The sequence below is a fragment of the Streptomyces sp. S07_1.15 genome (assembly GCF_020739505.1).
In the GTDB taxonomy this organism is placed as follows: domain Bacteria; phylum Actinomycetota; class Actinomycetes; order Streptomycetales; family Streptomycetaceae; genus Streptomyces; species Streptomyces xinghaiensis.
In genome coordinates this window covers 1-113791 of sequence record NZ_JAJBZK010000002.1, presented here as the reverse complement: position 1 = coordinate 113791, position 113791 = coordinate 1, and the positions used below count along the sequence as shown (strand labels likewise).

Here is a 113791-nt window from a genome sequence, read left to right as displayed (position 1 = left end):
CAGGAGCGGCGGGCGACGGGGGTGAGGCGGATCCGGTGGCGGTCGGCGTAGAGCTCGAGGTGGCTGGCCTTGAGTGCGGCGGCGGCCGTCGCCGCGGCGAGCGGGACAACGGCAGCGAGCAGCAGGGTGTTTCGGGCGCGCACTCCGGTCCGCTCCGGCGCGGCGGGGCGCCGGGCGAACAGACTGATGGGCATCGGTGACTTCTCCTTCGGGAGGGTCGTTGATCAGGCGGCCAGCCGGTGGGTCACCGGGGCCGTGGAAGCGCAGTAGGTGCCGGGGCTGGGCTCGTAGCCCCGGGCGCAGGGGTCGCAGCAGCCCTGGGTGCGCAGCGGGAGGCAGAAGTAGTACCTCCGGCGGCACTGGGGGCACGTGGATCTCGCGGCCATCGCCCGGTCCAGCGCCCATTCCTGCGCAAGCGTCGGCACCCGTTTGGGCCGGGCGAGTTCCACGCTGTAGAGCCAGGCCCGGGTGGGATGGGTACACGCCTGGCCGGGCCGGTAGGCGCACGCCTTGCAGCGCAGGACTGCGACCGGGCCGTGCCCGCCGGGGCTCAGCCCTCGCTCGCGTAACTGCCGCCGGGTGACCAGGCCCTCGGGACCAGCGCGCCGGTCGAACTCCGGCAGCATCGCCTCGCTGCGCGGCACCTTCGTGATCTCGCGGCGGCTCCTCTTCCTCGGGCGCGGCATCACCTGTTCCAGGCGCCGGGAAGCCGGTCGGGGCGGTGCGGGTAGCGGGGGCCGGGACGCTGCGGGCGGGGCTGGCCGATCCGGCGGCGCGGGCGGGGGATGAGCACGGTGTGTCCTCCAAGGGTTGAGGGCGGGCAGTGCTGCGCCCCGCCGGCGGAAGGTCCGTCGGCGGGGCGTTGGGGTGAGGGCAGGCGGCCGGTCGGCCTGTCCGGTCCTCGTCCATCGGCTGGGGATGGGCGAGGGCCAGGCGGAGCGACCGGGGTCAGCGCTGGAGCTGGCCGGAGTCGGTCAGCGGATCTCGTTGCGGGTGCGGGCGAAGAACGCTCCCCGTGTGGTGCTGTGGTTGTGGATCTCGGTGTGGTGGGTGACCGGGCCCTCGTAGAGGTGCTTGGTGACGGTGGAGCGCGCCTTGCTGATCGCGCCGCCGATGGCGGTGGCGGCCATGGCCAGGCCGGCGAACGGCAGGGTGACCATCAGGACGCTGTTCAACGTGACGGAGGCCAGGCCGTGGAGCACCAGCCAGGCACCGCAGCCGATGCCGGTGATCCCGGCGCCCACGCCGATGGATGCCACCGCGATGCCGGCCGCCCAGGCCGGGACGATCCGCTGGTCGTCCTGTTCCACGGGCGGGGTGGCTCCGAAGGCCGGCGGCTCGGTGTCGTCGCGGAACGAGGTGGGGTGGTGGCGTACGGGCTGGCCCGCCCATTCGTCGAGCAGGCGGCGGGCTTCGGCCGCGGCCTCGGATTCGGGCATGCCGGACTGGGTGGTGTTCAGGGGGTCCATCGTCTTCTCCGATCACGCGGGAAAGGGGGGCCCGCCTTCCTGGCCGTGGTGGCCGGGAGGGGGCGTTGGGGGAGTGGCTGCGGGCAACGGTGAAGGGCGTCGCCGCAGTCGTGTCCGGCGGTGCTGTTCGGCGTTGCGCGGCAGGTGAGTTGGGGCTGAGGGGTGGGTAGTCACCGCACCGGCGTCCCGGGCATCCTCGATCCGACAGGCGTGGGGAAGGGGATCGGGTGGAGTTCGTTTTCGAGTGCGGGTGGTGCGGCGGGGACAACTTCTTCGTCGGCAAGCAGGTCGGCTTTTGGGTCGACAAGTGGGAGGTCCCCGCGGAGTGGGACTGCCGCTTCTGCGACGAGCTCAACTACACGCCCGACCCGCCGTGGACCGAGGCGTAGTCGGAAGCTGGAGATCAGTCCGGCGAGTGAGGCGAGGCCGCTGTTGATGGTCGGGGCCAGGCCGGTCGCGGCGAGCGGGGGAGCCGAACAGCGTGCAGGTCAGCGCGGAGCCGGCGCGGACGTATCCGCCGTTGATCAGGACGAAGACGCTGATGCCCAGCAGCACGGCGGCGGAGATGGACAGGGCCACGGTGGTGGTGCTTCTTCGCAGGGGTCGGGTGAGGGCCGGCCGCGGTCGGGCGGTCCGGCCCTGTGATGGATGGGTGGGTGTGATCAGGCGTCGGTGAGGCTCTTGATGGCCTCCAGCGCCTGGCGGGGAGAGGCGACCTGCTCGGGTCGGCGACCGTCGCCCTGGGAGCCGCGCCTTCCTCCGCCGCTGCGCCGGCGGGAACGGCCCTCGTCCTCGTCGTCCTCGTCGGGCTCGGGCCAGAACTCGCCGGGTCGCACGGGCTCGTTCCAGTCGAACCACAGGCCGCGCTTGGTCAGCTCGCTGATCTCGTGGTCGGTGAGCCGGTTGACCTTGTCGGGGAACAGCTCGGAGAGGTCGGTGTCGAAGTCCGCGTACAGCGACCGCATGAGCACGGCGCGGCCGTTGTCGAGGACGATGACCGCGACGCCGCCCGTGGAGACGCCGTTCTCCGGGTCGGCCTCGCCGCGCATGGCCCGCTCGATCGCGGAACCCTCGCTGCGGGAGTAGCGGGCCGGGATGGTCGGCACGTCGTAGGCGTTCTCCATGGTGCCTTCCACGGCCTTGCGGGTGGCGCCGGGCGAACCCATGTTGAAGATGACGGGCCGGCTGTTCTGCCGCAGGTTGTCCTTCATCTCGGTGGAGAACCCGTTGTGCGCGAAGGGGGACTGGCCGGCCGGGTTGAAAGCGATGCCGTACTTGAGCCCGGTGACCGTGAGGTCCTCGCCGTCCTTCTGGATGAACTCGCCGAAGTCCGCGTCTTGCGCCGCGGTCATGAACTCATCCCCGTACACGTTCAGCTGCCGGTACGGGCAGCGGGAGTCGCCCGGCTTGTAGTCGTGCGGCTGGCCGTCGTGCGGCCAGGGCATATCGGCGCGGATCTCGCACAGTGCCTTCGCCGCCCGCAGTGAACGGGCCATCCACAGCGCGTTCGAGCCCTGCCGGTCGATGTATCGCCCGAGCACGGTGGTCTTCTCGTCCTTGCGGACGGTGGACAGCCACACCACGTGTCCGTCCAGGGACTGGGCGGCCATGTGGATCGCGAAGAACTGCGTCTTGCCCGACCGGCTGACCCCGAGGGTGAGGCCGTGGGCCGGGGCGTTCTTGTCGTGCTGGTACACCATGGTCTTCACCGGCTGGCCGGTGATGGTGTACCCGCACACGTACATGCCCTTGGTGTCCGGGGTGAGCAGGTCTCGGGTGGCGGGGAAGATCTGTGACAGCGGCGGCTTGTCGAACGCGCTGATCAGGAACTCCGAGCCGTCGATGAGGACGAACACGCAGGAGTCGTCCTCGGGCAGGCCCAGGCCGCGGCAGACCTTGGCCAGGTCGATGCGCGGGGTCTCGGTGGAGTCGGCCATCTTCGCCCGGTAGAACGTCACGCCGCGTTCGTGGTCGCGGGTCTTGTGGACCAGCGTGGAGCCGGGCGCGCCGCCCTTGGGGCCGCCGACGCGGTCGGCCCAGCGCTCGGCGTCGGTGGGAGCCTCGCGGCGGCGGGCGTTGGCGTCGGGGGTGATGTGGGCTTCCAGCCAGCCGGGGCCGCCCTGCCGTCCGGGCTGGACGGCGACCGGGGAGAGCGACACGTCCGTTTCGTGGACGCCGAAGGCGGCGGCGACGTCGGCCTCCGACAGGCCGCTGATGGGCCGTCCGGTCTCCAGCGCGCGCAGCAGGATGGTGAGGTCGTTGCGCATCGCGGGGTGCCGGGTGGCGCTGACGATGTGGGTGCGGGCGGGCATCCCGGCGCGTTCCCACAGTGTCCGGGCCTGGCGGGTGAGCGGGGCGGCGTCGTCCGGCCGGGTCCGGGCCGGTGCGGGGGTGGGCTGCAGTTGCGGGGTGGGGACGGCGAGAGCGGGGCGGTGGTGGCGGCGGGCGTGCCGGGAGAACGGCAGGATCAGGGAGCCGGCTGCCGCCCATCCTGCGGCGAGGAGGGCGTCCACCGCCCACGGGCCCCAGCCGGTGGTGTAGGTGGCGGCGACGTCGACCGCGGCCGCGAAGACGAGGGGGGACCAGCGCAGGATTTTGCGTCCGGCGCCGGTCTCCTCACTTCTGGCGGCCAGGATCCAGCCGCCGATTCCAGCGATGCCGGCCAGCTGCACGACCTGGTTGACGGGGCTGTCGGGGGAGAGGTTCGGGGCCACGGCCAGAGCAGGTGCGGTCAGGGTGTAGGCCAGGCGTTCGAGGACGACACTGCGCGGCGTGGACACGGAAGTTTGCTCCTTCGGGAACGGCAGCGGGCGGCCCCGCAGGTGCGGGGCCGCCCGAAGGGGGGACTGGGGGTCAGCTGGCGAGGAAGCCCGGCTTCGGGGTCCTCTCGGGGCGGTTGGAGCGGATGTCGTCCAGCGCGCCGTACCGCTGTGCGTGGGTGCGCCTGGCCTGGTGGGTGAGGTCGGCGGTTTCCTGCGCGGTGTCGTGGAGCGTGCGGAGCTGGGTGGCGGCGCCGTTCAGGGCGGCGGCCACGTGGTGGGTCAGGTCCACGAACTTCCTGTCGAGCTCGGCGCGGTCGATGTCCTCAGCGACGCGCTCCGTGCGGTCGGCGTTGGCCCGCATGTCGCGGCGCAGATACTCGAGGTCGACTGCGGCATTGGTCATGGCCGTGCTGAGCATCTTCAGCTTGGCCTGGACGGCCTTGTAGCGGTTGTCGGCGCCGGCCGGCGCGGGCGCCGCGCTGCCGTCGCGAGGTGCGAGGTCGCTCATGAGCGGCTTCTTTCGGGGCTAGTCGTGGTGGGCGGCGGCCGACGCGTGGGTCAGGCCGGCTTCTTCCTTGGCGGCCATGTCCTGGCCGTAGACGCGGGCGACTTCGGCGGCCGCGAGCCTGGCGGCCTCCTTGGCGGTGTCGCAGTCCTGGGCGCACCGCGTTGCCTGGAGCTTCATCCGGCCTGCGGCGTCGGCGAGGTCCGTGATCAGTTCGGTGACCTGGGTGTCGATGTTGTGGTCTCCGACCAGGTCGGCGGCCATGTCGCGTAGGACGTCGGCGACCTTGCCGAGCGTGTGCGCCAGGGCCTCGGCCTGCTCCTGGTGCGCGGCGGCGAGAAGGGCGCTGTTGGCCATCGCCATCAGGTACTCGTCGAACGTGATGTCCGCGCGGTGCTGGGTGGGCAGGCTGCCCTGCCGGGACGCCGCAGCGACCTGTGCGCCCTGTGCGTCGCTCACACTGTTCTCCTTGCCGATGGGTCGGGTCGTGCCGGGCCGCTGGGTGTGCGGCTCCGGGGCGGGCGGCAGGCCGCCGGCCCCGGTGGTGACGGGCGGCGGGCTCGCCGTGGCCCGCCGCCCGGGCCGCTCCTCCGGGTCGTCGGGGTCGTCGGGGTCGTCGACGATGACCGCGTCCGGGTAGTCCTCCTCTTGACCGTCCGCGTTGGGGCGCTTGGGGCGGGTTGGGCGGTCGGGCCACTCGACGGTGGGCGTCTGGTCTTCCGGCCTGAACCGGCTGTCCGTGGACCGGCCCCGGCGTCCGGTGCGTCCTGTACGCCAGTGACCACGGGTACGGCCGCCCTTTCGGGCGCCGCCCCGCTTGCCAGCCCTCGAGTTGCGGTCACCGGGGCCGCTCGTGGGCGCGTCTTTGGCCTTGCTGCCCCGGTCCTTGGACGGGTTCACCTTCTCCGAGCCGCCCGCCGTGCCGCCCGATTCGGACGGCTTGGCCTTGCCGGAACCGTCGGACGTCCCGGGGCCGGGCCCGGTGTCGGCCTTCGCTGCGCCGTCCGTGCCGGATCGCCGTTTGTTCCAGCGCCGTTTGTTCCAGCGCCGCTGGGCTTCCTGCGTGACGGCCGTGCCCAAGGTGGTACGGCCCGGGCCGCGGTCCGCCGCTGCCTCCCGCTTCGCCCTTTTCGCGGCCGTCCGCTCGGCCTTCGCCGCGCGGCGTTCCTCCCGGGCGGTCTGCCGGTTGGCGCGCGCCTGGTCGCGGTCCTTGGTGCGGTCGGCGACGCCGGCGGCGTGACCGTCACTGCGCCGCTGCTGCCGGGCAGCCTGGCGGGCAGCAGCCCGCTCCTGACGGCCGCGGGTCCGCTCCGCGAAGGCGCTGGACGCCGGCCCGCGGCCCGCCCCGCCACCGCCACCCTTACCGGATCCTCCAGAACCCTTCTGCGGGCTTTTCGGACCCCCGCCCGCCCCGTTGCGCCCGGAACCTGCTGAACGGTCGCTGGAGGAGCGGCGAGGGCTTTTCTTGGAGCCTTTGCCGCCCTCGCCGGGGCTGGGTGATCCGGTCCCGGAACGCCCCTGCGGGCCGCCGGAAAGAGATCCACTGCGCGACGCTCCAGGCCGGTTCGGCCCAGGCGCCGAGTTGTTCCGGGACGGACCGCCGCCGCCCCGCCAGGTCCCGCCTCCACCGCCGGCTTTGGAGCGGCCTTTGTCCGCTCCCAGACCGGAACCAGAGGACCGCGTGCGGTCGGTGTCGGCCTTTCCTCCCGCCGCCTTGTCGCCCTTCGCTTTCAGCATCGCCCGACGGAGTTTTCCGTTCTGCTCCATCATCGCGACTTCCTGCGCGGTCCGGGCCTCCAGCAAGGCAGCTTTCCGCGCTATTTCAGCTTCACGGAAAGGAGCCTCGTCTTCGCGTCGGCCCCGCGCCAATTCGAGCCGGAATTCCAGCCAGTCGCCGAGACGGTCCGCGAGAGACCGAGGCTGAACGTATTCGCCATCCTCGTATTCGCCGTCCTCCTCACCTCTTTCGGGCGCCGGGACCCCGTCCGAGCGCAGTGCCATCTGAGGGTCCGGGGCGGATGGAATCGGCGGCAATTCCATGGTCGTCTCTTCCGGTGATTCCGGTGATTCCGGTGATTCCGGTGATTCCGGTGATTCCGGCGTGGCGCTGGTGTCGCGCGGCGGAATCGTGTCGGCGAACGACGGGATCGGTGGCGGCACATACGAGGAATCACCGCTCCAGGGCCCGCGGACCAGGGTCCCGCTGCTGTCCTCTTCGGACACGATGTACCTCCCTCCAGGACTTGACAGACTGTGAGTCTCGCGTGCACGCGTGCACGGGCACGTGTGCGCGCTTTACGCGCGCGAGACCCCGCCGGAGCCCGACGGGGCCTTCGATGGTGACGTTCAGTGACGCGGAGGGTTCTGCTCCAGGACCTGCTGCGCGTACTGCATGAGCTGGTTCCACAGTCGCGCGTCGCCCGCCGCCCGCTTGTCCATGGCCAGCATGAACAGGCGGCAGACCTGCGTGAATCCGGAATAGACATCGCTGCGACCGGCTTTGATGTCCTTGCTGACCCGGGAGCGAGTAAGGCGGAGCCAGAATTCCATCCGGCCCTTCTCGCCGCGAGATTCGACGGCCTTGCGTTCCTCGCCTTGCAGCCATTCCAGCCGCTTCTGAGCCGACATTTCTGCACTGCTGAGAGGGCGCGTCACGCCGACTCCCGGTTACCCAGGTCGAAAATCGACGTAGGGCCAGCATAGTCGGGATTCTGCCGCTGCGCATTCTGCTGCGACGGATCCTGCCGGGCGGCCTGGAGCGGCGGAGTGTTCTTCCGCCGCCTTTCCAGCTCCTTTTCCCGACGCTTGCGGGCCGTATTCGCCACCGCCTCATCGTGAGCCCGGCGCTTGAACGCGGTCTTTTCCAGCCCCTTGGTCACGGACTCGACATGCTTGAGTACGTCGTGGAGGGCCTTTTCCACCGGCCGTGCGCGGAGCCAGGCATCGTAGAAACGGTCCCCCTCCACGTGCGTGCCCCGGCAGTGGATGCGGGTCTCGATGGCGAGGGTCTCCAGGTTCCTGCCGATGTCCTCCAGGACGCGCAGCACGCCGGCCATGTACTGGGCGGTCGCCTCCGGGTTCTGCGCCACGTCGCGCAGAGGTGCGTGATGGGGGTTGTTGCTGTTCACAGCGGGTTCCCTCCTGCTGTACTTGGGGTGCTGTCGACTGTCTTCCGGCAGTCGCAGCGAAGGCCAGCCCACGTCGACTGGGCTGGCCTTCACTGGTGATGCCGGCCGAGGCGGTCAGGGCTGGTAGCCCTCGCGGAGCAGCTCGGCTGCCTCCTGGCGGTACTTCGAAGCGGTGTCGGTGGAGGACACCGCCAGCTCACGCTGGATGTCGGCGAGCAGCACCTGGTCGGGCTCGCCGCCGGCTGTGAGGATCATCCGGGCGACCCGGCGGACTGCCCGCTCGCGCGGAGTGAGCTTCGCGGCATCCTCTATTTCGACCGCGCGCCGCTCGATTTCGGCGGCGGCCAGCCGCTTTTCGGCAGCGGCCTTCTCAGCTTCGGCCTCACGCTGCCGGGCTTCCTGTGTGCGGGCGTCGGCGGCTGCCTGCCGCTCGGCTTCCTCCGCCGCGCGCCGCTCGGCTTCGGCCGCGCGGCGGCGGGCTTCGGCAGCGGCCTCCTCGGTTTCGGCGGCGGCCTGGTCTACTTCGGCGGCACGCCTGCGGGCCTCCGCGGTCCTGGCCGTCTCGATCGCCTGGTCCTCCGCCGCGGCGACCCGGTCGGCCTCCGCCGCTTCCTTCCGCTTCTCGGCTGCCTGGCGCTCCAGCTCCGCCGCGCGGACATCCGCAGCCGCCTGCGCCTCGCGCTCCTGGGCCTCCTTGCGCAGCGCCTCGGCCTCCCGGGCGCGGGCCTCCGCGACCAGGGCCGTCTCCATCGCCTGTTCCTCCAGCTCGGCGGCCCGCTCAGCGGCGCTTGCCTGGGCACGGGCGCGGGCTCGGGCTTCGGCTTTCTGGCCGTCCACCCGGGCGCGGACGGCCTCCAGCTCGCCGTCGGCCTCGAGCTCCTCGGCCTCCGCCTTCTTCTGCGCGACCTTCCGGCGTGTCTCCGCGTCCAGGCGCCGGCGCTCCGCCTCCTCCTTTCGCTTCTCCGCTTCGCGTTCCTGCTGTTCAGGCAGCGCGAGGGCCTCGGAGACGGTGTAGCCGTAGGCCGCCATCTTCATCGGCAGCTTCTCGTCGTCGCTCGCCTTGCTCAGGTCGCCGTGGTACTTGCGCTTGAGCCACTGCTCGTAGCCGGTGAGCTCCTGCTGGCGGCGGATCATCTCCGGGTAGGAGGCGATCCCGTGCAGCCGCATCCGGCGGTAGAACCGCGGCGTGGCGACGGGGGAGAGGATCCAGCGGTGCAGCGGGATGCGGTCGGTGGCCGTCCCCGCTTCGAGCTGGGTCTTCTTGATGAACAGGCGCCGGGCGGCCTCCACGCCGATCACGAACAGGAACGGCATGACGCCGTGGCTGGCCGCCTGGACCGGGTCATCGGTGATCTGACCCTGCGAGGAGGCGTTGAACCAGATCGTCGCAGCCGTCATGGCGTGCGCGGCCAGCCGCAGCACCGGCCACGGGGTGTCCTTGCGGATCAGGTACAGGTCCAGGGCGAGGAACGCGATGATCGACGCGTCCACGCCGACCGGAAACCAGGGCGCGAGTTCCCGGCTGAATCCCCAGCTCAGCGCCACCTTGGCGAGGGTGCTGTAGGACATCGCGAAGCCGATGATCCCGACCAGGGTCCCGCCGATCGCAGCGGCGAACGACAGGGCGGTCGTCAGCCCGTCACGGCCCGGCTTGATCGTCTTCCGCTTCGGCGTTTGCGAAACACTCCAGGGCCTTTCCGAAGCCTTCTCCGGTGCACTCGAAGCGGGGCCCGGCGGGTGCGAAGCGGGAATGTCGGCGGCCGCCTTCTGCGGCACTTCAGTGATCGTCATCAGGCTCTCCGGGAGGGTCATTCAGGACGGGGGCGAAACGGTCGGGAGCTGCTCCCGAAACGCGGCGGGGCGTTCCCGAAGCAGCAGTCAGCACGGAGGAGTTGCTGGCGAAACGGACACCGGCTCTCTCCGGCCCGGGCGTACGAAAGGACCGGCCACCCGGGGGATGGGCGGCCGGTCTGGTGGGCGGGCTCGAAACTGCGTGCCACTCCTGCCGGATGGGAGCGAAGCCGGGTGGGGACCGCGGTGACCGGTGACTGGTCACTCACTGCTCTGGGCCGGGGGCGGCGGACAGCGATCGTGGGTCAGTCGCACGGGACGGGCAGCACGGGGACGCCTTGGGCGAAGTGCTGGCGGATCCAGGCGACAGCGGCCGGGGTCATCGCCCCGGTGTCCGGCCCGGTCAACGGCGCGGTGTCGATGTCGGCCATCGCGTCGGCCGGCGGCAGCAGCCGCATGTAGTCGGGGTCGATTCCGGTAACACAGCTGTTGCTGCTCAGCTCGATCAGGTCGTACACGGCTTTGCCGGTGCCGCCGTGCTGCCAAGCCTGGTGTACCCGGCCCACGAAGGTGTGGTCGGACTCGCCGAGCCAGAACCGCTTAGCGTCCCGGTACAGGACGAAGTCACCCTCGGCATAGACGGTCTGCGACGGGACGGCCTGGGTGTGAAGCGGCTGGGTCACGTCTTCTCCTCACTCGCGCGTACCGGCACGAGGCCGGTGGGGCCGGGCTGTCCGGCTCCCCGTCACCGCCCGACCCGGCCGCCACGGTGGTGGGCGGTTGGGTCGGGCGGATCAGGCAACCGTCAGACCGCGGCGAGGGGGCGGTGCGGGTCGACGACCCCACCGTCGGGAAGTAGCTCGCCGGTGTCCTCGAAGAGGAGGACCTCGTTACACAGCAGGCTCCAGCCCTGCTCCGGGCGGCGGGCCACGACCTGGGCGGCCTCCCGGTCAGGACTGTCGGCGGTCGGGCACTTGGGGGTGTGGGTGCATAGCGCGGCCGGCAGTCGGCTCCGCGTGCTCGAGGAGTTGGACTGGGTGCTGCCTTCCATGAGTCCTCCTGTAGGGGAAGAGTGAGCCCGCGACCCTCCCGGGCCGGAGACGTGCCAAAGGCCGGCCGGGGTGCGGCCGACCGGTGTGGGTGGTGCTGGAGCATGGGCGGGAAGCCGGCCGACGCTTCGGCCGGAGGGAGCGGTCAGGCCGCGTTGCGGGCCCGCTTGCGGGCGGCGCGGCGCTTCATGGCCCGGCGCTCGTCCTCGCTGAGCCCGCCCCAGACGCCGAAGTCGTCGCCGTTCTCCAGCGCCCACTGCAGGCAGGTCTCCATCACGGGGCACCGGCGGCACACCGCCTTGGCCTCCTCGATCTGCAGCAGTGCCGGGCCGGTGTTGCCGATGGGGAAGAACAGCTCCGGGTCTTCCTCCCGGCAGGCGCCGCGCTCCCTCCAGTCGCTCGGCTGGCCGACGGAGGGGGCGTAGCGGGTGCGTACGATAGAGCGGCTCATATGGTCCTCCGGTCAAATCCGTTGGGTACGAGACAGGCCCCAGGGCGGCATCCCTGGGGCCTGTTGCTGTGACGTCTCGTGTTCAGTGCGGTGCTTGCGGGTGCGGGCGGGCCGGCTCCGGGTTCTGGGCGCGGCCGTCACGCTCGTGCGGAGTCGGCCTCACCGGGAGCGGCGGCCGCTCTTTCATGACCGGCGTCCGCCTCGCACCGCCTGCCCGGCCGTTACCGGACAGGCGGTAGCCGAGGTTCTGGCAAGCGGAGCAGGTCCAGAAGGTGACGCCGAAGTAGCCACCGCAGATGTCGCACTGCTGGCCGGAGCCGCCGTACGGCGCCAGGCTCCTGCGGTGCGGCAGGACCACCCGGAACGAAAGACTGTCGGTCTCGTCCCGCTCGGGACCGCGCCGGTCGTCCTCGCTCTCCAGATCCTCGATGAGCCCGGCGGTCACTACGGTGCCGGGTCGTGCCATGCTGTCGATCACAGGGACTCCTCGAAAGTGCCTGTACCAGACAGCCCCGGAGCTCTCACCTTCCGGGGCTGTCGCCATCTCGGCTGCTCGGACAAGCAACCGCGGCCGCCGCCGCCCCGGTTCGGGGTGGCGGCCACCGCGGTGGCTGGTCAGGCTGCCGTCCGATAGCTGCCCGTATCGGGGGGCGGACCGGATCAGGTAGTCGGACGTCGTCCAGACCGACCCAACCGGGTACGGCTGGCCGTCGGGCCGGAGCGTGTCGCGCACGATCACCGCCCAGCGGGCGCTGCTCCAGCACAGGAGAGCAGCCGCCTCCGCGGGATCGGTGATTAAGGCCAGGACCTCGAAGCGGCCGTCCGTGTTCTGGTAGATCGCGCCTGGGCGGCGAGGGCCGATCTCTTCCTCATTGTCCGATGTTCGGAAGGGGAGGGGACGCATGGTGGTTAGTCCTTTCGGTGCCCTGCGACAAGGAGCCCAGGGGCAGCCCCTGGGCCTCGCCAATTCCGGGTCCCACACGGCAGCGGGGCAGTGCGTCCTGTGCGCTCCCGTGCGGCCGCCCCGGGAGAAGCGGGCGGCCGCACGGGGCAGCGCAGGACGCGGTCAGGCACCGATCCGGTGGGCCTCCGCTTCCAGGTCTCGGATTCGGTCGGCGAGCTCCCGGCGCTCGCCCGGGAAAGATGAGGGCTGGACAGTCGTCGGCGCGCTGCCTTCAGTTGGTCGTTGACGCGCTGCTGCGGCGTACGGGGGTCGGTCGGCACGGGCATGGAATTCCTCCTCGATCGTCGGCCGGGGCGGCTCTGGTACGAACAGCCACGGCCCCGGCCTCCCCGATTGCTCGGGATGGTCGGGGCCGTGGTAGCTCGTGCGTGTGCTCAGCGCACCGGGGGCTCGGGGCGCAGTGTGGTGAGAGGGACAGCGGGGCCTTCCGTCGGGGAGTCTCCGGCGGGCAGCTGCCTGCGCTGGGCATCTGCGGCCTCCACCGTCGAGAGAACGGCGGCCCACTGCGACACGCGCATCTTGGGGTCCGTGTACCGGCGATCGAACCGCCGCCGCTCCCGGGCGAAGGCTTCGCGTACGGCCCGGCGCTTGGGCTCTTGGCGGAGTAGACGGAGGAAGGTGACGGCTAAGCGCTCGCCGTGGTGGCATGGAAGCGGTTGACCGTCGCGGCCGGTGGTTCCGCTCTCCCTGGCCGGACGATGCTGAAACGCCTGCCCACAGGCACGGCACTGCTGCTGGTGCCGTCGGAACGCTTGGCGGACTGTCTCTGCGCTGAGAGGGACGGGCTTGATCTGACTGACGGCCGGCAGCCGGGTCGTCTTCGGCTTGGGCAGCACCTTGGTCGCGCGGCGGGATGCGGTGGTCGGGACCGCTTCGGTCAGTCGCCTGCGCCACTCGGCGACCGTGACGTCGATGACGACTCGACGGTTGGTGCCGGGGGTGCATCGGCGTGGATTCGCGGTGCCGGCGGGCTCGGTGTGATGAGGGACCAATTTCTGGTTGCTGCCCTGCATACCCGTGATCGGACACCAGGTCCGGCAGTCAGGGCAGACCAAGCTCTCCTTGCCGGAGGACAGGTCGATCTGGTTGGGCTTGAGGGCCGAAACGGCGATCGGCGGGCGGTTGTTGACGTGCGGCGTACGGGTCTTCCGACGGCGCTTGCTGGCTTTCGGCATCGCGGGCGTCGCGGTCACGAGGGCTCCTTGCATGGGAATGAAGACGGGGCTCGGTGCTCTCTCCGCCCGCCAGGCCGCACAGGACAGTCCGGCGGCCTGAAGGACGGACAGCGCATCTGCACTGCTCAAAGCTGCAGTCGCCAGGTCGGGGGATTTGGTGGAGCCATCGACCCCGGCCACCCCGGCGAAGTGGGGTACCTCGTTAACGAGGTGTCCAAAGTAGACCAAACCTCGTTAGTGATGTCAAGTGTTTCGTTAACGAACCAAGAGACTCTCATTTGAATCAAGGCGCCCCCTCCGACGCCTCGATAGCAGCGGGCCTAGGATCGCTAACGAGGTAGGGAGAGGCATGGCGAGTGAGACGAGCCCACAGCGGCCGAAGTACCAACGGATTGCCGATGACCTGAAGGCGGCGATCGAGTCAGGCCAGTACGGCCCGGGAGAGCGCCTACCTGGTGAATCGGCCCTGGCGGAGCAGTACGGCGTCGCTGTGCTCACCGCGCGCCAGGCGCTGAAGATCCTTCGGACTGAGGGTCTGGTGGAGACGAAGAAGGGAGCTGGCGCGCGCGTTCTCTCGTTCCGTCCGATCCGCCGCCACGGCATTCAGCGACTTGCCCGCGCACAGTGGGGCGCAGGCAAGTCGATCTGGTCCGCTGACGAGGAAAGGCCTGTGACAATCGACGTTCGCGTCGACACGGTTGTGGCGCCAGATCACATCGCACGGATGCTTGATCTCGAAGACGGTGAAACCGTGTGTGCCCGCTCGCGGCGCTTCGTCCTGGAGGAGCGGCCTGTCATGCTTGCCACCTCGTACCTGCCATCGAAGCTGGTCGACGGCACTGCTATCACTCGCATCGACACCGGTGAGGGAGGCACATACGCCCGCCTCGCCGAGATCGGCCACGTGCCAGCCCACTTCCGGGAGGAGATCCGGTGCCGCCTTCCCACCGCCGAAGAAGCCCGAGGCTTGGAGCTGCCCCTGGGGCGGCCAGTAATCAAGCTTTGCCGAACCGCTTTTAACCAGGACGGCCTCGCAGTCGAGGTCAACGAGATGACCCTCGACTCCGCGGCATATGTCCTTGAGTACGACTTCGACGCGGGATCCGGCTCGGCCCACGCCAAGTGATGACCTCCAGCGAGCTCGCAGCTGACACGGGGAGTCATGCACGGCGCTCACCGGTCCTGCTTCCTGGAAGGCACCAACAGGGCCTTCAAGATCAAGCCGGTAACGCTGGTGCTGGCCACGGTAATCGCGATGTCGCGGATCACTATGAGGAGCACCGATACGACCAGGCCGCTGGTCAAGACGAGCGTGACACGCACGGCTAAGGTGCCGAGGGGCCGGCCCCGCGGCCCTGGCCCTGTGAGGCACCGCCTTGCGCAGGCACACGGGTGGGCGTGGCTCGCTTGAGTCTGAGAGGTGGTGAAGTCGATTGGCCTCCCATGTGCATCCAACACTGCGTCTCCCTCCGTGAGACTGAAAGCGATGCGAACTCGTCGATCACCAGCGTCTGATGGGGGAGCATGACCACACGAGGTCCCTCAGCGGCCCGGTCCGGGACCTGGACCGGACATGAACCGGACCAGAGGGGGACCAGGCCGTATGCCCTGCTGATTTGCAGTCGTCGCCGCATGACACTGAAGTCCGCAGAGCACGATTTCGTGACTCGGGAGGAGCGGTGGCCGGAAGCGCCCATCAGCGAGATCCGCGCACCACGTTGGAGTTCCTGCTGCGGGAGCAGCCGAAGACGTACGACGAAGTAGCTCGCGACTTCGCTCGTCTTGCTGAGGAGCTAGGGGAGGACGTCACCCTCAGCGTCCGGCATCTTCGGCGGCTCGCGAGCGGCGAGCGCACCAACACCACCCCGGTTATGCGTCGCGTCCTGCAGGTCATGTTCGGCAGGCCGCTGGAGGAACTTCTGGCTCCGTGGGACGGGGTCCTTCTTTCGGTCACTGCCGGATCCAGTGGGTTAGTCGTTGCCACCGACCGACCCAACGCGGACAAGGAGCTCATTGAGATGGCAGCGCGACGCGCGAAGAGTTTTGCCCTCACAGCAGGTCAGACCGATCTCACCACCGATCTGCTGGAGCAGGTGCACGAGGACGTGCAGCGGCTGGCCACCGACTATCCGCAGAAGCCGCTAACCGAGCTGCTACCCGATTTGTTCACCACCCAGGACACCCTTTTCACCCTGCTTGAACAGCAGCGTCGACCAAGCCAAGCTCGTCAGCTCTACTTCCTCGCCGGTGTCACAGGCGGGCTGCTGGCGAAGGCGTCGCATGACCTCGCAGACCCGTACGCGGCGCTCACCCAGGCCCGGACGGCGTTTGTCTGCGCGGACAACGCGGACCACAACGGCCTCCGCGCGTGGATCCGCGGCATCCAGTCGCTGGTTTCGTACTGGGCCGGTCGTACCCGTGAGTCCGTCAAGTACGCCCAATCCGGTGCAGAGTTCACCACGAACAGCACAGCCAGCGTGTGGCTGCCGGTCAGTGAAGCCCGGGCCTGGGCTGCGCTCGGCAACGCTAATGCGGCCCGGGCCGCCATCGAGCGTGCCGAGGCCGCATGGAATTCTGTGCAGGAGGACGAGGTCGACGAACTGGGCGGACTCTGCACGTTCGGCCGAACCCGGCAGATCTACTACGCGGCCGAAGCCCTCTCTTGGCTACCGTCCCAGAACACGGCCGCGGCGGACTACGCAGCCCGGGCAGTAGATGCCTACGAGGACACCAGTTCGCCGGAATGGGCGTTCGGGGACCAGTCCGGCTCACGCAGCGCCCTAGCCATCACCCGGATCCGGGCGGGCGAGCTGGAAGGCGCCGCAGAGGCGCTCGCGCCCATGCTCGAGCTCGCTCCGGAGCAGCGGATCAACGGCATCGTCCACTGCGCTCAGCGAGTCCACCGGGTGCTGGGCGAGTCACCGCTCGCTGAAGCCGGCGGGGAACTCCAGGAGCAGATCGAGGCCTTCACCCGTACGCCGCTCAAGTCCCTCCCCAGCTAGGAGTTCACCGTTGACGTACCCGATCCGCATCGTCGGCGACCAGGTCGTTCTGCGGGAGTTCACCCTTGATGACGTTGACGACGTCCTGGCGATCATCGGCGACGATGCCGTCACGACGTGGCTCAGCTTCGACAGCCGCGACCGTGCTCAGGCCGTCGCCATGCTCGAGGGCACGATCGAGCGCACTCAGCAGGAGCCTCGGACCGAGTTCTACCTCGGGGTGACCAAGCGTGGCGACGACCGCGTGATCGGATTTGCCCGGCTCGGGCTCGGTGGCGTCCAGGCCGGGAAGCTGGGCTACGCCACGGCAGAGAAGGAGTGGGGCCGCGGCTACGCCACGGACGCGGCCCGCACTCTGATCACGTACGCCTTCACGGAACTCGGTCTCCACCGGATCACCGCCGCGATCGGTCCGGACAACGCCGCCTCAATCGCCGTCGTGCAGCAACTCGGATTCACCCGCGAGGGTGTACTAAGGGATCACGTTTTTACGAACGGCGCGTGGCGCGACAGCGTGCTCTACTCCGTGCTCGCCCACGAATGGGATGCGCATGAGAACACCTCTCGGGTGCGGACAGCCCAGGACGCTCTTCGAGACGGAAATCCCTGACGGCCATGAGGGCTTGATTAGTTCCCGTTGGCAGCGAACGGGGCTACAAGGTGATCCGGCGCGGGGCTGCCATGAACAGTCGGCTGGAGGGCGTGGAGGGCAGCTTGAAGCGTGTTCGAGTCCCGGTTCCAGCGTTTCGGAGCGATCAGTTTCAGCCGTGGCGCGTCGGCCGGGGGCATGACCTGGCTCTTGCAGTCGATGACGGGAACGAGACCGAGGTTGTGGGTGAAGAGCAGCACAGGCTTCTGGGCCACCAGCGAGCGGAGTTCGAGGCGCGCAACGGGGCCGAGGACGTGAACTCGGCTGCCGAGGCGTTTAGGCTTCCCGATGACGACGAGGCCATCGAGTCGGCTGGCGAGCGTGTCCCAGTCGTACAGGGATTCCGCGAAGGCGGAGCGGTAGTGCAGCAGCTCGACGCCATCGGGCAGGCCTTCCGTGATGCGCTTGAGCCAGCGCTGCCAGTTGGTGCCGCTGACAGTCTTGGGCGCGGCGCTGACGTAGACGCGGACCGGATGGTCGGGGCGGCGCTCTACGGCGATGCGGTGCATAGCCGCGATGTAGCGGCGCTGCTGCTCTGGGCGGGCGAAGGTCTCCACGTCCAGGGGATCGTCATGCCGGGGCATCTGCGTCGCGTACATGCCGCCCATGATGCCTGTACAGTGCCTCGACTGTGGAGCGGTACCGGTGACCACCACGTTCTGGCGCTCCGTCAAGGAGGAGACGCCTACCGGCGACACGAGCCATACCAGGGTGCCGGTGTGGGATCTCAAGGGAGTAGCGTGTCCCTGAATAAGATCCATACAGGCATGGCTAAGCCCCGCGAGGTGGTGCTCCGGGGCACGGCCGCAGACCTATCTAGGGAAGGTCTCGACATGGTTCAGGGTACCCGTACCCTCCGACAGGCACACGCCAAGGCACCCACTGCGGCAGCGACGGCTCATACGTCGCTCCGGCTGGGTGCCTCCTTTGTCTCCCCGCACAAGTCCGCGTGCGGGCGCACCTCTGCCCCGGAAGGGGGCGAGATGGTGTAGTCGCGATGGCGGCACCCGCTGAGCGGGTCGTCAAGCCGCCGGGACGCCCGGCCACCCAGGTGATTACCAGTCACCTCGGCTGATGGCGTCCCATCTGCCACCGGAAGGGCGTAGCAGGCCCTCCCGAAGGATCTGTCCGGTCCGGCTAGCAGCCGGCCGAACAGTTCGATCTTGGTTCTCCCCGAACCAACGAAGCGCCAAAGCGGCCTTCGTCATGCCCTCTCCCACGCAGTGAGAAGGACAGGACTCATGTTGCAGCATTGCGCTGCCTTTTGTCAGCCCACCCATGCCCGGTTGGCGTATTTTGTGGCGTCTCCCTGGTCACAGTTCTCTCCGCAACAGGTGTCTGAGCTGTGGCAGTGGAACGGCGCGGCCCCTCTGGGGCGGTCTTCCGAGGTTTCCTCGTGAACGCCGTGGCGGCTACGGGCGCCGGAGCGGTTCCTGCGCAGCGCGGTCCGGCGCCGGTCTGCGGGCCGGGTAATCCGCTGGCTTTGGGCCGGGATGCCCGTGCCCGTTTGGGTGGTGCGGTGCGCACGCTGCTGGACGTTGCCGGCTCGGACGGTGTGACGGACTCGGTGCGGTTGGCGGTCGTGGTGTTGGCGGCGCGGACGCCGTCGGCGTCGGGTGTGGTGGAGATTCGCACCGGCGAGCTGGGCCGGTGGCTGGGGCTGTCGGCCTCCTACGTCGCCTCGCGCGTTGTCCCCGCGCTACGCCGATCCGGCGTTGTCGCCGTCGATACGGCAGTGGGGGAGTTCGGCCAGGACGTCGGGCTGGCGTGCCGGGTGCTGCCGCTGTGGCAGGCCCGGAGGACTGTCGGGCACCCCTTGTGTCTGCGCCGCACGGAGCTGGCGACGCTGCTGCGGCTTGTGGAGGCGGTGATGGCACCGGGCTGGAGGCACCGGGATGGCCGAGTGACGCCGGCCGGGCTGCTCGGGTCACGTACAGGCCGCGGGGCGGCGACGGACCGTCTGGCACTGTTGCTACTGGTGCTGGAGGCGCGGGAGACAGGCTGGGTGCGGCAGTGCGGCGGTCCGGTGGACACCAAGCGCGGCCGCGCGGCCGGGACCGTGGCCCGGCTGCTGGGCTGCACCGCGTCGGCGGGAGAGCGGGTGCTGGACCGTCTGGAGACCCGGGGCCTGGTGCGGCGGGCGCGGGTGCGGACGGCGTCTGGGCTCGCGCACCGGACGCGGCTGGTGGTGCCCGCGGTCGCCGCCGCACACGGCCACCGCGGTCTCGGCGCTGTCACGGGAGGCGGTGCGGTGGCGTCAAATCCCGCGTTTTCAGAGCCCGATGGTACGGCAGGGCCTGTTGAGACGCCGGAGCCGGCTCCGGATTCGCAGGTCAGCGGCGTGCCGGTGGCGGCCGGTCCAGACGGGGCAGACCCCGACGCTACGGCAGCCCTTCACACTCACCACCCTGCTGGGGGTTCCCCTGTCTCCTCTGTTGCTCTCTCTGGTGGGTTTTCCGGCGAAGGCCGTGGAGGGTCCGGTGTTCTGCCGGACCGCGCGTGCGCGCGCGAGGACCAAGCCGCCGGTCGTCGGGGCACGGCCGGGCCAGCAGCACCACCGGTGGCCAGTGTCGGCCCGCTGCGCGGGGAAAAGCCGCAGAAATCCCCGGTCGACGAACCAGGCCAGCGGCCCCCCGCTCGGCCTCAGCCCGGCCGGTGCGGCGAGATTCGGAGGGTCGGCCTGCCGGCGGATCTTCGTCTGCGCGTCGCCCTGATCCCGGTAGCGGGACTGTGGGCACAGCTGAACCGCTGGCAGCAGCACCAGGTCGAACGGGCAGCAGCCGGGGAGCTGACCCGGCTGGCAGGGGTGCTGGCACGGCCAGAAACCGCTTCGCAACTGCTCGCCGACCGGCTCACGGACCGGTTGGGGGAAACCGGCGGCGAGGCGCTGGTGAGGAGCCCGTTCGGCTGGCTGATCCACCGCGGCCTCGTGCAGCGTCCGGCCTGCTCTGACCCCCGGTGCGACGACGGGATCCGGCTGGACACCGGCGCAGAGTGCGACACCTGCGGAAACATGATCCACATCCGGCGCGCTGAGCGGGCCCGGATCGCGGCGCAGGTGGAAGCTCAACTGCCTGGCCTGGGCGTGCTCGAGCACCGCCAGGTTCTCGAGGAACGGCTCCGGGAGCAGGCCGCCATCAAGGCGGAGGCCTTCGCCCGGCGGCGTGAGCACGCCATCGCGGAACAAGCCCGTCGCGATGCCGCCCGAGTGGCCGCCCGGGAACGGGCGGAGCGCGAGCGCCGGGCCGCGGCCGCCGCCGAGGCGGCCCGGCAAGGACTGTCGTGCCAGGACTGCGGCCGCAGCCGATCGGCCGGACTGTGCGAGGCGTGCGGCTACCGGCGCCGGACCGAAGCCCTGATCGTCGAAGCCGGCCACGTCGCCGCCACCTGGACCGCCGACCTCAACGACGCCAAGGACGTGGCCGCCGTAGCCGCCGGCGTGCGGGCCACGATGGAAGCCGAGATCGCAACTGCCCGCGAGAAGTTCCTGCGGATGGCGGGCCCTGCCGACCTGGACGCAGACCCGAGCGGGACCGCGGCCGTGCTCGCCTTCGGCGCCCTACAGACCACCCAGCAGGCAGCCCTCGAGTACCGCCGCTGCGCCCTGGCGATGCTGAGCCGCACCGAGGAAGCCGAGGCCGAGGCCCGCCGGGCATACACGACCGAGCAAAACCGCCGCTGGTTCAGGACCAACCCCCACAGCGCGCACGCCCTCGCCGCCGCGGCCAAGGCCGCCGACGCCGCCCGGCAGCGCACCGCCCAGTACTTGCTAGACACGCGGCTGGCGCAGCTGCACGGCAGGCCCCGTCCTGAGACGGCCGGATCCGCCATGGCGGCCCTGGAAGGGGCCCGCAGCCTTCGGGCCCGTTAGTGTCCCGATATGACGACAGAGAAGCGCCACGATCTCACGGCTGTGTGCAGAGCGGCACAGAAGGGATGGGTGCTGCAGGTCGTGCAGCAGGGGAGTGCCCAGCCAGTTGCCGAACGGGAACTACACCAGTGGCCGGACTGGCCGGAGTTCCCGCCGGACGCTGCGGCGGCGGCCGGGTGCGAACTCGTCATGCTCGGCTACATGATCCGGCCCGACACCGTCACGCCCGACTCGCTGATCGGGTGGCATCGTGTTCCGAACGAGCGGGCGTGGTCGGCGACGGTTGCCACCTTCGCCGACCTGCAAGCCCACGGATCCTGAGGTTCACCGCCGACCCCCGTCCTCGTGAACATCGCCGCGCGCTCACGCGGAGAGGACACCATCCAGTCCGAGATCACCAGCGTCGAGGGCGGCTCACCTCCGCTCGCGCGGAGAGGACTCGGGAACCCACAAGCTCACGACCATGTACAACGGCTCACCTCCGCTCGCGCGGAGAGGACAAGGTGGACCCGCGCGGCTTCACCATGGCCAGCGGCTCACCTCCGCTCGCGCGGAGAGGACGACGCCCCCAACGACATGATGGGCGCGATGAGCGGCTCACCTCCGCTCGCGCGGAGAGGACGACGAGGTCCCCTCCCCCGAGCAGTCCTACCCCGGCTCACCTCCGCTCGCACGGAGAGGACTTCAGGGTAGGTGCGCGAACTTCCGCAGGCCGGCTCACCTCCGCTCGCGCGAAGAGGACGACGTATGAGCCATCGCTGCCACGGCGGGTGCCGGCTCACCTCCGCTCGCACGGAGAGCACCCGGACTCGCTCAAGGTCGCGGGAGTCAAACCGGCTCACCTCCGCTCGCGCGGAGAGGACTCCCCTCACTCCTGTGAACGGCAAAGCGGCCATCGCACGCACCTGAGGCCGTCTCGGACGGTGTCGTCATGGCTCGCCCCCGCCAGCGTGGAATCCTGTGACCTGCCGCAAGACACGTCGATGACCGAGGCCACACTTCATGTGCCTGTGCCCGCCGGCGAGCCCGCGCCGGTAGATGAGGCCTCGATGCTGTCGAGGACCTGTCCGAAAGTGATCTTTTCGTCCTGCGGTCCATAGTCGAGGGCCTTGAGCAGGGCCTTCCACCGGTGGGGCTGGTTGCCGCAGTGGGTAAGCAGAGGGGGCAGGGCGAGGTTAGGTTCGGTGACGACGTCGCCGGCGGGCAGCTGGCGTAGGTGGTGCAGGGTGTGGTGGCGGGATTTGAGGACGGCCCGGTATACCTCCCGGTCCGTCCACACGCCGTCGGTTTCGGGGGCGTCCAGCCAGGACTGTAGGACGGCGCCCGGGTCGGGGTGGTCATCGAGTTCGTCGTCAGTGAGCAGCCGGAGCACGGCTTCGGTGTCGTCGGCCGGGGCGAGGCCAGCCGCGGCGGTGTGCAGCCAGTCGGGGACGTCGTTCTGGTGGCAGATCCAGGCGAGTTCGAGCGGGTGTAGCGCGGTGAGCGCTTCGGTGACCGCGGGGCGCGGGGTGTGCGGGTTGCTGGCGAGGGCGAGCAGCGTGGCGACCCGCCGGTGCTGGTAGTTGCGCTCAAGGAGGCGGACTGGGGTGTCGAGGTCGGTGCCTTCGGTGATGCGGGCGAAGCGGGGGCTGGGCGGTGTGGAGACGACGGTGGGCTGTTCCAGCGTGGTGAGCAGGGTGCAGGCTTTGGCCAGGTGTGCGGGGTTGGCGCTGAGCTGGGCCAGGTCCTCGATGACGGTGAGGGTCTTGGGCTGGGGGTCGTCCTTGGTTGCGCGGGGCGGGGTGAGCAGGCGGCCGCGTCGTACGCATTCGTCGGCGGCCGCGTGCAGCTGGTCGGCCGCGATGTCCAGGAGGCCGGGGTTGTAGTGGACTCGTTGGGCGATGTGGTGAAGGCGGTGACGGGCGGTCACGCTGGGCTGGGGCAGGTCAGCCATCTCCGGCAGGCACAGGGCGGGCAGACAGGCCCGCAGCAGGGCGGTGTCGAGCGCCGGCTCCGGTTCGGGTGGTTCGGCCAGGCCGTCGTCCGTGTCCTGGGTGAGGTGGGAGCTGCTGGACGCCATCATGCGGCCTCGGCGTGCCTCTACTTCGGCCTGGTCCAGCAGGAGGTGCTGGACGGCTGTGCCGAGGGTGGAGTGTTCGACCAGGTCGTGCCAGCGGTCGGGGCAGGTTGCGAGGATGCGCCAGGGAGCGCCTTCGCCGAACTCGTGGGGCAGGCCAAGGTCGGCACGCTGCGCGAACTGCCATCCCTCGTGCTGCGGCTCTTGGAGTAGCCGGGCGAGCGGAGTGAGGGCGTGCTCCAGGACCGCGTTGAAGAGCGCCGGAGGTATGGGCGGGGCGGATTCGGCGTCCGGCCGGTACCGGTGGCGGTTGGGGTCCCAGTCGGTGACGACGTCCTCGAGGTTGGTGTCGTGCATGCCGGGCAGCAGGCCGATCGCGGCGTCGACCTGGTCAGGGTGGCGGGCTAGGCCGATGACCAGGCCGGGCGTCGGGCGGTGGGCGCGCAGGATTGTCGGCAGGTCGGCAGCCACCACGACGCCCTGATCGGCGAGTTCGGCGAGCTGTTTGTCGTCGGCCTGCTGAAGGAGCTGGCGGCGCAGTCCGGGGCGGGTGACGCGGCTGAGCAGGGTGGGCAGTGCGTCCGCGAGTGCCTTGGTGCGGCGTTCCTCGCCGCGGCCGTCGACGCCGTAGGGGGCGAGGGAGGTCGAGCAGAGCGCCTCGATCACCGTGGGCAGCGCCTCGTCCGGCAGTGCGTCGCTCACGGCGAGCTGCTGCCACAACCAGTACGTCCCGGCGTTCACCATGCTCTTCGGCCCTCCCCAGCGCGCTGACGCGGCGTGACCAGCCGGTCACCACCTTCCCTGGTGCGACCGTACCCGTGGCGGCTGCCCACCGGCCCGGGTTTGGCCAAGTGTCCGGCTCACCACCGCTATTGGTGGCGCCAGTGGTCATGGACCTGCTGCACGTCTGCCTCGAGCACGTCACACAGGTCGTCGTCGTTGTCGGGCAGGCCCAGGCCCAGCGCACCAGCAACCTCGCGGTACGACATGGTCATATCCGGGTCTCCCGCAGCGACCAGACAGGACAGGAGCGCCTGGTCAGTCGGCGTGGTCCGGTCGACCAGCGTCAGAACCTGGACGCGGTCCGCGGGCGTCATGCGGGGCAGCGCGGAGCCGAGTTGCTGCTCCAGGCGGTGCCAGCTGGTGGTGGTCTGCTCGCGGGCTGCCTTCTTGAGTGCCCCGCGTACGGCAGCGGCGGCGGATTCCAGCACGCTCGGAGCGAGCTCGCGGCGCGCTTGGCGCGTCTGGCGTTCCTGGGTCCGCTGCTTGGCCCGGGACATCTTCCTGATCCAGAACCTCGCCTCTTGCCGCTCACTGTCGGTTAACCAGTCACCAGCGGTGTCCACTGCTGGGGCCAGCTCTTCCGTCAGCTTCCGCTGCTCGTCAGCAGAGAGATGAAAACGCTGGTCGAGGCGCTGAAGAATGCTCCTGGTCTGGACCACGGCCGCGCGGCGTGCTCGCCGTTCCTTCCGGGCGCTGTTCGGCGCCTTCTTCGGCTCCTCCTTCTTCAGCTGCTCCTTCTCCTTCGGCGTCTTCTGGGGCCTGGGTGTTTCCTGCCGCTTGGGGCGCTTGCGCCTAGCGCGCGGCAGCGGGGGCAGGAGGAGGGGGGTGAGTACGGTCCGGCTCGAGCCGGCGGCGGGAAGGCCGTTTTGCTCGCGGAGGAAGGCGCGGGCCGCGGCCAGGACGCGCTGCTCGGAGGCGCTGGCACCGCGGCGGGTGAGCGAGGTGGCTGTGGGCAGCTGGGAGCGCACGTCGAAGGCGCGCTTTTCGGTGACCGCCCGGTCGAGTTCGGCGAACACGCGCTGCTGGTAGTCCTCGTGGCCGGTCAGCCACGTCCGGGCCTCCTGAACGGCCTGCTCAGCTTCGGCGCGGGCTGCTCCATCGAGGCTGGCGAGGAACGGGCCGCTGCCGGCGCACAGGCGCCGTACGTGCTCGACAGTCCCAGAGCGCTGCGCTGCCTCCAGACCGCGTACGAACCGGATGACACTCTCCGGCAGGGCACCGGAGCGGCGTCCCGTGTCCGTCGCCGTGCGGTCGGGAGCAGCGGCACCTTCCCGCAGGATCTGGGCGGCGGCCGGGGTGATCAGGCCGGCGTCGGTCCACACGCAGTCGGCGAGGGGGACCCATTCGGTCGAACGGGCCAGGCTCTGGGTGCCGATCCAGACTCGGCGGTCGGCCCCGTCACTCTCGCACCGCACCCGGTACACGTACGGGCAGGTGGAGAGCACGCCCGGGTCCGGCACCACGCCGGAGCCCAGGACGACCGTGCGGCCGCCTGCCCAGTCAGGCGGCACCGAGCCGTCCATATGGACACGCAGAGCGACACCCTCCTCGAGGTCCACGTCCAGCAGCGACCCGATCGGCTGCGGGAAAGCGAACCGGCCAGCCCTGCCATGCTCCAGTAGCGACTCGGACATCGCCGACTTCACATACAGATGGTCGGCACTGGACTCCCCGACTTTCGGTCGGCGGCAGGCATGCGGGGCACCGTTAGCCTGCGGAAAGTGCTGGAAATGACACTGCCGGTCGACGTACAGCTTGTGCGAGAGCTGGGCGCCGCAGCCACCCAGCAGAACCCCGCACCAGAACGTGTCGTGGGCATGCGCGCGCCGGAAGACGTCCAGTTCGATCGCCTCAGTCGGCAGCACGACCGGCACGTCCGAGTGCTCATCCCCGATCACAGCCGTCTGCACTAGCCGCGTGTCCCGCACCACGATGCCCCCAATCGCCCCAGGTTAACGATAGGTCGGCAGGCAGCGCGGCCGACAGAGAGCATGTCGGCCTTACCGCTGGGCTGTTCACGATCACCGATGACCCTGCCATGAACGGCTGGGTGGCGACGAGACGGCGCAAGGACGCGCTCTTGGTCATTTCGCGAGAGCCGGGCAGCGTGCCGGCCGACCGTGTGCCTGTGCCGTATGCGGCACAGGATGTCCGGTAGCCCGACCAGCAGACCCGTTCCCGTTTGCTTTCTTCAGGAGGCATTCATGGCAGTGACCGAGCTCTTCATCGCGGACGAGATCAAGGCCCGGCCGTCAGAGAAGGCCCTTGCGGAGGTGGCGGCCCACCCGCACAAACGGGACTGCCAGACCAGCGGGAAGCCAAGAGCAGTGTTGGCCACGGGGGCACGCTCCATCATCTGCGGCTCACCTCCGCTCACGCGGAGAGCACACCGTAGACGCGACGAAGCCCCCGTTGCACGGGCCGGCCGTCGGGGCTTCGGTGTGTGGGGTTAGAGGGCGACAACGCTGATGGGAGTGATCCGCCCAGTCTCGTCGTTGACTATGACGGTGAGGATGCCGTGGGGGAAGGCGGCCTCGAAGGTCCTGCCGTCGGGTATGCCCGCTGGCTGGGCGGCCGCATAGGGGTCGCGTTCGAGGCTGCGGAAGAGGTCGAACACTTCACCGAGGGCATTGTCGGAGAGGCCGCGGAGCATCCGGAAGGTGTGCTCGGTGATATGCACGTGCCAGGTCACGCGGCTCCTTGGTGCTCCGTCCGTGTCTTCCACTGCCGGTACAGTGCGGCACCCTCGGCCGACTCGTTCTCGTGCTCGGGCGGCAACTGTCCGTGGTCACGATAGTAGGCCTGGAGCTCCTCCACGCGCGGGCGTTCGGCTTCGAACCGTTCGATGAAATCAACCCACCGCTGGAGGATGTCGGGGAGCCGATGGACGTCGGTGAAGGACGCCTCACGCATGAAGGTGGCACGCAGCTCGGAGTGCGGAAGGGCGTGCGCGATGCTGTCGATCGTCCACTGCTGTCCGCCGCTCACCTAGACCCCAAGATCTGATAGACCATTCCGATATCGCTTTGCAGCGTAATGGCCGGGGTCGCCCTCGCGCACCCCGTTGCGCACACAGCAAGGCGCGCGGTCAACCGGCTGGGCGACTCACCTCCGCTCGCGCGGAGAGGACTGCACCTCCTTGGTGAGCCCGCCGAACTCCTTCGGCTCACCTCCGCTCGCGCGGAGAGGACCGCGGCTGGTCGGTCTCCGGGTCGGGCAGGAGAGGCTCACCTCCGCTCGCGCGGAGAGGACCCTCACTGGTTGGCGTCCAGTAGCTCAGCCATCGGCTCACCTCCGCTCGCGCGGAGAGGACTTGCGGGCCAGCAGTTCCATGGACTCCGCCATCGGCTCACCTCCGCTCGCGCGGAGAGGACCGACCGCGAGGGGGCCCTGTGCGGTGTTGTCGCGGCTCACCTCCGCTCGCGCGGAGAGGACCCCACGATCAGGGTCACCGACCCCGGGTTCTACGGCTCACCTCCGCTCGCGCGGAGAGGACGCCGTGCCGTACATGGACGGCGGGGCCATGTTCGGCTCACCTCCGCTCGCGCGGAGAGGACGAGGAAGCCCCCGGGATCATCGTCACCCACGGCGGCTCACCTCCGCTCGCGCGGAGAGGACCGCTGCGCCCACTGCGGCGACACCGACGGGCCCGGCTCACCTCCGCTCGCGCGGAGAGGACAGCCCAGCCGTGAGGCCCTCCGGGCGGTGCGACGGCTCACCTCCGCTCGCGCGGAGAGGACTCAGCGGCGACGGCCGGCCGTTGTCCTCGACCCGGCTCACCTCCGCTCGCGCGGAGAGGACCCCCCTCTCCGGGCAGCACGGACAGCCCGGAGCGGCTCACCTCCGCTCGCGCGGAGAGGACCGACCAGCCCCCGGTGGCCAGCGTCCAGTGGACGGCTCACCTCCGCTCGCGCGGAGAGGACCAGTCACGGAAGCGCAGGGCCTGGTGGAGCGCCGGCTCACCTCCGCTCGCGCGGAGAGCACGCACCCGCTGCACCCACCGCATCCGCGGCTGGCGGCTCACCTCCGCTCGTGCGGAGAGCACGCCATCCGCCAGGGCGAGGCCTGGCTGTCGTACGGCTCACCTCCGCTCGCGCGGAGAGGACACCACGACACCGGCAGCGGTGCACCTCTGGCACGGCTCACCTCCGCTCGCGCGGAGAGGACGCAACGCCCCAGAACGGGGCCTCCGGGTCCGGCGGCTCACCTCCGCTCGCGCGGAGAGGACGAGTACGAGCCCACCGCGCCGCCGCCGCTGGACGGCTCACCTCCGCTCGCGCGGAAAGACGGTGTGCGGGGTGAGGGTGACGGAGCGGGCCTCGGCTCACCTCCGCTCGCGCGGAGAGGACAGGGCTCCGGCCCTGATCCGGTCCCGGTAGTGCGGCTCACCTCCGCTCGCGCGGAGAGGACGTCCGGCCGGACGGCCTCGAGGTCGTCCAGCTCGGCTCACCTCCGCTCGCGCGGAGAGGACTCCGGCGGGACGGCACGGCCGAATTTGCGGACCGGCTCACCTCCGCTCGCGCGGAGAGGACGACCGAGCACACGCTCCAAGCCAATCCGCTCTCGGCTCACCTCCGCTCGCGCGGAGAGGACTGCGCGAACGTCAGCATCGTGCGCTGCTCCTCCGGCTCACCTCCGCTCGCGCGGAGAGGACGTGAAGTGGGGCGGGTTCTCGTTCTCCGACGACGGCTCACCTCCGCTCGCGCGGAGAGGACACACAGCCTCGGCCATCAGTCGCCTCCGGCCTCGGCTCACCTCCGCTCGCGCGGAGAGGACGCCCTCGGCATGTCCGCCGACACCTCGTATCGCGGCTCACCTCCGCTCGCGCGGAGAGGACGAATCGGGGAGCATGGACTAATTCTATTGAGTTCGGCTCACCTCCGCTCGCGCGGAGAGGACTCGGCCCACACGGGGCAGCGGGCGCACATCTGCGGCTCACCTCCGCTCGCGCGGAGAGGACCACTCCTCCGCGGTGAGCCGGCACTTCAGCCGCGGCTCACCTCCGCTCGCGCGGAGAGGACGGAGGTCAGTACCGGCACAAGTGCCACGAGCTCGGCTCACCTCCGCTCGCGCGGAGAGGACCGTGGCGCCGCCGCCGGGGCGGGTGGATGGGCGGCTCACCTCCGCTCGCGCGGAGAGGACACGACCGGAACCCGCTGCCCGCCGGGCACTGACCGGCCCCCGGCTCACCTCCGCTCGCGCGGAGAGGACGCCAGGGCGGCGCCGAGAGCGGCAAGCAGGATCGGCTCACCTCCGCTCGCGCGGAGAGGACACTGACCCCACAGCAGAGCGCCCCCTGTCTGGCGGCTCACCTCCGCTCGCGCGGAGAGGACGCAGCGGCCGGCTTGAGCGCGGTGCGCATGTTCGGCTCACCTCCGCTCGCGCGGAGAGGACGTCCGGACGGAGAGGCCGGCCCCCCGCAGAGCCGGCTCACCTCCGCTCGCGCGGAGAGGACGCATCAGCGTTATCCGGGCTACGCCCGAGCCGCGGCTCACCTCCGCTCGCGCGGAGAGGACGCTTGCTTGGCCTTGCGCCAGTGCCAGTAGCCCGGCTCACCTCCGCTCGCGCGGAGAGGACTGGCACGCGCTGCTGGCCACGTGGCACCGCGTCGGCTCACCTCCGCTCGCGCGGAGAGGACACGGTGAACGCCCCGCCCCGCCCGGACGCCGACGGCTCACCTCCGCTCGCGCGGAGAGGACACCGCGAGACCTCCCATCACGCCGTATTCCGGCGGCTCACCTCCGCTCGCGCGGAGAGGACGAGCATGACCAGGGCGGCGACGAGGGTGGCGCCGGCTCACCTCCGCTCGCGCGGAGAGGACACTTCCTGACCTGGCCTTCTAGAGCGCCTTTGCAATTACTTTGCCATCATGCAGCCGCACCCAGACGCGCACGGAACCGGCGCTGCGAGGTGAGGTCATGACAGGTCAGTGTATGGGCGCACTGGCGTTGTCAGTGTCGACTGCTACCTCTGGCACATGATGAACAGCGATGCCCCGGCCGGCGGAACACCTCTCCTGGACCCCCGCATGTGGGGAAAGGAGAACGGCTTATCGCGGCCGTACCCGGTGGTGTGTCACCTGCTCGACACTGCCGCTGTGTTCTCCGCGCTTTGGGACGGTTTGCTCGGCGAGCGTATGCGGCAGCGCCTGGCTGATGCTCTGGGCTTGTCCCCGGGCGAGACGCGGACTGTTCTGTCGTTCTGGGCCGGTTTGCACGACCTGGGCAAGATCACGCCGCCGTTCCAGGCTCAGGTGCCGGCGGCGTTCGCGGCTGTGCGTGACGAGCCGGTCTATCTGCGAGCCCCGGGTGCCGAGAGCGACAGAGCGTTCCGGCATGAGATCGCGACCCATTGGGCCTTGGCACTGCTGCTGGACGAGATCGGGTATCCGGGTGATCGGCTGCTGCGCAGGGCAGCAAGTCACCAGGTCGCGCAACTCCTCGGTGGACACCACGGGTGTTTCGGCGCTGTCCTGAAGCAGAAGGAGTTGGCTGCTTCGAGTACCTATCAGCGTGGTCTGGGGGAGGACGGGTGGGCGGCGCAGCGTCGGGCTCACTTCGCCGAGGTGCGGCGGGTTGTTGGTGCCACGGCTGTGCCGGAGCAGGGGCTTCCGGCTGAGTTGGCCGTTGTGGTCAGTGGGTTGGTGGTGGTGGCCGACTGGCTGGCCAGTCAGATCGACGCGATCAAACCCTTGCTGCCGCCCGTGGGCTGGCGGGGCACGCCGGAGGAACTGGACGCTCACTGGGCGCGGACGGAAGCTGCGGCGACGGGTCTGGTGAGCGCGGCGAGGCTGGGACGGGCGCGGTTCGCGACGCAGAAGTTCGCCGAGATGTTCCCGTTCACTCCCAACGACCTGCAGAGCGACCTGGTTGACCACCTTCCCGGCCTGGTCGCGCAGCGCGGTCCCGGTCTGCTGCTGGTGACGGCGCCGACCGGTGATGGCAAGACGGAGGCGGCTCTCTTCGCGTCCTCCGTCCTCGGCCGGGCCGCCGATGCCCGTGGGCTGTACTTCGCGCTGCCGACCATGGCCACCGCGGACGCGATGTTCCCGCGGGTGGAGAAGTTCGCGGGGAAGGCGCTGGCGGGCGAGCGGGCGTTGACGTTGCTGCACTCCATGGCTTGGCTCAGCCCTGCCTACAACCGGTCCGAGGGCCGTGAGGACGGCCAGGCGCGAGACGGCGGCCTGAGTGCGGAGGAGAGCACGGCCACCGAAGCCGGGGCCTGGCTGCGTGGGCGCAAGCGCGGATTGCTCGCTCCGCTCGGCGCGGGGACGATCGACCAGGCGCTCAGTGCTGTTCTGCCCGTCACCCACAACGCACTGCGCTTGTTCAGCCTGTCCGACAAGGTCTTCGTCGTCGATGAAGCGCACGCTTATGGGCCGTGGATGCACAAGCTTCTGACCCGGCTGCTGGAGTGGCTGGGGGCGTTCGGCGCGCCGGTCGTTCTGCTGTCGGCGACGTTGACGGGCCGGGTGGCGGCTTCTCTGGTGGATGCCTATCGGCGCGGTGCCGGCTTCTCGGAGCCGACGGCGGTTGAGCCCTGCTACCCCGGCTGGCTGTTCACCGATGCCGCCACGGGTGAGGTTTCCGCTCCCCGCGTGACCTCTACCGACCGGGCCCGGACGCTTGATGTGTCAGTGCATCGAGTCGCCTGGGATGCGGGCGAGGCACCGAGGGCGGCCGTGGCCGCGGGCGGGCGCAGAGCGGCGCTGCGGAAGGCTCTGCGGCCGGTGGCCGAGCAGGGCGGCACGGCCTTGGTGTGCTGCACCACGGTCGCCGAGGCACAGAGCACCTTCCGGGATCTGTGCGAGGCGTTTCCCGCCCTGGCGGCACGGGAGGGCGGGCTCCGGCTGCTGCATTCGCGATTCCCGGCAGTGGCCAGGCAGAAGATCACGGCTGAATGCGAGTCCGCGTACGGGAAGCCCCGCTCGGACGAAGACACGGCGAGCCCGCGCCCCGCGTCGATCCTCGTCGCCACACAGGTGGTTGAGCAGTCACTCGACTTCGACTTCGACTTGGTCGTCACCGACCTCGCTCCGCTGGCTCAGCTTCTCCAGCGCGCCGGCCGCGCCCGCCGCCACGCTCGGGGAGACCGAGGGCGGCCTGCCTGGGCACTGCCGGAAGAGCAGCCGCAGCTGGTGGTCCTGGAGCCGATCAACGACCAGAAGAAGACCGATACCCCTCCCACCTGGGGCCAGGTCTATGACGCCGCCCTGCTGCACCGCACGGCCCCTCTCCTGCACGAACAGGCGAAGAGCGGCATCAACGTCCCGGCGGACGTGCAGCGCCTCATCGACGCCGTGTACGCGGAAGACTTCATCGAGGGCCTGGACCCGGCCGCCGAGCAGGAGTTGCGACGGATGGACGCCCAGCGTCTCGCTGACGAGGCGGCGGAGGAGCACATGGCCCGCGTAGTGAGCATCTGCGCTCCGGCGGACGTGGCAGGCGACCTGCACCAGCTCAGCCGCCAGGAAGCCGGGGTCACCGAAGAGTTGCTCACCACCCGGCTGGGCGCGGACACCGGAAGGGTGCTGTGCCTGTACGAGCAGGCCGACGGAACGCTCACGCTCGATGAGGACGGCAAGGCCACACTTCCTGTCGGTGGCCCGCGGGGCCTCGACCGGGACGATCTGGCACAGATCATGTCGCATGTGGCTCCCGTACCGGGCAAGTGGTTGCGCTCCGGCCCGGAGAGCCACCCGCAGCCGGAGAGTTGGGAGGAGCGGCCGGTGTTGCGAGATCTGGTGCTGCTCCGCGTGCAACGGGAGGGCGACGGCACGTGGGCCTGCCGCAGTGGGGGCCGGACCATCAGGATCTCGGCGGTGGGTCTGGAGTCGGCGTGAGCGGTTTGTCAAATCGCTAGTCGCCTTCAGCGACAGGCTTGCTACGGTGAGCCACCACATCGGTCCGTACCCCACCACTGCGGCTGCGGTGGTCCACGCCCGCCTGCGCGGGCACGGGCAGATCTCGTCTCTTCGCCGTCGGCGACAGGCGGATCACCCCCGCTCTCGTGCGGGGACCCCACCACATTGTGTCCTGAATGGCAGGAGTCGCATGCCAACTGACGCCTACAGCCTGCTCGACGAGCCGTGGATCCCGGTTCGCTGGGTCCCCACCGCGCCTGATCCCGTGACGGGCCGGTTAACCGGTCGTATCGGCTTGCGGGATGTGCTGGTGCGCAGTGCCGATATCGCGGGCTTGGCGATCCCCGTACCGCCCGCGCACTCCGCCCTGCTGCGCATCCTCTACGCCCTGACCGCGCGGGTGACCGGGCTGGATGAGGCCGGCCCCGGGGACTGGGGGGATCGACGCCTGCAGGTCCTGGACGAAGGCCGCCTGCCGGTGGACGGGATCGAGAAGTACTTCGCCGAGTACCGCGACCGGTTCTTCCTGTATGGCGGCGAGGGCGGGCGGCCCTGGATGCAGGATCCCCGCCTGGCGGAGCAGTGCGACCCGGACAACACGGCAGGGGTCAACAAGCTGATCGTGACCCGGCCCTCAGGCAACAACCACGCCTGGTTTCGGCACGGCAGCGACAGCGCCCCTGACCTGCCCACCGCCTCGGAAGCCCTCCTGAACCTCCTGGTGTGGCACTACTACGGCCCCTCCGGCCGCTGTTCGGCCCGTGAGGTCAACGGGGTCAAGAGCGCCAGCGCGACCGCGGGTCCGCTGCGGACGGCCCTGTCCTACCACCCGGAGGGCGACACGCTGTTCCAGACGCTGCTGGCGGGTCTGGTCCCTCCGAAGACGACCGTGCGCCGCACGGAGGACCGGTGCCCCTGGGAGTGGGACGAACTGCCCGATCCCGAAGCCCCGCCTACCGACGTGCCCTCAGGCCCGTGTTCCCGGCTCACCGCCTGCTCCCAGCACGCCGTGCTGCTCGTGCCGGACGAGGAGAACAAGGGGCTGATCCGGGACGCCTACATCACCTGGGCGTACCGCACGGGCCGTATTCCGCGAGACGACAACTACCTGATCTGGCAGATCAGTCAGCAGGGCAACCGCTATCCGCGCCCGGCGAAGGCGGACCGTGCGCTGTGGCGCGACCTGGACGCCCTGCTCCTGCACGAGCCGGTTGGCGCCTCCCAGCCCCAGCAGCCCAAGGTCTTCGACGCCGCGTTCGAGGTGTCGGAGTTCCTGCGGGTGCGGGCGCTGGGCTTCGAGCAGGAGGGGCAGGCCAAGGACACCCAGTTCGTGGACGCTTCCACCCCGCCCGTCCTGGGCTACGTCGAGGAGCTCGCCCCGCGCACCGCACCCGCCGTGGCCCGGATGCGGCAACTCGGCGAGATGTACGGCCAGCGCCTGGACCGCGCGGTCAAGCGCGCCTGGGCCGCCTACACCGACGACGCGAAGGCCGACGCCGGCACCTGGGCAGCGGAGGCGGCCGCGCGCTACTGGCCGAAGGCCGAGGCCGAGTTCTGGTCCCGGTTCCGGAGCCTGGACCGCAGCGGGCGGGCCCTCGATGTCGGCTTCGACCCGGCCGCCACCCGGGCCGCGTTCCTGGGGCTCGCCCAGGAGGCGTACGACACCGTGACGGCCTCGGTCACCCGCACCCTGCGCGGCGCGAAGGCGGTATCCAACGCCCGCGTCGAGCTGTACGGCGGCCCGCGCAAGAAGCGGGCCTGAACCGCCCGCCCGAACCCCGGTTGTGCAACAGCCGCCCAACGGGCCATACCTGCCTGCCCAACAGAGAGGAAGCAGCATGTCCACCGGGACACCAACCGACGATCCGGCCACAACCCGACGCCGGCAGCGCCTGGCCTACACCGCCTGGATCGAGCAGATCTGCCGCAGCGACCCCGGAGCCCGTACGGCCCTGCGGAGCGGACTGCGCCGGGACATCGACGACGTCCCGCGCATGCACCGCCTGGTCACGCGCTGGCTCCCCCAGGACCGGGCCGTGTCCCACGCCGAGCAGCGGGCGTACTACGCGGTGGCCGCCATGATCGCCGACCAGCCCCGCAGCAGCCTCGGCGCCGCAGCACCGGCTTCCGACGACGACACCGCCCACGAGGAAACGGCCCCCGCCGGTCCCGACTCCGAGAACAGCCCGGGCGACGGCGACGGAGCAGCCTCGAAGAAGACGGCCGCCCGCTACGGCGACAGCCTCGGCACGGCCTTCGCGCTCGCCGTCACCACGGGCCCGGGCCGGGACCGCGAGATGCGGGAGTCCACGGCGGAGGCCCGCCTCAACCTCCTCACCCGGCAGAGCACCAACGGGCTCCACCGGCACCTGCCCGCCGCCGTCCGCTACCTCCGCGACATCGGAGTCCCCGTCGACTGGGCCCAACTGCTGGACGACCTGATCGCCTGGCCCGCCCACTCCGGCCGGATCTCCCGCCGCTGGCTGCAGGACTACTACCGGCTGCGCGCAGCCGACCTGCGCGCCAAAGCCGAGACCGGCGACCGGCAGGAGCTGGAAGAAAACGGCCTCCTGCACGTACCCGGCCCGCGGCCGCAGAGCCCGGCCGCCCTCTCCCCGACGACCACCGCCTGAAGGAGACAACACCATGACCGCACCCGCCCGTTTCATCGACATCCACGCCCTGCAGTCCATCCCGTTCGCCAATCTGAACCGGGACGACACCAACTCCGTCAAGACCGTCCAGTACGGCAACACCCTGCGCACCCGCGTCAGCAGCCAGTCCTGGAAGCGGGCCATGCGCACCTTCTTCCAGGAGCGGATCGGTGACGCGGCCCTGCGCACCCGCCGCATCGGCGAGCGCGTGACCCGCGAGCTGCGGGAGCAGCGCGGCTGGCCATCAGAACTCGCGCAGCGCGCCGGCGGTCACATCGCGGCCGGCAGCAGCATCAAGTTCGAGCTGGCCAAGAACCGGGAGGACCCCAAGCAGATCGTCCCCAACAAGGTCCTCACCAACGCGATGGTCTACGTCCCCCAGGCCGCGGTCACCGAACTCGCCGATTTCGCCGAGGAGAAGCGCGAGGCCCTGGAGAAGGCCAAGGACATCAAGAAGCCCTCCGACAAGAGCGTCCTGCCCAATGACCGCATCGAAGCGGTCCTGCGCTCCCGCAACGGCGTGATCAACCTCTTCGGGCGGATGCTCGCCGAGATCGACGACGCCGGTGTCGACGGCGCCGTCCAGGTCGCCCACGCCCTCACCACCCACGCAACCGACGTCGAGCTCGACTACTTCTCCGCCGTCGACGACATCACCGACGCCTGGGACGACGCCACGGGCAGCGGGCACATGGGCCACGCCGAGTTCAGCGCCGGCACCTTCTACCGCTACGCCACCGTGGACCTGCGCGACCTCACCGCGAACATCGGCGACGACCCGCAGGCGGCCCGCGAGCTGGTCTCCGCCTTCCTCGCCTCCTTCATCGAGTCCCTGCCGCAGGCCAAGAAGAACTCCACCGCCCCGCACACCATCCCCGGCCTCGTCCACGTCGCCGTGCGCTCCGACCGGCCCCTGTCCTACGCGGCGGCGTTCGAGGAGCCGGTCCGCGCCGCCGACATCGGCGGCTTCGCGGCCCGCTCCGTCACGGCGCTGGACACCTACGCCGAGGCGGCCAACAAGCTCCTCGGCACCGGCCGGATCCTCACCTCAGGATGGGCCGGCCTCGACCCCAAGGACCTGACCGGACTCGGCCGACGCCACGACTCCTTCGACGGCCTGATCAGCCACGCCCTGGACACCGCCCTCGGCGACGGCGGCGCCGAGGCCGCGGCATGAACGCCGTAACCACCGCCGCTCCCGGACTGCTGCTGCGCCTCGCCGGCCCCCTGCAGTCCTGGGGCGAGCACAGCCACTTCAACGAACGCGACACCGCCCGCTTCCCCACCCGGTCCGGCGTCATCGGTCTGCTCGCCGCCGCACAAGGCCGACGGCGCAACCAGCCCATCGACGACCTCGCCCGGCTGTCGCTGACCATCCGCGCCGACCGGCCCGGCGTGCTCCTGCGCGACCTGCACACCGTCGGCGGCGGCCTGCCCACCAAAGCCACCGTCACCACCGCCGAAGGCAAGAAGCGCCCCGGTGACACGGGAACGCTGCTCACCCACCGCACCTATCTCGCCGACGCGGCCTTCACCGTCGCCGTCACCGGGACCGATGACGCAGAGGGCCGGGACACGCTGGCGCGCTGTGCCGAAGCCCTGCGCCATCCCCACTGGCCCCCGTTCCTGGGCCGGCGGTCCTGTCCCCCGGAGGGCCCCGTCCTCCTGGGCGAGAGCGACAACGCCCTGCACTACCTGGTCCACCTCCCCCTGGCCGGCCCACCGCCCCGAGGAGAGCACGGCGTCGAGTTCCTCTCCGACCAGCCGCTGGACCGGCTCCCGGTGCCCGGCCACCTCGTCACAGCGGACGGCGGGGACGGACGCCACCCCTCCAGCGAGGTCAACGACGAACCGATCTCCTACCACCCGCGCCACCGCACCCACCGGGCCCGCCCCCTGTACCGGCGCACCGTCCACCTCCCCCACACCCAGTACGCCGCCCTGGGCGCCAGGCACCTGGCCCGGCTCCAGGACTACCTGACCAACCACCTGAACGACCCGGAAGGGAGGCACCGTTGACCGCCTGGCTCACCCGGATCATCCCGGACCAGCGCTCAGCCGACGCCCGCCGCGACACCGCCGGAACCGACGGGGCCATCCGTCTCCACCGCCGCCTCATGTCGCTCTTCCCCGATGACGCGGGCCCCGAGGCCCGGCGCCGTTTCGGTGTCCTCTTCCGCACCGAGGACACCCCCGCCGGAGTCCACATCCTGCTGCAGAGCACCGAGAAGCCCGACCTCACCCGCCTCCCCGACGGCTACGGGGACGTCCGCAGCCGCCCCCTCGATCCGCTGCTCGACGCCCTGCGGGCCGGGCTCACCGTCCGCTACCGGTGCGTCGCCAGCGCCGTCCGCAAGCCCGGGGCCACCACCAGAGCGCTGTACAACCTGCCCGCCGTGGTCCCGCTCAGCGGAGCCGCCGCCGACGAATGGTGGCTCCGCCAGGCCGACGCCACCGGGCTCAAACCCCTCCAGCTGCACTCGCAGCCCCTGGACACCGTCCACGGACGGCGGGGAAACAGCGGCCCGGCGGCCCAACAGCGCGTCCGCCACGCCCGCACCCGCTTCGACGGCACCGCGGCCATCACCGACCCCGACCTGCTCCGGGAGAAGATCGTCGAAGGAATCGGCCGCGGAAAACCCTACGGCTGCGGCCTGCTCAGCATCGCGCCCGCGAGGGACGCCACGTGACACCGGCCACCGCATCCAGGGCCCAGCGAACTCCGGCCGACGCCCGCCGGAAACTCGCCGCCCCCACCGTCGCCATGCTGCCGCGCATCGCGGACTCCCTGTCCTTCCTCTACCTGGACATCGTCCGCATCCACCAGGACGACACCGGTGTCTGCGCCGAAGTCACCAGCGAGCACCGCGGCACCGAAACCGTCTACCTGCCCACAGCCGCCCTCAGCTGCGTACTCCTCGGCCCCGGCACCTCCATCACCGCCCGGGCCCTGGCCACCTTCGCGCGCCACGGAACCACCGTCCTCGTGACCGGCTCCGGCGGCGTGCGCTGCTACGCCGCCACCCTGCCCGACTCCCTGACCACCACCTGGCTCGAACGCCAAACCCGCGCCTGGGCCGAGGACGACCGGCGCCTGGCCGTCGCCACAGCCATGTACGAGAAGCGCTTCGGCCCGGGCACCGTGCCCCCGGGCAGCACCCTCGCCCAACTCCGGGGATTCGAAGGCCAGCGCGTCAAGGCCCACTACCGGCTGCTCGCGCAGCAGTACAAGATCGGCCGCTTCCGCCGCGCCTACGACCCCGCCTCCTGGGACACCCAGGACCCGGTCAACCTGGCCCTGTCCTCCGCCAACACCTGCCTGTACGGCATCGTCCACGCGGCGATCCTCGCCCTGGGCTGCTCGCCGGCCCTCGGCTTCGTCCACAACGGCAACCAGCAGGCGTTCGTCTACGACATCGCCGACCTCTACAAGGCCGACCTCACCATCCCGCTGGCGTTCTCCCTCCACGCCTCCACCAACCCGGAGGCCGAGGCCCGCCGCTCCTTCCGCGACGGTCTGCGCCTGTTCAAGCTCCTCCCGCGCATCGTCGCCGACGTCCAGCAGCTCCTCGACCCCGACACCGAATACGAGGTCCCCGACCCGGAGGAGCAACTGGTCGACCTGTGGGACCCGGTAGCCGGAGCCATCCCCGGCGGGGTCAACCACGGAGTGGAGCCGTGACCGCGCCCACGAAGGGACACCGCCCATGTCCTCAATGATCGTCATCTCCGCCACGGCAATCCCCGACCACCTCCGCGGCGCCCTGAGCCGCTGGCTGCTGGAGGTGACACCAGAGCTGTACGTGGGCACGGTCTCGGCCCGGGTCCGCGACGAACTCTGGACATCGGTCGCCGCCTGCGCCGGAGACGGTATGGCCGTCCTCGCCCACCCCGACGACAACGAGCAGGGCTTCACCCTCCGCACGGCCGGCACCCGCCGCCGAGAGCCGATGGACTTCGACGGCTTGACCCTGATCGGCTTCCGCAGGGAGAGTCAAGAAATGGCAAATCGCTTCTGAAAGCGCAGGTCGGGAAGTGTGCTCTCCGCGCGAGCGGAGGTGACCCGGCCACCGGCGCGACGGTGACCGGTGACCACCTGTGCTCTCCGCGCGAGCGGAGGTGACCCTTAGTCGGGGATCGAGTTATCCGGGTCCTTGGGGTGCTCTCCGCGCGAGCGGAGGTGACCCGACGTCACCATGCAGGACCTGTTCAACCGGGTCGGTGCTCTCCGCGCGAGCGGAGGTGACCCGAGGGCCGCGGGGGTGGCCAGTCATGAGCCACCGTGCTCTCCGCGCGAGCGGAGGTGACCCGCAGCGCGCTCCACGAAACACCGGACGATCGCCGTGCTCTCCGCGCGAGCGGAGGTGACCCGGCTTTCGCGCTGGGGGGGCTCTGGATCCTCCTGTGCTCTCCGCGCGAGCGGAGGTGACCCGGATTTCAGCGTTCGTACGGAACGGAAGCGCGTGTGCTCTCCGCGCGAGCGGAGGTGACCCGTACGACGAGGCGGTCGAGAAGCACGGCAAGTCGTGCTCTCCGCGCGAGCGGAGGTGACCCGCAACTAAAATTCGGGGGACAGTCATCGGCAGAGTGCTCTCCGCGCGAGCGGAGGTGACCCGTCGTTCCAGTTCGATGTCGGTGAGGCCGCCGTGTGCTCTCCGCGCGAGCGGAGGTGACCCGCGCTCCGAGGGCGTCGCGGTGCACTATTTCCAGTGCTCTCCGCGCGAGCGGAGGTGACCCGGGTCCGGTCGGACTTGTCGTAGCCGGCCCGCACGTGCTCTCCGCGCGAGCGGAGGTGACCCGTAGTCCGAGGCGGAGATGGTGACGCCACCGGAGTGCTCTCCGCGCGGGCGGAGGTGACCCGCTCACGGCCGCCCACGGGGATGACGACGACTGGTGCTCTCCGTGCGAGCGGAGGTGACCCGGTGGAGCTGGCCCAGCTTGCGGGTCTGTTGGTGCAGTCGGAGGCGGCGCCGCAGCTGCTGGCCGGCCGACTCACCGACCGGCTGGAGGAAACTGGCGGCGAGGCTCTGGTCGAGCGACCGTTCCCGTGGCTGATCCGGCGGAGCCTGGTGCAGCGTCAGGCGTGCTCGGACCGCCGGTGTGATGACGGTGTGCAGCTGGACACCGGCGGTGCATGCGACACCTGCGGCAATGTGATCCACTTCCGTCGGACACGCCGTGCGAAGGCCGCTGCCGAGCTTGACCGAGATCGAGGACCGGGAGCGGCTCCGCTCGAGCGGAGAGCACTCCAGCGGGGCGCGCATCGAGCGAGTGCTGTGGCCGGAATGGCGGAGAGGACACATCCCCGCAGAACCTGGTCCGTCTCGCCGCCCTCATCCTCGCTTCCCACGCCCGCGGCCGCAAAGTCGAAGAACACGGCGAAGCAGGCCGCAGCCGTCGACCCGGACAGCCGCCGCCTCGTACAACTGTGCGACAGATCACTTCCGTTAGTTCCAGTTAAAGAAGAAACATCCCAGTTGGGCGTGTTGCCCGGTGGTGATCACGACGCGTAGGAAAGGGGGCGGCGCGACGCACATACCTGCAACGTCCTGCCCCTGGTTTGAGGGAGGGCAGGGCCAGAAGGGACATGTCTTGTTCGAAAGGTTAAGAAGCAGAAGGAAGCACGCTCTCTCGCGGTTAGCCGCCGGTACGGCGGCCCTCCTGCTGTTCAGTGCTGGCGGTGTGGCCGGTGCGGCTGAGACGGCTCCGGCCGCCCAGCCCGACCCCAACGCCGCCCCCTCGACCCGGCCGGCTGCGGGGCCGGAGAAGACCACGCGAGCGGCTGCCGCAGGGGCGCGGCCGGTGTCGGGGAAGAGCCCGACGGCTGCGCCTCTGTCGCGGAATGCTGCGCCTGGCGGGTTCCAGCGGGTGACGTCTCAGAAGGTCCAGCTCAAGAACAAGGTGACCGACGCGGACGGGGACAAGTCGACGCTGACGTTCGAGGTGTGGACCGCGGATGCGGCAGGCAAGCCGTTGAAGAAGGTGAGTATCGCCGACAACGAGTGGGGTGTCATCGTCTCCCCCTACGTGGCGTCGGGGACGACGGTCACGGTGGATGTGCCGGCGGGCAAGCTGGCGCTGAACACGAACTACGTCTTCCACACGTCGGCGTTCGACGGCTCCCTGTACGAAACGTCGTGGTCGCCGTGGGCGAAGTTCCGCATCGAACTGCCGGTTGATCTGACGCTGCCGACGCCCAACTACAGTGCGCCCGATCCGACGTCGCTGAACACGCCGCCGAACTACCACCAGACGAAGCCGCTGGGCTCGGCCGGTACGCCGCTGTCTGAGCGCTCGTCGGAGTCGGCGGTGGAGCAGTGCAGCGAGGCAGGTGCGGACGGCCGTCAGGTGTGCTTCGGCAGGTCGACGCCGGTGGCCGAGGGCAAAGCGCCCAGGAGCGGGGCGAAGACTGCGGGTGCGGCGACGGCCGGGGTGGAGTGGTGTAACACCGACTTCGAAAGCATTCTCGCTACCCGGTTCACCGAGTGCGATGTCAGGTCGGTGCCGATCTACATCCGCATGGACGGCGCGATCCAGGCCACTGCTCGCTTCATGTTCCTGCGGATGCTTCAGCTCGATGGACAGAACAGCTTCACCGAGCACCTGACAATCGAGCCCGCGCAGCAGATTCCCCCCGCGTTCCGTGAGATCAACTTCGTGGGTGTGGAGCACCTGTGCCAGGGGTCGTGTACGCCGCATGAGCCCGATGACAGCGCGTGGCAGGGCAAGACATGGTGGGTGCCGGGCGAGATGCATTCCGCATCACTGACCACCTCATACACCTGGGACGCCTCGGTTGCCGGGAAGACGTACCTGTACAAGCCGGATGTGAAGATCGACGCGAACATTCTGCCTGCGGACGGGAGGGTCCGCCCGTTCATGACCGGCTACCAGTGGTCCTTGGACTACGACGGCGGCACAGAGGATCTCGACCAGATCCGATGCGACACCACCAACGCTGGGCCGGGCACGGGCTGTGTGTTCGTCAACCACGCGCCCACCTACATCTTCAACGCCAAGGCCTTTCCGCAGGCCGCGGCGCACGCGTGGCTGATCCAGAAGGCCACCCCCAAGCACCCGGGTTCGATGGCCGATCAAAAGCCCCTGTACTACATGGGCGACAGTGCGCAGAACTCCCGTAGCCGCAACCGGATCTGCCCCACCGGGTGGGCCGCGGCGAACGGGGACACCTCCGCCCTGGTGGACGCGGCCGACGCGCTGAACTGTGACGAGTTCGCGTTCGCCTCCTCCTACAACAGCGGCGGCATGTCGTCCGCTGAGGGCGGCCTGAACCCCGCCCTGCTCCCGGGCGGGACCACGCCGACGGGTGCGGCGTGTATTGGCACCTACGCCAAGAAGCACGGCAGCATGGTCCACCTGTTCTCCCTGAACGGCACCGACCCCACGTTCAGCGAGGTGTGCGGCCGGTCGGCCGTCTCCGGCATGCACAACCAGGAATCCATGGGCAACCACTTCGCGACGTTCATGCAGGACATGCGGATCATGGACAAGGATGCGTACTGGCTGGACACGCGGATGGATGACGGCGGCACCTGCACGTACGGCATCGGCACCGGTCAGCCGGTGATCTGCAAACTGGCCGCGGAGTAACACCCCTGGCCTCAACGGCATTGGCCCCCACCCTGCGATCAGGGTGGGGGCCGGTCTCATGTGTGCGGCAGACGCTCATGCCGGGGCGATGAGGACGCCGGGAAGGCCACCGGCCTTCACCGCGTCCTGGTCGATGGTCACACCCGTGTAGGCGCCCACGGCGGTGAACACCAGCTCGGGCAGGCGCTCGCCATGCTCCTCGAAGTACGCGACGACTTCGGCCTCACTGGCCTCAGGCATCGACGGGAACACCGCGCCCGCAGCGCTGAGGGCGGCATCCAGCGCCGAGCCCTGCCCGGTGTCGGTGCCGAAGTCAGCTCGGTACGCGCAGGCATCGGGCGCATGGATGATCAGGGCCGGGGGGCTGAAACGGTTGGCGGTCAGGCAGAGGATCTCCTCGCCCTCGCAGGGAAGCATCGACTCGACCTTGCCTTGGTAGCCAGTCGCCCAGGTTGCCATGCCCCAGTCCTCCAGCACGTACGTCCACTCACCGCACGTCCCGTACATGGCACGGTTGAGGTGGGGGGAGGGCTGGTCCGACTGCCCGGCCGGTGCGCGCAGCTCCCTGCACGGGGTGCGCGCGGCTAGCTCGTCGAGGTCGGCACCCAGGTTGATGAGGAACTCGTCCGTCTCCACGCCTCGGGCCAGGGTCAGCGAGATGCCGCCGAGCATACCGGGCACGGCCGATAAAGGGGTGTGGTGGTGTGCGCCTATCCACGCGATGCCGTCACTCATGCCGGTCAGAGTATCGGCCGGTACAGGAGGCGGATCCGGCAGCGGCGGCGTCCGCCCTCAGTTTTCCCCAAGGTCGTTACCGCGCCCGACCGTGGCCCTGGTCGTGGAGGCCGACCGGACGGTGCGGAGGACGTTGACGCCTCTTTGCTCTGTGCTGGCCGCCGGGCAGCGGACCCGTAGGCCATTCAGTGCCGCAGCAAGGACTTCAGGGTGGATTCGGAGGCTGGGTCGGCAACTATCCGGCCCTGCTCGATCGTCCTTCCGGTATGCCACAGCCAAGTCTCGCACCGGTCCCGGCTCCGCCTTTGTGGCCGCACTGCGGCCATGGCGCCACCCCGGAGGACCCGGTCGGCTGCCGCGGGGTCCACGTCCCCGGTCACACGGCATGCCTCGCCCACCTGAGTGACGCGGACCGCGACGTTTACATGACCGCCCTGACTCCCGGTGCCGACCTCGACCACCGCGGCACACCCTTCACCTCACACCGTCTCGAAGCCCTTCTCCGTGCCCTCCGCGACCCCAGCACCCGACAACCCCGCCTCGGCAGAGCCCTGTTCGAGTCGGCGACCTTCCACGGTCACGTCGGATTCGAGTGGACGGCCTTCGAGGGCGACGCCACGTTTGGTTCCGCGGTCTTCGAGGGTGACGCCGGTTTCGGGACGGCGACGTTCCAGCGCGGCGCCAATTTCGAGTCGGCGATCTTCCAGCGCAACGCCTTGTTCAATTTTGTGAGCTTCAGGGGTAGCGCTCTTTTCGGGTCGGCAACCTTTCAGGGCTACGTCGGGTACAGATCGGCTACTTTCCACGGCAGAGCCCAGTTCAAGTCGGTGACCTTCCACGGTGACGCCCAGTTCGAGTTGGCGATCTTCCAACGCGGCCCCGGTTTCGAGTCGGCGACCTTTAGGGGCGAGGCAGGCTTCGGATTAACAACCTTCCAGGACTACGCCGGGTTCGGGTCGGCTGCCTTCCACGGTGACGCCAAGTTCGGATCAACAGCCTTCCAGGGCAACGCCGAGTTCGGGTCGGCTACCTTCCACGGTGACGCAGATTTCAGGTCGGCGACCTTCCCGTACAGTATGGGTTTCGAGTCGGCTACCTTTAAGGGCGAGGCGGGCTTCGGGTCAACAACCTTCGAACGGTCGGCCAAGTTCGGGTCGGCCGCCTTCCACGGTGACGCCGAGTTCGGATCAACAATCTTTCGGGGCTACGCCGAGCTCGGGTCGACCGCCTTCCATGGTGACGCCGAGTTCGGGTCGGCGGCCTTCCAGAGCGGCGTCGGTTTCGAGTCGGCGACCTTTAGGGGCGAGGCGGGCTTCGGGTCAACATTCTTCGAATGGCCGGCCAAGTTCGGGTCGGCCGCCTTCCACGGTGACGCCGAGTTCGGGTCGGCGGCCTTCCAACGCGGCGTCAGTTTCGAGTCAGTGACCTTTAGGGGCGAGGCAGGCTTCGGATTAACAACCTTCCAGGACTCCGTCAGGTTCGGCTCGGCGACCTTCCAGAGCGGCGCCCAGTTCGGCTCGGCGGCCTTCCACGGCGAAGCCCAGTTCGGCTCGGCGACCTTCCAGAGCGGCGCCGATTTCGAGTCATCGACCTTCAACCATGACGTCGGGTTCGAACACGCGGTCTTTGAGCGGGCGGCCAGTCTCGGTCCGTTGGTGTGTGCCGGGCGAGTGAAGTTGTCCGGTGCGGTGTTCAGCAGCCCGATCACCCTATCTTTCGTCGCACCACGGGTTGAATGTCGGCGGACTCGCTGGTCGTCGATAGCCGAGTTGCGGCTGCGCTACGCCACGGTGGACTTCGCCCACGCGGTCTTCGAATACCCCCTTACGATCGCCGCGGAGGCTGCCCCTTTCATTCTGGCCAGCGGACATCCAGTGGGCGAACAGGTTTTTGCCGATACGCCCGATGCCACAGTGCGGATGGCCTCGCTACGGGGGGTGGACGGCGCCCATCTCGTCCTCGCTGACATCGACCTGTCGAGTTGCTTGTTCACCGGAACCGTGCATCTGGACCAGGTGCGGCTGGAGGGTGCTTGCTCCTACGACGGGGTTCCGCCCCGCACACACTGGCAGCGTTGGCACCCTGTTCGCTTCACCCAGCGCTGCAGCCTTGCCGAGGAGCATCACTGGCGTGCGAGTCAGCCGACGGCGGTCCGGGGCTGGAACGTGGCGGTGCTCGGTGCCGGATCCGTGGGGCCGGCGCAGCTGGCGCCGGTGTACCGGGCGCTGCGCAAGGCGTTCGAGGACGGCAAGAACGAGCCGGGAGCGGCGGATTTCTACTACGGCGAGATGGAGATGCGCCGCCACGACCGCACCGGCACCACCCGTGCCGAACGTGGACTGCTGCATGGTTACTGGCTGCTGTCCGGCTACGGCCTGCGCGCCTCCCGCGCCCTGGGCTGGCTCGCCGCCGCCATGCTCGTCACCATCGTGCTGCTGATGGGCTTCGGACTCCCGGAGGACTCCCCGAAGCAGGAGGCGACCGGCACCGTGCCGTCCGGCGGGGGCAAGGTCACCTTCGAGATCGACAAGGCTGACCCGCGGAACCCTTCCGGGAGCCGGTTGACAGGCGAGCGCTTTGAGCAGGCCCTGAATGTCACGCTCAACTCCGTGGTGTTCCGCTCCAGCGGACAGGATCTGACCACGGCTGGCACCTACATTGAGATGATCTCCCGGGTCACCGAGCCCGTCCTCCTGGGTCTGGCGGTGCTGGCTGTCCGTAACCGTGTCAAACGCTGATCCCGTGCTTCCGCGGAGCAGCGATCGGCAAGAAGCCGAAGCTCGCGGGCCTTGATGTGCCCTGCCTCGGCCGTCGTGCGGCTTTGTACTCGGCCACGAGCGCGACACGGGCTCAGGCTGGGGCGTGCGCAGGACGCAGGGCAGGCTGTGGCCACTTGTATGTGCGCACCTGTGTTACCTCGACCCTGTTCGTCCGGTCGGCTAGTACTCCAGTCGCAGTTCGCTATCGCCGCTGGTCAGAGCACCGTTTTGAGCGTACTCGGCTGCTGGGCCGTCAGTTGCGGAAAGTCGTGACCCGAGGGCGACCAGACCGTTGTACTTGTCGTACAAGATGATGTGCAGCCCGATCTCTGGTCGGCGGAACTGGAAGAGCTGCTGGTGCGGACCGTTCACCGCTTCGGACGGGTGGATCTGCGGCGGAGGATGCAAGCCTACGTGCACGGCCTGCTCGGACCGGTGGGCCGGAAGACAGCTGGCAACTGGCTGAGCACGCCGGTCACCGCACCTCTGCGGGCCTGCAGCAGCTGCTGAGCCGAGCGCGCATCGCCGGATGCCGCTGGGCGATCGAGGAGTGGTTCCAGGCCGCGAAGAACGAGTGCGGCCTGGACCAGTACGAGTTGCGCCGGTATCGGGCTGGTACCGGCACATCACTCTGGCGATGCTCGCCCACGCCTTCCTCGCCGTTGTTGGATTGCTCCCCCTTTCTATCGGGCGTGACCTGCGACGTCCGGGTGCATGTGAGGCCGTACGGACCGCGCGCCGGAGCGTCCTCCGGTCTGCTGGAGGGCATGGCTGACATCGAAGCAACCTCCCCAAGGCCGAACCCGAACCGCGTCGCGCTGCGGGGGCGCCAGTGACACCTCCCGAGCCGGCACGGCACCGAATCCTTGACGTCGTTGTCCTGGTCGGCTTGCTGGGCGTGTGCGCGGGGGTCTACCGCGCCGTCGGGGACACGGGCTTCTCCGCGATCATCGGGGCAGTCGCCGGGCTCTACGGCACCTGGCGCATGCGGCGCTGAGCCGCTCCCGCAGCCGCCGCCGAGCGGCGGGGAGGACAGGAGGCGCACCGAAGACCTGGCTGGGCAAGGGCGGGAGCGCAAGGAGCGGCAAGAAGCCGGCAACAGTGGGAGGCGGCTGCGTGACCGCACCCGACCTGCGGCCGTACCGTCCACCCGCCCGATCCCGCGCGGGATGAGCCGGTGAAGCGCTGGCCTTGCCCGGCTGCGACGCACCGTCTCTCCGTGCAGTTACCGAAGCCGAAGAGACAGTCCCCGGGCACTCACCGCTGCGCCGCCTGTCCGGATGACGGCGCCCGCCGGGTGCGGCGGCTCGGGAGCCGCCGCTGGCCCGGCTTGTGGTCATCAGCGGCCGCGGGCGGCCTGCACGGCCAGGAGGAGAAGACCGCCGAGGCCACACACGGCGGCCGTGGTCTCCCGGAACGCCGGGTGCTGGTGGAGGACGTAGCCGGCGAGCGCGAGGGCTGTTCCGCCGGCGAGGAGCCAGAGCAGCAGCCGGTCCCGGTCTCGGCTCGGGTCCGGTTCGGGGATGTGCGGCGGGTCCGCCGGTTCGGTTGTGGTCATGGTGTGCTCCTTCATCGGGTGTCAGGCGTGTGCCGGTCGCACGCGTGCGGTGGGCAGCGGAGTGCTTTCGTCCTGGTTTCGGTGCCGGCGGCTGGGGAGGGGCAGACCTGCGCCCGGAGTCCTGCGGGGTGGGCGGTGTCTGACGAGCCGACCGTGCGGGGCGGGGTGGTTAGCTCCGCAACCCCGCCTCGCCGGGCCCGCCGAGACGCCTCCTGCCCGGTGCGTGGGCGGGCGGGGCGGCAGGGTGGGAGGCGGCCTTCAACGGCGCAGGTCACGCGCCGGGGCTTGATGCGGGTCGGGATGGGTGGTCCCCGGTGCCGTTGTCGCTGGTGTGGGCGCCGGCTGCGGGGTTGGTGGTGCACGGTGTCCTCCTGGGTGTGCAGGTGCGGGGCGCTAAGGGTGCGGCCGGGCGGGATCCGCTCGGGGTGGTGGTGATTACGGTGAAAGACCGGCGGGGTGGTGCGTCAGGGGAACAGACTGTTTCCGGCGTGGCAGTTTCTGGGGCGCAGCGGAGTGCAGAGGGGGAACGCGTGGTCGGGGGGCAGCGCACCGTCGGGCCGGGCGGCGGCGGGGGACAGGGTCAGGAAGCGCGGCGGGCGCTGGGTCGGCATGTACGGGGCCTGTTCGACGGGTGCGGGATGTCGCTGCGCGAGTTCACCCGCCGACGCGGGTTCAGTCCCGCGGCCGTCTCGCGCTATCTCAGCGGCGAGCGGCTGCCGCGCAAGGCCTTTCTCGATGTGCTGTTGTCCGAATATGGCCAGCAGGCGGGGGCGCCGCTGACCGAGGACGTGCGGCAGTTGACGTTCACCCTCTACCGCGCGGCGCTGGAGGCCAGCGGGAGCACCGTGCTGCTGGAGCTGTACGAGCTGGAGGTACGGCTTGAGGAGCTCACCGCTGAACTGGAGCGGCTGAGCAGCCCGGCCGCCCCCCTCCAGCAGGATGCCGGGGAGCCCGCTCCCAGCGGTTGGCGGGATCCGGAGGAGGGGGAGGCGGTGCTGCAGGCACGCCGCGGTGCGCTGCACGCCGAGCAGGGCCGCATCCGCGAGGAGATCGCCCGGCGCGAGAGCCTGCTGGGCGATGACCACCACAGCCGGACCGTTCCCGCCCCGGTACCGCTACCGCCTCCTGCAGGAGACAACACGACCGGCGGTGTTCCCGGAGAGGGACACCCCCTCCCACCGAGCTGGCCCCGCACCACCGTCGGCAGCAGGGTTCCGTGGCTGATGGCGACGGTGGCCACGGTGGCCGCCGCGGTCTTCTTCACTCTGTGGCTGACCAAACCGTCCTCCCGGACCGCATCGGTCTCCACGGCGCCGCCCTCCTCCGCCGGGACCCTGTCTGCACCACCGGAGAACACGGCCACAGCCGACAGCCCGCCACCTGACGTGGGCAAGGACACCGAGCCGGAGCCGAAGAAGCTCGTCAAGGTCACCGCGGTGGTCAGACAGGGAAAGGCCGTCGACGCCGACGACGCCAACGGCTACATCTGGCCCGCGGGGGAGTACGAGTACGGGGACTTCCAGGTCACCGCTGGTGACGATCCCAACGGCCCCGCAGTCTTCACCGGCCATGACGCCGCCTCACTGGCACAGGCGGACGCAGCCGACTGGGCCACCTGCGGACAGGCACCCAGCATCAGCAACGAAGAATTCCCGGCGGCGTCCCTGCGCCAGGGCATGCACCTGTGCGGCATCACCGGTGAAGGCCACCGCGCCGGCATCACCATCCGGACCCACAAGAGCGACGCCCGAGGCGAGTTGACCAGCGTCACCGTGGACATCACCACGTGGGACACCCCCTGATCCGGCGCCGTGGCCTTCTCCCAGCCGCCCCGCAGCCACCGCCGACGCGGCCCGCACCGAGAAAGCCGAAGCAGAGGCCCGCCGGGCGTATGCGACGGAGCAGAACTGCCGCTGGTTCCGCGCGACCCTGCACGGTGCGGACACCATCACCGCAGCGGTCAAGGCCGCCGGTGCGGCCCGGGAACGCATCGCTCAGCACCTGCCGACAGGCGGCTGGATCAGCTACGCCAGCGGACCGGGTCCGTGCCGAGACAGGGGACCCGCCATGGCGGCCCTGGAGGAGCCGATGGCGCGGGAGTGTTCGATGACCATCGGATCCGCCGATCGTTGAACACCGCCTTTCCCGGCTCAGCGCTTCACATGATCTGCCGGAAAGAATCTCAGCACCGCGGAGGTTGCTGCCTGGCAGGGCATTGAGGGTGCACAGGCAGGCTGGTCATCGGGGCAGTTGGGCCGGTGTCTCCTGGCCGCAGAGCGGGGGACGACATGGCTCCGGAGCCAGGGGCGCATGGTGGCCCGGGATGCCTTGCGGCGGATTCGGAACACCTCTTTGGCCATCTATCGATTGCTTTTCCCCTGGCGTACACCGGACGGCAATCCCACTCCTGCACACAGCAGACCGCCACACAGTGAAACAAATCACACATGCTTCACAGTAGTCACACATCAACTCTCTGATCGGTAGCGTGCCGGTCACGTGCCGTCACATGGATGGTGCACGCATCGATAGGAGAACTGTGAAAGCAGCCCTGAGAACCACGCTCGTGGCCATCGCCCTGGCCGCCCTTCCGGCGCAAGCGTTGGCCGCGCCTCAATCCCCTGTCCCGCAATCCGACAGTATGCAAAGGGCCATCGAGATCGCCTCGGCGAAGCCGGCGCCCGGCCCGCAGCTTGCGCCCCCGCAACAGGGGCGAACAGCTTCCGCCGGAGTTGAGGAATCGTGCGCGGAACTGGAAGCGAAGCTGGCGCAGAAGTCCACCCATGACGAAGGACTGGCCGCATGCATCAAGCCTGCCGAGCATCACGAAGTGACCGCCAACATCTCCAGCCTGTCTGCCCGCATCGCCGCCCGAACCCCGACTCCATTACCGGACTGGTGTTGGGAGAACATGGCCAAGCAACCCGGGTGGTGGATCACGCGGATGGAAGGCTGCGCTGCTGCATCGTGGACACTTGAGATAAAGGAGCTGCGCACCAAGAAGACAGTGGGTGAAATCAATTTCGTTCAGGTCGATCATCTCTACATTCCGGCAAAGAATCCGGCGTGGCGACACCAGACCGTGATCGACATTACGGGCGGGTGGGGGCCGATTGCCGGTACCTACGTCACCGGTGATGCGACGTGCGACGGGGCCTGCACCCTACCCGCCGCCGACATCGACTTCCCGCGACAGAAAGTCAACCAGCCGCCCATCCCTACGAATCCACCGGTATGGGGAAGCGCTATACCGGCGACGACGGTTTCGGCTGTCGGTGCCGAGGCCACCGCAAAAGCCACCCTCTACTACCAGTTCCACAATCCGGCCTGGACTGTGAAGCCACCGATGATCAGTTCCGCACCGACCTTCAGCGTTCGCTGTGACCACAAGCTTGGCCCCAGAGCAGGCATTGGTTGCACGATTCCAGACGCAGATCCGTACTTCGAGACCAGCCTGACGGGCCCGTACCCCATGTTCGCTCAGCATGTGCTCGAGGCACAGCGCACCGGACTGCCCGGGGCTCCTGACGGCACCCCCCTCACTCGGCTGACCAACGAGGCTCTGAGGGACAAGAACGGTGACATGGCTTGCCCCCAAGCCAGCAAGGGCGGGTACCCCCGTCCAGAGGGGTACAGCTGCGACGAGTACCCCTTCCGGTCCACTCACGAGGGTGCATGGACCCAGAAGCCGGACAAGGACAACCCCGCCAAGGGCCGCACGTGGGACTGGTGCCAGATCGACGCTCTCACGCCCGGCACGGGGCCTGACGGGTGGAGTGCCTGCATGATTCCTGAAGGGCAGAACGCCGGCGCGGGTAGCACCCTGGGGCACTGGTACGACAGCGCCCGCATCAGGGAAGGCGACGCTTTCTATGTCTACGTCAGTCCGTGAGACCTCTAGGCTGCCGCTATGCATGAGCTGGTTGCTGCCGGAAGCAGTTTGATCAGAATCGACTACCGGTCGTTCGAGCTCGCAGACTCCGACTCCGGACCCATGGGCGAATACCGGCCGACCAACGGCCTGATCTTCTCCAGGCCCGGTCTGGCCACCGTCCTGACCGGAGTGAGCAGCGGTCCCGTATCGGGACGGGTGGAGGTCTACCGCAGCCCGGTGCCGTTGGCGGAGACCGAGGACTGGGACGAGGTGGTGGACCACACAGTGGAAAGCGTGTCAGGCGATATGAAGGTTTCCTCCGTCTTGGGGGATGTGCCCGACCTGCCTGTGCTCACGCCATCCGGAGCTGGGGTCTATCGCGTCCGCGTCCACGCCAGAGGGCGCGACCTCAAGCCTGACGGAGTGACCTTCGAACCGGTCGAGGACTACCTCATTCAGGTCTGGCCGCAGCCACGCTTGCCCGACACCGTGCATCGGCAGACGGACCGGCGCGGCGCGATAGCGCGTGCGAGCGCTGCTGCGGCCGCACCAACACTGGCGCGGCCTCAGCAGCCGGTGTCGCCTGCCGAACTCGCCATGAGGCGCCATATGGAGCACAGGCGGAAAAACCGGTAGAGAGGTCGCCGAGGGGGCATGCGCAGTGTCTGTGCATGCCCCCTCACTGCCGTCCAGGCGCGTAGCGGACTTCCCGGCGCGCGGTCGCGTTGCCGATCCGGTTCTCTCTGGGCCGGGGCGGCGCGACTGTGCGGCGACGAAGCGGCGCCGTCCATCGCCCTAGCTTCCGCCGTTCGGTCGTCTCCTCCGGGACGCGGCCAGCCTTCCGGCCGGAGTTGAACAGCGTCGGCTGCCGCGGCGAAATCTGCCCCCTGGGTCGCTGGCTCCGGGTTTTGAACGGGCGGCCGGAGCGGGCTGCGCCGGGGATGGTGGAGCGGTCCGGTCCCGCGTGGATGTGTGCGTGAGTCACCACAGTGGCGCGGGCCGTGGCACGGGCGTCTTCTGCGCGGCGTTGTGCCCGCCGATCCCGGAGTCGGTGTCGGCGGGTCCGGCTCGCCCTCCGTTCCAGCTTTCCGCGGGATGTGCGGTGGGGCATATTCACGAGGAAGAATGCAATTGCATTTGCAGATGTCATCGGTAAGTGCACGGCTGCGGATCTGCCGCCCCACTCCGATTGAGCAACCCTTCGCCTGCTTTCCGCAATTGACGCCTTGGAACCAATAAATGAACGGTTTTGCAACAGTAGCCCCTGTGATCTGGGACACATGGTGATGGTGTTGTTGCTGGTAGAAGCTCCGACAGCCTCGCGGCTGGGCGCGCCGCGCGATCTCCCCGCTTGTCGGCTTAACGCCACCCGGGCCCCTGTTCGGTATGACGAGTGGGAAATAGTCCCACCCGCATTCGCAATGGTGCGTTTGCGGTGACCACAGCATTGACCGAAAGGGGGGACCTGTGGGGCAGAACTGGCCCTGGTACGCACGTGCATCGCTCGGTGCCTACCGGTTGACCGCCGTTGCCGTTGACGCAGCCGTCCGCCGCGCCGTCCGCATCGCCTCGCAGGCCGTGACGGAGCACCGCTCCGCCGTCGTCCGACCCGGCCGGGACCAGATCCCCGGCCTGCACGGCCCACTGCCGCTCCGACCGCCGGCGCCCGACTCCGGAGACATGCTCCCCGGCACCGTTACCGCCGCCGGGGAGGACTCCCGGTGAACGCACCGTCCGAGCCGGGGCGCTTGCCCCCCGACTTCGAGGTCTTCTTCTCCCAGCACCAGCTTGGCTTCCTCAAGCGGGCCCAAGTCCGCCTGCGCTCACGGCCCGATGCCGAGGAAGCGGTCCTGAACGCCGGCCTGCGCATGCACCAGAAGTGGAACGAGATCCTCTCCCACGCCAACCCCATGGCCTTCGTCCACACCATCCTCCGGGGCGCCATCCACGACCACTGGCGCAGGATGTCCCGCCGCAGCGAGCACGAGAGCCTGGTCGCGCACCCGCCACTTCCCACACAGCCCACCGCGGACGACCTGGTCAACCTCCGACACTACGAAGCCCTCGATCGCGCGTTGGAGAAGTTGGAGAAGACCGCCCCGCGCCAGGCGGAATGCGTCAAGCTGCGACACCTGGTGGGCCTCGACTACGACGAGATCGCCGAGTACCTCGACATCTCCCGCAGCGCGGCCAGGACCAATACCTGCCTGGGCCGGCAGCGCTTGAAGGACCTGCTGGAGCCCGCCACACAGACAGGGGAACCCGCATGACCGAGAACGAGCTGCGCGCCGCGTTGCGTGCCGAACGGCAGCGCCTGGACGCGGAATTCAGCGACCACGACACCGAGGCCTTCACCCGGCGCCTGGCCCGGCGCATCGCCGAGACCGATCCGCCGCCCGTTCCGGAAACCGCGGGGCACTCCCCTTACCGGCGCCCGGGCCGCACCTGGCGTACCCGGCGGCTGCCCGACCCCTGCCCCCCACCGGGCAGCACGGCGGCCGCCGAACTCATCGGTGAACTCCTCAGCCTGTGCGACACCATCCTCGGCTCCGGCATGGACCGGCTCGCCGCCTTCGCCGCCGACTACGACGAAGCCGGCGCCCGGGTCTTCGCCTGCCTGCTCTACGCCCAAGAGCGCCGGGAGAGCGCCCTGTACTGGTGGCGGTTCGCCGCCGGTGCCGGTGACGTCCTGGCCGCACACTGCCTGGCCGTTCACCACGCCGCGGTCGGCACCAACACCGACGCCCGCATCTGGCGACTCATGAGCCGGTACATGGGTTTCAACCCCGACCACCACCTGCCCCGACCGATCCGACCGGCCCGACAAGCCGCAACGCCGACATGCAGCCGGGCCCGGGCCGCCTTAGGCCACGACGCCGTGCTGGACGCCTTCCTCCACGAAGACCAGCTCCCCGAAGTCCTCCTGGCCCGCTGACAGACGGCGGTCTCCTTCCGCCTGCGAACGCTGCAGGCCGGAGGAGACCGCCCCTGCCACAAGCCGCGATCACGGCAGCCCGGCGACCGCACCCAGAAGCCGCGAGCGGTGAACGAAGAACACTCCGCACCCGTGCCGCCCGGCCGCCGGCCCGAAAGGCCGACCACAGCACCGCATCAAGCCGCGCTGCGGCGCCACCGAGACCCGGCCGACGAGCCGGGGATTCTCTGGCAGGCGCGAACTGCCCCGCACCAGAGGAAACAGCGAGTACGCGACGGGCCCGCCGCCGAACCTGCGCCAGAGTTGCGCCGCTAACAGCCGCCTGCTGCAGGGTGGCCCTGTTCTACCGGCAGCTCCCCCGCCGATCGGGAGCGCCACCCTGCCCGCACTCTTGCGTGCGAGGACGCCGCACGCCGGATCTCGAAGGAAGACCATGAACTCGACCGACCCCCGGGACCGCATCCAGACCCTGGTGTGGCTGCTCCTGGCCCTGGTACTCGCCCTCGTTTTCGCCGGCCTCGCCTACGTGACACACCAGCACCCCACGCTCGCGATGCCCCTGACCGTGGCCACCGGCGGCGTGACCCTGCTCCTCGCGGTGCTCGCATTCGCCGTGGCCCGCCGCTGACCTGCCGTCCGGACGGCCAGTCCGTGGGCGTGGGAAGCATCGAGCCGCTGGGACTCCCTACTGCGGTATGCATCGCATCGAGGGCGGGGCTGGACCCCCCGGGGGGCACAGCGCCCCGCTGAACCCCGCGACGGGGATGCCGGTGATCTCAGCGAGTCCTCGCCGTGGTCACGACAGCTCGCTCGTTACCGAAGCATTGGCCGGGCGACGTCCTCACCAGCGGCGCGGATATCCGTGGGATGGCTTCGGAGACCGCACTGCGGTGGAGGGATAAGGGGCCCTGGGGCACGGCCGCCCGCGCGGTGATGCACCACCGAGCGGTAACACCTGTTACCATGGGGGTATGGCGAAGACACAGCTCGGCGCACGCGTCGATTCCGAGATCGCGGAGCTCGCCCGGAAGCGGGCGGCCGACCGCGGCCTGCCCGTCGGGGACTACCTGGCCCAGCTGGTCCTGGAGGACGCCAGCGGCCTGCGCCAGCGCGCACTGGACGCCGCCGGGCGCTTCCTCGCCGAGCACCAGCACGTCTTCGACGACGCAGAGGCAGAGGGCGCCCAGCAGGCTCCCGGAGCGCACGCCGCCTGATGGATCTGCACATCGACGTCCCCTGGATCCTGCAGGTCGCCGAACTCGCCGGCGCCGGCGACCCGGCCCCGGACGACTACGGGGTCCCGGTCGCCGCCTGCGCCCGTCACCGGGCCGAGCTCCTGGAGCAGCCGGTCTACAACGGCCCCTACGCGCGGGCCGCCGCCCTGGTCCACACCCTCGGCCGGTGCCGCTGGCTGGAGCGCTCCAACCTCGCCGTCGCCGCCGCCACCGGCGTCATGTACCTGGAAGCCTCCGGCATCACCGTCAAGCCCGGCCACGAGGACGCCACCGCCCTGCGCGACCTCCTGCTCGACCCCACCTGCACCGCCTCGCAGATCGCCGCACTGCTGCGCTCCTGGCCCACTGCCACCTGAGCGCACTCCCCTCCGCTTCCGGACGGGGCCGCGTCACCGGAGAGGGTGTACAGACTGCCGGTGGGTGCGCAGGGTTCAACGGTTGCCTGCTGTGGGTCGATTGGGCTGTGGCACCGTGGGCGCAGCCTGGCCCGTCGCCTTTCCCCCGTGGTGACGGGCCAGGCTCCTTCCCGCCCTGCGGCGCCGGGAAGCCGGCTGGCGCCTGCGGGGAGCCGCGAGGGCGTCGGCATGTCTGTGGCGCGAACCTCAGTATTCATACAGAGGTTCGAATGCGGGGAGTGTGGAAAGGGATCGGGAAGCGGCCGGTTCCGGTGTATGTGCTCCGGTACTCCGGCCGAGCGGGCATCGTTAGGCAGCGCGCCGCGGGCCAGTTCACCGCGGGCATGAGGGAGGCACCGGTGAGCGACCGCAGCTCGATCGAGTGGACCGAGGCGACCTGGAACCCCACGACGGGGTGCGACCGGGTGTCGGCCGGCTGCGACAACTGCTACGCCCTCACGCTGGCCAAGCGGTTGAAGGCGATGGGGTCGGCGAAGTACCAGAATGACGGTGATCCGCGGACCTCGGGTCCCGGCTTCGGGCTGACCGTGCACCCACAGGCGCTGACCGTGCCGTTGGGCTGGCGCGCACCGCGTACGGTGTTCGTCAATTCCATGAGCGACTTGTTCCACGCCCGGGTCCCGCTGGACTACGTGCGGCGCGTATTCGACGTCATGGCTTCCACGCCGCAGCACACCTACCAGGTCCTGACCAAGCGGGCGCGGCGGCTGCGGCAGGTCGCCGACCGGCTCGAATGGCCGGCGAATCTGTGGATGGGGGTATCCGTCGAAACCGCCAAGGAGTTGCCGCGCGTGGACGATCTGCGGCTGGTGCCGGCGGCGGTGCGGTTTCTGTCGTGCGAGCCGCTCCTGGGGCCCCTTGCGGGTCTGGACCTCTCCGGCATCGACTGGGCGATTATCGGCGGCGAGTCGGGCCCCGGTGCCCGGCCGATGGACCTCCGCTGGGCCGCCGATATCGTCGAGCAGTGTCGGCGGTCCGGAACAGCGCCCTTCGTCAAGCAGCTCGGCTCGTGCTGGGACAAGGCGCACCACAAGGACATCGAGCGGTTCCCGGCTGCCCTGCAGGTGCGCGACTACCCCGCGGTCAGGAACCGGGCGCCCGCCTGAGCATGGAGCCCGCGTCGGCCGCGGCCGGCAGACCGACCTGGCTCTTGCTGGTCAGCTTGCCTGCCGACTGGACGACGACGGAGCCGTCCTCGCGCATCAGCCGTACTGCCCTCAGCGCGTGCGTGGGCATCCAGCGGGCCGTCTCGGTCAGCAGCCATCTACCCAGCGCCTCCACCGTGGCGCTGCCCAGCTTGAGTCGCTGCGTGACCAGTTCCTGCAGCTCCGGGTCGAGAGCTCCGCCGGCCTGGAAGAGATCGAGCTGTCCGATCGCCTCGGCTCCTCGGGTGCGCGGATCGCGGAAACTCTCACCGTCGCGATCGTCAACCTTCCACATCGCCTCTTTCATCGCCTTCAAGCCGGCGTCGCTGCCGGTGCCGAAGACCAGGTAGAGAGGCTGCCCGGTGCGAGGGACCAGCTGGAATTGCAGCTGGTAGCCGAAGCCCGCCCGCTGCAGCGCGGCCCGGTAGGTGCCCAGCCAGGCCCGCCACCGCTCATCCGGCCGCGCCTCCTCGGCAGCCGGCCTCCAGTGATCACGGCCGCCGAAGACCGCGTCCAGGACCTCCGCGTTGAGCTCCTCGCGGCGGCTGAACCAGTTCGGCCCGAAAGTGGTGATGACCTCGCTGGACCGGTTACAGGCGATCCGCCGCATCACCTCCAGCGGTACGTTCACGCTGCCCCAGCTGTCGAAGATCCCGAGAATCGGATGACCCCAGGCACCCAGCTCCGTCAGCAGCGGCAGGCTGTCCCGCCCGGCTTCCCCGCGCCGGACCTCCACCCGCACCGGCAGCCGGTCCAGCGGGCCGAACCGGCCCGCGAGTTCGGAAATCAGGTGCTCGTAGCGGGCGCGGTCTTTCTCGATGAAGACCAAATGCACCCGCTGCGGACTCAGGTGCATCCGTTCGACAGCGTTGTGGTGCAAGAGGCGGTCCAGGATGAACACCGGCGAGCCGGGCTCACCGCCCTCGTACCGGCCTGGGCCGGCGAACGCGTCCAGCAACGTCACCCGGGGACGGGTGTACCCGGTGCGCTGCGAGGTCTGCAGCAGGATCGGCCACCACGCATCCAGGTACCGCTGGTAGAGCCGATGCTTGGCCGCCGTCGCCGGCTCCAGTTTCCAAAGCACCCCCACGACGCCCTCCCCACTCCACCACCGGGCAACGCCGTGATTGTCCGATAACGCGCAGTAATCCGGAAGAGGGCGTCAGCCGCACGGCGACGACAGCGGTCCCGTTTCAGTGGTAGTCGCCGCCAGGGCCGGCCACCGCGCTGCCGTCTCCTGCCTGCACTTGCGCCACCTCACCTGCCTGGGGCGCGGGCGGTGCGGCACCGGCTGCACGGTTACTGACGACGCTCTCGGCTCCCAAGGTTCCGGACAGTCCCCCTCTCCCTCTGGAAGCCGTCGCGACGTACGTGCGCCGGACCGGTTCAGCCCTGCCGGCGCACCAACCGGCAGCCTCGAGGGGTCAACCGCCTGGCTGGCATCAGGGCCAACTCGTGCATCACCGTCCAGCGCCCAATCGCCGCCTCGTGGTCCGAAGTCACGACTCCACCCGCCGATAACGCGGAGCCACCAGACCGGACCAATCTGTGATGCTCGCCACAAATGCTGCGGTCGCGCGGTTTCCCTGGGGTTCCCCTGGTTTCGCTCGGTGTCGCACTCCTCCGGCGAAGAGTGGCGAGGATTCTGGACGTTAAGGCCCGTCGCTAGACTCCCCTGAACGCACAGAAGAGCCCTGGTCCCCAACGGGTTTCCTAGGCCACTGAGTTGGGAGGGCTCCCTGCGCGGTGTTCCAGCACGCTCATCTACGAGAGGAACTCCGTATGGAGGAGAGTAACGCCAAACGCCGGCCCAAGCACTTAGCCCGCATGGGCAGGTGGCGCACCAACACCACCTGCTACCTGCGGAAACGGGCAGGAGGCCGTGGCCACAACCTCCCCTCCCAGTTCCTGCAGGGCGCGGCCTACAAGCTCGGCAGCGGCGCTGTAACCTTGATCATCCTGTGGTGGGAAGCCCGGCGCTGAGACCGGTGGAGGCCGACCTGGTAACCCTCACCACGCCACGGGAGACCCTCCCTTCGTGACTTCGCGGGTGGCGTCCTCCCAGAAGACCAAGGTGCCGATCTCCTGGTTGGGGGTGTGCCATACCCCGTGGTTGGCACACCCCTCGGACCGGCCGATCGAGGCGCTCGTTCAGCGCTTCCCCGAAGCCCTGCTGAGAGAAAGGCGGGTTCCGTTCGGCCAAGGCGGAAGCTTCATGTGTTCCAGGCTTCTCCGGCGGCAGAACACCGTGCGTTCCAAGCCCGGCCCCTCAGGAACATCACGGCCGGGTGGGGGGCCTCGCACTCCCAGCATTCGACGCGCTCCCGCTCGAGGGTCTCCGGCGGCGTGACCACCACCGGTGCGGCCGCCGGATGGGCACCTGGCCACCGACGCGGGCCCACATCGGTGCCCCCACAACGATGCGGTGCACGTCCTCCATGCCGGGTTCACCGATCGGATGCCACCGGTCGTGGTCCAGTTCGATATCCAGGTAGACCTCTGCGCACCAGTGGCAGTCGGCCACCCTGGCGAGGGTGGACTCCCTTGGCTCCCCTTCTGCGCGGGGGCCCCCTTCTCCAGGGGCGAGCGCGATTGCCAGGGCCTCCACGGCCATCTCTTCGTCGTCGCCCCACCCGTGCTCGCGTCCGCGTGAAGCCAGAAGGTCCCGCACGGCCCACCAGGACGACGGGGTGTGTCCTGGGCCTTCCGCGTCGCCCGGGCGGTAGCCGGTGTTGTCGAGGCTCCCGAACAGAATGACGTCGACGCGCCGCCCGGCGGCATCGCGGTCACGGGTGTGAAGGAGAACTTCAGGGCGGGGCGCCGCGCCTGAGTAGAGGGCGAACTCCACCTCCCCCTTACCGGAGGCAACCCACGCCCGCGGCGGTTCGGTGAGAGCCCTGTCCGCGATGTGCCCCACCTTTCTGGTGATCTGCTGGGTGATCTCGTACCGGGTACGTTCCATGCGTTCCCTGGTGGTCTGCCACTGCCCCACGCACGGGATCTGCGGGCTGGTGTAGGCGTGCTTCTTGCGGCTGAGGTCGATCCCGTTCGCCCCGGCGAATTCCTCGACCCTGCGCTGTGACCAATACCGGTACGCGCCCAGCGCACGGGGCTTCATGCGTCGTAACATCCGCCCAGCATGCCAACCCTGATGGTCTGCCGTATGGCGATCAGTCGCGGACCTACAGCCGATGTCCACGTCGTCGGTATGGAGACATGGACCGAAGCCGCTCAGTGCCCCACCGCTGCGGACAGGAAAGGGCCGGCCGGGCTGGCGTGCGCTACCGGGAACCGGACCGAGGCCTTGGTGTAGCCGCCCTGGCCGCGGCCGCCTGGTCCGCCGAGGCTGCCACTCCTCACTTCCGCTTCTTGCGGTCGAACCAGACGGTGGCCGCGATGGGCGCGATGCCGGCCCAGAAGAGCATCTGGGGAATCGGGCGGTCGCTCCACGGAACCTGTGAGATCAGCAGTGCGCAGAGCATGGCCCAGGCGGCCTGGGCCAGCACGATGCGGGCCCAGAAGCCGCGGCGGACCAGGGAGCGGATGTTGAGCCGTACGCCCGCGCGCAGTCTGCGGTAGCGGCGCCAGGCGCCGAACGCCCAGATCGCCGACATGAGCACCACGACCCACACGCGGGTGGCGAGGGACACTGGCAGCTCCGGCGCCTCGCCCTCGGCGGGGAAGAGGTTCACCATCGCGCCGGCGAGCAGCAGACAGATCAGCGCCAGCCACCGAAAGCCGCGCAGCAGGCGGTAGGTGGCCTGATCGAGTCCTCTGCTGAGCGACGACGATCCGGGGACAGCGGCGAGTGCGTCGGCATACTGGCTGGCGGCCTGGGACGCCTTCACACCCGGGGTCTTCGCGGCCTTGGCGGTCTGCTGGGACAGGGCCAGCTCGTGCGTGGGGTCCAGGGACAGGATGTGGCGCTCGAGGGCGTCCGTCACCTCGTCGTTCCCGGCCACTGCGGCGAGCTTCCACAGCGTCTCGTACGCGCCGACCTCTTCCGGGGCGAGACGTACCGCCTCCTCGGCCATGGAGACACCCTCGCCCCACGTGTCCGGGTTCGGGGGAAAGCACAGAAGCTCCGCCAGGAGCGCGTACGCGCCCCACCACTGGGGATCGATGCGAACCGCCTCGCGCGCGGCCTGCCGCGCCTCGTCCCGGCGCCCCAGGCTACGCAGGACGCGGGCGCGCAGGTCGACCGCGTCGAGGTCCTCCGGCGCGACCCTCAGCCCTTCGTCGAGCGCGGCGAGCGCCTCCCCGTGCTCACCGGCGTTCATGTGGCAGCGCGCCAGCCGGGTCCAGGCGCGCACCTCGCCGGGGTCTTCCGCGAGGCGGCGGGCGAGCAGGGACTTGGCGTCCTCGTACCGCCCGAGCTCGATCAGCGCGCCCGCCTGCTGGGTCAGCGGGTGAAGGCTCACAGCTTGCGCTTCCGCTTCAGGTAGGCGACCAGGTCGTCGTACATCCCGCCCTCGTTCGCGAACATTGCCACGTTGCGGGCGGCGGCGAACCACGGCTCGGTGGACGGCACGACGGCCTTCGCCGCGTTCAGCAGGTCCTTCATGCCGATCATGCGGACGGTCCCGGTGCGGGCGGAGTCCAGCAGCGCGCTCTCGGCCGCCGCTTCGCACAGATGCGCCAGGTCCGCCCCGGACAGCCCTTCGGTGATCTTGGCCAGCTTGCCCACATCGACCGACTCGATCGGCCGGTCCCGCAGGTGATAGCGGAGGATCGCCTCGCGCGCCGCGGTGTCGGGAGGCAGCACGAGCAGGGTCCGGTCCAGGCGGCCCGGGCGGCGCAGAGCGATGTCCACATCCCAGGGGACGTTGGTGGCGGCCAGTACGAAGACGCCCTCATTGGCGCTCGGGTCGATGCCGTCCAGCTCGGTCAGCAACTGGTTGACGGTGTTGCGCATGCCGCTGTGGTGGGTACGGCTGCGCTTGGCGCCCAGCGCGTCCAGTTCGTCCAGGAACACCACGCACGGTGCCTGACGGCGCGCGACCTCGAAGACCTGGTGCATGTTGCGCTCGGAGTTGCCGATCCACATGTCGAGCACATCGCTGACCGACACGGACAGGAAACTCGCACCGAGTTCCCCGGCGACGGCGCGGGCGATGAAGGTCTTGCCGCAGCCGGGCGGACCGTACAGCAGCAGCCCGCCGCGCAGGCTCTTGCCGTACAGCTTCCGCAGCTCGGGATTGCGCAGGGGCGCGAGGAACGCGGCCTCCAGACGGTCCTTGACCTCCTGCATCCCGCCGACGTCCGCGAGCCGCACGGTACCGGGCGCGTCCACGTCCCAGGCGGAGGCGTCCCCCGGGTCCCCGCTGCCGTCGACGGTGAGCGGAGCCTCGACGAACCGGGGCGGGACGACATCACCGACCTGGTCCTCTGCGGCCCGCCAGTCGAAACCCTCCCGCGCCTCAGAGCCAGCCGCGGATGCCACGGCCTGCTCAGGCGCTGGCGCGGGTTCGGGCTCCGTGGCGGTCCCCGGCGCCGGCGCTGGAGCCGGTGCGCCCATGGCGCGGGCCATGAGCTGACGGGCTTGTGCGTCGCCCGGCGCGTGCTGCAGCGCGACCGCCACCTCGGTAACCGCCGCGTCGGACTGCCCCGCGGCCAGCAGCAACTCCGCGAGATGCAGACGCAGCGGGACGTCACCGGGCGCCGCCTCAACTGCCGTACGCAAACTCTGGATCAAAGAAGAATCCGCCCCCATGGCGCACAGCTTATGACGGCCGCACGACAGCGGCGGTGCCGGTACAGGGCCGCAGGCGTCATCGCGATGATCATTTCCGTGGTCATACCGGATGCACCTGGTGTGCGTAGACGGCACGCCGCAGGAACTGCTGGACGCGGCCTGCAACCACCGAGTCGAACTGAACGGAAAACCTCCGCGGAGGGGCGCGCGTCCGACAGGCGCAGGTAAAGACCTTGACCCCCGTTTCTTACAGTCCTTAAGGTTTGTTCATGGAGAAGACCTTGGGTATTGAGGCCGCCCGTGCACGACTTGGCGACATCGCCGATCACGCCCGCACCACTGGCCAAGTCACCCACCTCACCCGGCACGGCCGGACCGTGGCAGTCATCGGCCCCGCCCACGCCGTACAGCCCGCCGGCAACGTGAAGGTCATGTTGTTCGTCGGGGACGAGGACGGCCGGCCCTGCACCCTTCCCGCCGTACCTCGCATCGGGGACACGTTCCGCCTCTTCAACGACGAGGACGAGGACTCCTTCTGGCTCGTCGTCGCCGTCCAATGGGACCTCGGGCCAAACGGCGAAGCCGAAGTCAACGTCCTGCTTGACCCCCACGACGTGAGAACCGCCGAACGCGACGCCACCGAAAACGCAGACCATGCCTGAGTCCCAGGCGGCCCGTATGGCCGCCAGCATGCTCAACCGCGAGCACGCCGTTCTCGCCCGCGAAGCCCAGGACATCGCTGACGCCGCTGCTCGCCTCGCCAGCGACATCCCGGCCGGGTTGACCGCTGGCGAGGAGAAGCAGCTGGCTCGGGCGGTGCAGCAATTCCTCGTTCGCGCTACCCGTGCGTCGGCGATGCGGGAAGTCGCCACCCTGTACGAGGCCGAGATCGCTCCCACAGAGGAGCGCTGAGAAGGCTGACTTGAGCGCCCCCACCGGCCTGTGGGCGTAGCCACCCCGCCGGAGGCGAGAAACTGCGGCTGCTCGGCCGCAGCCAAAGCCCGCCCTGAGCGCGCCTCGGGTGGCATGCCGTCGAACGCGATGACACGGGACACCTCCACCGCCAGAGAACGCAGAACGTACGGAATAAGGTCGCAAAGCGTACGCGATTTGTACGCTAGGCTGTCGGTGGAGGTCCCCATGTCCGAGTTGTTCGACGCAGTCGACGCTCTTATCGCGTCCCGTGCCCCGCTGCCGCTGCCGGAGGAGCGCAAGCGACTGCGCAAGGCCCACGGCCTGACGGTCGATGAAGTGGCCGCGGCCTTGAAGGTACGTCGGGCCACGGTCAGCGGCTGGGAGTCCGGCAAGACCGAACCACGACCGCCGGAACGCAATGCGTATGCACGACTGTTGGCACAGCTCGCGGAGCTCTACCCGGCCCCCGTCGAAAGCGCCACGCCTGCGCGGGAGACCACGACGCCGGAAACCTTCACCGCTGCCCCCACCCCGGCGCCGGAAACGCCGGCCGAGCCCCCTGGTACCGAGGCGGTGACCACGGCGGAGAACGCCCAGCCCCATACCGCCGGTGGTGCCCCTCCGCCTGCGCCGGTCGCCGGGCCGCGGCCGGCCCGGACGACCAGAACGTCGTCGCCCCCACGGCGCACGGCGGCGAGAAAGCTGACCCCGGCCGGCACCTCGACCGGTGGCGGTGATGCGCGTTTTGAGAACGGGCCGCTTGCGGTCGTCGACGTCGAAGGCGGGCAGGTGCTGGCGTACTGCGTCGGCGGCCTGGTCCTGGACGTGCCCGCGAAGTCGCTCCCGGCCCTGGTGGACTGGACCCTCAAGGAGGCAAGGCTCGGGGCGCCGAAGCTGTCCGGGCCGGGCAAGGACTCAGACCCACTGCTCGTGCTCACCGAAGCCGCGTGCAAGCGCTACGGCCTGCCCGTGACCCTCACCGATGAGGAGCGGCTCGCCGGTCGGATCCCGGAAGGCCACAAGGTCATCAAGCAGCTGGCCCGCGCGGAGTGGAAGCTCACTAAGCGCGGCTTCGGGCCGTGGGCGCGGATCTACCGCCCGGCCCGCGGCTCCGAACGCGCCTGCGTCCAGCTGTGCATCCCCTCCTGGCACGCCCTCGACTCCCGCCACTGGGGCGAGGCCGCCCAGCTTCCGCCGCCGGAACTCGCCCGGGTCCTGGGCACGTACGCGTCCCGGGTGATGACGCCGCGCGGGTCGACCGCCGTCACCGGCCTGGAGCTGATGACCGCCCTGCACCCGCCGACCCGCGCCTCCGCACCGGACGCGACGGGCAAGCGGCACTCCGAGCACAACCCCGGCAGCCTGGGCACGCACCCCATGGACTGCGCGCCGTGCGAGGCCCCCGACGGGCACCCGCTGCTCGCCGACCTGCCCCGGTTCCACGTCCGCGGCCCCGAAGAGAAGTTGTTCGAGGAAGCCTATGACTGGGCGCGGCCGCTCACTGACGCCGAATGCCTGCGCCGGCACCTGGTGGGCATCGACGTGAACATGGCCTTCGCCGCCGGAGCCAACGGACTGGTTGTGGGCCTCGGCAAGCCGACGCACCTCAAGCAGCCGGCCTTCGATGCCAAGCTGCCCGGCGCGTGGCTGGTGGACCTCTCCCACGTCGACCTGTCGAAGGTGAAGGTCGGCAAGGAGTGGACGGAGCTGGACGGCGCCCTGCTGCCCAGCCCGTTCACCCCGAAGGGCGAGCGCCCCCAGGGCCCGGCCTGGTACGCCACCCCGACCGTCGCCTATGCCGCCGAGCTCGGCTACGAGGTCCACCCCACCGAGGCCTGGGTGCGGTACGACAACGGCCGCTACATGGACGGCTGGTACAACCGGCTGCGTGACGCCTACATCGCCACGATGGCCGACCTCGGGGTCACCGCCGACCTGCCGCCGGAGGAGTTCCTGGCGGCGATGGACGGCTACCGGCAGCGCGACCCGGAACTGGCGATCGTGGTGTCCGCGATCAAGGCGACCGTCAAGGGCGGCATCGGCAAGCTCCGTGAGCGGCCCCGCGGCGAGGGCTGGAAACCCGGTCAGCCGTGGCGGGCCCTGTCCCGGCCGACATGGCGCCCCGACATCCGCGCGGCCGTCATCTCCCGCACGCGCACCAACATGCACCGCAAGATCGTCAAGCACGCCGCGTTCACCGGCCAGTACCCGGTCGCGATCCTCTCCGACTGCGCCGTCTACGCGGCCGACGGGACCAGCCCGCTGGACTTCCTGCCCTACCGCGCCAGCAAGCCCCTCCCCGGCGGCTTCAAACTCGGGGTGAACCCGGGGTTGGTGAAGTGGGAGGGTACCCAGAGCGTGCTGTGGGGCGAAGGCCTGCATGAGCAGTACGGCCAGGATCTCAACTTGGCCCGGTACATCAAGGACGGCCAGGTCACCGGCCAGGACAACGGGGAGTAGACCCGATGAGCATGTTCGGGGAAGGCCTGGACAAGGCGGTGCAGCGGGCGTTCACGCGCCCGATCCCGAAGTCGGCCGGCGCGCAGATGCGATACCTGGTCAAGCAGCTCAAGGGCACCCGTGCCGTCGCCCAGATGCTGCGGGTCTCCCAGCGCACCGTCGAACGGTACGTGAAGGGCCAGATCAAAAAGCCCCGCCCGGACCTCGCCGCCCGCCTGGAGAACGAGGTGACGAAGCGGTGGCAGCCGCAGGTCCGCGCCAAGGCGAGAGAGAGGGCGGCGACCACCGGCGGCATCGTCATCGACACCCGGGCCCGCATCGGCTACACCGCACCGGTCGGCTCCACTGACGACGCCCGGATCCGGCACCTGACCATCGCGCTGCCTCCGCAGTACGCCGCCCGGCTCTTCGACGCCCAGCAGCAGGGCGCTGGCGACCAGCGCCTGCAGGAGATCGCCGCCGAAGCGCTCAAGGACGTGTACTTCCAGGACGGCGGCCGCCGCGCCGGAAGCCTGGAGGAAGTCCGCTTCACCGACATCGAGCATCTCGACTTCGACCTGTAGGGCACCTGAACGCGAGCGAGCCGACAGCCTCGGTGTGACTGCGTTGCAACTGGCGAGTAAGCGCAGCTCTTGGCAGGCTGAGCGTCGGGCCGCGGGCTGGTCAAATGAGGATGTCGTCTTGGAGAGGGCTGGGGTGCGGTACACCGACCGATGCCAACCGGCGGCGGTAGCTTGCTCCGCGCCGGGCTGCGGGGCACGGTCTGTCGCTGACTGATTCCCGGAAATGCTGACGGCCAACGGGTCAGGCAACCGGGACCGGGTGGGTGGTGAGCCACAGCTGTAGCTCGCGATGTCGGAACTGGTAAGCCGGGCCTGAGTAGCGCATCAACCCTATGTCGCAGCTCCAGTCGAGGAAACGCGCTAGCCGGAACGGCACTCGCCTCCGCGCGCACATCAAGAACACCAGGTACCGCCACGCAGCGTCCCCGCCCACTAGGATGCCCGCGAGGCAGGCGGCCAGGCCGACGGCCAGGCCAAACCACAATCCGACCGCCAGCCCGCACACCATCCCGACGGTCAGCCCAGCCACCAGGCCCACCGTCAGGCCAAGTTGTACGTTCTCGCCGATGATCACGCCTGGCTTGGCCGCAGAGCTTTCTGTGGCCAGCGCTCCTGACAGTACGAACAGCACGCATAGCACCCCGGTTGCCAGCCCGCATGCCAGCCCCGTCCCCAACACAGCTGTCTCTCCGGCCGTTCGCCCGAACATCAGCCCGACTGGCAGCCCGGCAATTGTGAAGGCGATAAGCCCGAACCACATGCCGGTCGTCGTCCCGAGCACCAGTCCGAGCACCAAATCACCGGCGCGCGCCCGACGGTGGAGACTGAGACGCCCTGCGATTAGTTCTGGTGTTGCGTGATAGGGCCCGAGTAGGAGAGCCGAGGCTCCAAAGCCGAGGGCGACGTAGGCCTCGGAGGTATCGACCTGGGCGAAGACAACAAAACCCAGGGGGAGGAGAAGGATCAGGGCGGTCAGGAAAGTGAAGCTTCCCCTTGATGTTGGACACCTGGAGACTGGGATGTGAGATCCCGGAGGAAGTAGTGCCAGGTGGGAAACAGCAACAGCCGCAGCAGGCGGTACTCGGAGGAGTTCAAGCGGGACGCGGTCGCGCTGGTCCATTCCTCCGGCAGGAGTGTCGCGGTGGTGGCCCGGGAGCTCGGTGTCAGCGCGGAGGGCCTGCGGAACTGGGTGAAGCAGGACACGGTCGACCGTGGCCAGGGGGCGGCGGGTGAGCTGAGGAGCGCGGAGCGGGAAGAGTTGCGGCGGTGGCGGCGGCAGAACCGTGAGCAGGCCGAGACGATCGAGGTGCTGCGAAAAGCGGCGGTCTTCTTCGCGCAGGAGAGCGATCGATGAACGAGGTGTATGCGTTCATCGAGGCGGAGAAGACCACCCACGGTGTCGCTCTGTTGTGCCGGCTGCTGAAGGTGGCCCGGTCCTCCTTCTACGCCTGGCTGGCCGGCGAGAAGGCCCGCGCCGCCCGCCGGGCCGCCGATGAGGCCCTGGCCCACGAGATCACGGTCCTGCACGTCGCCTCGCGGGCGACCTACGGGGTCCCGCGTATCCACGCCGGGTTGCGCAGGCTCGGCCACCGGATCAACCACAAGCGCATCGAGCGGGTCATGCGTGACTGCGGCATCACCGGCGTCACCCGCCGCAAGCGCAAGAGCCTGACCCGCCCGGCGAAGAAGGCCGTGCCCGCCCTCGACCTGATCGGCCGCGACTTCACCGCGAGCGCGCCGGGGACCAGACTGGTCGGCGACATCACCTACATCCCCACCGGTGAGGGCTGGCTGTATCTGGCGACCTGGCTGGACCTGGCCACCCGCGAGATCGTCGGCTACTCGATGGCCGACCACCACCGCGCCACCCTGGTCGTCGACGCCCTGGCCATGGCGGCCGGCCGCGGCCGGCTCCGGCCCCGCTGCATCGTGCACTCCGACCGCGGAGCGGAATACACCTCCGACGAACTCCGCCGCACCATAGACCGGTTGGGACTGCGGCAGAGCATGGGCCGGTCTCGTCATCTGAAAACGCTCGAGCCCTGCCCCATCGCGACCTTACGCTTGACGGCGTGGATGAGACCATCTCGCACTCGCTCCTCCAGAGCGCATGGAGCGCCCGTCGTCACGCTCGCGTCCGAGGCAACCGGCGCGTTGGAGCTGCGGTGCTAAGCAAAAATGGCGCGATATTCATTGGATGTAACATACAGCAAAAATTTCATACATGTGACCTACACGCCGAAGTCACCGCAATTGCCGCAATGCTTTCTGCTGGCCACATGGCGTTAGACGCCATTGCGATCGTTTCTGACCACGAAGGAATACCGCCATGTGGAGCGTGCCGTGACTGGATCGTAGAATTTGGCGGCGATACATGCTGGGTGATCTGGGAGGGTGAAAACGTCGGAAGTACCCATACATGGCAAGCTTCTGAACTTCTGCCTTTTCACCCGCCGTACAACTAGCATAGAAGTCACTTGCGTGAGGCTGCCTTCACGGCAGCTTCTTCGTGAACTCGTCGCCACAAGCGAATCGAGTTGCGAAAGCGGGGCCTATCGACGGAATTTGGAATCTTGATCGTCATCGCATCGTCCGCGAAGTTTGGATCGGCGTGAAAACGGAAATATCCATCACGACTCGAAGCAAGCCAGTGACGGGCACGGCGATCAATTTCCGCGTCGATATTGTCAGCATATGGAGACTGCACTACAACACTGGATAGGGTTGCGCCGATCCGGGCAAGCATAGCAGTGTCCCCTATTTCGCTATATGACATAACGGAATGCGCGATCGCGGGATCGACTGCGTAAAAAGATCCTGTCCCCCTTTTTGGAAATAGATCATGGCAAAAGCTCTGCTGGACAGCATAGGAATAGAGGAGCTGGAAGGGTGTAGACCAGAAACCAGTTAGAGGAGCTTTCGTCGCGCATGCAGCGCCGGAAGCGGAGGTACGGAAGGCTGCCACGAGGGATTCCAGTGCGTCGCCCGGAATCACGATGTCGTTGTCAACGACGACGAGGATTTCCGAATGCGAGTCCAGAGCGACTTCCGCCCCATAACGGATTGCTGCACGCTTATCCGCGAATGGCATAGCTGAAGTCATCAGCGGAATCTCTGCCTTCAGGTATGTCATTAGAATGGCAAGAGTAGACTTGCAATGCTCACCATTGACATGAAGGTGGATCATGTAGGAACCGCCGCAAACGTCTTTGGCTTGCCTTGCAAGTTCCCGCGCCAATACGCCCGCCCATGACGCCCGACCTAGATCATGCGAATACCATGGTATAAAAATATGGGCTCTCACTCAAACCGCCTATCATCTAGATTGAGTTGGATCAGCGAGATCTGCTCGGACAAGATGTTGTGAACCGCTTTTCGCTCGCTGGCTTCCATTAGCTGCGGTCGCCTAACTGCGAATAGCAACCGATCGGACGCTACCATTGCTTCGTTGTAGACGCTCAGGTCCTGCGTAAAAACCGTTATTGTCGGAAGGGCCAAAGGTCGCACGGTATGAAATTCGTCCACCGGAATTGAGTACAGATGGCCGGCCAGCCGAACCCTGGCTGCAGCGGACCGAAGCGAAATCGAGCCGCATTCCGCGAGTTCCAACTGGCCAGGAGTACCGGGCTTAAACGCGTAACATCGGAGACTGACACCAGAAGCGTGAGGTAGCCACCTAGTTTCTTCGAAAGAGCCAGCGACAATTCTACTCAAAATAGGGTGTCGATGAGAGTGAATGTTACTTACCGACCAGTCGCGCTCCTGATCCCACAAGTGAACACGGATTTGCCGGTTAAAAGAGGATCCTAGCGTAACTTTTACAAATCCATTTTCGTGACGATAAACATGGACCTCGGATAACCGGCGTGCGGCAAATTGCAAGAGCTGCAATATGACTCGATCGTCTCCGAGTAGCGAATCATCTTGAGCAATTTGAGAGGTCAAGGAATCCAGCGTACGCGGCATTTCGGTCCTTTCATCGAACGACATCCTCGACTTTCTTCACGATGTCAGCCTGAGTTGAATTATCCGACAATTCGGGAAAGTCGAGTTGCAATATCGTGAGTATGTCCTGCACACTGTGTGCGTCTATGGCGGCGAGTTGTGGCCCAACAGAGTCAAGATTTATCTCACGCGCGTTCATTGATTTGAACTTCTCAAAATAGGAGCAGGACGTCGCAAAGTACGGGCTGTCTGCTTCAAAACCGAAAGCAGGAGCGGTCTGGTCCTCGTGTGTGACAAATCCGTAACTGTCGCACAGGTCGATTCTGAACGGATTATCTAAGTCGGTCACGAATACTCGGGCTTCAAAGCTTGAAATGGTCGCTTTGGCTTTGGCCAAGGACAGGACGGTTGAGGCAATCTCGATTTTAATGTGCCGCGCCGTGAAAGGAAATGGCTCCCTGCGTCGTCGAGAATTTCGCCTATCGGCGTGTGCCTTGCACGCGTCATCGAGTCTCGGGTCGAGTAGAATTACTATCAATCGAAGCGGCGCGGGGCTTCGCGCAGATCGTAGTATGAAGGCCGGAACGACGTTCTCGCGCACCCAACGACCTATCTGTCCATGGTGATACCAGATAGTAGAGTCGGCGGCCAGACGTGAGAACTGCTTAGCGCTGGCGTCACCGTCAATGACCCGTGTTTCATGTGCTTGCTTTTCCCTCGCCAGGAAGATTCCTAGGAAGATTATACTTAGAGCCCATACAATAATTGCGCCAGCGATGCTTGACGTGAGCTCTCGAAAGACCTGTCTTTTGCCGCCTTCGCCGCCAAGTAGAATGCGAGTTCCGATGGCGATGACGAGAAGCAACGCGCTCGACAAATACAGGAATCGCCTGACGCGTATGCTGGCTAAATCATTGAACATTCCAGAGCCCTTTATGTAGCGTGTACAATTGCTCTGCTAGGCAGGAGAGCTCTTCATCGGCGAGGGCGTCCGATACTCGCTTCCACATTGCGATGTTCTCTCGTGCCCAAACGGTATAGCGCTCTTTCATCTCGCTGAAGTAGAAGTAATATCCCTCCTTAAGTCGGCCTTCCTGCTCGGTGACAATTCGCATCGCCAGGTCGCGCAGTGTGACTTGATTCTCGGCTAGATAGGCCGGGGCTAGAAGTAGTGGCGTGAAGGGTAGCGCCTTAAAGAGAGTGTCTGCATCTGACAGACAGGCGGCCTCAATAGAGATCTTCGGTCCCCTTGTAGTCAGATTGGCTTCATCCACTATTTGGATGACTTTTTTCGCTTGAGAGGGGCTATATCCTGCTATTTTCATTCGCTTCGCAATGAGTCCCGCTCCTACGGTCGGCTCAGAGTTGGGCCGAATGAGGTAGTTCAGATCGTGCACAAGCGCAGCCGACCCGACAATTTCCTCGTCTGCGTCGTGACTCTGCGCCAGTTCCATGGCGTGCTTGGTAACGAAGCGTGCGTGGGGCCAACCGTGGTAAAGCAAGGTCGAGTGATTGGCGTCAAGCAGTTGGCGTATATCATCATGGAGGCGTCTCAGCGAGTCATTGTGCGGACGCCGTTCAATCATTTCTACGCCGCGCAGGTCCGCCGCGTCGGCGTCGCCCGAAATGTGCACGAGCGTGACTATACCGTGCTGAGAGCGTGCAGGACCGTGACGGTGCGAGAAAGGTGCTGTTAGTGCTGCGTCCCCGCGGACTGGCACGCCAGGTGTAAGTCTTGATTGTTTAATCGTCCCTGCAGGTCGGGGCGAGGGTGGCCGCAGACATGGGAACGGCCACCGTGATCATTGTCGTGGGTGAAAACGATCAAGAACCAGGTGTGGGAACCGCCCACCAATACTCCGGTGCGCTTGGCGGGGTGGGCCTGTGCCAAGTTGCCGTCCCTCTCACCTACGCTTCGCCGCGCGGTCGCGCCCTGATCGACCGTGAGCTCTACCCTCTTCCGGCCCGACACACCACTCACCGTCGAGAGGATCGAAACGGAGTACGCCTACCTCCAGCAGGCGTACTCCGCCCTGCCCCGCCTCATCCCCCGCCAGCGCCTGTTCACCGACAACCCGCACGCCCCCTGGCCCACGCAGTGCTGGTCAAGCAGTGGGTAGAGGTCGACACCTCCCGGCCACTGCACCTTCTGCGCGCCAACGACCTCACCCCCGCCACGCTTGCCCAGCTCAACCAGTTCGTCGCGATCACCCGGTCTCTGCTGGACCGGGCGCCGACCGAGGAAACCCTGCTGCCGGACATCATCGACAACCGGTTCCGCAACCTGGCCCTGGACACCGCAGGGCAACTGCGGCTGCTCGACACCAACCAGCTCATCAATACCCATGCGCTGCGGGCCCTGGCCCCCGGCCGGCACCTGGACCTCACCCGCCGCCCCATCCACGCCATGGTGCTGCGACGCCTGATGTTCCTCGACGCCGCCTTCCGCGGCCGTACCTGCGACCAACTCACCACCGACCCCGTCTACGCCCGCTACCTGACCCCAGCCGGCTTCGACACCCTCTTCCAGGCGAGCGCCGAAACAGGCGAACCCTGCGGCGGGACGCACGAGGCGGCCACAACACCACCCCGCCTCTGGCACCATAGGTAACGACCCACTCACCAAAAGCGATCATGAAGGATTCTCATGCTGCGCATCGCTCTGCCCAACAAAGGTTCCCTTTCCGGACCAGCGGGCGCGATGCTCCATGAAGCCGGATACCGCCAGCGAAGTGACACCAAAGAGCTCGTCGTCGTCGACGAGCAGAACGACGTCGAGTTCTTCTACCTGCGCCCCCGCGACATCGCCGTCTACGTCGGCTCCGGCCAGCTCGACATCGGCATCACCGGCCGCGACCTCCTGCTGGACTCCGCCGCGGCGGCTGAAGAAGTCCTGCAACTGGGCTTTGCCCGCTCCACCTTCCACTTCGCCGGCACCCCCGGAACCGCCGAATCGGTGCACGACCTGGCTGGGATGACGATCGCCACCTCCTACCCCGGCGTGGTGGCCAAGCACCTGGCCGACCAAGGCGTCCACGCCGGGAACATCGTCCGTCTCGACGGCGCGGTGGAGACCTCGCTGCGGCTCGGCGTCGCCCAGGTGATCGCCGACGTCGTCGAAACCGGAACGACACTGGCCCACCTGGGCCTGGTGGTCATCGGCGAACCGCTGATGGAATCCGAAGCCATCGTCATCCGCCCTGCCGGAGCGGACACCACCAACGAGGCCGTCCAGAGGTTCCTGCGCCGCCTGCAAAGCGTCCAGGTTGCCCGCTCCTACGTGATGATGGACTACGACATCCGCATGGAAGACGTGGAGGCAGCCGTGGCTCTCACGCCCGGCCTGGAGTCACCGACCGTCTCCCCGCTCCACAAGCAGGGCTGGGCGGCCGTCCGCGCCATGGTCCCGGCCGACCAGGCTCAGCACATCATGGACAAACTGGAGACCGTCGGCGCCCGCGCCATCCTGACCGCCCGCATCCACGCCTGCCGAGTCTGAACCAGACCGGAACCGTTCCCGGCCCCGGAGACCGCACTCCCCCGTGGCGTAACCTCCGGGGCCGAACCCCGCACACAGCCGTGCCCGACGCCGCAGACCCCTCCAACCCCGCACGAGCTGAGGGCTTCCGCACGCCGACCGCACGCGAACCGGCCTGCGATCCCGGGAGTGATATCACTCCCGCTGCGCCGTCGCTAGAGTGGTCTCGGAAGCGAGAAAATGTCACCGGCCCGGGGAGCGGTCATGAGTGAGCCGTGGACCATCGAACGCATCCGCGACGCTCTCGATGATCCAGAACTGACCAAGCGGTTCCTCACGGAAATCAACCGGGCGCCGGCCCACGAACTGCTGCAGACCTTCGCCCGCTGGGAGCGCACAGCGAAGGACATCACCGCCGCCATCGAACGCGGCCGTGAGCTGGCCGCGTTCGATGAGCGGGGCGAGGAACCGCCGGGGGAGTGGTCAGACGCGACCGACCGGGTCCTGGCGGAGGCGGGGCGCATCCGGGCTGCCCGGGGCGCTGCCTGATCGGTCAACCGGATCACACAGGGTCGCCGAACCGCTACGCTGTTCCTCGGGTGCGCGGGGGCCTACAGACGTTGATCCGTAGGGCGCATTGCGTCCAGGTCCGAGGGGGAGGCCCTTGTACCGCCTCAAGTTCGATCCGTCGGCCGAGGTCGTCTTCGACTCGCTACCGCCACACGTCAGCGAAGAGCTCACGCTGGCTCTGGCCGACGCCTGCTACGACCCTCTCGGCGCGACCCGCTCCTACGGGGAAGCCGACGACGTCATGCGGACGGTGGTCACCGAGCACGCCCAAGTCGTCCTCCTCGTCGGCCACACCCTCAAGACGATCACGGTGCTGCAGGTCGGCCATCTCGGATGACAACGCCAGCCCACTGGTTAAGGGCCGCTCCGGGCCGGGGAAATCGGCGCGTCTGCGCGCCGTCGTCTCAGCCCCGCAGGGAGCAGTAGGGGCTCGGCGCCGCCCGTCTGTCCCCGGGCTCAAGGCCGCCCGAGGGGACCACCGGCTTCGCCGGTGGGCGGATCGATCGCTGTGGCTACGACTCGGCGGGGGCCGGCAGGCGGCGGGCGAGCGCTCCGGCGAGTTCGTAGGCCACCTCCGACTCTTCACCACCGCAGGAGCCAAGGAGTTCCAGCAGCTGCACCACCGCCCTGGCCTCCCCCAGCGAGAGCAGAGGCAAGCGCGGCTCCTTTTCCCCAGCCAGAACCCACAGGCCCGCCGCGTCACCCGCTGTGATCATCTCCGCCATGCTGGGCACAACGGCGCCGAGGCCCAATGAGTCACTCCGCGCCCATTGGGCGGACTACTACCCGCGCACCCGGGAAAGGGGTGGAGAGCAGGAGGCCGAGCTATCTCTTCCCTCTCTCGGGCGGGTCCAGCCGAGCCGGAGAAGCCATCACTGCACCTCTTCGTCCGTGAACTCCCTCGGCAGGCTGCCTCCGAAGTCGAAGAGCGCGAGCCACGTGCCGAGGATGTCGACGACGTCCGCGCCGGGCCACCCGTCCTTTCGTTCCTCCAGCTCGGTCAGCTCCTGGCGCAGTGCGATGACGGCTCTTCCTACGGGCGTCTTCGGGTCGGGAATGATCACGATCGTGTCTTTCTCGGTGAGGGCGGGGACGTCCGGTCCGCGGCATGCCCCGCCGGATGTGCGCGCGGGAGTCTGGTCCTGTGATCAGGGCGGCTTCGGCATGAAGGCTCAGAACTCGCTGAGAAGGCGGAGGCTGATGTGCCAGAGACAGGCCAGGGGCTAAAGCTCCAGGTCCAGGAGGGTGCGCAGCAGGGCGGCGTGGTCGGCGGGCAGGACAGCCTCACGCAGGGTGCGCTTGCGCAGGATGGGCACGTCCAGGCTGATGCCAACCGGGAGGTCGGACGCGTTCTGGTGGGGGACGAGCCGGTAGTGCGAGACAGCGATCATCCAAGCCTCGTACCGGTCGGCAGGGCTGCCGCTGCGGGCGGCGTGCCCCGCGTCGGGGGAGCGGGACGGGCAGGGGCAGGACGGGTCGGTGCAGGGCCTCCCTGCGGGGTTGCCGGCCAGGACGGGGCTGTGCCGGTAGTGCGTGGCCGTGCCGTTCAGCATGGGGCAGTGCGCGGCGGTGTAGGGCAGGCACTCCGGATGCAGTGCCGGTTCGGGTGAGGCTCCTTCGGCCACGTCGACCGGGCGAACGATCAGGAAGCACCGTTCGTCCAGCGGTTGGCCACAGATCTGGCACAGGCGCTTCAGGAAGGCCGTTCGGGCACGGTTGGCGTCGAGGCTGCCGAAGACCGCGTGGTCGCCGTGGGTCAGGGACACCCACGGCACCACCAGCCCGCCCGCCAGTGGCTGTCGGGCGCAGCGTTGGGGGATTGCGCGCATTTGGGACGTCCTTCAACTCGTGGAAACGTGAGGGCTACGCGAGGACGGCGGGGTGCCGTTTTCGGCATCAGCTGCTGGCTGGTCCTGAGCGCGCCCGTCCGTCGGTGGAAGGCGGAGTGTGGGAGGAGAAGACGTAGTGGCCCAGGTCGCGCAGTGCGTCGGCGGTTCGGTCCACGGCATCGGGGCCGCTGTCGGTCTGGCGGATGTACGCCTCGATCTCGCGATTCCAGGTGAACCCCTGGTCGGTGAGGGTCTTCTCGGTGTCCTGCGTGAGATCAAGAGAGGACTCGGGAGCGGCGACCAGTCCGTGAGCGAGGTCGGGGACGACCAGGAACATTTGGTCTCCTTTCCGTCGCGTGCTGCCCCAGGGATGGGGCGGCCCGCGGGCAAAGTGACGGCCGGGCACCAGGTGAGGGGGTCGGAGCTGCCGGGACGGCGAAGGGCACGGGTTGGGCGGCCTCCCGGCTCGGAACCGGGTTCAGGACAGACCTGCCGTGCGGTGTCAGCTCCGGGGACGGGTATCGGGGAGTTCACCCACGGCGCACCGGACGCCCAGACGCCATCCCTCGGCCATTTCCGAACGCCATCGCGCGCGGATCACCTCGGGGACGTCTACACCGAGGTGGGTGCGCGGTGCATCGGGGAACTGGTCGACCGGCTCGGGGTCTCGCACAGGCGCGGTGATGACGGCGACTGCCTCGGCGGTGGAGGCGGCCGGACCCCACTCGTAGTCGGGGCATGGGCCGGTCAGCTTCCATACGGACTCTCCGCCCATCTGAAGGGTGTAGCGCAGCTCCCAGGTGAGGCCCTGGTGCGTGACGGTGTGCGTGATTGCGCTTCCGGGCTTTGTGCTGCCGTCGAAGGTGACGCCAGCGGCGGCCAGGGCGGAGCGGAGTTCCTTGGTGAACTCCTCAGGAGTGGCATGGGGCAGGACGGACACGGGGAACCTCCTTCGACGGGTGCGGAGGAGCCGGGGTGTGTGTCCCGGCGGGGCAGCGAGGGATGGAAGAGCGCGCAGAGGCGATCAGCAGGGCAGACGCCACCCGCCCGTCCTTGCCTGGGTCTGCGAGCGGGAGCTGCGATCCAATAATAGTGGAGAATTGCCGTAGGTGAACCCCCATCTGAGCTGGGAATTTGTGCCATCAACGCAGTATCAGGCGGAGACCTCAGGCTCGGCCTGAGCGTTTGATCTGTCCGATACCCGCTGGGCTCAGATCCATCTGGTCTTGGGACTCCACCGCAGGTGACCTTTCGGTCCGCTTGTCCGCCTACCCTCCACTGCGTCCCAGCCCGTCTCACACACAGCAGCCTCCCAGCAGGTCAGCACGTGGGATGTCCCATGAAGCCCTCAACCCGATGCAACTCCTGGCGCCGAACAGTGGACTCTCGCAATCTCAATGGTGTGAGCCGGGAGGCGCCGTTCGCCTCTCGCCGTCTCCACCACTGCAAGGAGGACCTGATGAACTCTCTGCTGTCCCGAACAGCGATCAGCACTGCCATCGGAGCGTGTCTTCTCTTCACCAGCGCCGCCGTCGCGTCTGCGAGCACCGTCGCTCATCAGGCGAGCACTGGGGGTACTGCACCCGCCTGCATCGGCCGCGCCGCGTCTGATCTCGGAGGATTCGTATACGTATCAAACAATTGCGGGAGGACGATGCGAGTCAAGGTCATCATCGATTTCGGACCTGACTCGTCTTGTTGGACACTGGCGCCGGGGCAACAACGCCGCCACAACTATTTCGGGTCCTACGGCAGGACAATCACCTGCTGATGCCTGCCAGTTGGACTCCCCAAGCCTGACGGCGTAGCACCTGGTCGTCCTGGGCGCCGTATGACCACCGTCCGGTAGTCGGCCCGCTCGTCGTGGCCCCGGCTCGGACACCCCACCGGGCCGCAGTTCACCATGCTCCCCCTGGCCCTTCGAGGGGGGCCGGGGGGAGGACAAGCTCGCTGCCGAAGCCCACGCACGGCGCCGGCTGCAGTGGGCCCACCACCTGCTCCACCAAGACGGGACCGCCGGGGCCTTGGTGCGGCCGAATCAAGGCCCCGTGGCGCCACGCAGGTCCGTAGCCAGGTGAAAGCGCCCGCGGCCTGCTGGATGCGTGTCCCACCGGACCGTTGGTGCGATGACGGCCAATTGCCGGACAGCGGGAGATACGGGAACACGGGCGCGGCGGCGTCGGCCTGGCAGACGGGAGCCGATCGGAGCGGCAGCGCGGCGGGGCGCGGTACCGGTGCGGCGGCGGGCGACGCGCTGCAAACGGGCGGCGCGACCGGAGCGGCGGGGCAGTATGGCCATGCACACGTTGATACGGGCGGCAGGCGATCGGCGCGCCCAGTTTTTCCAAGGCTGTAGCAGTGCGTGAGCGAGTGGGATGGGTACTTGCTAGCCCAAGCGGCGGTGCGGCCCCGGCTTCCCCCGCCGCGCGGCAACCCTGCTGTCCGGGCAAACGCGCACATCTCTGCCTCACATACGTGAGCCTTCCGGCGACCCCAGATAACCACTGGAGTTGTCGGCTAGGTTCGGCGGTCAGAGTGCCGAGGTCTGCGGATCGTGACGCCGATGTGATGGTGGTCAGCCTGTCGTGGTCACCGAACCGGTCAGGGCCCGCCGGTGAGCTGATGCCGACCTGCCAGCCCCGCTCCCGGGGCTGGCGTACCGGCAGCCGGGCCACTCGTCCCGGCCTCGACAAGGGGTCTGTATGAAGATCACCGCACTGGCGCGCGTCGGCGCCGCCGCGGCCACCGGCGTAGTGCTGCTCACCGGCGGGGCCGTCGCCCTGGCACCGGCAGCGAACGCCGTCGGTGGGCACTCTCGTTGCACAGCCGACGCCAACTACACCGGCAAGGTCAGAGTCGCCAACGTCAACCTCCGCAAGGGGCCGGGAACCTCGCACAAGTCCTACGGCCAGCTGACCAAGGGCGCCCGGGTTTACGTCGACTGCTACCGGCAGCCGGACATCACCAAGCAGCCCTGGCTCTACGTCAAGGTCAAGTCCGGCGCGCACACGGGGAAGCGCGGCTGGGTCCGCAACGACCTCGTCCGATGACCCGTACCGCAGCACGGCACCGCGGTCCACAACGACCACGCTGCCTGCCGGCCTCCGCCGAGGTGTAGCTGCAGTAGCCGCCCGCCAGGGTGTTCCCTTCACCCCGGCGGGTTCAGCCGTTTCCGGCCTTCCGCGCAGAGCGCGGCTGATCGGCAAGGAGTTCGGCGATCAGTTCCTCGGTCTCCGGCTCCAGGTCGAGGTCGTAGTGCCGCATGACCTGCTGGAGACGGGTGATAGCTGTGTGCAATCCGCTGCGGCTGCCAGCCGCGTGCTCCACGAGCATCCAGCCGCGGTAGAGCACTTCGGCGGTCTCCTCGCACTCGATGCCCACGGCCAGAGCGCGCCGGGCGGCGTCCAGGTCCTGGTCCGGGCCGGGAGAGCGCCGGTAGAGCGCCACGGTGTGCGCGACGTCGACGATCCGCGAAATCATCTCCTGCTGCAGGGGGGCGGCCCAGGCCGGGGGACGGCTGCCGAAAGGCCGGCCCCGCACCAGCGCCAGAGCATTCTCCAGATGGGGGAGCCCGGCCGGGCCGGCTTTCAGGCCCCGGGAGGCGAGCCGGCGGAACGCATCCCAGTCGCACCGCACGGCAGGGTGCAGCCGGTACGGGTCGTTGCCGCTGGAGCGCCGCGGCACGTACGGGAGACCCTGGGGGTCGGTGCCGAGCCGGGACCGCAGCCCGTGCATGCGGGAGGTGAGAGTCGAGGTGGACCAGGGGTTGACCGGGTCCATCGCCTCACACACCGCGCCGGCGTCCCGCCCCGGGCGGAAGTACAGCAGCGCGGCCAGGGCCGCGAGCCGTGGGCCGTGGCCGGTGGTGCCCAATCCGGGGACTTCCAGCGGCCCCAGCACCCGGATCTCCGGGGCGTGCAGATCCACCGGCTCCGCGTTGGGCATGTCCGCACCGGAGCCCTCCCCCGCGGCTGCGGCGGCGTCCTCACGGCCAGGAACGGCTCCCGAAGCGTCGGGCTTTCCCGGCGTATCACCGGGGCCGGCCGCCGACTGGGCCTGGTCATCGCCCGGTGCCGCAGGGGCGGGCAGCAACCGGAGTGCGGAGGGGTCCTGGACGGCGGCCAGCAGCGCGGGCGCGGCATCTCCCTGCAGGCCACCGCCCTCGTCGCTGCCCTCCCGGCCGGGGTCGGGCGCCGGACGGGAGGAGGGAGAGGAGGGCGTCGCCGTCCGGACGGGCTCGCTGGGGACATGCTGCCAGTCGCCGGTGGCCGGCCGGGCCGGTTCCTCGGCGACCGCGAGGGTGGCGACCAACTGCCGGTAGACGTCGGCCTCCACCCGCTGTAACTGCACCCGGGCCCCGAGGACCTGAACATGCTGCGCCTCCCGGGCATCCGCGTGGAGGACCTCCGCGGCGGGCAGCAGTGGCGCCGTCTCGCGGGCGGGCAGGACCACCGCGACCGGCAGCGAGCGGGCGGCCTCCAGCGCTTCCGCCAACTGCCAGGCCTCGTCAGCCTCGGCGCGGGTGGCGCAGATCAGCATCCACGGCAGCACGCCGCCGGGATCCTGCTCCTGGTGAGCCTCCAACATCCGCTCACCCAGATCCCGTACGGCGGCGCCGAGGGAGGGCACATGCCGGACCCGGGCGGCGGGCAGCAGCCGGGGCAGCTCGGCCCCGCAGCCGGTGACGAGGATCTCCGCCTGGTCCGCCCACGGGCTCATGCCCGCCTCCAGCACCACCGCCGTGCACACCTCCTGGACCGCCTCCTCGGGCCCCTCCAGGAGAACGGCGCCGGCCTGGGGCAGATTCACCAGGTACAGGCTGCCGTCCTCGCCGCTGCCCACGGTCACCAGACCCGGGTACGGCGCCGCGACGTCGCGGGCCTCCTCCGCCGGCAGCAGCCGCTCGCGGTCGGTGAGGGTCCACCAACCGTCCTCGCCCGGCCCGAACGGGGGCAGCGGAGCAGCGGTCAGGTCCTCGGGGAGGATCTCCACCGTCGCCGCGGTGACCCGGGCCCCGCGCAGCCCGGGCAGGTCCTCTGCGCCGTCGGCAACGACGTGGTGGGCCAGCGTCCGCAGGGCCCGGTCCAGGAACTCGGTGGTGGCCTGGTCGGCGCTGGTGGTCAGCGCCTGCTCCAGGCGGCTGGTCTCGGCCGGCATGGCGATCGTCTCGCCCGGCTTGCGGCGGCGCTGCTGCAGGATCCGTTTCAGGGCGATCCCGGCGACCAGGACCGAGGCCAGGAGTGCCCCGATGCCGCCCAGGACCCGGCCGCTGATCCCGTCCTCGTCGGCCCTGTCGTCCGGCCGGTCCGCTTCCGGTGCGCCCGGGGACTCCTGCGGGTCCGGCGGAGCGGGGCGGCGGCTTTCCTGGCCGCCGCCGGCCTCGGGGCCGGCCCCGTCGCGCGGCTGCCCCGGCCCCTGCGGTGTGGTCTCGGCGCCGGCCTCTGCCCCGCCGCCGTCCTTGCTTCCGTCCTCACCGGTGCCTTCCGCCGAGGGAGAGGCCTCGGCGGGCGGGCCGGAGGGGACGTCCTGTGGCGGGGAGCCGTCGTCGCGGCGTGGTGGCCGGTCACCGTGGCCCGGGCCGCCGGGTTCCGCCGATGCGGGGAGGTCGAGCTCCTGGCCGGGATAGATGCGGTCCGGGTCGGTGAACACCTTGCCGCCGGGCTGCGGTTCACCTCGGTTCTCCTCGAAGATCCGCGGCCACCGGCTGGCATCGCCCAGCTCGCGCTCGGCGATCCCGGAGAGACTGTCGCCCGGCCGCACCGTCACACTCTCCGCCGTGTGGCCGCCCTGCGGGGCCGGCCCGCTGTCGGGCAGGTGCAGGACCCAGCCGGGCTGGAGGAACTCATCCGCGCTGAAGAGCGCGCCGTCGGGCATGGTGCGCCCCGCGTTGGCGTCCGCGATCTCCATCCACCGCTCACCGTCGCCCAGCTCCCGCTCGGCGATCGACCACAACGACTCCGCCGGGCGCATCTCCCGCACGGTGTAGAGACGCTGCTGAGGTTCCGCCTCCCGCACCACCCTGTTCTGCCGATCCTGCTGGTCTTCTGGCTGGGGAGGGTCGGCGGCGGGGGAGTGCGGCTCGGCGGCCGCAGCTGCGGCCGCGGGGGCTGGTGTGGCCAGCGCGGTGCCGGCCGGCAGCAGCATCAGGATGCCGCCCACCAGGGTGGCGGCCGCACGGCGGTTGAGAGCCCAGCCCCGCCCCGGGGCCCGGGTGCGGCCCCGGAGCTGGGCGGGGATCTCGGCGGCGACACAGAAGGCGAAGTGGGCCCAGCTTCCCCAGGCGACGGCCAGCAGCACCAGCAGGAACAGCCCACCGGTGTCCTGCTGGTCCAGCAGATGCACCAACTGGCCCTCGCTGCTGCGCCACAGCACCGGTGTTGCCCATGCCAGGAGTGTCGGCAGACCGCCGACCGCGGCCAGGAGCAGCAGCAGGCTGCCCAGGCCGCGTAGGACAGCGGGCAGTGATCGCGGCCCGCGCGGGCGCGCCGGAGAGCGTGGGTGAGGTGTCATCAGGGGCCTTCCTGGGGAACGGCCACCCCGTGCAGGAGCGATGCCTGGCCGTGGCCGGAGACCGGCAGGGAGCCGATCCCCACCACGGTCAGGAACCGGGTGGCGTAGCTGGTGCGGGTGGTCACCGTCAGGTTCTTGCCGTTGCCGGAGACGGTGACACGGCCGGACACGCCGGCCCGGCGCAGATAGTTCTGGGCGGCGGCCCGGGCGGCGGCCGGGTCGGCGACGATCGCGTCGCCGGGGATGGCTTGCCCGGGGTCGATGGCCTGACCGCCGGCGCGGGCGGCTTCGGTGGCGACGGCATCGGCCCGTTCCATGGCGCGGAGTTTCCCGCCGCCGTCGACGACCAGGCCGATGATGGCCAAGAGGGCCACGACGCAGATGGCCACGAAAATCGCGACGCCTCCCTCATCGGACCGTGCGGCGCGGGTCATGTGGCGCATGGTCAGTTCTCCCGCTGCCGGTACTGGTCCACCACGCTGGTGAAGGAGGACTCCAGCGTCCGGGAGCCGGGCACCCCCGGCAGCAGCAGGTCGGACAGCCCCACGGTGCACCGGACGGTGACCGTGACCGTGCCGACCGTGCCGACGGGCACGGTCAGCCCGCTGGTGTCCACCCGGATACCGATGTCCGCGCAGTCCACCCCCTGGCCGGCCAGGGACTCCTCCGCGGCCGCGCGGGCGGCGCTCTGCGCGGCGCCGGCGCTGCGGGAGAGGGAAGCCTCCCGCGCCGCGTCCTCGGCCGCCGCGTCGGCTTTCGTCCCCGCCATGACGATGCGCCCGGCCGCCACGGCCGAACACAGGAACATGATCAGCAGGGGGGTGACGATCGCGGCCTGGATGGCCTCACTGCCCCGGTCCTCTCGCAAGCGGCGCCTGATGTGCCTCACGGTCAGCTCCCCGGGGTGGTCCAGCGCTCCACCGGGCCGGACGCGGACTGGGTGATGGTCAGGTCGGCAATGCCCGGCAGCATGGAGGGGGCCCGCCCGGAGACCTGGATCCGGATGCGCTGCCCGTCGCTGCCGGCCGTGGACACCGCCGCGCCCCGGAGGCTGTCTCCGGCGATGCGGTTCAGCACCGACCGGGCCCGGGCCGCCCCGTCACCGGGCCCGGCCCCGTAGGTGCGGGCCGCGGCCAGCCCTTCCCGGGCGGCGGTCAGGGCGATCTCCCGGGCGAAGTACCACTGGGAGGCCTGCACCACGGCGACCGTGACGATGATGACGAACGGGAACACGATCGCCATCTGCACGCTCGCATCGCCCCGGTCACCCCGGCACCTGCGCCGCAAACGGCTCCAAGGTCCCATCAGATGCCGGACAGCTGGCCGTTGTACCGGGCGACGACCGCCGCGATGGTGCCGGCGATGGCCAGAGCACCGGCCGTGGCCGCGACCCAGATGATCACCGTGGTGATGCTGATGTCACCGCGATCCGACTGGGCGCTGGCCACCTCCAGCCGCGTACGCAGCCGGGCCGGCACCGACACCAGCAGCGCGGCCAGGGCGTGGAGAAAAGCGGTGAGGCGGTTCATGACGGTATTCCCTCCCGTAGGGGTGGTGGTCAGGTGGTGAGGATGCGGATCACAGCCGGGAAAGCGATCAGCAGCATGACCAGCACCGCCAGCAGCGCACCGGGGGCGGTCATCTTCTCGCTGTCCGCGTTGGCCTCCGCGGCCTGAGCGGCCAGCAGCTCGGTGCGCAGCGTCCTGGAGCGGGCCTGCAGGGTGCTGTAGACGGCGGCGCCGTCCTGCGCGGACTCCCGCATGATCTCCGCGACGTCCTCCAGCACCGGCAGATCGAGCTCGCGCGTGAGGTCGTCCAGCGCCTGCCACGGTGGGGTCTTGTCCACCCGGGCCTGCAGCAGGGCCTGCTGCAGGCGCAGGAACGCCCATCCGCGGCCCACGGCGGCTGCCCGTTCCAGCGCTTCGGTCGGCCCGGAGTTCCCGGCCCGCTTCAGCGCGACCAGATCCAGATAGGCGGCGATGGCGTGCGCGAACTCCTCCCGCGCCCGCCGTGCCTGGTCCCTCACCGCCAGATTCGGGGTGACCCACAGCAAGGCGGCCACCCCCAGCGAGGCCGCGGCCGGGATGTAGAACGGTACCCCGATCCCCAGCAGTGTCCACGGGATGAACACCACGGCCGGCGCCAGCAGCCCCAGTCCCGCCAGCGCGGTCTTGATCAGCAGAAACCTCTCCGGGCTCTGCCCCAGCAGCGCCAGGTCCTTCCGCGGGATCCGCACGCCGGGCACGTCGCCGAGGTGCTGCAGCAGCCACTGGCCCCACACCTGGTCTCTGTCCCGCGGCTCCGGCCGCGCCGCTCTCTGGTCCGAGCCCGCCGGGGTCCGGCGCAGTGCCGCGGCCAACGCGGGCTGGGGGCGCAGCAACTCCCGGGCCAGCACGGCGATCCCGGCGCCCACGGCAGCGCCGGCCACCACCAGCGGTGTGCTGCTCATCGCGCCTCCACCGTTTCCGGCGGCGCGGGGACCCGGACCCGGCTGCGCGGATCGTCTACGAGGAAGCGGGGGATCGGCCGGTAGTCGGCCAGGCTCCGCATCCATGCCAGGACCCCGACGAAGCCGGCGCACAGCAGTGCCAGCACGAGCTGGCCCAGCAGTGTGCCGTAGGGGGCGGTGTAGCCGGGGACGAGGAACCCGGCCGCCACCACCCCGATGGTGATGATCGTCATCCACCGCACCGTCGTCCGCGGCTTGGCCCGGTCGGCCTCGATGTGCCGCCGCTTGGCCACCTCCTCCCGCACCGACTCCGCGAGGTCTTCCAGGACCTGGGCCAGGCCCGGGCCGCGGTCGGACGCGGAGAGGATCAGCGCCGCGACGACCTTGTCCGCGGTCACGTCACCGAGCTGGTTGCCGAGTTCCCGCAGGGCATCGTCCGGTCGCCAGCCGACCTGGAGTCGGTCGGCCAGGTCCCCGATCGGCTCCTCCAGCTCGGCCGGGGCGCCCTTCCGGCTGTTGATCATTGCCTGTTCCAGGCCCATGCCCAGCCGCAGGAAGCCCGCCAGACGCTGGGTCCATTCCGCCAGCGCCTCCAGTTGCCCGATCCGCGCCGACGCCGACTTCGTCGGTGACAGCAGCCAGGGCACCCCGACCACGGCGAGCCCGGCCAGGACGGCACCCACGAACACTCCGGTCACCAGCCACACCACGGCCGCCGCCACACCCCCGGCCAGCAGCCGCCCCTGCCGCCGGGCCCGCCGGGCGGAGCTGCCGCTCCGCCCGGCCCGGGCCCGCCAGCGGGACAGCATCCCCGGGCGCAGAGGGGCACTGGTTCCGCGCAGGCCGAGCACCAGGCCGAGGAGACCGCCGGAGACCGCCATGCCGCACACGGCGGCCAGCAACCACGTCACAAGGACCCCACCTTCAGCGCCAACGTCTGATCCCACGCCCCGTACGGCTGATCCAGCAGGTGCGGGGAGAACCCGGCACGACGCAGGTCCTCACTACACGCCGGGTGCATCCGCGGCACCGCGCGCGGCTCACCCTGCTCCGGGGCGGGAGCGAAGATCTCGTTGGTGGCGGGCCGGCCGTTCTCCCCCATCCCGGTCACCTCCAGTACGTGGGAGACGAACCGGTGCCGCTGCCCGCCGGTCTTCGTCTCGTCGATCAGGGAGACGTAGACGATGAAGTCCAGACCGTTCGCGATCTGCCGGTAGGCCAACTGCTCGGAGAGGTTGCCGTCGGCCAGCGCGTACAGCTCGGCGATCCGGTCGAACACCACCTGAGGGCGGCGGGCGTGCAGGGTGCACAGATTGCCGCCCTTGCCGCTGGTCAGCGCCTGCATCATCGCCACGACCTCCGGGCCGCGCACCTCGCCGACGACCACCCGGGACAGCGACATCCGCAGCGCCGGGTGCAGCAGGTCCAGCAGCGTGATCTCACCGACCCCCCGGCCGTCCGGCCCGCGCTCGCCGTTGGACTCCCGCCCCTCCAAGGCGATGACCTGCCGGTGGTAGCCGTTGGTGTGTGCGAACAGCTCGAACTCGGTCTCCACCGTGGCGAACCGCTCGTCGGGGTCGAACTCCTTCAGCAGGGCCCGCAGCAGCGACGTCTTGCCCGCCGCCTGCTCCCCGGCGATCATCACGTTCTTCTCCGCACGGATACACGCCCGCAGGAACTGGGCCAGCGTCGTGTCCAGCGTGCCGAGTTTCACCAGCCCGTCCAGGTCGACGTCCCACACCCGGTGCCGGCGGATCGTCACATACGTCTTCGGGCTCACCCCCGTGAAGGCCTGCAGCCGCGACCCGTCGGGAAGCCGCAGCGCCAGCATGGGCCGCGCGGTGGACAGGGACCGCTCGCTCTGCCCGGAATTCCGCGCCAGATCCTCCAGCAGCGCCAGGAGCTCCTCCTCGGAATCGGCGACCGGCTCAGCCCGCTCCCGCCGCCCGCCGCCGAAGTCCAGCCACACTTCCTCGTGCCCGTTGATGAAGATGTTCTCCACCCGCGGGTTGTCCAGGTGCGGCTGAAGCCGGCCGGCGCGGAACAGCAGATCGAACACCGTGCGGGCCAGCGCCGCGTCCTCGGCCGCAGATGGGCTCACCCCCCGCTCGGCGGCGACCGCGTCCGACCACACGGCGACGGCATCGTTGATCCACCTGCGGGCCTGCTGCTCCTGGCTGGCAGGGCTCATCGCCGGGTTGGCCTTGCGGGCCTGTGCCAGCTGCTTGCCCACCTGGGTTTTGATGTGGCGGGCCACCTGGTGGTCCACCGTCACCTGCGGCACCGCGGCACCGAGGACGCCCAGCCCGGCCGCGCCGGCCTGACCGTTCCCGTTTCCCGTCACCGCCGTGCCGGGGTCGTGCTGCCGGGGAGAGAGACTGCCGACGGCGCCCGGGACCACGGGGTTGGGGTGCAAGGGCCTACCGCGCACCGGTCACCTCCCCGCGGCCGCGCCGCGGATGATCCAGCCGCGCCCGGCGCAGCGCGGCGCGCTGCAGCAGCGGGCCGACGGCACCCCTGGCCGACCGCATCAGATCCGACTGCGTGAACCGCCGGGGCTGAGCGGCCCCGTCGGAGAGCACCCGGGCCAGCTCCGGCCGGTGCGGCAGCCGGGCGACCACCGGAGCCTTCAACACCTTCTCCACCTCCGAGGCACGGTAGGGGCCTTCCTCGATGAGCAGCAGCCCCACGCCGCCGACCTGCTGTTCCAGCGCCGCCACGCGGGCCTGCGCCGACTGCAGGCCGCGCAGCGTGGAACGGGCGACCACGGCTACGGCGTCCGCGCGCTGGGCCAGCACCGCGGAAGCACCGAACGCGCCCCGCCGCCCCAAGTCGATGACCACGTCGTGCGGGTAGTCCGGGTGCCGCTCTATGCCGGTGAACAGGTCCGCGAGCGCCTCCCAGGCCGGAGCCATCCCGGCGGCCTGGGCCGGGTCGGTGAATCCGGGCAGCACCAGCCGGTCCCGGGGCGGGTCCTGCACGCCTTCCCCGTCGGTCATGTCGATCAGCTGCCGCCAGAACGCCTCCGTCAGCTCCCCCTTGCGGGCCGCCAGGGAAAGGTTCTTCATCCCGTAGGTGTCGCCGAGGGCGCCGTGCAGGATGCCGTGCAAGACCGCACCGCCGTCCGGGTCACATTCGGCCATCACCACACGCCGGCCCGGCTGCAGAGGCCAGGTCATCAGCAGCGCCAGGGCGGTCGTGGTCACCCCTGGAGCGCCCGTGCAGCCCGCCAGAGCGATCACCGGCATCAGGAGCCGTCCCGGGAGTCGACGATCAGCCGCACGTTGCCACTCGAAGCCCAGGCAGCCAGCGCCGGAGCATCGGTGGCGGGCGCCGCCACGTCCACCACGACCGTGCCGGTGCCGGGGGACGGCTCGCCGACCTTCACGACCTTCGCGACGATGGTCGACGGCTGGGCGGCCGATTCCTCCGGTTCCTGATCGGGGCCGGGCACCTGCACGATCTGCACCGGCTGCCCGGGCGCGAGATCCGTGGCCGGCACCTGCTCGGGCTTGAGGCCGATCGGGACCAGGGCCTCCCCCTCCGCGACCAGCGACACATCAGTGACCTCGGCCGGCGACAACAGCGATCCGGGGGTGAGCTCCACCGCCGCCCGCTTGCCGATCACGCTCTCCGCGGAGGTGACCGCCTTGACCGCGGGATCCAAGGCGATCGCCGCCCGCCCCAGGTCCCGCTCGGTGATCTGCTGACCGACCGGCACCGGGCGTACCACGGTGACGACCTGTGTGCGCTGCCCGCTCTCCAGCCACAGCACCGCGCCAGCGGCGCCGCCCGCGGCGATCAGCGCCAGCGACAAGGCGATCATCCCGGGCCTGCGGCGGCGGCTGGAGACCTGCGGCGGCGCCACGGGGCCGCCGGCGGTGAACTGCGGGGGTACCGTCTCCCCTGGTCCGGGGTTCGCCGTCCGCTGCTCGGTCTTGCTCAACTTCTCGTCCTTCCCTGTGCCCCCAGCCGCCGGCGTCAGCCGAGCACCTGCACTTCGCCGACGGCGATCTCCACCTGCGACTCCCGGGTCTCGGTCAACTGCCCGCTCTGCCCGCCTCCTTGCCAGTCGATCCCCCACGTGGAAGTGGCCGTCACGGTGAACTTGTCTCCCGGCCGGGAAGCGGAGGTGGTGGTGTAGAGGTGACCGCAGTCGGGGGACTCGCGCTTGCCGTACGCGGGCTTGTAGGGGGTGCCCGGCTTGGTGCAGGTCACCGTGGTGCCGTCCCCCATGGACCACCGGATCGTGGAGACCTTCGCCGTGGCGGTCACCGTCACCGCTCCGGCGCTGGCGCTGGCCGACACCGGCCCGAAGGTGTTCGGTGACCGGTTGATGTGCATCCAGACCGGCATGCCGACGGCGAACTTCCCCGACGCCTTCGGACTGGCGATGTCCGGCCCGAGCAGCGTCATCTTCTTCACCGCTTCCAGGGCCAGCACCTCGGGGTCAACGGGCTGGGCCGCGCCCCCTGGTGGGGTGGCGAACCACTGGGTGAGGAAGCCGGCATCGTGGTTTGGGCAGTACGCGTCATAGATCGCGCCGTCCCCGGGGGAGCGCCCTTCCCACGCCGGGTCACCGGCCGGGGGCTGAGGGTCGGCCAGCTGGTAGTAGCAGGAGGTCTTGCTGTCCCAGGAGCCGAACCCGTCCAGGTGGCAGGGCACCTCCTGGCCCGCGCCCCCGGTGGAGTCGTCACGGCAGGTCGGTTTGCCGCCGCTGTGGCCGCTCTGCCGGCTCCCGCCGCGGTCACCGCCCTTCTGCCCTGGCGTGGTCACCGTGTCCTCTGCGATGATCCGGCACGGGGAACCGTCCGGCGGGCAGTACACCCTGCCCCCGTCGGCCTGCGCGGACCCGGACAGCACACTCACGGTGACCGCGCCGGCCAGCGGCAAGGCCACGGCCGCGCGCCTCAGCACGGCCGGTCCCGGTCCGCCAGTGCCTCGGTGACCACCCAGCGTTCTCCGATGGTCCGCAGTGAGGCGTTGACGATGTACCGCTTGGGCTGGTCCGGTGCTTCCACGCTCTTGCCCGTGGACTTGTTGACCGGTGTCAGCGACGCGTTGTCGAAGCAGACGACCAGCTGTGCCCGGTGCGGCTTCTGCTTCAGGTCGACGGTGGTCCGCTCCGCCTCGACCTTGGGCTTCCCCGTGGTGACGATGTCGTTCTGCAGATTGACGAACACCTCTTCCTTGACGCCCGCGAGGGCCTTCTCAGAGGCGTAGGTGCCGATGTCGCTGCCCTTCAGCGTTCCTTTGCTCGTCGCCTCCACCTTGGCGGTGACCATGCCCTGGTAGGCGTCGAACACCGCGGCCTCCGCCTCGACGCCGGCGGCGTCGGGCGAGGGCGAGCTCTTGGTCGGTGAGGACGTGTTGCCGTTGTCGTCCGGCGTGTCCTTCTCCCCGCATGCGCTGGCCAGGAAGACCGCGGTCACGAGGGCCGCGGCCGTTGCGGTCCGGCGTGCCTGGTGGTGGTTCCTTCGTGCTGCTGGTGCTGTCCTTGCCACGGAGTCCCCCTACCGGGTTGCGGGCGGTGCCGGACAGCGGGCCGTCGCGCAGAGGCCGTGGGTCCGGCTCGCGAGCACCTACTGGATCCGGTCAAGACCCATGGTGCGTTTGTGTAGTCACTACGTTACGCATATGCCACTTGGTTTCCTACACCAGCCCCGGGCGCATCATGAGACAACACCCTGCTTACGCACAGGAGTTGTTGAAGAACTGTTGCAATGGCTGTGCCATACCGCCACGGGGCTGCCCCGGAAGAACACATGCACGATGGCCGGCCCCCGGCGGCGTGCGCCGCCGGGGAGGAGGGGGTGACAACCCCTCCATACCGGCCATCGGGCGGCCACCTGGCCCGCCTGGGAACCAACGATCCCTGGCCAGGCGCCGCAGCTCACGGTAACCGACCCTCGGCGGCGGGCCGGCGCGGTGCTCAGGAACGTCTTCGGGCCGCCGCCTGCTCGAGGAGACGGCGCCGTGTCCACTTTCGCCGCGGCGGGCCGCCGCGGGGATTGGGCTCGGTCGCGTCCGGCTCGCACAGCAAGGGCAGCCGGCCCTGCGCCAGCGAGCTGGAGAAGGAGTTGACGCTCGTGAACCCGAGGAGCGCAGCGGCCTGGGAGGCGCCCAGCAGCTCCCCGGGGTCGCCTTCGCTCGGCACCTGGGGGAGCGCGGATGTCCCCCGGCCGCTGCCCTTGCGCCGGCCTTTGCCCGGGCGGGTGAGCACCCAGATCAGCAGCGTGACCCGGAGCCAGCCCAGCCGCCTCCGCGGGTTCTCCGGAGTTCCGAGGACCTCGACGCTGTCGGGCTCAGGAAAGTAACCCGGGTGGTCGCGCAAGTAGGTGGTCACCTGGTTGGCGTTCTTGTATCCCAGGCACCGCGCCGCCTTGCTCGCGTTCAGCAGTTCGCCGGGAGGGCCGGCGACGAGGTCGGCGACGACGTCCTTCTGCCGCGAGACGTTGCTGCGGACCAGCGCCTCCGGTGTGCCGTCGTCGAGCCGTGACCGCAGGGCGTCGGGCCAGGCAGGATCAGGGGCGAGCTTCTCGATGACCCGCATGACCTCAGCGGGTACCGGGTCCCTGGGCTCCGACGGCATGGCGTCCCTCAATCATCCACCGCGGGTGCCCCTCGGCACCCCGCCCGCACATAATGGTGGATGATTGGGGTGGGTGTCCACCGCCTGACGCGTTTTCCCGACTGCCGCAGGGATTCCTCGGCCGGACACCCGCAGCCCAACCGCCCTTCCGTTACGGTTTGTGCGTAGGCCTTGGGGCCCTGTCACTGCTCCGCACACAGCCCTTGGCAGTGCTTGTTGAAGTCCCAAGCCTTACCGGCTTGGGACTTCAACTCCTGCTGGAAGTGATCCGGCGGTCGTACCGGCGGCACCAGGCCGGGGCGGGCCGACCGATGGTCACTCCGGGATCAGACACACCCCGCGCCGGGCGGCATGGGCCGCGAGGGCGCCGTAGGCGAGGGCTGCGGGGGTGTTCTCCCACTCCCGCAGTACCAGGGGCGCGAGCAGCATCGGCCGGCCGGCGCCCGCCGGAGGCAGACCGAGGCGGCGCAGTTCCTCGGCAAGTTGGACATCCGTCAGTTCCCCATAGCGTGTGTGGACGGTGGCCCGGGTCTCTTCCAGGCCTTGGGAGTAGTACTCGTGCCCTTGGTGCAGGATCTCCCGCAGTTCGACGGCGTCATCAGTGGCTTCGGCCAGGGCGAGGAGGTCCAGGAGGTGCTCGGTGGTGTAGTTCATCGGAGTCAACTTCCTCTGAATCTGTCGAGTGAATCTGTCGAGGGAGCAGGCGGCGCAGTCAGGGGCAGTGGCCTCACGGCGGGCGAGCAAGACCTGCTTGCGCGGCGGCTTTTGCAGGGCCGTGCGCACCTGCTCCTGCAGAGTCGAAAGCCGGGGTGTCATCCGCACCGAGCATGGCGTGTCCTGGGGCCCGGCCCTTACGCAGGAACTTCCTCCGCAGTCCAAGGACGAGGCGGAAGGTTGGGCCCACCGCTCAGGGCGCTCACCTCACGCAACCACCTGGCCACACGCTCGGGCGACGCCGGGATATTCGGCAGTTCGAGCCAGAGGCGTAAGAAGAACATGACCGTGAACAGAACGGATTCGACGCTGGACCGGTCGTTCTCCGTAACAGCCTGCTCCACCCACCCCTCTTCGCTGCCACGGAACATGTTCGCAATCAGGGCACTGGGAGCCGCGTGAGCCTGCTCCGACCAGACTCGGAACAAAATATTGTACTGGTGGGCGCGCATGGGATCCGACGACAGCTTGGCGAGTTCGGCAGTGTCCTTCCGGCACCAGCTCGACACCCACCTCACTGAGCCGTCCGCCTTCGGCTTTCCCCGGAAAACACTGAAGTCGTTCGCCAGGTGATGATCCACCATCGCGACCAACTGAGCGTCGAAAGAATGCCCCTTCTCCTGTTGGTAGGAAGCCTTCCTCTGCTGGGCGAGCAGCATCTGAAGCAGACCGAACCGGGCGAACAATAGAGTCCCCTCCTCACGGTCCTCCATCGCGCCCAGGTACTCCATGTTCACCAGTAGCTCGAACAGTTGACGGGTCACACCGACCGCAGACTCCCAGTGGCCCTGCTCCAGCAGAGTCCGGACCGCCCTCACGCTGTTGGCGCCACGCATCAAGATCTCGATGTCGAAGCGGACAAGCTGATCAGCGGCGTTCGGCGTCGACTGCACGGTCTGCTCGGCCGCCACCGCGATCTCGCCCAGCAGCTTGAAGAGCGGGCCCAGCCGGCCCTTTGGGGACGCCGAGTGCTGCACCTGGGGGTTCCCCGACACCTGCGCACCGGGACGCTTCCCCTGGTTCTTCTTCCGCTTCTTACTCTGCGCCATGTCCGCACCATAGCCAACCTAGTCAAGGGATTGCTCGGCATTTTCCACCACCGTGACGCCAGCACTACGGAGAATTAACAGTCCAAAACGGCAATGGAATTAGCCAAGGCCTTGGCTGTACTTGCATCGAATCATTTGTCGCCTTGATAAGGGAATCGCCCGCCTGTTTGTTTCCGCCTGTCTCCGTATGGCAGACACAGCTCTTCAGGATAACTGCCTTCCGCAGCTTGAGCGTTTTCCGACCTCACGGTGACGCGTGGTGAAAGACGAGGACGGCACGTCAACAAATTACTGCTACCACCGTATGGGGGGCGGGTACGTGCCCAACCGGGCAGGATCACTCGGCGCCTGACGTCACCGCGAAGAGCCGTTACCGCTCGCGGTCTGGGTCGCGTTGGCGAACCAACTCCAAGGTAATGGGGTCGAGTTCGGTGGCGTACTTCAGACAGGAGAAGGACAGCCGGTGCAGTTGTTCGCGGTGAGATTCCTCATGGTCACCTCGGTTCACAAGGGCCGACAGCAAGTCGGCACGTTCGCGGGGTCGGGCATGGCCGATGGCCATTCTGATCACGTCCTCCCACCGGTCCTGAGTGGCCATCGCACCGAGCATTCCGAAGTCAGCGGCCTCAACTGCGGCTCGGGCGCTCAGGTAGTCCTGGAAGCCGCGGTGGATGAACTCCACCCGGTCGACAGCAGGTTCCCGTAGAAGTCCGCTCCGGATGAGCAAGTGCCGCAGGACCTCTCGGGGATCACCGCGGTAGGAGAGGGCCGGCATAGCCGCCAGAACTGGCTGCAGGAGCTGCGAGGCGGTGGCGGCGCTGGTCTCGGATCGGTTGTTGCGAAGCAGCCAGTACGCCAGCGTCTGGAGTAACTGCACGCTCTCGTGCTCGGTGAGCTGGATCCCCTCCACGGCGTCGATCCCGCGCTCGGCATCCCGCCGTACGAGCAGCATGGATAGGGCTGCCTCGTACAGGCTCATCACGTCCCGCGGCAGCACGCCGCGGCGGTCTCGGTTCAGGGCGCAGATCATGGAGCAGAGCAGTGGCGTGGTGGCCAGAGCTGTCAGGTTCTGGTCATGCCTCACCGCGTCGAGGACAGACTTCTCCAGACCGATCAGGGCTTGGTGCTCGTGTTCGTCCGCCTCCGATCGGGCGGCGGCATGCCACAGGGCGATGGAGTTCGCGACGTCCTGTGCGCTCATCGGCCGCAGCACAAGGTGGCGGAAGCCGACGCTATCCAGCCAGTCCAACGGGACCGCGGACCTACGTGTGGTCACCACGTAGCAGCCGCGGGGATAGGCCGCCAGCGTTTCCTCCAGCCACCGCTGGGCCAGGGTGCGTTGCTCGGGCGCGATCTCGTCGACACCGTCCACCAGCACCAGCGCACGTCCGTGCTCGAACACGTGATGAGCCCATCCCTCGGGCTGCGCACCGGCCAGGGGGCAGCCCATCGCGGCGAGCAAGTCCTCCGGGCGGGGAAAGGAGCTGCGGGACGCTAGAGAGCGCAGCGGGAGGACGAACGGCACGCTGCCGTTCAGGTGCTCAAGCAGGCTTGGCAGGGATTGCCGCGCGGCGTTGACCGCCAACCACTGGAGAAGTGTGGTCTTGCCGGAGCCCGCGTCTCCCGTCACCACTGTGCGCTGCCGCCCGGCAAGGGCTTGTTCCACCCGTTCGACCGTTCCTGGCGCGGCGCCAGTCACCTCTAGGCTCATGTAGCTCAAATCCAGGGACCAACGGGTGTGACGTGGGTCTCCGAAGTCCATACCGAAGATCGTTAGCTCCCCGTGACGCTGGGTCACATAGGCGCGGTAGCGGTCCTCGAACTCGGCTTCTTCGCTGGTCGGAGGGTTATGCGGAGTTGTACGGGACAACACCGTGCCGGGGATGACATTCCCGGAGTTTGGTGGCAGGTCGGCGCTGGCCTCCGCGATCCGTTCCTCGGCGGCCTGGAGGACATTGCTGCCGGTGTCCAGCACGGTCTGGGCCTTGCGCAAGGCTTCGGCGTAGTCGCGCATGAACATGTCGTCCGGGTCGGGTGCGGCCGGGGTGCCGGTGGTGTCGAGCCCGTCCGGTTCCTCGCTGGTCACGGCCGACGTGCCATTGGGTCCGTTGTGCCCGGCTCGCACCCGGTCGAGCTCGTCCTGGAGCCGGCGGGCCACACGGCGGGCCTCGTCCGCCACGCGCAGCGCCTCGTCCCGCTCGTGTTCGGCGCGACGCAGCGCCTCCTGGGTGGAGTCGCGGTGCCCTTTGGCTTCCTGCAGTCGGTCTTCGACAGCGGTGAGCGCAGCGGCATCCGGGCCGAGTTCGGCGAGGAGCCGGTTCCGGTCCTGTGTGAGATCACCAATCTTCGTGAACAGCTGTCCCAGCATGCTTAGCAGCAGCGTCACGAGGTGCTCGGCCCGTACCCGGGCTTGATCGCTATCCGCCTGTGCCTGCCGCAGGCGATCGATCTGCTGATACGCCGCGATGACCCGGTCCTTGGCCTCGAACAGCTCCCGGCTGGCTCCCCTCGCCTCCTGTTCCACGGGGGTCGGGTTTGCATGGGCGGCCTCCCACAGGGGCCTGACCCGCTCTAACTTCCGCCGTTGGGCGGGCTCGTCATCCGGGGTGCAGACATCGGCCACAGCCTCGATGAACGCCCAGGTGAGATCCTTGCCCCCGCAGAAGTCGTACAGCTTGCGCTGGGCAGGGACGGCACTGTCCGGAAAATGGTCGGCGGTCAGCCGACCGTGCAATACCGCGACGGTGATTCCGGCGTCGTCCAACCAGGTGCGAAGCGCCGTGGCGATCTCGTTCAGCTCTTGACTGGCACCGCGCAGTGCGGCCCATGGCCGACCCGCGCGACGCGGCTCCAGCAACTCGCCCACTCTTGGCCCGCCCCCTGGTTAGTCCCGGAACAACCCGGTGTTGTCCGCGCGACAACATCCAACCTGTTCCGGGTGTGGAGTCACAGCGAGATGGTCGAACTGCGCTCCAGTCTAAGAGCAGTTCCTACACCTTCGGGAGGCCCGTCATGTCCGACCGCGAGACTCACCGTCTCACCGTGCTCCGCGCCGCTGCCGCTGGGATTCTCTCCGGCATCGCCCGTGCGGTCAGTTCCTGGGTGATCGCCCACTTTTTCGATCACTAGCAGTCCGCAGGTTCTGATAGCCGGACTTACCGATATCAGCATCCGCCACCGTGTCTGGCCACTCCTACGTTCTCTAGCGAGTTCTGTGTTGTTGCAGGCGATTACGCCTGGCTGTTGCAGAGACGCACACGGGTCGCCGACACGCTGGAGCGGCTGCAGGCCCACGCTGAAGCTGGCAGCGCCAGCGCCCTGACCCTGGCGGCCGACTTGCTGCACGCGAGAAGCTTGGGGTCAGGATGAGGTCCGCTGGGGCATGTGACGGGTGTCACAAAAGGTTAGTGCTGCTATGGATCGCGGCCGTCGCCGATAGGTGTACCTGTTGGAACGACCAGGAGGCGCACCCAGCGTGAACCCCTTCTTGCCACCCGAAAAGCCAGAGGTGTTGGCACCCCCGTCATCGGTCGGTTACGAGACCTTGTGGGTAATCGAGCGGCTCGCCATGCCAGCCGGTGGCCCGGAGCTGTCGGATAGGTACCTGTTCGCGGCGCCTGATGGAGCTGTGCGCACAAGTCGGCGCGCCAAAGAGCTTGATCGCCCCGTGGACCGGTCAGACCTGCCTGAAAACCCCGCAATGGTGCCATATCAGGAAGTTCCGGTACGCGGAGCGCCTAAGGAGGAGATCCTTCGAGGGGCAGCCGAGCTCCGTGGGTTGCGTCAGCCTGAGATCGTCGAGGCTTTGAACGCCCGCGACTTGGCGCTGCGGGGCGAGAACGACTGGGTTGACCGCTTTGGTTCCAGGGTGTTGGTGCTGAACCGCAGCGACCGGTGGCGCCATGCGGTCTCCACCGCCCTCCTCGGCGACTGGGTTGCCCCGCTGGCGCACGGGCGCTTGGGGCCCGACGCGCTCAATGTGCTGAAGGCGGAAGCTCAGCGTATTTACCGGCAGGAGCGCCCGCTGTGGGAACGCGGCACTCGCAAGGGGCGCCTGCTGTCCATGGACGCGCCCCTCGGTAACGGCCTGAGCCTGTACGACCTCGTCCAGGCCCACGGTGATCCTTGTGAACTCGTGATCCGCAACACGATCACCGACGTCCGCCTCATCTCCTTGCTGAGTTCGCTGGAGCCCGAGGAGACCGCCGTGTTGCTTGCCCTGGCGGAAGGGGCGGGTCTCACCTGGACCGAGGCGGCCGTGTCAGCCGGTTCCGACGCCCCAGCTGTCCTCGGCGAGCGAGTCCGCCGGAAGGTACGACGCCTGGTAAGCGAGCAGGAGCGTCGTGTCGCTCTGCGGGTGCAGCAGATTGAGGAGGCCTCGCGGTGAACATCCTTCTCGACTCCGTGCCGGAAATCGTCGGCGGCCTAGTTGTCACGGGTCTTGCCGTGGTCGGAGGCTGGTTGGCCAAGCGTCGCGTAGCCCGTAGAAACGCAGATGCTGCGGTTCGTCGCTACACCGTGCTCAACCTGGTCGATCCCACCGGGCAGCCGTTCATTCACAGCACCACGTATCGTGCGGGCTCGATCGTCAACCTGAATCTCGGCACCGGCCAGACGGAGCGGGTCAGGCTGACCGATGCGCTGCTTCCTGACGGGACATACGCAGCTGAGGCGGTGGATCGCTACTAGAAGCCCACCCGCTGACACCTAGCCCTTCCGTCCGGGGTCCACGCCAACTGGTGTGGGCCCCCGATTCAATCGTCGACTGCGCCGAGGACGCTCGCCTGCCTTGCCAAGCTCCTGGACGTCGACCCCGGAGCGATGCAGAAGAACCAGGCATTCCGCAGCATGTTCCTTGCCTCCGGCGTCCCCGTCGCCCAGGCACCTTCCTGACGGCCCGTCCGCAAGGCTTGCTCGACGGCGAGCCGTGGACGAAGAACATCGCCTACGGCGATGTCAAGAAGCTGGTGAGGACGCTGTCGACCGCGTGCTTCCTGCTGGTGGCTTACCTGACCGGCTGCCGCCCCGGGGAGGCGGTCAACCTGCGGCGCGGCTGCCTGCGCCGGGACAAGGTGACGAAGCTGTGGGAGGTCCACGGTCGCAAATGGAAGAACGCCCGCGACAAGAACGGCGCCAAGATCCCCGAGGGGCAGTTCCGCGATGAGCCGTGGATCGCCCCGGACCTAGTTGCCACGGCGATCGGCGTTCAAGAACGCCTTCACGACGCCGATGTCCTGTTTCCCGTCTGGCTGGTGGCGGACGAGCGCGACCAGCATGAGGGCGGCGGGGCCCGCACCCTCGCCTCGATCAACAAGGACCTGAACCGCTTCATCGCCTGGGTGAACGTCTTCTGCGGTCGGCATGGCCGCAGTGACGTGATCCCAGTCGATCCGAAGAGTCTGACGAGCTCACGCCTGCGGCGCACGCTGGCCTGGTTCATCTGCCGCCGCCCGCGCGGGATGATCGCCGCGGCGATCCAGTACGGGCATCTGCGGGTCCAGATCACCCAGGGCTATGCCGGCACCTACGCCTCGGGTTTCCCCGACGACCTCGCGTTCGAGCGGTGGCTGACCCGGCTGGAGGACCTGCAGGACGCCGACCGGCGCCTAAAGGCCGGCGAGCATGTCAGCGGCCCGGCCGCCGGGACTTACCGGTCGCGGGTGAGCGGAGGGGCGAGGAAGTTCGCCGGGCGGGTCCTGCGGACCGGGGCGGAGGCGAGGCACGTGATGGCGAACGCCTCATTGCAGATCTACCCCGGCAAGGGAATGACCTGTGTCTTCGCCGCCGCGACGGCACGCTGTGAGCTGGAGCCCTCCCTCGATGACGCGCGGGTGACGCCGGACACCGAGGGCTGTCATCCGGCCTGCGGCAACATCTGCCGCACCGAGGAGAACATCGACGAACTGCGGGCCGAGGCAGCTGAGTTGCGGATCATGGTCGCTGATGGGGCGAGCCCGTCGATCCGCTGGGAACGTGAACGCCGCCGCCTGGCCTACTTGGACCGGCTCATCGGCGAGCACGAGTGCGGACGCCAGGCAGGGGACGCGAAGTGACGGCCGAGCAGGAGCCGCCGCAGGAATTGCGCCTCGCGCTGCGGACGGCCGCCGACCGGCTGCTGGCCGGCATCCCGCTGCACTCCTCGGGCAAGCTCACCATCCTCGACCTGGCAGAGGAGGCCCAGGTCAAGAGGTGGCTGCTGACACACAAGTATCCGACCACGCTCATGGCCAAGTACCAGGCGGAGTTCAAGGCCGCCCGGCACAAGAGCGAGCCGGTCAAGAAGGCCGAAGCCGAGATCGACAAGCTTCGCGACGACCTGGCCAAGGCCCGCAAGGAGAAGCGGCAGCTGGCAGACCTGCTGGGCACCTACGCGGTCATGATCGAGCAGTTGGCCCGGGAGCGGGCTGAAGCGATCGCCGAACGCGACGAGGCCCTGGTCGCCCGGGACGCTGCGCTGGGCGTCACCGCCCTGAATCCACCACCGCAGCGGGCCGTTCCCGCCGGACGGGCCCACCGCCCACTCCCGAGGGGGCGACGGTGACCGCAGCCGCCAGGCGCTGACGTTGGCCGATCGGAAAATGTACTTTCCGCCCATGACGGGTGGCTTACCCTCGCGGGCATGAGCATGAGCAGTGGAGACCTGGAGCCTCGACCGACCGGTGGCGAGATCACCCCGAGCCAAGCCGAGACGGCAATGGCGGGGTTGCAGTCCTTCGAGTCCCTGATCTTGGACATCCTCGGCAAGTCCGGGCTGCCGACAGAAGGCATCCTGGTCGGCGTCGAGCAGAGGCATGTGCTGATGGAGAGCACGAGCTTTGCCCTCACGCGGCTGCCCGCCGAGCAGCGTGGGCAGGCCAACTACATCTCGAAGATGATCATCGCGGGGTCCGTCGGCCTCTTCGATGCAGCTCTGAACTACCTCTGGGACGAGACGGTCCTTGAGCTGCGCAAGCGCGTCGTCAACTTCGACCTGCAGTACTTCTATGAGGTCGCCGAGAAGAGTGACAACAAGCGCAAGGATCTCAAGGACGAGGACGACCTTCCCAAGCTCGACGACCAGAAGCTCCTCGGCGGCTGTCGCGAGATCGGCCTCATCAGCGACATCGGCTTCCAGGAACTCGACCTCATCCGCTACATGCGCAACTGGGCGAGCGCGGCGCACCCCAACCAGGTCGAGCTGGACGGCCTCCAGCTGGCCAACTGGCTGTCGACCTGCATCAGGCACGTCATCACCCTGCCTTACGACCACATCACCGCCCAGGTCCACAGGCTCCTGGTGAAGGTCAGGGAGAAGCGTCTCGACGACCAGGCGATCAGGGAGATCACCGCCTTCTTTGTGAACCTGCCGCCTGTCCAGGCCGACCCGCTCGCCTCCGGACTCTTCGGTCGCTACACCGACTTGACGACCGGACCGGAAACCCTGGACAACATCCGACGCCTCTGGGCGGAGCTCTGGCCGAAGGTCTCCGACGAGACGCGCTACAACTTCGGGTTCCGCCTGGGCCGCTTCCGTGCCAACGGCGACCAGGACCAGGCAGTCCTCGCTCGCCAGCTCATCGATCTCGTCGCGGGCGCGACCTACCTGCCGTCTGAGGAACGGGCCTGGGAGCTCGACGGGGCCCTCAACGACCTGATCGATGCCCACAACGGTTGGAGCAACTTTTACACCGAGCCACCGATCGCCCGCCGCCTCCAGGAACTCGTCGGCCAGCAAGGCGACATCCCCGAGGGCCTCACTCGGAAGTACGTTCTAGGCATTGTCGAGGTGTTCCTGACCAACGGCAATGGCGTCGCCATCAACGCTGATCCGATCTACCGCGACCTGATCGCGCGATTCAATCCGCAGCAGGCGTCCGTCGCACTGCGGTCGTTCACGGACACCGCGATCGCCAGCAAACTGCAGCAGACGCTTCCCCAGACACAGTGGCCCGAACTCCTCGAACTGATCGAAAGCAAGCTGACCGCCCGCAATGATCGAGAGCTTCTGGAAGCGATCCGTGTCTTTCCCACGAAGCCCAACCTGCTGGCGAGGGACCCTGGGATCAAGGTCCAGCTGAAGCACTTCAGCGGCTGATACATCCCAAAATCGCAACACGAGCAGACTGGCTAGAGAACGTCCCCGGTGGCCATGTGCAGCACGACAGTGCGTTGCAGATCCACTCCGTGGATGGCCGGGTTCTCCAGCATCTTGGCGAGGTAACTGGAGCAGTCTCGCGCCAGCCCGCAGTTGATGAACAGCTCTGCCCTGCCCAGACGGGGAAGGAGCGACGGCAGCGACTGCTGCTCCGCGGGCACGGTGACCACATCCTTCTTCTGTCCTGCATGTCGAGTCCGCCGGGCGGGCTGGGCGCTTCGGGGCGAGGCGGTACGGCCGGGCCTGGGCGTGAAGGGACGGCGCTCCCAACTCAGCCGAGGTGGAAGACTGCAGGGTCGGTAGTGACGCGGGCGGCGGTCTGGGCGAACCCCGGCCAGCTGCTGCGCCGCGCCTGGTGCCACCAGTCAGGGGTGCCGCCGGGCGGCGGGAGTCCGGGGTTCTCTGCGTTCTGAGGCTGGGCTGGCTCAAGGCGCAGCGTGGTCTGCGGGGCGGCGGCTAGAGGGCTGGGCAAGGCGGACTCGGTGTAGGCGATCCGGTCGCGCAGGCTCACGCCGAGGTCGTCGACACTGATGTGCACGGCCTCGCCGTCGGTCCGGGTGATCCGGCCGAGGACGAGGATGCCAACGCCGTCGACCAGGGATTCCATCACGTGTTCGGCCGCCTTGCGCCATACGGTGCAGATGTGCCGTTGTAGGGGGCCATCCCGCCAGGCGCGAGTCCGGGCGTCCCACACCCGTGGGGTACTGACCACCCGGAAGCGGGCGACCGGGATGTCTTGGTGGTAGCGGAATTCGGGGTCGCCGGTGACGGTCCCGCTGAACGCGACGATGGGCTCGCCGGGCATGACGGACCTCTTCCTTCGAGCGGAGAGCAGGTTGAGCGCGGAGACGTCGGTGCATCCGCGCAGCCGCGAACGCGGGCAGCGAGAAGCGGAAGCGTGGTGCTGGCGGGGTTCGAACCCGCGACCTCAGGACTTATAAGATCCGCGCTCTCCCAGCTGAGCTACAGCACCGGGGTGGGCCGCGCCCTCTTGGAGGGAGAGAGGGCGCGGCCCGGGAGGCAGCCGGGATCCCGAGGGAGGGGGAGGATTCCGGCTGCTGGTCGGGGAGATGCAGGGTGCCCCGTCGCGGTCAGACGGCAGAGTCGTTCTGGGCTGCGATGTCAAGTAATATAATAGTGGAAGATGCGGGATGGTCAATCCCCCCTCCCACCTGTGCTCACGGTGGATCCTGGCCTTCGCGTAGAGCTCGACGCCGCTCACGGATGCGACGCAGCCGATTGACCGTCACCGGATCGTGGGCCAAGGCGCGCTCGTCGTCCAGGAGAGCGTTGAGGATCTGGAAATAGGCGGTGGGCGACATCCCCAGCTGCTCCCGGATGGCCCGGTCCCGTGGTCCGGGGGAAGCAAAAGGAGTCCGCGCCAGGCGCAGGATCTCCCGCTCTCGCGGCCCCAGTTCCGGCGCGGGCTGCTTTTTCTCGGGCGGGTCGGAGGGGTGCGGCATGACGGGGTCTCCTCGGTGGGCGTACCCCCTCCGCTGCGGCGTCGGGCGGCGTGAAGGTGGAGTGACTGCGGCTTGGCCGGCGAGTGCGACAGCAGCGGCCTCTCCCCCAGGGGCTGTCCGTACGGCGCTGCGCCGCAGGGGCAGCCCTGGAGGGAGGGGTATGTCAGGACCTGTTGTCGGAGGCGCCACGAACCTCGCAGCAGGCTGCGGGGATGCCCGTCACCTCGTGACGCGTGACGTCCGGGGCGATGACCCCGCCGCGCTCGCGCAGCTTCGTGGTGGACTTCTCGGTCAGGAGGACGGTGGCGTAGGTGCGCGTGCGTGCGCGCTCGGTTTCCGTGACCTGGCCTTCCAGTCCTTCATAGCGCTTGGGCTTGATTTCCGTGATCCGGACGTGGGCGCCTGTGGTGACGGCGGCGGCTCGCAGGGTCCTCAGGGTGCTGAGCCGCTGCTTGCCCGCGCTGAAGATCTTGTGCACTTCCTCCTGGCTGGCCTGGTTGAGGATGAAGTTGAGCGCGTCGTCGAGCTTGCCGGGCATGGTGAATCCTCCTGGAGTGGTCAGGGAGGGGGTGCCGCGGATGGCTGCGGCCGGATAAGTTAATAATAGTGGAACACGGCTGAGAGGCAATCCCCTCTTGACCTGCGGAAACGAACGCAATGGGAGGGAGAGGGGGAGCTGCCCGCGTGGAGGTCGGTTCCACGCGGGCAGCCGAGCGGCGCAGATGCCGGCCCAGGGCTCAGGATGGGAGGGTCGGGGAGCCTGCCGGAGGAGATCAGGCCGCCGCCTTCCTCCCTTCTTCCCCGGCCCCGCCAGTGGCCACCGGCGGTTCGGGGTCCGGCGGCCGGTGCGGTGCCACGGCCTGCTGCTCGACCTCGGAGAGGGTGTATCCCTGCTCCTCCAGCCACAGCAGCCACCGGGCCTGTGAAGGGTTCAGGCGCACCCACGCCTTGGGCTCGCGCAGGTCCCACTCGTACGCGGCGGCGACCAGGGCGAACAGGGCGTTGCCCTCCCTGGGCTTGCCCGTCCGCTCGACCGCCTCGGGCAGGGCCTCCTTCTTCGTCCCGAGGAACCGGGCCACATCGTCCTTCTCGTCCTTCCAGGACCAGGCCCGGTAGAAGTACGGCCCGGTCATCACGACGTGCAAGGCCATACGCCTCGTGGCGTCCGGCACTGCCTTGCCCCGGGCCATGGCCGTGATGAAGTCCTTGCGGACCTCCCGCGCCGCGCGCCACATCTTGTTGCCCTCGCGGACCCGCGCGGCCTCCGCCTTCTCCCGCTCGCTCTTGGGGTTCTTCGGTGCCCGCGCCTCCGGCCGGACCTTGTGCCCGTGCTGCTCCGGGTCCGTGCAGTGCCACACCGCCCGGTGCTCGTCGTCCAGCCGGGCACTGTGGCCGGGGCATCCGCTGTGGTTGGCCTCAGTCAGCGGGTGCCCGAGCCGGGTGGTCAGCTCCGACAGCGGCCGGGACGTGTCCTTCGGGCCCCAGTCGTAGGTGGGCTTCGGCGGGAGCAGCGGGATTTTCGCGTCGGCCAGGGCCTGCTCAGCCTTCTGCCGCGCCTGGTGGTCGGCCAGCTCCTGCCGGAGCAGCGCCATCGTCTGATTCCAGTGGCCCCGGCCGCCCTTGCCCTCGGCCTCGTCCTGCGCCTTGGCCTTCTCCAGCCGGTCCTGAGCGCGGGGTACGTCCTCGACCTCGTGGAGGTCGGCCATCTGTTCCAGGTCCATCCCCTGGGCCGTGGCCCGGCGCAGCGCGTGGTCATCGAGCTGGGACGCCTGGCGCGCACGGGTCAGCGCGCCGCGAGGTAGGTTCAGCGCCCGGGTGGCCTTGGCCTGCTCCCCGGGATCCAGCTCCAGGAGCAGCACCTCGTAGTTGCGCGCGGTGTCGCGGGCGGTTATGCCCTGGCGGTGGGAGTTCTCGATCTGCGAGAGCAGCCGCGTCAGACCGTTCCTGCCGACCAGGTCCTCGCGGATGATCGCGGGGATGGTCCGCTGAGGGCGGCCGTCCTTCTCGGCGCTGGCGTTGGCGGCCTGCTGGGCCTGGGAGCGCCGCCAGCCCTTGAAGACGCCGTACCGGCCACCGGGCTTGGGGCGGACGTGCACGGCATCCTGGACCCCGAGTTCCCTGACCGAGGCCAGAAGTTCCGGGTCGGGCTCGGTGTCCGTCTCACGGGCGTTGCTCTCGTCCCGGTCGAGCAGGGCAGGGTCGAGCTGGACGATCTGCGGCTCCGGTTCGGCTGCGGGGGCCGCCGTCACGGCGGGCGGCTCCGGGGCGGCCTGGGGTCCGGCTTTCTTGGCTGCTGGGCGGGTCTGCGTCTTCGCGGACACGTATGCCTCCTGGCTGGCTGTTCGGCGTTGCCGGGCGTCACCCCGACAACGTTGATAATAGTGGAATTATGGGGGAGGGGAAGCCCTTGCCGACCTGCGGAAATCCCCTCCCCGAGAGCCGTTAGTGCCAGCCGGGCAGTTCGGCCAGGAAACCGAACAAGGCTTCCGCCTCCACTGGACTGACCCTCTTCAAGGTCAGGTCCACGTAATCCCCCTTGCTGGAAACCTCGGCCAGAGCGCAGGCCACTGTGCCTCCGTCCCAGCCGCGGCGGCGTTTCAGATCCTCGTGGCCACTGTGTCCGGTGCCCGGGAAGACGGCAGCCAGACGGCGGGCGATAGCCTCTCGCTGCTCCGCCTGGCGCGCCACGCGATTCCGCGCCTCCTGCTGCTCCTCGAACTTCGGCAGCAGCTCGTGGTGGATGAAGTCGGCGATGGCGGCCGCGTCGCTCTGGAGCGGCATGTGCATCCAGGGACCGACTTCGCTGCCCTTGGTCATACGCAGCTCAAGGGTCCAGTCAGCCGCAACGGACAGCGTGATGGCACGCCCGTGATCGTCACGGATCAGAACGTGGTCACCTCCGCCCTCCGCGTGGCATCCGGGGCCCATCAACTGGGCCACGGTGGAAGCCGGCAGATCGCTGGCGGTCTGGATCAGCCTTTCGTGCATTGGAGTTCTCCTGTCTTGGACTGGCGGCGGACGGGTTGCTCGGGGTCTCCGGGGCGGGGCCGGTCGTTTGTGTCAGGGCAGTCGACGGGCGTCGAGAGCGCGGATCTCCGGGGTCTTTTCGGGGAAGGAGCACCACACGCCTCCCATGGCCCCGGGCTGGGTGAAGTAGCGCACGATGCGGGCACGGTCCGAACCTCCCGGCTCACTGTGGGATGCCTGGTACCAGTAGCCGGCCACGTTGAAAAGGACCGTGTCGGCAGGCCACCACCGCTCGGCGGAGGCGGTGAAGCTGCCCGGTCGCACGGCAGCCAGCTCCCGGCCGGTGCCCGGGTCGGCCAGTACGTACCGCCCTTCGTGCGCGAGGTCGGGCAGCAGCAGGTACCCCGGCCCCCAGTGGTCGGTGAGACTGCCGTGATAGGTCACCAAGGATCCGATGACAGGCTCATCGGCGGCGGACATGACCGCTCCTTCCTCCCTCGGGTCCGGTCACCGCCCCTTGCGGGTACGGGAGAGATCGACCGCCAACGCGGCCACGGCGGTGATCAGGGAAGCGGTGTCCCCGCCGAACGGAGCGGGGGACTGGTCGCTGGAGTCGTAAACGGACTGCGGTGCGGACCTGGTGCGGCGCGCCGTTAACCACGCCTGCCAACTGGCGTGTTCGTGCGTCGGGTGGCACAGCTGTGCGGTACGGCCGTCCCGTGAGGTCCCGCTGATGTGGAGCCTCATGCCGCGGGGCAGGCGGAGCTGGATGTACTCCTCGCCGGGGGGATTGACGATCCGGTAGCGCCATCCCCGCAGTGCGAGCGCCATGCCGAGCGCGTATCCGGCCGTGTCTGGAGGCGGGATGCGCGGGACCGGGGCCGCAGCTTCCTGAGGGGCGATGTGCTGGGCGCCGCCCGGCGGGCGGCGGGGGCCGGTGTTGTCCATGGCAGTTCCCTCGGCGGTTCGAAGAGGCGGTCATCGGGGGGCGCGGCGTGGGTGCCGGGGTGTGCAACGACGGCAGCAGTAGACGAGGCGGTCGGGGCCGCGTAGACGGGGGATGGTGTTCACCGGGACCGTCCCGGGGCAGCCGCAGTACAGGCACCGGCGGTCAACGAGAGGCGGGCATCCGGCAGCGGAATCGGGCAGGTCGTTGTACGCATGGCTGCGGGGGCGGCGGTGTCTCATGACCTCTCCTCGGGAGGGGGCGCGCCGGACCGGGAGCCCGGCGCACCCGGGTCTACCGGCCACGGATGACGTGCGGGTCCGTGCGGAGGACTGCCAGAGTGGCGCGGACGGCGGCCCGGGTCCTGCCGGACGGCTGCTTCCGGCCGAGTCCAGTGGCGGCCTGGTTGATGACGGCGTCGGCGACGTCCTCGCGGTGGCCGTCCCGGAAGAGGCGGAGCGCTACGGCGGTTGCCAGCCGGGACCGGTTGAAGCTCTCCGCCTCCTCGCCGGTGGCTTCGGGCAGGAAATGGCGGGCCACCGGGGGTAGTTCGGGCGGTGCGGGCAGCCAGTGAATGTAGATCACACGTGCGGGGCGCGGGCGGCGCCGGAGAATGCGCAGCATGGGAACCTCCTTCGACATCCATAATAGTGGAAGATGTTTGGCTGTGAACCCCCCTCCCACCAGCAGCTTTGCTCAGAACTCCGTGAACAGCTCTTCGAGATCACCGGGCCACGGGCACTCGTTCTCACACCACTCGAAGAACCTGGCACAGCTGCACTTGTCGGCTCGCGCCGTGATCTCAACAGGCGTGAACGCGTGGCGGTCCAGCGACCGGCCCCGCCGAAGTAGACCCAGGTCCAGTGAAGGTTGTAACTGCTCCTGGCTGTGCGAACAGGACCGTAGACGGTACCGAGCGTGTCACCCGGGAAACGAAACCGGTCTCCAAGCATCAGCTCGTGGATATAGGCGCTATCCGTCTCCGGCACTTCCCCCTCCCATCTCTCATCAGCATCAGGAAATGCCCAACGCGGGAGCCAGCGTGAGCCGTTCGCGACCCAGACCCCAGGCCATCCACAGGAAATCGCCGGTGATCGGCACGGACTTCACGGGCGGCGGTCCCCCGGCGCTCGGGCCCCGGGGGCGGCGTGCGGGGCGGCGGGGTTGCTGCACCCCTGTTCGGCGCACCAGTGCATGCCGGCAAAACTGACGCCGCCCCAGGCGGTCAGCGCCGCGGCCGCCAAACCGCGGGCCAGTGCGTTGAACGCCGCTGTGCAGTGCTTGCCGCCGAACAGCAGATCGTCGCCGTCGAACCCACGACCGGAGCGGCTGTGTGCGCCACGGCGGCGAGTATCTCCGGGTCCAGGTCGCCCAGCTCCTCGATGTGCAGCGGCACCGCAGCGGACAGAGCGACGGCCAGGTCGTCGGGAATGGCGGACTCCGAGGGCAGACGGCCCTGTGGTTCTGGATCCTCGGGAAAACGGGCACGGTGGGGGTGCATAGCGACTCCTAGGCTGGCTTGGCGCCGGCGGCCGCCGCTGAACAGCAGCGGGCCCTGGACACGGTGGGCGCGGGCCGGGTGGCGCACCTGAAGCAGTTCCGCCGCCCAGCGGTACCGGAGAGGCGGGACGGGGCCTCAGGTCAGCGGCGGCGGCCCGAGTGGGACACCGGCGGCGTAGGTGACGCCGTACTCGGGCGGCAACCGTTCGCCGCCCAGACCGGTGCAGGCGGCCTTGAAGACCTCTGCTTCGGAGATCGGGACGAGCCAGTTCTCCCGCAGCAGCCAGCCCCGGACCGTCGTACCTGTGTTTGTGATCGTCCGCATGAGCACACAGGCGGTGGTCACCGGCGTGGCGCCGAACGCGGCGCAGAACACCGCGTGAACGTCCCGGAGCCCTTCCGAACACCACTCCAGGGCGGTCAATCCGGTCTCGTCATCACGGCTGATGGAGAACGGGCAGACGGAGCGGAGCGCAGTGTTCCCGGCCTCGTGCGCTACGGCACAGATCAGATGAGAACCCGGACCCGCGGCACGGATCAGCTGGGTGAGGGCTTCCAGCGCTCGCCGTTCTGCGGCCCTCAAGGTGGCGTCATCGGGATGGTATTCCGGCATGGCTTCCTCCTCTGTGGCGCGGCGGGGGGGCGTCGTCAGGCAGTGCAGCGGCCATGGCCCTGTCCGGTCGGGCCGGCCGTCCGGACGGGGCTGGGCACAGCTGGGGTCGGCGGGGCGCACGACGGCCGCAGCGCGGCGGCCGTGCTGCCCGGGCGTACCGCGTGGCCCTAGGCAGGGACGGCCCTCGGCCGCCGCCCCGGGGTGCCCGGGGCGGCGGCCGGTCACCTCAGACCAGCGGCGGCGGCCCGAGCGGCGCGCCAGCGGCGTAGGTGACGCCGTACTCCGGTGGTTGCACGTCACCATCCGGACCAGTGCAAGCGGCGTCGAAGATCTCTCCCTCGGAGAGCGGCGTAAGCCACTGTCCCTGAAGGCGCCAACCCTGGACCCTTGATCCCTCCTCCGTAAGGGTCCGGACGAGCACACCGGCGCCGATCACCGGTGCTACGCCGAATGCGGCGCGGAACACCACAACGACATCGACAGCCTTCTCCGGGCAGTAGCGCACCCTGTCTTCGCGGTCCACCGAGACCGTGCAACTGGCGTGGTACGCGCTGCCTTCGCCCTCCACCGCGACAACGGAGATCTGATGAGAACCCCGGCCCGCAGTGCGGACCAGCCGCGTGAAGGCTTTGACTGCTCGGTGCCCTGCGGGATCGGCGAAGGCGGAATCGAGTTCCGGCATGGCATCCTCCATGGCTTCCCCGTCGTTGGGGGAGCGGATAGCTGGCATTGACCGGCGTCGGCCGACTCAGACCGACCGGCTGACGGCGGGCACGCCGTGGGCGGCCACGGCGTGCCCCAGAAGAGCGGTGGGCCGGGAGTGCCGCACCCCTGGGCAGGGATGCGGCACCCGGTCACCGGCCTAGGAAGCGTGCGCGGCGGCCGCCCGGAGCGCGGGCAGTGCCTGGGTCTCCAGATCGTGCGCCGCGTCGGCGTCGGGGATCGTCTGCGCGACGGACGTCACCGCCTGCATGACGCCTCCGGCGGTGGTCTGTCCACCCTTGATGAAGTGGGCGAAGATCTCCTGACGGACCTGTTCCGCCATACCGAGCCCCTTGGTGACGACCTCGACCGTCTTCTGCGGGTCCTTGATCTCCCGTCCTGCGTCCCGCTCGATCTCCCGCAGCTTGGTCTCGACGTACTCCGGGTTGAGGAACTGCCGGACCGCGTCGGCGGTCTTGGACGTGATCACTTCGAGGATCTTCTGCTGGGTGGCGTCCGACCACCGGACCACGCCCTCCTCGTGCCTGCCTCCCAGATGGACGGACCGCATGACGTCCTGGGACATAGTGAGCCCGTTCTCACACACCCGGACCACCGCACGCGGCGTGAGGGTGTAGGCACCGGCTCCGACTTCGCTGTTGGTGATCACGAACCCGGCCGACACCATCGGCAGCTCCTCGCCGGACTGGCCGGTGAACGGCGACCGGTACCCGCGCAGCAGTTCGCGGGCCCGGACCTCGACCGCTTCGGACTCCACGCGCACGATCATGCGGCGGTCGGTGAGGTCGCACCCGGTGATCCGGACCGGATGCCCGGCGTCCTGCACCCCCTGAAGGGTCGCGGCGAGGATGTCCTCGTGGTCGATCTGCTTGTAACTGGGCGACAGGAACGCACGCGCCACGCCAGCACCCGGGTTCCTGTCCGGGCCTTCCTCACCCTTGAACGCGCGCACCATGAACGTGCGGTCGGGGGCCGCCTCCAGCCATGCCGAGACGTTCAGGTCGTACAGGTCCGGAAGTTCGGCGCGCATCCGGCGCAGGTACCCGGCCGGGATGCCCAGCTTGGCAGCGATCCCCTCGTCGGCAACGGTCGTGGGCCGGTAAGCGCCGTCGACGATCGTCACGCCGTCCGCGCTCACCACAGGGTCCACCCCGCTGACCACGAGGTTTCCACCCTGCGCGGTGAGGTTCGACGCGGACGCGACCATGTCCAGCTTCCGGCCCCGCTGATCGGCCAGAACGGCGAGCAGATCGGACAGTTCCGCGTTACGGGTGCCGGTGTGGGGGGCGCGTTCGGTGGCGCCGCCTTCGGCGGTCTGCTGAGTCATGCTCTCCCTCTCGTTGGTGTTCGGCGGTTGTCCGGGCGTCACCCCGAACAACTTCAATAATAGTGGAATTTGATGGGGTGGCAATCCCTCATCTGACCAGGGGATTCCCTCTCGGGGCGCGGCCCTTGCGCCGACACAGCGAAACGGCCGGCGCCTGGACACACAGGTGCCCGGGGGCGGCCAGTCGGCCACCCCCGGGCGCTGCCCTCACAGCAGCGTCACGCTCTGGGGTCGCACCTGGGACAGAACGGGCCTACCCGGCCCGGGGAACGTCTTGTGCAGCGCATACCGGGTGTCCGTACGCCCGGATGCGTCCGTTCCGTGTGTGACCTCGGTGACGTAGAACCTCTCACCCCACCGGGGCAGATAGGACCCGTGGTACTCGACCGCCCGCCCCAACTCCGGGGCGCTGCTGCGCGTTCTGGAAGTGAACGACTCCACGGAGTCCAGTAGGCGCCCCGTGGACGTGCTGGACAGTGGGGTGCCCCGAAGGTCGGAGACTGCGGCGGCCCTGGCGGCTGCTGCCCAACCAAGATCGAATGCGCGGGCGAGAACCCGGGCGGCGTCCAGAGGAATCCTGCGGCCGTGGCGCGCCAGTAGTGCGCTGCGCAGAATGGAGAACTCCCGCCTACTACGCTGCCTTTCCTGGAAGGATACAGGCGCGCTTGTAGGCTCCGGCGACTTCCCATGCTCCGTGAAACTGTGACCGTACATTGTCTTGTCCTCGCTCACGACTTCTCCCGTGTTGGCTTTTCCGGTTCCGGACGGGGCCCGCCCCTATCGGGGCGGGCCATTGAACGGAGGTCAGGAGAGAAATCCTCGGGAACGGAGGAGTTCACCGACCATGAGCGCGATTCCCTTGGGCTTGTAGGACTCCCACCGGGCGATTTGTACGGGATTCACCGGCTCCGGGTCTTCGGGGGGAGTGATCCTCTCGTGAATCACCCGGACGCTGTCCCCAAGATTGGCGGGCATTTCCAGGATGACCGCACCCGCGCGAGTCTCGAACCGAATGCCCGTGTACGGCGCATCGGCGTTGTGCACGATCTTGGCACCGGCGCGAACACAGTTGAGCGGCAGTTCGTTTGCGATGGTGCGGGCCTTGATGGCTTGAGGGGTGTTCGGGGCGGAAACCCCGCCGTCAACTTTCCGAACGATTCCGTTACGGATCTCGATTTCCACGCTTGGCCTTTCCGTTGGATTTCGGCGTATGCCGGGACGTCACTCCCGAACGCCTCAATAATAGTGGAACATTCCCCGCTTGGGAACACCTGAGGCGGCGGCGAGTCGAAACACCTTCAGGGGCATAATGTGCAACAAAAGCCGGAACAAAATGGGAGACAACAACGGCAACAGCCGCACTCGACGCACCGAGGGATTTGCCCTGCTCAATGGACAACTACCTACGCCCGACAGGCTCTGACTTCCCCTCTGCGCGCACCGTTCGCCAATGCGGGCGGAACGGGCGGGCGCTCCGGGAAACCACGGCCGGGGGCCGCATCGGGCCTCCGGCCAGGCACAGGACGCGGCGCACATCGGCGCACGCTCCATGCCGGTGAGGGGATGCCGCATTACCGCCAACGCTACATAGTGCATCAATCTGATGCACTCGCCACACTGGAACCCGCACGGAACGAGCGACCCTCACCCCTCGTAGCCAGCCCGGGCCCGCGCCAGCGGGCCCCAAGGTTCTGGAGGCGTAGCCGGAGGGACCGTCAGGCGGGGGAGCGCAGCGGACCCGCCCAGGAGTGCGGAGCACTCCCCAACTCCCGTACTGGAGGCCCGACTAGCCGCACCTGACTCCCCGCCAGCCACGACCGCGCGATGCGCGGCCAGCCGGGCGCGCAGCGGCCGGCCTCACCGGTCCCTGGAGCGCAGCGGAGGGGACCGCCCTCGCATCGCGAGGGCC

At 69.0% G+C, this 113791-nt stretch carries 109 protein-coding genes, 1 tRNA gene, 1 pseudogene and 3 CRISPR repeat arrays (1 of these 114 cut by a window edge); of the genes and pseudogenes, 46 read left to right on the top strand and 65 right to left on the bottom strand.

The genetic code is table 11. The features are described from left to right. From LIX60_RS31125 to LIX60_RS31115, 3 genes are all read right to left on the bottom strand, one after another. Nucleotides 1-194, bottom strand: the 5' portion of a protein-coding gene (locus tag LIX60_RS31125; RefSeq protein ID WP_227963088.1) for a hypothetical protein. The gene continues 142 nt to the left of window position 1, outside the view; only the first 194 of its 336 coding nucleotides appear in the window; it begins with the start codon at nucleotides 192-194; its stop codon lies beyond the left edge, outside the window. Nucleotides 195-224: 30 nt separating this feature from the next. Beyond that, on the bottom strand, nucleotides 225-686 hold the full coding sequence (locus LIX60_RS31120; protein ID WP_227963087.1) for an RRQRL motif-containing zinc-binding protein: 462 nt from the start codon (nucleotides 684-686) through the stop codon (nucleotides 225-227). Between the two features lie 288 nt (nucleotides 687-974). Then, nucleotides 975-1469, bottom strand: a complete 495-nt coding sequence (locus LIX60_RS31115; RefSeq protein ID WP_227963086.1) for a hypothetical protein — start codon at nucleotides 1467-1469, stop codon at nucleotides 975-977. A 227-nt stretch (nucleotides 1470-1696) separates the two neighbouring features. On the opposite strand from LIX60_RS31115, the gene LIX60_RS31110 reads away from it, so the two are divergent. Continuing rightward, complete coding sequence (locus tag LIX60_RS31110; protein WP_019711988.1) at nucleotides 1697-1858, top strand: hypothetical protein; 162 nt, start codon at nucleotides 1697-1699, stop codon at nucleotides 1856-1858. Nucleotides 1859-2131: 273 nt separating this feature from the next. Here the strand turns inward: LIX60_RS31110 and LIX60_RS31105 are convergent, their stop codons facing one another. The 11 genes from LIX60_RS31105 to LIX60_RS31055 all read right to left on the bottom strand — a co-directional run bounded on the left by LIX60_RS31105 (nucleotide 2132) and on the right by LIX60_RS31055 (nucleotide 13312). Continuing rightward, on the bottom strand, nucleotides 2132-4249 hold the full coding sequence (locus tag LIX60_RS31105; RefSeq protein ID WP_227963085.1) for a chromosome segregation protein ParM: 2118 nt from the start codon (nucleotides 4247-4249) through the stop codon (nucleotides 2132-2134). A 73-nt stretch (nucleotides 4250-4322) separates the two neighbouring features. Next, entirely contained in the window at nucleotides 4323-4739 is a 417-nt protein-coding gene (locus LIX60_RS31100; RefSeq protein WP_227963084.1) for a conjugal transfer protein TraB, read from the bottom strand. 18 nt (nucleotides 4740-4757) lie between these two features. Then, a complete protein-coding gene (locus LIX60_RS31095; protein ID WP_227963083.1) occupies nucleotides 4758-6959 on the bottom strand; it encodes an ATP/GTP-binding protein in 2202 nt (733 codons plus the stop codon). Between the two features lie 123 nt (nucleotides 6960-7082). Continuing rightward, nucleotides 7083-7391 (bottom strand): hypothetical protein, encoded by a 309-nt coding sequence (locus LIX60_RS31090; protein ID WP_227963082.1) that lies wholly within the window; start codon nucleotides 7389-7391, stop codon nucleotides 7083-7085. Next, the gene (locus tag LIX60_RS31085) at nucleotides 7388-7864 is read right to left on the bottom strand and encodes a hypothetical protein (protein WP_227963081.1); all 477 of its coding nucleotides are present in this window, start codon (nucleotides 7862-7864) and stop codon (nucleotides 7388-7390) included. Before LIX60_RS31085 ends, LIX60_RS31090 begins: the two co-directional genes overlap by 4 nt. Before the next feature lie 114 nt (nucleotides 7865-7978). Continuing rightward, nucleotides 7979-9655, bottom strand: a complete 1677-nt coding sequence (locus LIX60_RS31080) for a DUF2637 domain-containing protein (RefSeq protein WP_227963080.1) — start codon at nucleotides 9653-9655, stop codon at nucleotides 7979-7981. 305 nt (nucleotides 9656-9960) lie between these two features. Next, nucleotides 9961-10338: a hypothetical protein gene (locus tag LIX60_RS31075; protein ID WP_227963079.1), complete on the bottom strand. Its 378-nt coding sequence runs from the start codon at nucleotides 10336-10338 to the stop codon at nucleotides 9961-9963. 122 nt (nucleotides 10339-10460) lie between these two features. Beyond that, nucleotides 10461-10706: a DUF5999 family protein gene (locus tag LIX60_RS31070; RefSeq protein WP_227963078.1), complete on the bottom strand. Its 246-nt coding sequence runs from the start codon at nucleotides 10704-10706 to the stop codon at nucleotides 10461-10463. 143 nt (nucleotides 10707-10849) lie between these two features. Continuing rightward, complete coding sequence (locus tag LIX60_RS31065) at nucleotides 10850-11155, bottom strand: WhiB family transcriptional regulator (protein ID WP_227963077.1); 306 nt, start codon at nucleotides 11153-11155, stop codon at nucleotides 10850-10852. A gap of 82 nt (nucleotides 11156-11237) precedes the next feature. Next, entirely contained in the window at nucleotides 11238-11633 is a 396-nt protein-coding gene (locus tag LIX60_RS31060; RefSeq protein WP_227963076.1) for a hypothetical protein, read from the bottom strand. Nucleotides 11634-12493: 860 nt separating this feature from the next. Beyond that, nucleotides 12494-13312, bottom strand: coding sequence for a hypothetical protein (locus LIX60_RS31055; RefSeq protein ID WP_227963075.1), 819 nt, complete (start codon nucleotides 13310-13312; stop codon nucleotides 12494-12496). 331 nt (nucleotides 13313-13643) lie between these two features. On the opposite strand from LIX60_RS31055, the gene LIX60_RS31050 reads away from it, so the two are divergent. The 3 genes from LIX60_RS31050 to LIX60_RS31040 all read left to right on the top strand — a co-directional run bounded on the left by LIX60_RS31050 (nucleotide 13644) and on the right by LIX60_RS31040 (nucleotide 16906). Beyond that, complete coding sequence (locus LIX60_RS31050; protein WP_227963074.1) at nucleotides 13644-14420, top strand: GntR family transcriptional regulator; 777 nt, start codon at nucleotides 13644-13646, stop codon at nucleotides 14418-14420. 553 nt (nucleotides 14421-14973) lie between these two features. After that, nucleotides 14974-16296: a hypothetical protein gene (locus LIX60_RS31045; RefSeq protein WP_227963073.1), complete on the top strand. Its 1323-nt coding sequence runs from the start codon at nucleotides 14974-14976 to the stop codon at nucleotides 16294-16296. Nucleotides 16297-16306: 10 nt separating this feature from the next. Continuing rightward, the gene (locus LIX60_RS31040) at nucleotides 16307-16906 is read left to right on the top strand and encodes a GNAT family N-acetyltransferase (RefSeq protein ID WP_227963072.1); all 600 of its coding nucleotides are present in this window, start codon (nucleotides 16307-16309) and stop codon (nucleotides 16904-16906) included. A gap of 17 nt (nucleotides 16907-16923) precedes the next feature. On the opposite strand, the gene LIX60_RS31035 is transcribed toward LIX60_RS31040, so the two are convergent. Further along, entirely contained in the window at nucleotides 16924-17544 is a 621-nt protein-coding gene (locus LIX60_RS31035) for a hypothetical protein (RefSeq protein ID WP_227963071.1), read from the bottom strand. 920 nt (nucleotides 17545-18464) lie between these two features. Between LIX60_RS31035 and LIX60_RS31030 the strand changes: the two genes are divergently transcribed. Both LIX60_RS31030 and LIX60_RS31025 read left to right on the top strand, forming a co-directional pair. Further along, a complete protein-coding gene (locus tag LIX60_RS31030; RefSeq protein ID WP_227963070.1) occupies nucleotides 18465-20816 on the top strand; it encodes a hypothetical protein in 2352 nt (783 codons plus the stop codon). 9 nt (nucleotides 20817-20825) lie between these two features. Further along, nucleotides 20826-21137, top strand: coding sequence for a hypothetical protein (locus LIX60_RS31025; protein WP_227963069.1), 312 nt, complete (start codon nucleotides 20826-20828; stop codon nucleotides 21135-21137). Between the two features lie 28 nt (nucleotides 21138-21165). Next, a CRISPR array of direct repeats spans nucleotides 21166-21679; the repeat unit is 29 nt; unit sequence CGGCTCACCTCCGCTCGCGCGGAGAGGAC. Between the two features lie 137 nt (nucleotides 21680-21816). On the opposite strand, the gene LIX60_RS31020 is transcribed toward LIX60_RS31025, so the two are convergent. The 4 genes from LIX60_RS31020 to LIX60_RS31005 form a co-directional block, all read right to left on the bottom strand. After that, nucleotides 21817-23616: a hypothetical protein gene (locus LIX60_RS31020; protein WP_227963068.1), complete on the bottom strand. Its 1800-nt coding sequence runs from the start codon at nucleotides 23614-23616 to the stop codon at nucleotides 21817-21819. Nucleotides 23617-23741: 125 nt separating this feature from the next. Then, on the bottom strand, nucleotides 23742-25529 hold the full coding sequence (locus LIX60_RS31015) for a hypothetical protein (protein ID WP_227963067.1): 1788 nt from the start codon (nucleotides 25527-25529) through the stop codon (nucleotides 23742-23744). 575 nt (nucleotides 25530-26104) lie between these two features. Continuing rightward, nucleotides 26105-26335 (bottom strand): hypothetical protein, encoded by a 231-nt coding sequence (locus tag LIX60_RS31010; RefSeq protein WP_227963066.1) that lies wholly within the window; start codon nucleotides 26333-26335, stop codon nucleotides 26105-26107. An 8-nt stretch (nucleotides 26336-26343) separates the two neighbouring features. Continuing rightward, complete coding sequence (locus LIX60_RS31005; RefSeq protein ID WP_227963065.1) at nucleotides 26344-26643, bottom strand: hypothetical protein; 300 nt, start codon at nucleotides 26641-26643, stop codon at nucleotides 26344-26346. Nucleotides 26644-26756: 113 nt separating this feature from the next. After that, a CRISPR array of direct repeats spans nucleotides 26757-29476; the repeat unit is 29 nt; unit sequence CGGCTCACCTCCGCTCGCGCGGAGAGGAC. A gap of 156 nt (nucleotides 29477-29632) precedes the next feature. Here LIX60_RS31005 and LIX60_RS31000 point away from each other — a divergent pair. The 9 genes from LIX60_RS31000 (at nucleotide 29633) to LIX60_RS30960 (ending at nucleotide 42783) form a co-directional block, all read left to right on the top strand. Next, complete coding sequence (locus LIX60_RS31000; RefSeq protein ID WP_227963064.1) at nucleotides 29633-32497, top strand: CRISPR-associated endonuclease Cas3''; 2865 nt, start codon at nucleotides 29633-29635, stop codon at nucleotides 32495-32497. Between the two features lie 211 nt (nucleotides 32498-32708). Further along, nucleotides 32709-34280, top strand: a complete 1572-nt coding sequence (gene casA / locus LIX60_RS30995) for a type I-E CRISPR-associated protein Cse1/CasA (RefSeq protein WP_227963063.1) — start codon at nucleotides 32709-32711, stop codon at nucleotides 34278-34280. A 76-nt stretch (nucleotides 34281-34356) separates the two neighbouring features. Further along, a complete protein-coding gene (gene casB, locus LIX60_RS30990) occupies nucleotides 34357-35151 on the top strand; it encodes a type I-E CRISPR-associated protein Cse2/CasB (RefSeq protein WP_227963062.1) in 795 nt (264 codons plus the stop codon). A gap of 13 nt (nucleotides 35152-35164) precedes the next feature. Beyond that, nucleotides 35165-36349 (top strand): type I-E CRISPR-associated protein Cas7/Cse4/CasC, encoded by a 1185-nt coding sequence (cas7e, locus tag LIX60_RS30985; RefSeq protein ID WP_227963061.1) that lies wholly within the window; start codon nucleotides 35165-35167, stop codon nucleotides 36347-36349. Beyond that, nucleotides 36346-37191, top strand: coding sequence for a type I-E CRISPR-associated protein Cas5/CasD (cas5e, locus tag LIX60_RS30980; protein ID WP_227963060.1), 846 nt, complete (start codon nucleotides 36346-36348; stop codon nucleotides 37189-37191). The genes cas7e and cas5e overlap by 4 nt, the downstream gene beginning before the upstream one ends. Then, nucleotides 37188-37862, top strand: coding sequence for a type I-E CRISPR-associated protein Cas6/Cse3/CasE (gene cas6e / locus LIX60_RS30975; protein WP_227963059.1), 675 nt, complete (start codon nucleotides 37188-37190; stop codon nucleotides 37860-37862). The genes cas5e and cas6e overlap by 4 nt, the downstream gene beginning before the upstream one ends. 74 nt (nucleotides 37863-37936) lie before the next feature. Next, complete coding sequence (gene cas1e, locus LIX60_RS30970) at nucleotides 37937-38854, top strand: type I-E CRISPR-associated endonuclease Cas1e (protein WP_227963124.1); 918 nt, start codon at nucleotides 37937-37939, stop codon at nucleotides 38852-38854. A 25-nt stretch (nucleotides 38855-38879) separates the two neighbouring features. Continuing rightward, nucleotides 38880-39191, top strand: a complete 312-nt coding sequence (gene cas2e, locus LIX60_RS30965; RefSeq protein WP_227963058.1) for a type I-E CRISPR-associated endoribonuclease Cas2e — start codon at nucleotides 38880-38882, stop codon at nucleotides 39189-39191. 18 nt (nucleotides 39192-39209) lie between these two features. Then, a CRISPR array of direct repeats spans nucleotides 39210-40094; the repeat unit is 29 nt; unit sequence GTGCTCTCCGCGCGAGCGGAGGTGACCCG. 946 nt (nucleotides 40095-41040) lie between these two features. Beyond that, complete coding sequence (locus LIX60_RS30960) at nucleotides 41041-42783, top strand: hypothetical protein (RefSeq protein ID WP_227963057.1); 1743 nt, start codon at nucleotides 41041-41043, stop codon at nucleotides 42781-42783. A 75-nt stretch (nucleotides 42784-42858) separates the two neighbouring features. Here LIX60_RS30960 and LIX60_RS30955 read toward each other — a convergent pair whose 3' ends face one another. Beyond that, a complete protein-coding gene (locus tag LIX60_RS30955) occupies nucleotides 42859-43518 on the bottom strand; it encodes a hypothetical protein (RefSeq protein WP_227963056.1) in 660 nt (219 codons plus the stop codon). A 425-nt stretch (nucleotides 43519-43943) separates the two neighbouring features. On the opposite strand from LIX60_RS30955, the gene LIX60_RS30950 reads away from it, so the two are divergent. The 3 genes and pseudogenes from LIX60_RS30950 to LIX60_RS30940 form a co-directional block, all read left to right on the top strand. Beyond that, nucleotides 43944-46256: a pentapeptide repeat-containing protein gene (locus LIX60_RS30950; protein ID WP_227963055.1), complete on the top strand. Its 2313-nt coding sequence runs from the start codon at nucleotides 43944-43946 to the stop codon at nucleotides 46254-46256. A 336-nt stretch (nucleotides 46257-46592) separates the two neighbouring features. Further along, nucleotides 46593-46787 carry a hypothetical protein gene (locus LIX60_RS30945; RefSeq protein ID WP_227963054.1) on the top strand — a complete coding sequence of 65 codons (195 nt, stop codon included), beginning with the start codon at nucleotides 46593-46595 and terminating at the stop codon, nucleotides 46785-46787. 8 nt (nucleotides 46788-46795) lie between these two features. Further along, nucleotides 46796-47052: pseudogene (locus tag LIX60_RS30940) on the top strand (hypothetical protein); the annotation flags it as partial. Nucleotides 47053-47616: 564 nt separating this feature from the next. Here the strand turns inward: LIX60_RS30940 and LIX60_RS30935 are convergent. Beyond that, a complete protein-coding gene (locus tag LIX60_RS30935) occupies nucleotides 47617-47835 on the bottom strand; it encodes a hypothetical protein (protein WP_227963053.1) in 219 nt (72 codons plus the stop codon). 638 nt (nucleotides 47836-48473) lie between these two features. Here LIX60_RS30935 and LIX60_RS30930 point away from each other — a divergent pair. The 9 genes from LIX60_RS30930 to LIX60_RS30890 all read left to right on the top strand — a co-directional run bounded on the left by LIX60_RS30930 (nucleotide 48474) and on the right by LIX60_RS30890 (nucleotide 57401). Beyond that, on the top strand, nucleotides 48474-49637 hold the full coding sequence (locus LIX60_RS30930) for a hypothetical protein (RefSeq protein ID WP_227963052.1): 1164 nt from the start codon (nucleotides 48474-48476) through the stop codon (nucleotides 49635-49637). A 737-nt stretch (nucleotides 49638-50374) separates the two neighbouring features. Then, nucleotides 50375-51727, top strand: coding sequence for a hypothetical protein (locus LIX60_RS30925; RefSeq protein WP_227963051.1), 1353 nt, complete (start codon nucleotides 50375-50377; stop codon nucleotides 51725-51727). A gap of 18 nt (nucleotides 51728-51745) precedes the next feature. Continuing rightward, the gene (locus tag LIX60_RS30920; RefSeq protein ID WP_227963050.1) at nucleotides 51746-52345 is read left to right on the top strand and encodes a hypothetical protein; all 600 of its coding nucleotides are present in this window, start codon (nucleotides 51746-51748) and stop codon (nucleotides 52343-52345) included. A 1085-nt stretch (nucleotides 52346-53430) separates the two neighbouring features. Next, nucleotides 53431-53979, top strand: a complete 549-nt coding sequence (locus tag LIX60_RS30915) for an RNA polymerase sigma factor (RefSeq protein ID WP_227963049.1) — start codon at nucleotides 53431-53433, stop codon at nucleotides 53977-53979. Then, nucleotides 53976-54644 carry a hypothetical protein gene (locus tag LIX60_RS30910; protein WP_227963048.1) on the top strand — a complete coding sequence of 223 codons (669 nt, stop codon included), beginning with the start codon at nucleotides 53976-53978 and terminating at the stop codon, nucleotides 54642-54644. Before LIX60_RS30915 ends, LIX60_RS30910 begins: the two co-directional genes overlap by 4 nt. A 433-nt stretch (nucleotides 54645-55077) precedes the next feature. Further along, on the top strand, nucleotides 55078-55272 hold the full coding sequence (locus LIX60_RS30905) for a hypothetical protein (RefSeq protein ID WP_019712024.1): 195 nt from the start codon (nucleotides 55078-55080) through the stop codon (nucleotides 55270-55272). 343 nt (nucleotides 55273-55615) lie between these two features. Next, a complete protein-coding gene (locus tag LIX60_RS30900; protein WP_019712025.1) occupies nucleotides 55616-55858 on the top strand; it encodes a hypothetical protein in 243 nt (80 codons plus the stop codon). Further along, entirely contained in the window at nucleotides 55858-56235 is a 378-nt protein-coding gene (locus LIX60_RS30895; RefSeq protein ID WP_227963047.1) for a fic family toxin-antitoxin system, toxin component, read from the top strand. Before LIX60_RS30900 ends, LIX60_RS30895 begins: the two co-directional genes overlap by 1 nt. Before the next feature lie 398 nt (nucleotides 56236-56633). After that, nucleotides 56634-57401, top strand: coding sequence for a DUF5131 family protein (locus LIX60_RS30890; protein WP_019712027.1), 768 nt, complete (start codon nucleotides 56634-56636; stop codon nucleotides 57399-57401). Here the strand turns inward: LIX60_RS30890 and LIX60_RS30885 are convergent. Beyond that, a complete protein-coding gene (locus LIX60_RS30885) occupies nucleotides 57379-58530 on the bottom strand; it encodes a three-Cys-motif partner protein TcmP (RefSeq protein WP_227963046.1) in 1152 nt (383 codons plus the stop codon). The genes LIX60_RS30890 and LIX60_RS30885 overlap by 23 nt on opposite strands. A 692-nt stretch (nucleotides 58531-59222) precedes the next feature. Here LIX60_RS30885 and LIX60_RS30880 point away from each other — a divergent pair. Continuing rightward, nucleotides 59223-59423, top strand: a complete 201-nt coding sequence (locus tag LIX60_RS30880) for a hypothetical protein (RefSeq protein ID WP_227963045.1) — start codon at nucleotides 59223-59225, stop codon at nucleotides 59421-59423. Between the two features lie 295 nt (nucleotides 59424-59718). Here LIX60_RS30880 and LIX60_RS30875 read toward each other — a convergent pair whose 3' ends face one another. The 3 genes from LIX60_RS30875 to LIX60_RS30865 all read right to left on the bottom strand — a co-directional run bounded on the left by LIX60_RS30875 (nucleotide 59719) and on the right by LIX60_RS30865 (nucleotide 63153). Next, nucleotides 59719-60558, bottom strand: a complete 840-nt coding sequence (locus tag LIX60_RS30875; protein WP_227963044.1) for a hypothetical protein — start codon at nucleotides 60556-60558, stop codon at nucleotides 59719-59721. 238 nt (nucleotides 60559-60796) lie between these two features. Next, on the bottom strand, nucleotides 60797-61861 hold the full coding sequence (locus LIX60_RS30870) for a tetratricopeptide repeat protein (RefSeq protein WP_227963043.1): 1065 nt from the start codon (nucleotides 61859-61861) through the stop codon (nucleotides 60797-60799). Beyond that, on the bottom strand, nucleotides 61858-63153 hold the full coding sequence (locus tag LIX60_RS30865) for a 26S protease regulatory subunit (RefSeq protein WP_227963042.1): 1296 nt from the start codon (nucleotides 63151-63153) through the stop codon (nucleotides 61858-61860). The genes LIX60_RS30870 and LIX60_RS30865 overlap by 4 nt, the downstream gene beginning before the upstream one ends. A 251-nt stretch (nucleotides 63154-63404) precedes the next feature. Between LIX60_RS30865 and LIX60_RS30860 the strand changes: the two genes are divergently transcribed. From LIX60_RS30860 to LIX60_RS30845, 4 genes are all read left to right on the top strand, one after another. Next, nucleotides 63405-63797: a type II toxin-antitoxin system Phd/YefM family antitoxin gene (locus LIX60_RS30860; protein WP_227963041.1), complete on the top strand. Its 393-nt coding sequence runs from the start codon at nucleotides 63405-63407 to the stop codon at nucleotides 63795-63797. Nucleotides 63798-63813: 16 nt separating this feature from the next. Further along, nucleotides 63814-64047 (top strand): hypothetical protein, encoded by a 234-nt coding sequence (locus LIX60_RS30855; protein ID WP_227963040.1) that lies wholly within the window; start codon nucleotides 63814-63816, stop codon nucleotides 64045-64047. A gap of 228 nt (nucleotides 64048-64275) precedes the next feature. After that, nucleotides 64276-66510: a DNA-binding transcriptional regulator gene (locus LIX60_RS30850; RefSeq protein WP_227963039.1), complete on the top strand. Its 2235-nt coding sequence runs from the start codon at nucleotides 64276-64278 to the stop codon at nucleotides 66508-66510. A 5-nt stretch (nucleotides 66511-66515) separates the two neighbouring features. Next, nucleotides 66516-67073, top strand: a complete 558-nt coding sequence (locus tag LIX60_RS30845) for an XRE family transcriptional regulator (RefSeq protein WP_227963038.1) — start codon at nucleotides 66516-66518, stop codon at nucleotides 67071-67073. A 241-nt stretch (nucleotides 67074-67314) separates the two neighbouring features. Here the strand turns inward: LIX60_RS30845 and LIX60_RS30840 are convergent, their stop codons facing one another. Further along, the gene (locus tag LIX60_RS30840; RefSeq protein ID WP_227963037.1) at nucleotides 67315-67866 is read right to left on the bottom strand and encodes a hypothetical protein; all 552 of its coding nucleotides are present in this window, start codon (nucleotides 67864-67866) and stop codon (nucleotides 67315-67317) included. Nucleotides 67867-68121: 255 nt separating this feature from the next. Between LIX60_RS30840 and LIX60_RS30835 the strand changes: the two genes are divergently transcribed. The 3 genes from LIX60_RS30835 to LIX60_RS32020 are packed head-to-tail and all read left to right on the top strand — an operon-like array spanning nucleotide 68122 to nucleotide 69538. Beyond that, a complete protein-coding gene (locus LIX60_RS30835) occupies nucleotides 68122-68427 on the top strand; it encodes a transposase (RefSeq protein ID WP_227963036.1) in 306 nt (101 codons plus the stop codon). Then, nucleotides 68424-69245, top strand: coding sequence for an IS3 family transposase (locus LIX60_RS30830; RefSeq protein ID WP_227963035.1), 822 nt, complete (start codon nucleotides 68424-68426; stop codon nucleotides 69243-69245). Before LIX60_RS30835 ends, LIX60_RS30830 begins: the two co-directional genes overlap by 4 nt. After that, the gene (locus LIX60_RS32020) at nucleotides 69146-69538 is read left to right on the top strand and encodes a hypothetical protein (RefSeq protein ID WP_227963034.1); all 393 of its coding nucleotides are present in this window, start codon (nucleotides 69146-69148) and stop codon (nucleotides 69536-69538) included. Before LIX60_RS30830 ends, LIX60_RS32020 begins: the two co-directional genes overlap by 100 nt. Before the next feature lie 8 nt (nucleotides 69539-69546). Here the strand turns inward: LIX60_RS32020 and LIX60_RS30820 are convergent, their stop codons facing one another. From LIX60_RS30820 to LIX60_RS30810, 3 genes are all read right to left on the bottom strand, one after another. Then, on the bottom strand, nucleotides 69547-70206 hold the full coding sequence (locus tag LIX60_RS30820) for a hypothetical protein (RefSeq protein WP_227963033.1): 660 nt from the start codon (nucleotides 70204-70206) through the stop codon (nucleotides 69547-69549). An 843-nt stretch (nucleotides 70207-71049) separates the two neighbouring features. Next, nucleotides 71050-71940 (bottom strand): hypothetical protein, encoded by an 891-nt coding sequence (locus tag LIX60_RS30815; protein ID WP_227963032.1) that lies wholly within the window; start codon nucleotides 71938-71940, stop codon nucleotides 71050-71052. Continuing rightward, nucleotides 71930-72652, bottom strand: coding sequence for an HD domain-containing protein (locus tag LIX60_RS30810; RefSeq protein WP_227963031.1), 723 nt, complete (start codon nucleotides 72650-72652; stop codon nucleotides 71930-71932). The genes LIX60_RS30815 and LIX60_RS30810 overlap by 11 nt, the downstream gene beginning before the upstream one ends. A 309-nt stretch (nucleotides 72653-72961) precedes the next feature. Between LIX60_RS30810 and LIX60_RS30805 the strand changes: the two genes are divergently transcribed. From LIX60_RS30805 to LIX60_RS30785, 5 genes are all read left to right on the top strand, one after another. Further along, nucleotides 72962-73138 carry a hypothetical protein gene (locus tag LIX60_RS30805; protein ID WP_227963131.1) on the top strand — a complete coding sequence of 59 codons (177 nt, stop codon included), beginning with the start codon at nucleotides 72962-72964 and terminating at the stop codon, nucleotides 73136-73138. Next, nucleotides 73117-73629 carry a hypothetical protein gene (locus LIX60_RS30800; protein WP_227963130.1) on the top strand — a complete coding sequence of 171 codons (513 nt, stop codon included), beginning with the start codon at nucleotides 73117-73119 and terminating at the stop codon, nucleotides 73627-73629. The genes LIX60_RS30805 and LIX60_RS30800 overlap by 22 nt, the downstream gene beginning before the upstream one ends. A gap of 36 nt (nucleotides 73630-73665) precedes the next feature. Then, entirely contained in the window at nucleotides 73666-74517 is an 852-nt protein-coding gene (hisG, locus tag LIX60_RS30795) for an ATP phosphoribosyltransferase (protein ID WP_227963030.1), read from the top strand. Between the two features lie 243 nt (nucleotides 74518-74760). Next, nucleotides 74761-75045, top strand: coding sequence for a hypothetical protein (locus LIX60_RS30790; RefSeq protein ID WP_227963029.1), 285 nt, complete (start codon nucleotides 74761-74763; stop codon nucleotides 75043-75045). Nucleotides 75046-75160: 115 nt separating this feature from the next. After that, nucleotides 75161-75403: a type II toxin-antitoxin system RelE/ParE family toxin gene (locus LIX60_RS30785; RefSeq protein ID WP_227963028.1), complete on the top strand. Its 243-nt coding sequence runs from the start codon at nucleotides 75161-75163 to the stop codon at nucleotides 75401-75403. A gap of 175 nt (nucleotides 75404-75578) precedes the next feature. On the opposite strand, the gene LIX60_RS30780 is transcribed toward LIX60_RS30785, so the two are convergent. The 5 genes from LIX60_RS30780 to LIX60_RS30760 form a co-directional block, all read right to left on the bottom strand. Then, entirely contained in the window at nucleotides 75579-75722 is a 144-nt protein-coding gene (locus LIX60_RS30780) for a hypothetical protein (protein ID WP_227963027.1), read from the bottom strand. A 216-nt stretch (nucleotides 75723-75938) separates the two neighbouring features. Further along, nucleotides 75939-76130 carry a hypothetical protein gene (locus LIX60_RS30775; protein WP_019712047.1) on the bottom strand — a complete coding sequence of 64 codons (192 nt, stop codon included), beginning with the start codon at nucleotides 76128-76130 and terminating at the stop codon, nucleotides 75939-75941. Nucleotides 76131-76289: 159 nt separating this feature from the next. Beyond that, on the bottom strand, nucleotides 76290-76895 hold the full coding sequence (locus LIX60_RS30770) for a hypothetical protein (protein ID WP_019712048.1): 606 nt from the start codon (nucleotides 76893-76895) through the stop codon (nucleotides 76290-76292). Between the two features lie 67 nt (nucleotides 76896-76962). After that, a complete protein-coding gene (locus tag LIX60_RS30765) occupies nucleotides 76963-77232 on the bottom strand; it encodes a hypothetical protein (RefSeq protein WP_227963026.1) in 270 nt (89 codons plus the stop codon). Between the two features lie 165 nt (nucleotides 77233-77397). Beyond that, nucleotides 77398-77835 carry a hypothetical protein gene (locus LIX60_RS30760; RefSeq protein ID WP_227963025.1) on the bottom strand — a complete coding sequence of 146 codons (438 nt, stop codon included), beginning with the start codon at nucleotides 77833-77835 and terminating at the stop codon, nucleotides 77398-77400. A gap of 1762 nt (nucleotides 77836-79597) precedes the next feature. Here LIX60_RS30760 and LIX60_RS30755 point away from each other — a divergent pair. After that, nucleotides 79598-79945, top strand: a complete 348-nt coding sequence (locus LIX60_RS30755; protein WP_227963024.1) for an SH3 domain-containing protein — start codon at nucleotides 79598-79600, stop codon at nucleotides 79943-79945. A gap of 112 nt (nucleotides 79946-80057) precedes the next feature. Here LIX60_RS30755 and LIX60_RS30750 read toward each other — a convergent pair whose 3' ends face one another. From LIX60_RS30750 to LIX60_RS30675, 16 genes are all read right to left on the bottom strand, one after another. Next, complete coding sequence (locus LIX60_RS30750) at nucleotides 80058-83405, bottom strand: LysM peptidoglycan-binding domain-containing protein (RefSeq protein ID WP_227963023.1); 3348 nt, start codon at nucleotides 83403-83405, stop codon at nucleotides 80058-80060. Further along, nucleotides 83405-83839, bottom strand: coding sequence for a TadE/TadG family type IV pilus assembly protein (locus tag LIX60_RS30745; RefSeq protein ID WP_095758272.1), 435 nt, complete (start codon nucleotides 83837-83839; stop codon nucleotides 83405-83407). Before LIX60_RS30745 ends, LIX60_RS30750 begins: the two co-directional genes overlap by 1 nt. 11 nt (nucleotides 83840-83850) lie before the next feature. Beyond that, a complete protein-coding gene (locus LIX60_RS30740; RefSeq protein WP_227963022.1) occupies nucleotides 83851-84294 on the bottom strand; it encodes a TadE/TadG family type IV pilus assembly protein in 444 nt (147 codons plus the stop codon). Nucleotides 84295-84296: 2 nt separating this feature from the next. Further along, nucleotides 84297-84710, bottom strand: a complete 414-nt coding sequence (locus tag LIX60_RS30735) for a TadE family protein (RefSeq protein WP_227963021.1) — start codon at nucleotides 84708-84710, stop codon at nucleotides 84297-84299. Further along, nucleotides 84710-84934, bottom strand: coding sequence for a hypothetical protein (locus LIX60_RS30730; protein ID WP_227963020.1), 225 nt, complete (start codon nucleotides 84932-84934; stop codon nucleotides 84710-84712). Before LIX60_RS30730 ends, LIX60_RS30735 begins: the two co-directional genes overlap by 1 nt. Nucleotides 84935-84963: 29 nt before the next feature. Then, nucleotides 84964-85854, bottom strand: coding sequence for a hypothetical protein (locus tag LIX60_RS30725; RefSeq protein ID WP_227963019.1), 891 nt, complete (start codon nucleotides 85852-85854; stop codon nucleotides 84964-84966). Further along, nucleotides 85851-86765 (bottom strand): type II secretion system F family protein, encoded by a 915-nt coding sequence (locus LIX60_RS30720; protein WP_374118007.1) that lies wholly within the window; start codon nucleotides 86763-86765, stop codon nucleotides 85851-85853. The genes LIX60_RS30725 and LIX60_RS30720 overlap by 4 nt, the downstream gene beginning before the upstream one ends. Continuing rightward, nucleotides 86762-88285 (bottom strand): CpaF family protein, encoded by a 1524-nt coding sequence (locus tag LIX60_RS30715; protein ID WP_374118006.1) that lies wholly within the window; start codon nucleotides 88283-88285, stop codon nucleotides 86762-86764. The genes LIX60_RS30720 and LIX60_RS30715 overlap by 4 nt, the downstream gene beginning before the upstream one ends. Continuing rightward, the gene (locus LIX60_RS30710; RefSeq protein WP_227963018.1) at nucleotides 88275-89102 is read right to left on the bottom strand and encodes a hypothetical protein; all 828 of its coding nucleotides are present in this window, start codon (nucleotides 89100-89102) and stop codon (nucleotides 88275-88277) included. Before LIX60_RS30710 ends, LIX60_RS30715 begins: the two co-directional genes overlap by 11 nt. After that, nucleotides 89102-89800: an SAF domain-containing protein gene (locus LIX60_RS30705; protein ID WP_227963017.1), complete on the bottom strand. Its 699-nt coding sequence runs from the start codon at nucleotides 89798-89800 to the stop codon at nucleotides 89102-89104. Before LIX60_RS30705 ends, LIX60_RS30710 begins: the two co-directional genes overlap by 1 nt. Nucleotides 89801-89835: 35 nt before the next feature. Further along, complete coding sequence (locus tag LIX60_RS30700; RefSeq protein WP_227963016.1) at nucleotides 89836-90630, bottom strand: ATP/GTP-binding protein; 795 nt, start codon at nucleotides 90628-90630, stop codon at nucleotides 89836-89838. A 134-nt stretch (nucleotides 90631-90764) separates the two neighbouring features. Further along, entirely contained in the window at nucleotides 90765-91358 is a 594-nt protein-coding gene (locus LIX60_RS30695) for a hypothetical protein (RefSeq protein ID WP_227963015.1), read from the bottom strand. A 428-nt stretch (nucleotides 91359-91786) separates the two neighbouring features. Then, nucleotides 91787-92446 carry a hypothetical protein gene (locus tag LIX60_RS30690; RefSeq protein ID WP_227963014.1) on the bottom strand — a complete coding sequence of 220 codons (660 nt, stop codon included), beginning with the start codon at nucleotides 92444-92446 and terminating at the stop codon, nucleotides 91787-91789. A gap of 315 nt (nucleotides 92447-92761) precedes the next feature. After that, nucleotides 92762-93100 carry a hypothetical protein gene (locus LIX60_RS30685; RefSeq protein ID WP_227963013.1) on the bottom strand — a complete coding sequence of 113 codons (339 nt, stop codon included), beginning with the start codon at nucleotides 93098-93100 and terminating at the stop codon, nucleotides 92762-92764. Between the two features lie 197 nt (nucleotides 93101-93297). Continuing rightward, nucleotides 93298-94209: a DUF5677 domain-containing protein gene (locus tag LIX60_RS30680; protein WP_227963012.1), complete on the bottom strand. Its 912-nt coding sequence runs from the start codon at nucleotides 94207-94209 to the stop codon at nucleotides 93298-93300. A 370-nt stretch (nucleotides 94210-94579) separates the two neighbouring features. After that, nucleotides 94580-97075 (bottom strand): NACHT domain-containing NTPase, encoded by a 2496-nt coding sequence (locus LIX60_RS30675; RefSeq protein WP_227963011.1) that lies wholly within the window; start codon nucleotides 97073-97075, stop codon nucleotides 94580-94582. Between the two features lie 609 nt (nucleotides 97076-97684). Between LIX60_RS30675 and LIX60_RS30670 the strand changes: the two genes are divergently transcribed. The 5 genes from LIX60_RS30670 to LIX60_RS30650 all read left to right on the top strand — a co-directional run bounded on the left by LIX60_RS30670 (nucleotide 97685) and on the right by LIX60_RS30650 (nucleotide 102283). Beyond that, a complete protein-coding gene (locus tag LIX60_RS30670; RefSeq protein ID WP_227963010.1) occupies nucleotides 97685-98596 on the top strand; it encodes a hypothetical protein in 912 nt (303 codons plus the stop codon). Continuing rightward, on the top strand, nucleotides 98593-98898 hold the full coding sequence (locus LIX60_RS30665) for a hypothetical protein (RefSeq protein ID WP_227963009.1): 306 nt from the start codon (nucleotides 98593-98595) through the stop codon (nucleotides 98896-98898). Before LIX60_RS30670 ends, LIX60_RS30665 begins: the two co-directional genes overlap by 4 nt. A 221-nt stretch (nucleotides 98899-99119) precedes the next feature. Next, nucleotides 99120-100262 carry a hypothetical protein gene (locus LIX60_RS30660; RefSeq protein ID WP_227963008.1) on the top strand — a complete coding sequence of 381 codons (1143 nt, stop codon included), beginning with the start codon at nucleotides 99120-99122 and terminating at the stop codon, nucleotides 100260-100262. After that, entirely contained in the window at nucleotides 100259-100750 is a 492-nt protein-coding gene (locus tag LIX60_RS30655) for a hypothetical protein (RefSeq protein WP_227963007.1), read from the top strand. Before LIX60_RS30660 ends, LIX60_RS30655 begins: the two co-directional genes overlap by 4 nt. 78 nt (nucleotides 100751-100828) lie before the next feature. Continuing rightward, entirely contained in the window at nucleotides 100829-102283 is a 1455-nt protein-coding gene (locus LIX60_RS30650) for a hypothetical protein (RefSeq protein WP_227963006.1), read from the top strand. Nucleotides 102284-102315: 32 nt separating this feature from the next. Here the strand turns inward: LIX60_RS30650 and LIX60_RS30645 are convergent, their stop codons facing one another. From LIX60_RS30645 to LIX60_RS30575, 15 genes are all read right to left on the bottom strand, one after another. Beyond that, entirely contained in the window at nucleotides 102316-102513 is a 198-nt protein-coding gene (locus LIX60_RS30645; protein ID WP_227963005.1) for a hypothetical protein, read from the bottom strand. 101 nt (nucleotides 102514-102614) lie between these two features. Next, on the bottom strand, nucleotides 102615-103148 hold the full coding sequence (locus tag LIX60_RS30640) for a single-stranded DNA-binding protein (RefSeq protein WP_227963004.1): 534 nt from the start codon (nucleotides 103146-103148) through the stop codon (nucleotides 102615-102617). Nucleotides 103149-103242: 94 nt separating this feature from the next. Further along, a tRNA-Ile gene (locus LIX60_RS30635) sits at nucleotides 103243-103316 on the bottom strand. Nucleotides 103317-103521: 205 nt separating this feature from the next. Beyond that, the gene (locus tag LIX60_RS30630; RefSeq protein ID WP_019712076.1) at nucleotides 103522-103806 is read right to left on the bottom strand and encodes a DUF3263 domain-containing protein; all 285 of its coding nucleotides are present in this window, start codon (nucleotides 103804-103806) and stop codon (nucleotides 103522-103524) included. A 163-nt stretch (nucleotides 103807-103969) separates the two neighbouring features. Continuing rightward, nucleotides 103970-104434: a hypothetical protein gene (locus LIX60_RS30625; protein WP_227963003.1), complete on the bottom strand. Its 465-nt coding sequence runs from the start codon at nucleotides 104432-104434 to the stop codon at nucleotides 103970-103972. Nucleotides 104435-104579: 145 nt separating this feature from the next. Further along, nucleotides 104580-106127 (bottom strand): ParB N-terminal domain-containing protein, encoded by a 1548-nt coding sequence (locus tag LIX60_RS30620; protein WP_227963002.1) that lies wholly within the window; start codon nucleotides 106125-106127, stop codon nucleotides 104580-104582. A 121-nt stretch (nucleotides 106128-106248) separates the two neighbouring features. Continuing rightward, entirely contained in the window at nucleotides 106249-106794 is a 546-nt protein-coding gene (locus LIX60_RS30615) for a hypothetical protein (RefSeq protein WP_227963001.1), read from the bottom strand. Between the two features lie 72 nt (nucleotides 106795-106866). Further along, nucleotides 106867-107253 carry a hypothetical protein gene (locus LIX60_RS30610; RefSeq protein WP_227963000.1) on the bottom strand — a complete coding sequence of 129 codons (387 nt, stop codon included), beginning with the start codon at nucleotides 107251-107253 and terminating at the stop codon, nucleotides 106867-106869. Between the two features lie 27 nt (nucleotides 107254-107280). Continuing rightward, nucleotides 107281-107721 carry a hypothetical protein gene (locus LIX60_RS30605; RefSeq protein ID WP_227962999.1) on the bottom strand — a complete coding sequence of 147 codons (441 nt, stop codon included), beginning with the start codon at nucleotides 107719-107721 and terminating at the stop codon, nucleotides 107281-107283. 292 nt (nucleotides 107722-108013) lie between these two features. Beyond that, nucleotides 108014-108343: a hypothetical protein gene (locus tag LIX60_RS30600; protein WP_227962998.1), complete on the bottom strand. Its 330-nt coding sequence runs from the start codon at nucleotides 108341-108343 to the stop codon at nucleotides 108014-108016. Nucleotides 108344-108944: 601 nt separating this feature from the next. Then, nucleotides 108945-109220 carry a hypothetical protein gene (locus tag LIX60_RS30595; protein WP_227962997.1) on the bottom strand — a complete coding sequence of 92 codons (276 nt, stop codon included), beginning with the start codon at nucleotides 109218-109220 and terminating at the stop codon, nucleotides 108945-108947. Nucleotides 109221-109355: 135 nt separating this feature from the next. Continuing rightward, a complete protein-coding gene (locus LIX60_RS30590) occupies nucleotides 109356-109832 on the bottom strand; it encodes a hypothetical protein (protein WP_227962996.1) in 477 nt (158 codons plus the stop codon). 226 nt (nucleotides 109833-110058) lie between these two features. Next, nucleotides 110059-110514 carry a hypothetical protein gene (locus LIX60_RS30585; protein WP_227962995.1) on the bottom strand — a complete coding sequence of 152 codons (456 nt, stop codon included), beginning with the start codon at nucleotides 110512-110514 and terminating at the stop codon, nucleotides 110059-110061. A 180-nt stretch (nucleotides 110515-110694) separates the two neighbouring features. Next, on the bottom strand, nucleotides 110695-111882 hold the full coding sequence (locus LIX60_RS30580) for a DUF932 domain-containing protein (RefSeq protein WP_227962994.1): 1188 nt from the start codon (nucleotides 111880-111882) through the stop codon (nucleotides 110695-110697). Nucleotides 111883-112686: 804 nt separating this feature from the next. Next, a complete protein-coding gene (locus LIX60_RS30575; protein WP_019712089.1) occupies nucleotides 112687-113064 on the bottom strand; it encodes a hypothetical protein in 378 nt (125 codons plus the stop codon). Between the last annotated feature and the right edge of the window lie 727 nt (nucleotides 113065-113791).

Bases quoted from the DNA above. Each gene is read 5' to 3' on its own strand.
- LIX60_RS30690 (WP_227963014.1), bottom strand. From the start codon at position 92,446: ATGCCGTCGGAGCCCAGGGACCCGGTACCCGCTGAGGTCATGCGGGTC.
- LIX60_RS30920 (WP_227963050.1), top strand. From the start codon at position 51,746: ATGCATGAGCTGGTTGCTGCCGGAAGCAGTTTGATCAGAATCGACTAC.
- LIX60_RS30860 (WP_227963041.1), top strand. From the start codon at position 63,405: ATGGAGAAGACCTTGGGTATTGAGGCCGCCCGTGCACGACTTGGCGAC.
- LIX60_RS31000 (WP_227963064.1), top strand. From the start codon at position 29,633: ATGATGAACAGCGATGCCCCGGCCGGCGGAACACCTCTCCTGGACCCC.
- cas5e (WP_227963060.1), top strand. From the start codon at position 36,346: ATGAACGCCGTAACCACCGCCGCTCCCGGACTGCTGCTGCGCCTCGCC.
- LIX60_RS31065 (WP_227963077.1), bottom strand. From the start codon at position 11,155: ATGAGCCGCTCTATCGTACGCACCCGCTACGCCCCCTCCGTCGGCCAG.
- LIX60_RS30585 (WP_227962995.1), bottom strand. From the start codon at position 110,514: ATGCCGGAACTCGATTCCGCCTTCGCCGATCCCGCAGGGCACCGAGCA.
- LIX60_RS30865 (WP_227963042.1), bottom strand. From the start codon at position 63,153: ATGGGGGCGGATTCTTCTTTGATCCAGAGTTTGCGTACGGCAGTTGAG.
- LIX60_RS30590 (WP_227962996.1), bottom strand. From the start codon at position 109,832: ATGCCGGAATACCATCCCGATGACGCCACCTTGAGGGCCGCAGAACGG.
- LIX60_RS30615 (WP_227963001.1), bottom strand. From the start codon at position 106,794: ATGCACGAAAGGCTGATCCAGACCGCCAGCGATCTGCCGGCTTCCACC.
- LIX60_RS31035 (WP_227963071.1), bottom strand. From the start codon at position 17,544: ATGTACGCGACGCAGATGCCCCGGCATGACGATCCCCTGGACGTGGAG.
- LIX60_RS30755 (WP_227963024.1), top strand. From the start codon at position 79,598: ATGAAGATCACCGCACTGGCGCGCGTCGGCGCCGCCGCGGCCACCGGC.
- LIX60_RS30905 (WP_019712024.1), top strand. From the start codon at position 55,078: ATGAACTCGACCGACCCCCGGGACCGCATCCAGACCCTGGTGTGGCTG.
- LIX60_RS30950 (WP_227963055.1), top strand. From the start codon at position 43,944: ATGACCGCCCTGACTCCCGGTGCCGACCTCGACCACCGCGGCACACCC.
- LIX60_RS30900 (WP_019712025.1), top strand. From the start codon at position 55,616: ATGGCGAAGACACAGCTCGGCGCACGCGTCGATTCCGAGATCGCGGAG.
- LIX60_RS30640 (WP_227963004.1), bottom strand. From the start codon at position 103,148: ATGCCCGGCGAGCCCATCGTCGCGTTCAGCGGGACCGTCACCGGCGAC.
- LIX60_RS31025 (WP_227963069.1), top strand. From the start codon at position 20,826: ATGACGACAGAGAAGCGCCACGATCTCACGGCTGTGTGCAGAGCGGCA.
- LIX60_RS30855 (WP_227963040.1), top strand. From the start codon at position 63,814: ATGGCCGCCAGCATGCTCAACCGCGAGCACGCCGTTCTCGCCCGCGAA.
- LIX60_RS30910 (WP_227963048.1), top strand. From the start codon at position 53,976: ATGACCGAGAACGAGCTGCGCGCCGCGTTGCGTGCCGAACGGCAGCGC.
- LIX60_RS30830 (WP_227963035.1), top strand. From the start codon at position 68,424: ATGAACGAGGTGTATGCGTTCATCGAGGCGGAGAAGACCACCCACGGT.
- LIX60_RS30685 (WP_227963013.1), bottom strand. From the start codon at position 93,100: ATGAACTACACCACCGAGCACCTCCTGGACCTCCTCGCCCTGGCCGAA.
- LIX60_RS30880 (WP_227963045.1), top strand. From the start codon at position 59,223: ATGGAGGAGAGTAACGCCAAACGCCGGCCCAAGCACTTAGCCCGCATG.
- LIX60_RS31100 (WP_227963084.1), bottom strand. From the start codon at position 4,739: ATGAGCGACCTCGCACCTCGCGACGGCAGCGCGGCGCCCGCGCCGGCC.
- LIX60_RS31115 (WP_227963086.1), bottom strand. From the start codon at position 1,469: ATGGACCCCCTGAACACCACCCAGTCCGGCATGCCCGAATCCGAGGCC.
- casB (WP_227963062.1), top strand. From the start codon at position 34,357: ATGTCCACCGGGACACCAACCGACGATCCGGCCACAACCCGACGCCGG.
- LIX60_RS30935 (WP_227963053.1), bottom strand. From the start codon at position 47,835: ATGACCACAACCGAACCGGCGGACCCGCCGCACATCCCCGAACCGGAC.
- LIX60_RS31120 (WP_227963087.1), bottom strand. From the start codon at position 686: ATGCCGCGCCCGAGGAAGAGGAGCCGCCGCGAGATCACGAAGGTGCCG.
- LIX60_RS30850 (WP_227963039.1), top strand. From the start codon at position 64,276: ATGTCCGAGTTGTTCGACGCAGTCGACGCTCTTATCGCGTCCCGTGCC.
- LIX60_RS31020 (WP_227963068.1), bottom strand. From the start codon at position 23,616: ATGGTGAACGCCGGGACGTACTGGTTGTGGCAGCAGCTCGCCGTGAGC.
- cas1e (WP_227963124.1), top strand. From the start codon at position 37,937: ATGCTGCCGCGCATCGCGGACTCCCTGTCCTTCCTCTACCTGGACATC.
- LIX60_RS30605 (WP_227962999.1), bottom strand. From the start codon at position 107,721: ATGGACAACACCGGCCCCCGCCGCCCGCCGGGCGGCGCCCAGCACATC.
- LIX60_RS30750 (WP_227963023.1), bottom strand. From the start codon at position 83,405: ATGACACCTCACCCACGCTCTCCGGCGCGCCCGCGCGGGCCGCGATCA.
- LIX60_RS30770 (WP_019712048.1), bottom strand. From the start codon at position 76,895: ATGCGCGCAATCCCCCAACGCTGCGCCCGACAGCCACTGGCGGGCGGG.
- LIX60_RS30595 (WP_227962997.1), bottom strand. From the start codon at position 109,220: ATGCACCCCCACCGTGCCCGTTTTCCCGAGGATCCAGAACCACAGGGC.
- LIX60_RS30930 (WP_227963052.1), top strand. From the start codon at position 48,474: ATGTCGCTGCGCGAGTTCACCCGCCGACGCGGGTTCAGTCCCGCGGCC.
- LIX60_RS30815 (WP_227963032.1), bottom strand. From the start codon at position 71,940: ATGTTCAATGATTTAGCCAGCATACGCGTCAGGCGATTCCTGTATTTG.
- LIX60_RS30680 (WP_227963012.1), bottom strand. From the start codon at position 94,209: ATGGCGCAGAGTAAGAAGCGGAAGAAGAACCAGGGGAAGCGTCCCGGT.
- LIX60_RS30875 (WP_227963044.1), bottom strand. From the start codon at position 60,558: ATGAAGCCCCGTGCGCTGGGCGCGTACCGGTATTGGTCACAGCGCAGG.
- LIX60_RS30730 (WP_227963020.1), bottom strand. From the start codon at position 84,934: ATGAACCGCCTCACCGCTTTTCTCCACGCCCTGGCCGCGCTGCTGGTG.
- LIX60_RS30790 (WP_227963029.1), top strand. From the start codon at position 74,761: ATGAGTGAGCCGTGGACCATCGAACGCATCCGCGACGCTCTCGATGAT.
- LIX60_RS30725 (WP_227963019.1), bottom strand. From the start codon at position 85,854: ATGAGCAGCACACCGCTGGTGGTGGCCGGCGCTGCCGTGGGCGCCGGG.
- LIX60_RS31070 (WP_227963078.1), bottom strand. From the start codon at position 10,706: ATGGAAGGCAGCACCCAGTCCAACTCCTCGAGCACGCGGAGCCGACTG.
- cas2e (WP_227963058.1), top strand. From the start codon at position 38,880: ATGTCCTCAATGATCGTCATCTCCGCCACGGCAATCCCCGACCACCTC.
- LIX60_RS30580 (WP_227962994.1), bottom strand. From the start codon at position 111,882: ATGACTCAGCAGACCGCCGAAGGCGGCGCCACCGAACGCGCCCCCCAC.
- casA (WP_227963063.1), top strand. From the start codon at position 32,709: ATGCCAACTGACGCCTACAGCCTGCTCGACGAGCCGTGGATCCCGGTT.
- LIX60_RS31080 (WP_227963080.1), bottom strand. From the start codon at position 9,655: ATGACGATCACTGAAGTGCCGCAGAAGGCGGCCGCCGACATTCCCGCT.
- LIX60_RS30765 (WP_227963026.1), bottom strand. From the start codon at position 77,232: ATGTTCCTGGTCGTCCCCGACCTCGCTCACGGACTGGTCGCCGCTCCC.
- LIX60_RS30955 (WP_227963056.1), bottom strand. From the start codon at position 43,518: ATGAGTGACGGCATCGCGTGGATAGGCGCACACCACCACACCCCTTTA.
- LIX60_RS30845 (WP_227963038.1), top strand. From the start codon at position 66,516: ATGAGCATGTTCGGGGAAGGCCTGGACAAGGCGGTGCAGCGGGCGTTC.
- LIX60_RS30650 (WP_227963006.1), top strand. From the start codon at position 100,829: ATGAGCATGAGCAGTGGAGACCTGGAGCCTCGACCGACCGGTGGCGAG.
- LIX60_RS31050 (WP_227963074.1), top strand. From the start codon at position 13,644: ATGGCGAGTGAGACGAGCCCACAGCGGCCGAAGTACCAACGGATTGCC.
- LIX60_RS30610 (WP_227963000.1), bottom strand. From the start codon at position 107,253: ATGTCCGCCGCCGATGAGCCTGTCATCGGATCCTTGGTGACCTATCAC.
- cas7e (WP_227963061.1), top strand. From the start codon at position 35,165: ATGACCGCACCCGCCCGTTTCATCGACATCCACGCCCTGCAGTCCATC.
- LIX60_RS30735 (WP_227963021.1), bottom strand. From the start codon at position 84,710: ATGGGACCTTGGAGCCGTTTGCGGCGCAGGTGCCGGGGTGACCGGGGC.
- LIX60_RS30895 (WP_227963047.1), top strand. From the start codon at position 55,858: ATGGATCTGCACATCGACGTCCCCTGGATCCTGCAGGTCGCCGAACTC.
- LIX60_RS30710 (WP_227963018.1), bottom strand. From the start codon at position 89,102: ATGCCGGTGATCGCTCTGGCGGGCTGCACGGGCGCTCCAGGGGTGACC.
- LIX60_RS30820 (WP_227963033.1), bottom strand. From the start codon at position 70,206: ATGACATACCTGAAGGCAGAGATTCCGCTGATGACTTCAGCTATGCCA.
- LIX60_RS30600 (WP_227962998.1), bottom strand. From the start codon at position 108,343: ATGCTGCGCATTCTCCGGCGCCGCCCGCGCCCCGCACGTGTGATCTAC.
- hisG (WP_227963030.1), top strand. From the start codon at position 73,666: ATGCTGCGCATCGCTCTGCCCAACAAAGGTTCCCTTTCCGGACCAGCG.
- LIX60_RS30630 (WP_019712076.1), bottom strand. From the start codon at position 103,806: ATGCCGCACCCCTCCGACCCGCCCGAGAAAAAGCAGCCCGCGCCGGAA.
- LIX60_RS30745 (WP_095758272.1), bottom strand. From the start codon at position 83,839: ATGACCCGCGCCGCACGGTCCGATGAGGGAGGCGTCGCGATTTTCGTG.